The following is a 108924-nucleotide window of genomic DNA, read 5'->3' as shown; positions in this document are numbered from 1 at the left end:
ACCCTCCCCCCGGTGGGGGGAGGGAACATACAACGTGCGCGGCATCGATGGAGAGCCTCTCAGCATGAGCTACATCACGGGCGTCGGCCTTCTTCGTTACGGCAAGCATGAAGGCTCATCGACCATCGACCTGATGTCCCGCGCCGCCGAGCTCGCGCTCGCTGACGCGGGCCTCAAGCGCGCCGATATCGATGGCTTCCTGTGCGGCTATTCCACGACCATGCCGCATATCATGCTAGCCACCGTGTTCGCCGAACACTTTGGCATCACCCCGTCCTACGCCCATGCGATCCAGGTCGGAGGCGCCACCGGCATGGCGATGGCGATGCTCGCGCATCAGCTCGTGGAGGGCGGTGTCGCCAGGAATGTCCTCGTCGTCGGCGGTGAGAACCGGCTCACGGGTCAGAGTCGCGATGCCTCGATCCAGGCGCTGGCGCAGGTCGGCCATCCCACCTATGAAGTGCCGCTTGGGCCGACCATCCCGGCCTATTACGGCCTCGTCGCCAATCGCTACATGCACGAATATGGCGTGACGCAGGAAGACCTCGCCGAATTCGCGGTGTTGATGCGCAAGCATGCGCTGACCCATCCCGGCGCGCAGTTTCACGATCCCATCACGGTCGCCGATGTGATGGCGTCGAAGACCATCGCGACGCCGCTCAAGCTGCTCGATTGCTGTCCGGTGTCCGACGGCGGCGCGGCTTTCGTGGTCAGCTACGAGCCGACATCCGATCAAAAAATCCGCGTGCGCGGCGCCGCACAGGCGCATACGCATCAGCACATCACCGCTGCGCCTCCACTCTCCGGCCTCGGCGCCGAGCTCGCGATTGCACGCGCGAAGCAGGCAACCGGCATCGCCATCTCCGATGTCCGCTATGCGGCGGTCTATGACAGCTTCACCATCACGCTGGCGATGCTGCTGGAAGATCTCGGCCTTGCCGGCCGCGGCGAGGCTGCCGCAAAGGTCCGCGATGGCCATTTCGGCCAGCACGGCGCGATGCCGCTCAACACCCATGGCGGGTTGCTCTCCTACGGCCATTGCGGCGTCGGTGGTGCCATGGCGCATCTGGTCGAGACGCATCTGCAGATGACCGGCCGGGCCAAGAACCGTCAGGTCAAGGATGCTTCGGTCGCGCTGCTGCATGGCGATGGCGGCGTGTTGTCCTCGCATGTCTCGATGTTCCTGGAGCGCGTGTCATGAGCAGTCTCAAACCCGCTGCCGACTGGACCATGGGCACGGAAGACATCAGCTTCCAGTCCTGTCGCGCCTGCAATGCGATCCAGTATTTCCGCCGCAGTTTTTGCGCCGCCTGTGGTTCGACCGATCTCGATGATAACGTGTCGAGCGGCGAGGGCACCGTCTATGCGACGTCGCTAGTTCTCCGCGCGGGCACGCCGGAAGCGCGCGAGCATGTGCCGTACAATATCGTGCTGATCGACACCGCCGAGGGTTTTCGCATGATGGCCCACGGCGCCAATGATCTCGTTATCGGCGACAAGGTGAAGGCGCGGTATGCGCAATTCACCGGTCGCATCGTTCCGTTCTTCGAAAAGTCTTCGTAAGCCAAAAGCGCGGGGCCGTAGGATGGGTTGAGCGTAGCGAAAACCCATCATTCCGTCGATTGCCGCAAGCTCCGCCGATGGGTTATCGCTCCGGCGCTGCCGCGCCTTCGCTCAACCCATCCTACGGGCCTAACCTTGGCGATCGCGCGGCCCCGCCCAGTTGATGATGGTCGCAGCGAGTGCTTCGACCGCGGGCGGCGGGTGGTCCGGCGTGATCACTGCGAACTGAATATCGGGCAGTTTTGGCAAGCCGTCGCGCGACGACAGGATCGTCAAACCCGGAGGCATCAAGCGCACGGAATGCGGCAACAGGCCGATACCGGCACGTGCAGCCGCAGTCAGGCCGGACACATTGGCGCTGGTGAAGGCAATGCGCCACCGCCGTCCCGCCGCTTCGAGAGTCTCCAGCACGCCGACGCGCGTGATGCTTGGCGGTGGATAGAGGATTAGCGGCAGGGGAACGTCGGGATCGAGCCTGAATTCGGGATGTGCCATCCATTCGATCGGTTCTTTCCAGGCAATCCTGCCGCGACTGTCACCGGCACGCTGCTTCACCAGCGCCAGATCGAGGCGGCCCGCATCGAACGAGGTGCGCAGATCCTCGCTCAAGCCGGAATGCAGTTCGATATCGAGTTCGGGATGACGACGCGCGAAAGCGGCGAGCACGTTCGGCAGCGCCGACAACACAAAGTCTTCCGATGCGCCGAAGCGTAACCGGCCACGGAGTGGTGCCGCCGACAGATGCTGCTCAAGATGAGCGTAGCGCTCCAGAATGGAGCGGGCGTGATCGAGCAGAATGTCGCCATCCGGTGTCAGCGCGACCCTGTGGGTGCTGCGGTCGAACAGGCGACGGCCGGTCTGCTCTTCGAGACGGCGAATGTGCTGGCTGACGGTGGATTGCTGCAGGCCCAGCATGCGGGCCGCACCGGTGAAGCTGCCGGCATCGGTCACCGCCACGAAGGTCTGCAGGAGATCGACGGGTACGTAATCCATGATCATCACAATACATGATGACTGATATCGTTGTTATGGGGATTTTGTATCAAGGCGGATGATTTTAGATCTGGACCATCAAACGAAGGTCCATCGCCATGACTTCCTCTTCACTCCGCCATATCAAACTACCGATCGATGCATTTCTGGTGTGTTTGATGGCCACGGTTGCACTGGCTGCCGTTTTTCCTACGCGCGGGGAGGCCGCTGCCTATGTCGATCACGCCGTGACCGCGGCGGTGGCGCTCCTGTTCCTGCTTTATGGTGCACGCTTGTCGCCGACGGCGGTGAAGGAGGGGCTGCTGCACTGGCGGTTGCAGTCCATGGTGTTCTCCAGCACCTATCTGCTGTTTCCGCTGGTCGGCGTCGTCGCGAGTCTGGCGCTGCGTCCGTATCTGCCGGCCGATCTCGTGACCGGCATTCTCTTTATGTGCCTGTTGCCCTCAACCGTGCAGTCGTCGATTGCCTTCACCTCGATCGCGCGGGGCAATGTGCCGGCGGCGCTATGCAGTGCATCGGTGTCCAATCTGCTCGGCGTCGCGCTCACGCCGGTTCTGGTGTCGCTGCTGCTCTCATCGGCTGGCGGAGGTTTTTCGCTGGTCGCGTTCGAGGAGATCGCGGCGCAGATCGTGGCACCTTTTGTCGTCGGCCAGCTGATCCGGCCGTGGGTCGGTGCATGGTTGCTGCGCCATGCGCGTCTCACCTCAACTGTTGATCGCGGCTCGGTTCTGCTGATTGTATATGCCGCATTCAGCGCCGGCATGGTCGAGGGCATCTGGGGGCAGCTGTCTGTCGGCAGTCTTGCCGCAGTTCTTGCCACCGATCTGGCGGTGCTGGCACTGGTGATCGTCACCACGATGCTGGCCAGCCGCTGGATGGGTTTCTCGACCGAGGACGAGATTGCCATCGTTTTTTGCGGCTCGAAGAAGAGCATGGCGAGCGGCATTCCGATGGCTGCGATCCTGTTTCCCGGTCACGCGCTGGGCTTGATCGTGCTGCCGATCATGCTGTTTCATCAGGCGCAGCTGTTCGTCTGCGCGATCCTGGCGCGGCGCTATGCGAAGCGCCGGGATGAGGATGGCATCGCGGAAGAGGGCGCGATGCTATCGACGTGAGTGCTTTGTTTTAACCCTCCCTCAAGCCGCAAAGCGGCGCAGTGGGGAGGGTCGGCCGAAGGCCGGGGTGGAGGCCCCACGTGACGTAGAGCTTGTGGAGACGCCCCACCCGCCTCGAACGCTACGCGTTCGATCCACCCTCCCCACGGTGCGGCTGCGCCGCTTGCGGGAGGGACAAGCAAGCGATCAGAACGTCACAACGCCACGGATCGATTCACCCGACTTCATCAGATCAAATCCCTTATTGATATCGCTGAGCGGCATCACATGGGTGATCATCGGGTCGATCTGGATCTTGCCCTGCATGTACCAGTCGACGATCTTCGGCACATCGGTGCGGCCGCGCGCGCCGCCGAACGCCGTGCCCTTCCACACGCGGCCCGTCACCAGCTGGAACGGCCGCGTGGCGATCTCCGCACCCGACGGCGCCACGCCGATCACGATCGACTGGCCCCAGCCGCGATGGCAGGATTCGAGCGCCTGCCGCATCACGGTGACATTGCCCGTGCAGTCAAAGGTGTAATCGGCGCCGCCGATCTGGTCGGCACCCTGCTTGGTCATGTCGATGAGGTGAGGGACCAGGTCCTTACCGAGTTCCTTCGGATTGACGAAATGCGTCATGCCGAAGCGCTCGCCCCAGGCCTTGCGGTCATTGTTGATGTCGACGCCGATGATCATGTCGGCGCCGGCAAGGCGCAGGCCCTGCAGCACGTTGAGGCCGATGCCGCCGAGACCGAACACGATGGCCTTGGCGCCTTGCTCGACCTTCGCAGTGTTGAACACCGCGCCGACGCCGGTGGTGACGCCGCAGCCGATGTAACAGACCTTGTCGAACGGCGCGTCCTCACGGATTTTCGCCACCGCGATCTCCGGCAGCACCGTGTAATTGGCGAAGGTCGAGGTGCCCATATAGTGGTGCACCGGCTTGCCCTCGAGCGAGAAGCGCGAGGTGCCGTCGGGCATCATGCCCTGGCCCTGGGTCGAGCGGATCGCGGTGCAGAGATTGGTTTTGCGCGACAGGCACGACGGGCACTGGCGGCACTCCGGTGTGTAGAGCGGAATGACATGGTCGCCGGGCTTCACCGAGGTGACGCCGCGGCCGACCTCGCGCACGATGCCCGCGCCTTCATGGCCGAGGATGGCGGGGAAGAGACCTTCGGGATCGGCACCCGACAGCGTGAACTCGTCAGTGTGGCAGATGCCGGTGGCCTTGATCTCCACCAGCACCTCGCCATCGCGCGGGCCATCGAGCTGGACGGTGGTGATCTCAAGCGGCTTGCCGGCGGCAATGGCGACAGCGGCGCGAACATCCATGGCGAATTCCTTATGTGGTCAAACAAGTATCTGTCTTGTGATCGCAGCCGGGCTGGCCCGCGCAATCAGCCATTGCCGCTTAGCACATGATGGGGCACTGAGCAGCCCATGAATAAAGAGACAAATGCCCTCATGGCCGCGGCCACGCCCGTGCTGTTCGTGCTGCTCTGGAGCACCGGCTTCATCGGCACAAAATATGTCCTCAACGGCGCCGAGCCGCTGACCTATCTGACGGTGCGGATGATCGTGGCGGCATCGATCATGGGCGTCATCGTCCTGCTCACGCGGCCGGCCTGGCCGGATCGCGCCGGCATCGGCCACAATATCGTCGCCGGCCTTCTGGTGCAGGGGCTCTATCTTGCCGGCACGGTGCTGGCGATCGCGCATCAGGTGCCGGTCGGCCTGTCGGCGATCATCCCCGGCCTGCAGCCGATCCTCACCTCGATCCTGGCCAGCCGCTTTCTCGGCGAGCGCGTGACGCCGCTGCAATGGGGCGGGCTCGTGCTGGGTCTCGGCGGCGTGCTGCTGGTGCTGCATGGCCGTCCGATGTCGGGCAATGCCGGCTGGGGCTGGGCCGCATCGGGGCTCTCATTGGTCACCATCACCATCGGTACGCTCTATCAGAAGCGCTTCTGCGGCGGCACCGATTGGCGGGCCGGGAGCTTCATCCAGCAATCCGCTGCCATGGTGATGCTCGGCATCGGCGCGTTCCTGTTCGAGACGCGGGTGATCCACTGGACCACGGAATTCGTGCTGTCGGTGGCGTGGCTGGCGATCGTGCTGTCGATCGGCACCGTCGGATTGCTGTACTGGCTGCTGCGCCGTCAGGCCTCGAGCCAGGTGGCGAGCCTGTTCTCTCTGGTGCCGGCAGTGACCGCTCTGATGGCCTACGTGCTGTTCGGCGAGAAGCTGGATGCGGTGGCGATCGTGGGCATGGTGGCCTGTGGCGCAGCGGTGCTGCTGGTCAATCGCGCGAAGGCCTAGCTGTCGTCCCCGCGAAGGCGGGGACCCATACCCGCTGTCGATCTGATGGAAACGCGATCGCTACGACTATGTCATTGCGATTTCGCTGTCGGTGTCTATGGGTCCCCGCCTGCGCGGGGACGACCGCTGAGAGGTCGTCGCATCTCGTTCATCCCCAAGACATGAAAAAGCCTCCGGACTTGGACCCGGAGGCTTTCACATCTGCGAGGAAGAAGGATTACTTCTTCTTGGCAGCCTTCTTGGCCTTCTTGGCGACCTTCTTGACGGTCTTCTTGGCAGCCTTCTTCACGGTCTTCTTGGCGGCAGCCTTCTTCACGGTCTTCTTGGCGGCGGCCTTCTTGACGGTCTTCTTGGCGGCCTTCTTCACGGTCTTCTTAGCAGCTTTCTTAGCCATTGGTGGTCTCGCTTTCTTGGTTGCCTTCTTTGAAGAGGATTTCTTCGCAGAAGCTTTCTTGGTGGACTTCTTCTTGGCCGGAGTCGCTTTCTTCGCAACTTTCTTCGCGGCCTTGGTAACTGTTTCGACCACCGAGGTGGCCGCTTCTTTGGTCGCACCGGCGGCGCTGCTCAGCGCATCCGTCACTTGTTCGATGATCGGAGTGTCGTCAGTCATAGCATCCCCCAGCGGTTATCGACTTTGCCACGTTAGTCCGATTCGGCGGTGTGTTGAAGTGCATGCGATATGCCGTCAACTACTTCGTATCGTCTTATACGCTTTTAACGCACGATCGCGACCTTCCTTGTGGTCGATGATCGGCATCGGATAGTCGCTGCCGAGTTTGATACCTGCTTCCTTCAGCTCCATCGGTGTTGCCGTCCACGGTTGATGAACGAGTTTTGCTGACAAGTTATTAAGCTCTGGAACCCATTTGCGAACGTAGTCGCCGTCGGGATCGAACTTCTCGCCCTGCAGGATCGGATTGAAGACGCGGAAGTAGGGCGCAGCATCGGCGCCGGAGCCCGCGACCCACTGCCAGTTGGCAGGATTGCTGCCGCTGTCCGCGTCCACAAGCGTATCCCAGAACCACGCTTCGCCATGGCGCCAGTCGATCAAGAGATGCTTCACGAGGAAGGATGCGACCACCATCCGCACGCGATTGTGCATCACGCCGGTGTGCCAGAGCTCGCGCATGCCGGCATCGACGACGGGATAGCCGGTCAGGCCACGCTGCCACGCCTTCAATGCCTTGCGATCGGTCTTCCAGGGGAAGTCGTCGAAGGATTCCTGCAGATTGCGGGCAGCAAGATCGGGAATATCGAACAGCAGATGCCGGCAGAAGTCGCGCCAGCCAAGCTCGCTGAGGAATTTGCCGACGTCGCTCGCGAGCTTCGGATCTTCATCCGCGGTGAATTGCGCAGCGTGCCAGACTTGCCTGGGGCTGATCTCGCCGAAGCGCAGATGTGGAGAGAGGCGCGACGTCCCGTCGCGGTCAGGGCGATCGCGATCGCCTGCATAGCCCTGGATGTCCTTGAGGAAGCGCTTGAGATGTTTGTGCGCCGCAGCTTCACCAGGCGTCCAGCTTTCGCGCAGACCGCCGGCCCAGTCTGGTTTGCTCGGCTCGAGCTTCCAGTCATCGAGCTTGTCGCTCTTCACTTTTGGTGCGGCGATCAGCTTCTTCGGCGCAGGCACGGGCTTTGCCGGGCCACCCATCGCGAGGATGCGCTTGAAGAACGGCGTGAAGACCCGCAGTCCGCGACCTTCCTTCATGCGAATGGTGTTCGGATGCGCCAGCAGGTCGCCCGGAAAGCTCTCGGTGCCGATATCGAGATCGGCAAGCGCTTCTGTGACCTCATCGGCGATGGCGAGATGCGGCGCCTGTGCGATCTCGTTCCAGTAGACGTGGCTCGCATTGATCTCGCGCGCGATGGAAGGGATCACCTTCGCCGCGGCGCCCTGGCGCAGCACCAGCGTCCCGCCGATGGCTTCGATCCTGTCGGAGAGCGCACGCAGCGACTGCGCCAGCCACCAGCGCGTGGCGCCACCCATCGGCCGGGCCTGTGGTGCTTTGATCTGCCTACTCTGCTCGTCGAGCAAATAGAGACAGAGCACCGGCGCGCCAGACCTCGTTGCAGCATGGAGGGCCGGGTGATCCGAAAGGCGAAGGTCGTCGCGAAACCAGACGATGATGGGGGCTTGATCGGTCATGTCACCGATCTAACACGGATGTGGCGCGATCGATCCAGTCTCTGATACCGCGGCTTGCAACCTTGCGCGTGCTGATGCGTATTTCTTCGTAGTCATCATGCAACCGACCGGAGACCGACGTGAAGCGCAATGTGATTCTCTATCTGGCGACCTTCATCGTCATGCTGCCGCTCGATCTGCTCTTCCTCGGGCTCATCGCCAAAGGTTTCTTCCAGTCGCAGGTTGGCGACATGCTGGGCGACGTTCGCCTGGCGCCGGCCGTCCTGTTCTATTGTCTCTACATCGTCGGCATCCTGATCTTCGTCAGCGCATCGGCGGATGCGACGTGGCGCTCGACGCTGATCTATGGCGCGCTGTTCGGCTTCTTCTGCTACGCGACCTTCGAGCTGACCTCGCTGTCGCTGCTCAAGCACTGGACCTGGCCGGTGGTCGTCATCGATATCGCCTGGGGGACGTTCGTCACCGCAACGGCGGGGACGCTGGGGCTGATCATTACGAATTGGCTGGCGCCGCGAACGTAGGATGGGTTGAACGGCGGCGCGGAGCGCCGGAGTGATAACCCATCAGCGGAGGCTGCCGCATCGACGGAATGATGGGTTTTCGCTTCGCTCAACCCATCCGACGTCCATCGCAAAAAAAAGGCGCCGCGATCATCTCGCGGCGCCTTTTCGTTTCTGCAAGTCGTTCGCAGCGTTACTTCGGCTGCGGCACGATGCGGATGTAAGGCTTCGGTTCTTTCCAGCCGGCCGGATAGATCGTCTTCGCCTCGTCATTGGTGACGGAGCCGGCGATGATGACGTCCTGGCCCTGGCTCCAGTCCGCCGGCGTCGCCACGCGATGCTTGGCGGTGAGCTGCAGGCTGTCGATGACGCGCAGGATTTCCTGGAAGTTACGGCCGGTGGTCATGGGATAGACGAGGATCAGCTTGATCTTCTTGTCCGGCCCGATGACGAAGACGTTGCGTACGGTGGCGTTGTCATTGGCGGTGCGGCCATCGGCGCCGCCGGAGGCGTCGGCCGGCAGCATGTTGTAGAGCTTGGACACCTTCAGTTCGGTGTCGCCGATCATCGGGAATTTCGGCTCGGCGCCCTGGGTCTCGTTGATGTCGGCGGCCCACAGCGCATGCTTGTGCACGGGATCGACCGAGAGACCGATCAGCTTCACGTTCCGCTTGTCGAACTCGCCCTGCAGGCGGGCGAGGGCGCCGAGCTCGGTGGTGCAGACCGGGGTGAAATCCTTCGGATGCGAAAACAGCAGCGCCCAGCTGTCGCCGATCCAGTCATGGAATTTGATGGTGCCCTGGGTGGTTTCGGCTTCGAAGTCCGGAGCAACGGAATTGATCTGTAGAGCCATGGATCGACCTCATGTCCTGGGAAGGGATCGCGCGAATGCGTGCGTGGTCTGATTATAGGGAGATGGGGTCACGATTGGAACCGGTACGCAAAAAGGACAAGATCCTTCCTTCATCGGTGCGCCCAGGAGCATCGCCTTTCACGCAAGCCCTCTGCGACACAATGGCGTCGGCAATATCAAGTGATCAGATGCCGCGAAGTTGCCGCTCGCCGGGCGCAATGCCGCCGGAGGTGATCGCCACATCTGGTCGAACCAAGTGGCGCCCGACCGCGACTGAACTGCAACGGTTGGGGATAAGAAAAGTGCCTATCCCGTCTCTTAACCGCTCGTTAATTCGCTCGTGGGATTTCCTAGGTATCCCGAAAAGCACTGCAAATAGAAGAGTTTGAAATGTCCACCGCTGCCGTTGCCGAGGTATTCGGCGCCCTCGAAATGTCCATCGCCGACCGCCGCGCCGCGGCCCAGGCTCTCACCGTCGTCCGCGACGGTGTCATCACCGGCGAAGGCCCGACCGCCGGGGGACGCATTCATTTCTCCCGCGCGCTCGACGCGGATGACGCCGCCTGGTGCGCGCGCATTCTCGGTGCATCGGCGCTCACGAGCCAGCCGGTCAGCCGCGACGAAGCCGAGGCGCTGTTTGCGATCAACGAGGCCGCGCGCGAGCGCAGCGATGACGGTCGCTTCGACGATCTGTTCGCCAAGGCCGTGGTACATCACGCGGCGTCGGCGTCGGGCCTGCCGGTGCCGCCACGCGATGTTGCGCTGTCGCCCGACGTCTCCATCGACAGCTGGGCGCCAACCAAGGCGGTGGGTGTGAATGTCGAAGTGCTGGAATGGATCGCGTCGCAGATGCGCGCCAAGCGCGTCAGCAATGCCACTATCATGACGCTGCTCGCCGCCGTTGTTGGCGCTGCGACATTGCCGCTCGCGCAGCTGCCAGCCGTGTTCGACATCGGCATGTAAGCCGGATTGCAGTTTCGCATACGAAAACGGCGCGGCATTGCCCCGCCGTTTCTTGTTTGGTGCGTTACTTCTTCGCGTCCAGTCCGACCGTGCGGCCGGGGAACCCGGCGACGTCGAAATAGCGTTGCTCTCCGACCTTCTGCCACACGAGAACGGTACGCAGGCCCTGGTCGTCGGGCTTCGAACGCGTGGTCTCCGAGGTCACCTTCGGTGTCTTGCCGTTCGGCATCGCTTCGGTCATCACGCGGCCGATCAGCTTGCCCCTGGCTTCGCGCTTGAGGCCGAGCAGGTAAGCGGCGGTGATGCCTGTATCGGCATTGCTCACGGGAAGCGGATTGACGAAGCCGGCTTTGAAGTCCGGGCCGATCGCCGCCATGAAGTTGTGCGTGTCACCGCGCCCGAAACTGCCATGCATGCCCTGGCCCTGACGCAGCACGGTGTCCGCAATCTCGACCTGACAGGCCGCGGGTTGATCGCAGCCGGTGGAATAGGAGCGGAACGAGACGGCGATGGCCGGATGCGGCGTGACCGCCTTGCCGGACAGATTGATCGCTGACAGCGGCAACGTGCCGGGGGGCGAGCCCAGTTCATCGGAGACGAAGATGCCGCTGATATAATCCTGCTTCAGCAACGCTTTCACGGTCTTCGCAGCCAGTGCCTTGTCCTTGGTCGGCAGGTAGATCAGGTCGGAGCCGCCATTGGTGGCGACAATCAGATCCGGTTTGTCTTTATCCTTACCGATGTAAGCATTGCCGGCCTTCGGATAGGCGTTGTCGCCGACGGCCGCGAACTTGTCGTTCGGGTCGAACAGCGGCAGGTCGAGCGATTTGGCGAGATCGATGGCCAGGAAGCCGAGCGGCAAAAAGCCTTCCGGCGTGTCGGGATAGGTGCCCTTGATGGTCGCCGAGGTCTTGCTCTCCTTCGAGATCGTCGAGAAGCCGTGATCCGCCGAGATCATGATGTTGGTATTCGCCGCGAGGCCGAGATCGTCGAGCGCCTTGCGCAACTGCGCGAGATTATCGTCGGCATTCTTGATCGAGGCGAGCGAGGAGGGGCCGTTGATCCCTGGCGTCACCTTGTTGAGGCTGTCGCCCTGATTGTGCTGAGTGCCATCGGGATCGCGCGACCAGAACACCAGCACGAACGGCTTGTTGCGGGCCTTGAACATCGGCAGGACCACTTTGGTCGCGACATCGGCCATGTAAGCCTGCTGCTTGACGTTGGCTTCGGTGGTGCCAGGCGTTTTGGCATCGCCGGCCTTGCCATTGTCGCCGCGGCCGGGCGTTTCAAGCGCGAAGCCGGCTTTGCCGAGCGCGTCCTTCATCTCGTCCGAGAGCGGAATGCCGAGCAGCTTGCCGGCCTTGTCGACGCCGCCGGTCTGGTCGTCGATGGTGATCGTCTCCTTGCCGGTGCGTTCGGTGTGATCGAACATCAGGGTCGGGCCGACCTTGCCGATGGCGGCCGTCGAGAAGCCCGCCTTGCGCGCGGCCTTCAGCAGCGTTTCCTCGTTCAGATAGTCGCCGTTGAACTGTTCATCGAGATCGCCGAGCACCTGGTCGTGCTCGATGAAGGGGATGGTGCTGCCGTTCTGCACCGGGGTCGGATGCCCCGTATAGATCGAGTTGGAGAACACGCCGCTGTCGCCGAGATAGTGGCCGGAGGCCATGCCCGAGGCATTGGCCATGGTGAAGGTCGGAAACAGCGAATGCGAATTCCTGAAATTGACGCCCTTATCCCGCACCGCGGACATGGCAGGTGCCGTTTCTGGCGTCACCTTCAGCGCCCGGAGCCCATCAGGTACGAACAAAATGAGGTTGCGGGGCGGACTGTTTTGGGCGAACACCGTTGTCGCACAGATAAGAGAGACACTCAGGGAGAGGATGGTGGCAGCGCCGCGCATGAAACACCTCGCTTCAGGACATTTCGGTCGATCGCGACCGGGCCTCTTTTTTAGATTTCGTCCGCGACAGAATTGTTACGGATGCGGCGCCATGTCACATTGTACCGCCGGTTTCATCTTCCCGATCCCGCCTCAAGGTTGCAAGCAAGACAGCTCATGTTCAAAAAGATTCTGATCGCCAATCGCGGCGAGATCGCCTGCCGCGTCATCAAGACCGCCCGCAAGATGGGTATCAAGACGGTCGCCGTTTATTCCGAGGCGGATCGCGACGCGCTCCATGTCGAGATGGCCGATGAGGCCGTCTTCATCGGGCCGCCGGCCGCCGCCGAAAGCTATCTGCTGATCGAGAAGATCGTGGAGGCCTGCAAGGCGACCGGCGCGGAGGCCGTGCATCCCGGCTATGGCTTCCTGTCCGAGCGCGAGGCATTCCCGCGCGCGCTAGAAGCGGCTGGCATTGTTTTCATCGGTCCGAACCCCGGCGCCATCGCGGCCATGGGCGACAAGATCGAATCCAAGAAGGCGGCCGCAGCGGCCAAGGTCTCGACCGTCCCCGGCCATCTCGGTGTCATCGAGGATGACAAGCACGCCGTGAAGATCGCCGACGAGATCGGCTATCCCGTGATGATCAAGGCCTCGGCCGGCGGCGGCGGCAAGGGCATGCGCATTGCGCATTCGACCTCCGAAGTCGCCGAAGGTTTCAACCTCGCCAAGGCGGAAGCGAAAGCCTCGTTCGGCGACGACCGCGTCTTCATCGAGAAATTCATTGTCGATCCCCGCCACATCGAGATCCAGGTGCTCGGCGACAAGCATGGGAATGTGATCTATCTCGGCGAGCGCGAATGTTCGATCCAGCGCCGCAACCAGAAGGTCATCGAGGAAGCGCCGTCGCCGCTGCTGGACGAAGCCACGCGCCGCAAGATGGGCGAGCAGGCTGTGGCACTCGCCAAGGCCGTGAATTACGACTCGGCTGGCACCGTCGAATTCGTCGCCGGGCAGGACAAGAGCTTCTACTTCCTGGAAATGAACACCCGCCTGCAGGTCGAGCATCCGGTGACCGAACTCGTCACCGGCGTCGATCTCGTCGAGCAGATGATCCGCGTGGCGGCCGGCGAAAAGTTGGCGCTGGCGCAGAAGGACGTCACGCTTACCGGCTGGGCGGTGGAATCCCGTGTCTATGCGGAAGATCCGTTCCGTAACTTCCTGCCATCCATCGGGCGCCTGGTGAAGTATCGCCCGCCGGCCGAGAGCCATATGGAAGGCGGCGTCACCGTGCGTAACGACACCGGTGTGCAGGAGGGCGGCGAGATCTCGATCTATTACGATCCGATGATCGCCAAGCTCGTCACGCATGCACCATCGCGCGCGGCGGCGATCGATGCACAGGCCAATGCGCTCGATGCCTTCTATGTGGACGGCATCCGCCACAACATCCCGTTCCTGTCAGCGCTGATGGTCCATCCGCGCTGGCGCAGCGGCAATATCTCCACCGGCTTCATCGCCGAGGAATTCCCGAACGGCTTTGCCGCCAAGGCGCCGGAAGGCGATGTCGCCCGCCGCATCGCGGCGGTGGCTGCCGCCGTCGATGCTGTCTATGGCGAGCGCAAGCGTCAGATCTCCGGCCAGATGATCGGCCGCCCGGTGGTGCGCGCCGGTCGTCGTGCCGTCTGGCTCGAGCGCGAGGAAGTGCTGCTGGATGTCGCGCGCGACGGCGATGCGACGACGGTGGCCTTCATCAATGCCGATGGCAAAGCCGGCGCCGTGCATCACGTGGTGTCGTCGTGGAAGCCCGGCGTGCCGGTCTGGGATGGCAAGATCGATGGTCATCACGTCGCCATGCAGGTGCGCCCGCAGGCCTCGGGCATCCGCATCGCGCATCAGGGCTATGAGGTCGCGGTGAATGTCTACACCGAGGCCGAAGCCGCTGCCGCGCGCCTGATGCCGATCGGCGTCAAGGCGGATACCGGCAAGAAGCTGCTCTGTCCGATGCCGGGCCTCGTGGTTTCGATTGCGGTGACCGAAGGCCAGGAAGTCAAAGCCGGCGAGACCCTTGCCGTGGTGGAGGCGATGAAGATGCAGAACGTGCTGCGTGCCGAACGCGACGGCACCGTCAAGAAGATCCATGCCGCTGCTGGCGCAACGCTGGCGGTGGACGCGCTCATTCTTGAATTCGCGTGACCACGTTCCGGCAACGCCGTTACGGATTGCGGGCCATCCTGGCCGGCGATCGCTGCGTGCGGCCGGGATCGGTCTATGATGCGATCTCGGTGCGTATCGCTGAAGACCTCGGCTTCGAGGTCGGCATGTTCGGGGGATCGGCGGCGTCGCTCGCCATCCTCGGCGATCCCGACATTGCGCTGATCACGCTGTCCGAACTCACCGAGCAGATGCGGCGGATGTCACGCGCCGGCTCACTGCCGGTGCTGGTCGATGCCGATCACGGCTATGGCAATGCGCTCAATGTCCGCCGCTCGGTGGAGGAGCTGGAAGCCGCCGGCGCCGGTGGTCTCACCATCGAGGATACGCTGCTGCCCGCCGCCTACGGTGAGGCCAAGGCGCAGGTGATCTCGGCGGACGAGGGGCTCGGCAAGGTCAAGGCCGCGCTGGGCGCGCGTCAGGATCCGGCGCTGGTTATCGTCGGTCGCACCGGTGCCGCCTCGATCACGTCAGTCGATGATGCGATCGCGCGCGCAAAGTCCTATGAGGCTGCCGGCGTTGATGCGATCATGTTCACCGGCCTCAAGAACCGCGCTGAGCTGCAGGCCGCGAGTGTGGCGACGACATTGCCGATCGTGCTCGGCACGCCCAGCGACGACATGATCGATTGGGATTTCCTCAGCGCCCAGCGCGTCCGCGTCTGCATTCAGGGCCATGCACCGATCTCGGCTGCGATGGCCGCGGTGCATGCGACACTGAAGGCCGTGCGCGAGGGGGCAGGGCCGAAGGAGCTGAAGAATCTCGCTTCCGCTGAGCTGATGGAAAATGTCACCCGCGGTGCTGTCGTCAAGCAGCGCGGCGTTGATTATCTCGGGCTGAAGAAATAATGGCCATCGTCATCCGCCATGTGATCGTCACGGGGCGGGTGCAGGGCGTTGGCTACCGTGCCTGGACCGGCGATCAGGCCATCATGCTCGGCCTGCACGGTTGGGTGCGCAACCGCCGCGACGGCAGCGTCGAGGCGGTGTTCGCCGGGCCTGCCGAGCTTGTCGCGGAGCTGATCGAGGCCTGTCATCGCGGGCCGCCGCCGGCACGCGTGGACAATGTGGTGGCGAGTGATGCCACGGCCGACATGCTGGCGCTGCGCGATCCGCGAGAGACATTTTCGCAGCTGTCGACGATCTGATTACGAACCCAACATACTCCACCCTCATCCTAAGGAGCCGCGGAGCGGCGTCTCGAAGGATGGCCGCGAGCGCTGACGTACGCCATTCATGGCTCGAGACGGCGCTATCGCGCCCCCTCACCATGAGGGCGGAGTGGGCTGTCAGGCGATCGCTGCGGTGTCGATGTCGTGCATCTCGCCGAACACCTCGCCAAATGCGGTCTTCAGCGCGACGTCCACATCCGTCATCGTGACAGGCAGGCCGAGATCGACCAAGCTCGTCACACCGTAGCGCGGATCGACCACACCGCAGGGCACGATCGCATCGAAGTGGCCGAGGTCCGGTTCCACATTGATGGCGATGCCGTGGAACGAGACCCAGCGCTTCAATCGCACGCCGATCGCCGCGATCTTGTCTTCAAAACCCGCACCCTTGTCAGGCCGCGCAACCCATACGCCGACGCGATCCTCGCGCCGCTCGCCCTTTACGTTGAACGCGGCGAGGGTGCGGATGATCATGTCCTCCAGCGCTGCCACATAGGCGCGGACATCCGGCCGCCGCGCTTTCAAGTCGAGCATCACATAGGCCACGCGCTGGCCGGGCCCGTGATAGGTGATCTGGCCGCCGCGACCGGTCTCGAAAACCGGGAATCGGGCGTCGAGCAGGTCGTCGTCCTTGCCCGATGTTCCAGACGTATAAAGCGGCGGATGTTCCAGCAGCCAGACCAGCTCCGGCGCCTCGCCATTGGCGATGGCGGCCACCCGCGCTTCCATGGCGGCGACCGCCTCGGGATAGGGAATCGGGGCATCCTCGATCCGCCATTCCACGGGAGGGCCGGCGGCACCGCGGGAAAACGGTGTCAGATCGAGGGCTTGGCGGTCATTAACCATTGGCTAACCATAAGCGTGCTGTTCTCAGGCTCAGTCCTGACGCGCGGGCGCGCAGGGTCCTTTATCTGTGACTGTGGGGCCGACGTGCCAACCCTCGACAATATTTCCGTAGATATCATGGTGGTGCTCGGCACCACCACTATGCCTGTACATCAGGTGATGCGCCTCAGCCGCGGCGCCATCATCGAGCTCGACGCCACCGAGCAGGACGAGGTGAAGATTCTCGCCAATAACCTGCCAGTTGCCTCCGGTTCGGTCATGGTCGATCGCAACCGCATTGCTGTCGAGGTCAAGCAGATGCTGCCGCGCTCTCCGGAGCGCAGATAATTTTCCCCACAGGGCGATGGGGAACGCGGTTCAGGCCTTGTGCCCCCATCATAGGTTTGTTACATCGGCGCCGGTTGATCCGGCCGGGCGATTTGCCCGCCGGTCTTTTCCAGCGCTCGTGGCGGAATTGGTAGACGCGCTGCCTTGAGGTGGCAGTCCGTAACAGGGTGAAGGTTCGAGTCCTTTCGAGCGCACCAATTCAAAAAAACCCTGCAGCCGTAATGGTTTGCGGGGTTTTTTTATAGGTGGATGCAAGCTTTGCGCGCGAGGCGATTGACCGCTCTTGCCAGCGTTTCGGCCGCTCGCCTTGCGGCGCCCGTCCACAGTAAGAGGGCGGATCTGAATAAAGGTGTTAGATTCCAATGATGCACACGATGGAACAGCTGTGTTCCGGTGCTTTGTCCGGCATCAAGCGCCTCCGGTTGTCTTGCGGGCTGGAGACGTTTCCGGCGGAGATTTTTGATCTCGCCGATAGCCTCGAAATCCTCGATCTGTCTGGAAATGCCCTCTCGGCTTTGCCGAGCGATTTTGGCCGGCTGCGGAAGCTGCAGATCCTGTTCTGTTCCGACAATCGCTTTACCGAACTACCGGATGTTCTCGGCGACTGTCCTGAATTGAGCATGATCGGATTCAAGGCCAATCAGATCGTTGATGTATCTCCGCGCGCTCTGACGGCCAAGCTGCGCTGGCTCATCCTGACGAACAACAAGGTGAGATCGCTGCCGGCTGAGATTGGCGACTGCAGCCAGCTGCAGAAGCTGATGCTCGCTGGTAACCAACTTGCGAGCCTTCCAGAGACGTTGGCGAGGTGTCGTCGGCTTGAATTGATCCGCCTGTCTGCCAATCGGCTGCAGGCGTTTCCTGAATTCCTTCTGGCATTGCCGCGCCTGTCCTGGCTGGCTTATTCAGGCAATCCCTTCACTGCAGGCATTGAGGCAGCAGCTGTTGCCGGCTCCGTCGTGCGCGATATTCATTGGGCCGATCTGCACATCGATGATGTGTTGGGGCAGGGTGCCTCCGGTGTCATTCACCGGGCGCGTCTTCGCGATGCTGACAAGGTTGACCGGACTGTTGCCGTCAAGTTGTTCAAGGGAACGATGACGAGCGACGGCACGCCAGAGTCCGAACTCGCAGCGTCGATGGCTACGGGATTGCATCCAAATCTCATTGCGTTGAATGGACGCGTTGCGGGACATCCCGGCGGCACAAGCGGGCTTGTGATGGAGCTGATCGGGCCCGAATTCTGCAGTCTCGCGGGCCCGCCGAGTTTCGAAACCTGCACGCGCGATGTCTATCCCGCGGATACGCGTTTCAGTCTCCCGGCGGTATTGCGAATGGCATCAGGCGTCTCCTCGCTTGCACGCCATCTGCATGAGCAGGGCATCATGCATGGCGACCTGTACGCCCATAACACGCTTCATGACGGCTGCGGGCAGGTCTTGCTCGGCGATTTCGGCGCTGCGTCGTTTTACGAGCGCGGCGGAGCGCATGCGAAAGGCCTCGAACGAATTGAGGTCAGGGCCTTTGGCTGCCTGCTGGAAGAATTGATCGAGCGATTCGTCGATGTCGATGAGAACAGCCATCGGCTTGCGCTGCTGCGAGGTTTGCAGTCAGATTGCCTGTCCGACGCGCCCGCGCAACGCCCATCGTTCAGTGAGATCGATCGGCGATTGGCAGGCGCGAGCGCAAGCTAGCATCGACCGCGACTCCCAGAGGACCTTCGCAGCGGTTTCGAAGACTTAGCTGCGCGCCGCCAGCAGCAGCGCGCCCATCGCTGCCACCGCACCGATCAGAAATGCCGACCCGTAACCGAACAAGCCAGCCGCATAGCCGACCGCCGGCGCCGTCACGCCGATGGCCAGATCGAAGAACGCGATGAAATTCGCCACCGCCCGGCCGCGCTGTTCGATCGGGACGCGGCGGGTTGCCTCGACGCCCATGGCGGGGAAGATCAGCGAGAAACCGATGCCGGTGACGAGTGCGCCGGCCAGCGCCATCCATGAATCCTGCGCGAGCCAGATCATGACCTGACCGCTGGCCTCGATCACCAGCGACACGACAGCGACGCGCGTCCCGCCGAACCGGTCCGGCCAATGGCTGCCGATCAGCCGCACGGCGATATAGCCGGTGGAGAACAATGCCAGCGCGGTGCCGGCGCCGGACCAGCCGCGGGCCGCATAAGTGAGAGCGAGGAAGCTGGTGAGTCCCGCAAACGGGATCGTGGACAGAAACAGGATCGTGCCCGGACGCCAGATCAGGCCGATCACCTTGTAGAACGGCGTACGCTCGACGCTGCCGCTGACCGGCACATCGGGAATCGTGGCGGCAATGGCGAGTGCGATCAACGGTGATATCGCTGCGGTGATCGCCACGCCGGCAAAGCCGACGCTGCTGTAGATGGCGAGGCCCAGCGGGGCGCCGAAGCCGATGGCGGCATACATCGCGATGCCCTGCCATGACATCACAAGGCCGGTGCGGTGGGGGCCGAGCCGACCGATGCTCCAGCTCATGGCGCCGGTGATGAACAGGCTTTCGCCAAAACCGAGCGCGACGCGGCCGACCAGCAGCAAGGCGAGCTTGGCGATCGCAGGCACCGGCAGCAGCGCTGCGGTGAGGTAGAACAGGCCGGCGGCGACTCCGAGCGGAAGGCCGAAGCGGATCACCGAACGCGCGCCGCGATGATCGCACAACGTACCGGCCCGATGCCGCGTGAGCACGGTGACGACGGATTGCAGGCCGATGGCGAAGCCAATGACGCTTGCGCCGAAACCGAGCTGATCATGCAGATAGAGCGCAATCGGCGGCAGCGGCAGGCCGACCGAGAGGAAGCCGAAAAACACGATAGCAACATGCCGCAGCAGGCTGTTGCGGTCATGGGGCGCCAGCGGCGCAGGCTTGGCGCGGAGAGGGGCGTTCTGATTCATATCGACGTGCTTCTTTGCAGCGGCCGCGCAATGCGGACCGCATCCGAGCACGTTGATTGACGTTAACGCTTACGACAGGGGCGATCCCCTGTGAGGCCAGCACGTATGTCGGCAGCCGCCTGCGAGTCAAGCGGCGGGTTGTGTGCATTGCATGGAGCGAGATGCTGCACTGCATTTACCGCTGGCACCACCCGGTGCGCCCCGCGTTGCCGCGGACGGGGTTCCAAACCGGAATGCATATGGATCTGATCGACACATTCGAGCGTCTGTTCGGCTGGGTTCCCGCCTGGATGGCGGGGCTCGGGCTGATCATGCTGGCAATCGTCGTGGCGCTGGCGGTCCACAAGACGGCGATGCTGCTGGCGCGCCGAGCTGTGGGCCAACGCTCTTTCGGCGTGACGTTTCTCAACCGCACCACCGGGCCGGCGCGGCTCGCGCTCTGCCTGCTGGCCGTCGCGCTGGTGCTGCCGCTGGCGCCGTTTGATGAGGGGGCGCGGCAGCGGCTCGCGCAGTTCTTCGTGGTCGCGACCATTGCGCTGGTGGGATGGCTGTCGATGCGCGCCGTCGATCTCGCCGCCACCCGCTATCTCGAACGCCACGAGATCGATATCGACGAGAATTATCGTGCCCGCAAATACGTCACCCAGGTGCGCGTTTTCAAGCGGGTGCTGGATATCCTGATCACCATCATCGCGGTCTCGACCGCGCTGATGACGTTCGAATCCGTCCGCCAATATGGCGTCAGCCTGTTCGCCTCGGCCGGTGCCGCCGGCCTGATCGTTGGTCTTGCTGCGCGTCCATTGCTCAGCAATCTCATCGCCGGCGTCCAGATCGCGATCACCCAGCCGATCCGCATCGAGGATGCGGTCATCATCGAGAACGAGTGGGGCTGGATCGAGGACATCGCCTCGACCTATGTGGTCGTGCGGCTGTGGGATTGGCGGCGCCTGGTCGTGCCGCTGTCCTATTTCATCGAAAAGCCGTTCCAGAACTGGACCCGCGATGCGGCGTCGCTGATCGGCACCATCAAGCTGCATGTGGACTACGGCGCCGATGTGCCGCGCATCCGCAAGCATCTCGAACAGGCGGTCAAGGAAACCGAATTGTGGGATGGCGCGGTGGTCAATCTGCAGGTGGTCGATAGCCATCCGCAGACGATTGAATTGCGCGCGCTGGTGAGTGCCCGCAACGCGCCGCAGTCATGGGACCTGCGCTGCGAGATCCGCGAAAAACTGCTGGCGTTTCTGCAGGAGCAGATGCCCGAAGCCTTGCCGCATCAGCGCGCTTATCTCGAGACGCCTGACCATGATGCCGTGACGCTTGTGCCTGCGCAGGCCGGCAGGCGTGCGGAGGGATCGAGCAGGTCGTCGTTCGGACGGCCGGCCGTGCCGCGCTGAGGCCATCTCGAAACAACAGCGAAATCGCTTATTCCGTCGCAGTTGTCATTCTGGTTTAGTGCTCCCGTAACGATCTACCGTTAGCAGTGCCGCCGCGACCCCGGCACGCGATGATCGCGCGGCGCATCGGTCGTCCGGAGCCCCCCATGAAATATCTGAGCTATATCTATCGCGCCGCTGCCAATTTCGCGTTTCTGGCGCTGGTTTATTTCAGCCTGAATTTCATCGGGACCTATCAGCAGCGCGCCATCATTGCAGGCCTCGTGCTGGCCTATGCGGGCATGCGGGCGATTTCGGCCTTGCGGAGCTTCGTGTTCTTCAAGGCGATCCAGAAGCTCGAGCTGGAAACCCGGCGTCTCGGTGGGCTTGCCGGAGAAGGTCCGTCCGCCGTCGCCAATCGCAAGGCGACCGTCAGCGATGTGGTCAATCAGCGTCAGGCCGGCGAGATGAAGGCCTATATCGACCTGTTCTTCCTCGCCATCATTGCGGTGCTGTGCATCGCCAAGATCGTGACGGACTAAAGCGCGTAGCCCGGATGAAGCGAAGCGCAATCCGGGGACCGGCGTTTCCGTTACACGGCCGGTCCCGGCGTTACGCTGTGCTTCATGCAGGCGACGCGCTAGCGCGGCGCAGCCGCTGCCGTGGGCGACAGTCCCGGCGGGATCGCGCCTGGAATGGTCTGCTTGGCTGCGTTTGCATCGCGTGAGATCAGCCGCGCGATGTCGTCATTCTCGGCGTGATGCGGCAGCCGCACCAGCGCCTTGATGGGCTTGTTGCGCCGCTCGGCGATGTCGAACAGGGATTCTCCCGGTACCGGCAGTGCATCGATCGCCGTCATCGCCGGAATGCTCGCGACGCGTGGCCATGGTGCCTGTGCGGGCAGGGGTGTCGTGCCGCGTGGCCGGCGGATGTGCTCGAAATTCTCCGTAAGCGACAGCATCTGGTCGGAGGTTGTGATCTCCGGTGCCGGCAGCATGTCGAGATGTGCGAAGGCAAAGCGCGGAATCTTGTGCCAATGCCTGATGGCGACGGTCTCGGAGACCGGATGCAACTGCCAGTCCTGCGGCACCGTTGGCGTCTTCGGCTTGTCGGGCGTCGCCGCTTCCACATGCACGATGCGATAGCCGCCGGCCTTGAGGTCGCGGAGAATGCCGGGCAGGGCAGCCACGGTGCGCGGCTGGATGTCGTGCAGCAGCAGGATGCCTTTGCCCTTCGCCTTCAGGCGCGACAGTGCGAGATTATGCACCGTTTGCGATGAGACGTGGCGCCAGTCGTCGGCCGGGAAATCCGCGCTCCAGGTCTGGATGCCGCGTGAGGCTAAGTAGTCCTCGACCACGCTGGCACGCAGCAGGCCGGGAATGCGGAAGAATGGCGAGAGCTGTGTCTCGTCGCCGAGCGCCGCCTTGGTGTTGGCGATGCCTTCCTCGATCTCCTGCTGCGCCTGTTCGATCGGCATCCGGTTCATGCTGAGCGGATGATTTTCGCTATGGGTGCCGACGCTGTGGCCCTGCCGGATCAGCTTGCGCACGCCATCCGGAAACTCCTTCGCCATCCGGCCGACCACGAAGAAGGTGGCCTTCACGCATTCGGCTGCGAGGATGTCGAGGATCTGGTTCGAATATTTCGGGATCGGGCCGTCGTCGAAGGTCAGCACGACTTCCTTGTCGCGCAGCGGCAGGGTGTTGGCGTATTGCATCGTGCCGATACGCGGATATTCGCGGGGATCGACCACGATGGTGCGCGAGGTGCCGAGCGCATCAGGATTGTTGCAGGTATCGGCGAATGCGGGCGCGGCCGACAGCAGCGTCAGACCCGTGAGCATGCCGAGATACGGCACCTGTCGTGCCCTCTGTCCAGTCTTCGCTCGATCAATCACGCAATCAATCTTCCGGTCTGTTTCGTCCGGAAATTACCGGCGCGGCCGTAAAGGCATTGTTAACTATGAGCGGCTGCCGGCCGGATCGTTCGATCTGTGCCTATTGAGAGGCGGGGCGGGGGCCAGCGGTCGGCGGTACGATATGCACGACCTTGTAATTGTTGTCCCTGAGATAGCGCAGGAAATCGGGCAGCATCGCGGCGGTCTGGCCCTTGGTGTCATGGAACAGGATAATGCCCTTGCCGGCCGCCTTGACCCGGCTGGTGATCAGGTCGAGCTGCTGCTGCGGTGTCATCGGGTTCCAGTCGCTGGCCCAGAAATCGGCCCCGAACACCGCGATCCGGCGAGACTGCAGCATATCGAGCAGCGCTGGTGTCGATTCGAAATAGGGAAAGCGGAAGAATGGCGTCGTCGGCACCGTGGTCGCCTTGCCGTTGAGGGCCATTTCGTCCGCGGAGATGCCGCGGTCGATCTGCTCGACGGCCTTTTCATGGCTGACCTTTTTCAGGTCCGCATGCGCAAAAGTGTGATGCGCGATCGTATGCCCCTCGGCAGCCATCCGCTTCACCAGTTGCGGATGCGCGGCGGCACTCTGGCCGATCATGAAGAAGGTCGCGCGGACGCATTCCTTGGCGAGTGCCGCCAGGATTTTCGAGGTGGTCGGCGGGTTGGGTCCGTCGTCGAAGGTCAGCACGACCTCGCGGTCCTGCAGTGGCAGCGTTTCCGGGAAGCTCTGGGTGCCGACGCGCGGATAGGCTTTTGGATCGACTGCCAGCACACGCGCCGTCCCGAGGGCGTTTGGCGTGGGGCAGTTGTCGGCATGTGCCGCAATCGTCGAGGCAATCAGCGCAGCCAGGGCAAGCTTCAACACGATCAATTCACTTTCCTGCCGACGATTCCGTGGGCCCGATATTTCCGATTGCATCCAGCGCCCGGCACTGGCACTTGCCAGACAAGAACGCATGCTTTCGGTTGGAATAGCGCATTTCCGCCGAAACTGCGCCATTCGCATTCCACATGGGTCAGGCGAGGTCCGACATGACTGACGACGTCGAGCTCGCCATGACAGCCGTTTCGGACCCCTCGATCCTCGACCAAATGCCGATGCGCGATGGCGAGGGAAACATCCGTCCTGAATTCGTCGAGGCGATCTCGCGGGCGGTTCAGTCGGCGGACACGGTGTTCCTGTGCGAGATCGTCGGCGAACTGCATGAGGCCGATCTGGGTGACCTCATCGAGGCGCTGGAGCCCGACGAGCGCGTCCGGCTGATCGAGCTGACCAAGGCCGATTTCGACTTCTCCGCGCTGAACGAGGTGGATGACTCCGTTCGCGAGGAATTGCTCGAGGAACTGGAGCCGGAGACGGTCGCCGAGGGCGTCCGCGACCTCGATTCCGACGATGCGGTCGAGCTTCTCGAAGGCGTCGATGAGGACGTCCAGGACGAGATCCTCGAAAAGCTGCCGCTGTCCGAACGCGTCGCGATCGAGCGCAGCCTGACCTTTCCGGAGGACTCCGCCGGTCGGCGGATGCAGACCGATTTCATCGCCGTTCCGCCGGACTGGAATGTCGGCCAGGCCATCGACTATATGCGCGAGACACCGGACCTGCCGGAGCGTTTCTACGAAATCTATGCGGTGGACGCCGACCAGCGCTGGCAGGGCGCCGTGTCCCTCGACACGCTGCTGCGCGCCCGCCGTCCCGTGCCGCTGGCCGACCTGATCGACGAGGACCGCCGCAGGGTCTCGGTGCTCGATGACCAGAGTGATGTCGCGCACCTGTTTGGCAAATACAATCTGGTCTCGGTGCCGGTGGTCGATCCGGAAAACCGTCTCGTCGGCGTCATCACCATCGACGACGTGGTGGACGTGATCGAGGAGGAGGCCGACGAGGAGGTCAAGGCGCTGGGTGGCGTGACCTCCGACGAAGAACTGTCGGATAACTTCCTCACCATTGCCCGCGCCCGTTTCATGTGGCTGCTGATCAATCTGGCGACGGCCTTCCTGGCATCGTCGGTGCTCGGCCTGTTCGAGGGCCAGCTCGAGCAGATGGTGGCGCTCGCCGTACTGGCGCCGATCGTGGCGAGCCAGGGAGGCAATGCCGCGACCCAGACCATGACGGTGGCCGTCCGCGCGCTGGCGACGCGTCAGCTCAATCCCAATAATGCCGTCCGCATCATCACGCGTGAGGCGCTGGTCGGCCTGATGAATGGCATCGCCTTCGCGCTCATCACCGGCATTGCCGCCTATCTGTGGTTCAAGACGCCGGGTCTGGGCATCGTCATTGCGCTTGCGATGATCACCAATCTCGTCGCCGGCGCCCTTGGTGGCATCCTCATCCCGATGGCGCTGGACCGCGTAAAGGCCGACCCGGCGGTGGCCTCGGGCACCTTCGTGACGACAGTGACCGACGTGGTCGGCTTCTTCTCGTTTCTCGGTATCGCGACGCTGTGGTTCGGGCTGAAGTAGTCAGCCCTTCATTCCTCCTTAACGGTATTGCCCGACCATCGCCGCAGAGAGGTCGGACATGCGCTTGCGATTGAAGGCTGACGGACGGATCGTGGAATTGCGGGACGGGGACGAGGTGCCCCTGGCGCCGGCGATGCCTGCTGCCGCCGAGCCCGTCGAAACACGCGCCTGCGATCCGGAAGTGCGCGATCTGCGCCGCCGCGCCCAGCTCACCCAAATCGAATTTGCGGCGCGCCTCGGCGTACCGGTCGAGACCATTCGCAATTGGGAGCAGGGCAAGCGTAGCCCGCGTGGCCCGGCGCGTGCGCTGCTGGCTGTCATCGCCCACGCGCCTGATACTGTGTTTGCGGCACTTGCGCCGGCGGACGTCTGAACGCCTGATCCGGATGGGCGTTGGCCTGGACAGCGCCGGACAAGCCCGCGGCGCATAACGTAGCTCCTTCGAAAGGAGGACGACGTGCAGTTCGTGGAAGCAAATGGCGCCCGTATCCCGGCGATCGGGCTTGGCACCTGGGAATTACGCGGCCGCACCTGCGCGCGGGTGATCGAGCAGGCGATCAAGCTCGGCTATCGCCATATCGACACCGCACAGGTCTATGAGAACGAGCGCGATGTCGGCGACGGCATCCGCGCGTCGCATGTTGCCCGCAGCGAGATCTTCGTCACGACCAAGATCTGGACCACGCATTTCGCGCCCCATAATCTCGAGCGCTCGGTGAAGGAGAGCCTGACGCGGCTGCGGATGACCGAGGTCGATCTGCTGCTGCTGCACTGGCCGAGCGCGCATGTGCCTCTGGAGGAGACGCTCGGTGCGCTCGCCCACGCCAAGCGCATGGGATTGGCAAAGCACATCGGTGTCTCGAATTTTACGGTCGCTCTCATCGACCAGGCTGTTGCGGCCTGTCCGGAGCCGCTGGTGTGCGACCAGGTGGAGTATCATCCGTATCTCGATCAGGCGAAAGTGCGCGCAGCCTGCAGCGAAAACGGCCTCGCGCTGGTTGCCTATAGCCCAATCGCTAAAGGCCATGTCCGCGGCGATGAAACCCTCGCTGCCATCGGAAGAACGCATGGCAAGAGCGCTTCGCAGGTCTGCCTGCGCTGGCTGGTGCAGCAGGGCGTCGTTGCGATTCCGCGCACCTCGAAAGTCGAGCGCCTGTCGGAGAATATCGACATCTTCGACTTCATGCTGTCCGAGGACGAGATGGTGGCCATCTCCGCCCTGAGCCGATCCGATGGCCGCCTGACCGACTACGGTTTTGCACCGAAATGGGACTGACGGTGCGGTGGTGCCGATGAACGTGCATTTGCCTCATTGATCCCGCAGACCGGATCGGCCATTCCAGAGCTTCGCGCTCACCATCGGATTGATGATGTTCTTTTATGCCTCCAAGATTCTCGGCTTCTTCACGCAGCCGTCAAACATCATCGCCGTGCTGTGTGTGATCGGCCTTGCGCTGGTGATGCTGAACCGGCACCGGATGGGCACCTGGTTAGTCAGCTTCGGGGTCTTGCTCTATCTCGTGCTCGGCTACTCGCCGCTGAGCAATGTGCTGTTGCTGTCGCTCACGGAGCGCTTCCCGAAATGGCAGGACGACGGTCGTGCCCCGGATGGGATCATCGTGCTCGGCGGCACCATCGATTCCGATTCCACCGTGGCTCGCAAATCGCTGGAGCTCAATTCGGCGGGCGAGCGCGTCACGGCGATGCTGGAACTGGCGCGCCGTTATCCCCAGGCCAGGATCGTCTTCACCGGCGGCGCCAGCAGTCTGCTCGAACAGGGGCTCTCCGAGGCGCCAGCGGCTGGCGACGTGTTGCGGCGGTTTGGCGTCGCGCCGGAGCGGGTCGTGCTTGAAACCGACAGCCGCACCACCGAGGAGAACGCCGCCTTCACCAGGCGTCTCATCAATCCCAAGCCGGGCGAGCGCTGGCTGCTCGTCACCTCCGCCTGGCACATGCCACGCTCGATCGGCGTGTTTCGCAAGGCCGGATTCGATGTCGAGGCCTATCCGGTTGACTGGCGCACCCGCGGATGGATCGATGCCCTCGAGACCTTCGATGATGCCGCCGATGGCCTTTCTCGCGCTGATAATGCCATGCATGAATGGGTCGGATTGCTGAGCTACCGGCTCGCCGGCCGCACCAGCGAATTGCTGCCGGGGCCGAAAAAGTAACTATGCGGCCGGGATAAGGGTGATCCGTCCGGCTTCGCCGCGCCTGCGACGGGGGCGAATGGTGATCTCGATGTCCTGGTCAAACGCGGTCAGCATCCGCATGAGTTTTTCGACCGACGCCAGCTGAAGCTGGCCGCGCAGCAATTTCGATAGATCGGGCTGCGACATCGCGATCAGTTCGGCTGCGGCTGTCTGTGTCATCTCACGCTCCGCGATGAGACGCTTCAGCTCGAATACAAGCGCGGCCTTCAAATGAAGCTCTTCGGCATCGGGCAGGCCGAGATCGGCGAATACATTGCCGGAGCCTTTCGTAAAAGCGGGCGAAGTCTTTTTGTTAGTCATCCGCGATCCCTGATACCTTTTTGTGAATGTCTTCGGCGATACGCAGGCGTTGCTTGATCAGATCGATATGCCGTTGCGGTGTCGCAATTCCGCTGATCGACTTCTTTTGAAACGCATGAAGCACATACAGAATGCCTTCGAAGCGAACCGTGTAGACTGCGCGATATGTGTCGCCGTCATAGCTGTCACGAATTTCCAGAACGCCACTCATGCCTTTAAGTGGTTTGGCATTGTGAGGGTGAACGCCAAGCTGTGCGTCGAAAAGCGCCACACCGACATCTCTGCGGACAGCCGCGGGGAATGCTCGCAGATCCTTCTGGCTCGAGCCAACGAAGACCAGAGGCTTCATCCGACGTAGCAGATCGCTCACAGAATTATGGTAATATAACCATATTTCTGAGTCAATGAATCTGGCTTATGAGTCGGCTTCTTCCTGCGCGTCTTTCGGCAGCCCCAGTCGATACACGCCGCGGAAATCTTCGGGGTCTTCGACCGGCTTGCCCTTGCGATAGATCACCAGTCGGCCGTCCAGCATGAGCTTCACCGCCGCGCGGCGGATGGGGGTCAACTGGGAATGCCAGTCGCCTTCGGGCTCAATGAGATGAGCGATTTCCGGCCCACTCAGAGAGCGAGAGGGATCGCGGCCGAGGATAGCCAGGATGCGCTCGTCGAGTGGCTGAGGCTTGGGCTTCGCAGCCTTGGGCGGCGCAGCGGGAGATTTCTTCGGAGCTTTGGATTCGGATTTGGCCATGCCTTGGCATCGCCGATCCCGCATCTGCGCGCAAGCTGTGTCATCGGAGACATGGCGCCCGCAGGTGACCGGCGCTAATATCACACCTCTGGCGTACAGATTGTCTTCAAGTCCAAATCTTCAAGTTCATGGAACCTCGGCACCTCATTCGCGCAGCCATCGCCGCCTCGGTGCTCGGTCATCTGGCCCTGGCCGCGGGGGTGTATTTCGCTGACGCCAAGCCGATGGAGCCGCACGAGGACAATGTCAGCGTCGATCTGGTGACGCCGCAGGAACTTGCTGAGGCCGAGAAGAAGGCTGAGGAGGCGAAACCGGAGCCCGAACCGGAAAAAAAGCCCGAGCCCGCACAGCCCGAATTCCGCCTGCCTGACCTGACCACGCGGCCGACGCTGGAGGAGCAGAAAGAGGCGGCTGCTGCCACGGCCAAACTGCAATCGTCGCAGCAGAAATCCGAGCCGCAAAGCGCCCAGCGACAAAAGCCGGAAGCGCCGCCGCCGCCCCAGCAGCAACAGTCCCAGCAGGCGCCTCAATCCCCGCCGCCACAACAACAGGCCGAGCCGTCATCTTCAGCTGCACCGCCACCCGCGCATCAGCAGTCTGCTCAGCAGCAGCCGGCACGGCAGCAGCAGGCTGCCTTGCAGCCTCAGTCGGCTCCACAATCGCAGCCCCCTCCGGCCGCGCAGGCGCCGCCACAGCCCGATCCGGACATCACCGTCAAATACGGCGTCATGCTCGGATTGCCCGGTTTCGGCGGTGCTCCCGCGAGTGAGCAGGCGGATGTCGCCAAGACCGATATCGCGGCGTTTCACCGCCACCTCAAGACCTGCCTGAAGCTGCCCGCCAATGTGGCGCGCAACGACGACGCCATGGTGAAGCTGCGTGCGATGCTGACGCCGGATGGGCGCCTTGTGGCCGAGCCGACGGTGATCGAGGTGCGCCGGCCGGCCAAGGCGGCATTGCTGTTGCAAGCTGCCAAACAGGGGCTGGAAGCCTGCCAGCCTTATTCCATGCTGCCGGCGGACAAATACAACGAGTGGCGCGTGCTCGACCTGCCGTTCACGCCGCAGGATTTTGGGAGTTAGCTTTGCCGTCGGCGAGCGTCTTCTTCGTGGCCTGCAGACCTTCGCCCATGGCGAGCCAGGCACTCGACGCAAACTGACGTCGCCAGGTGACGATGACCACGGCGGCGGTGGAGACGATGAACACCCACGGGCTCACGAACCAGCCGAGATAACCGAGCGCGAAGAAAAACGCGCGCTGGCCGCGGTTGAAATGCCGCGCCGCCGCCCCGAACATTTTTGTCGTGCGCATCACATGCGCTTCGGCCTCCGGCGTGTGGCGATCCACCGCGAATGGCATCGCGCCGACCAGGATCGCCACATAGTTGAACAGCCGATAGGCCCAGGCGAATTTGAAGAACGCATAGACGAAGATCAGGATCAGCCCGAAACACTTGATCTCCCACAGACCGGGCGATGCGTTGAAGCCGATTGGCAGATTGGCCATGATCGGCATGACCTCGTTGGTTGCGCGCAGCAGCGCCAGCGCGCCGCCGATGGCGATCAGCGTGGTGGAGGCAAACCACGCGGTGCCGTTCTGCAGCGATGTCAGGATATGCGTATCGACGATCCGCGCCTCGCGCGCGAGCAGGCGGCGCATCCAGACCTCGCGATAGGCGTGCATGCGCGCCGACAGGCTGTCGCGGCCATATTTGCTGTGCTCGAGCGTGATCGCATAGGCCGCCCATTCCAGAATGAAGAAGCCCAGCGCGAAAGCGTCGATCCAGGTATAGTTCGGCATGCAGCACCCAATGTCTCAGGTGGCGGTTCTGCCACTTCGCTTCGCAGGCGGCAACGGTTGGTCTTGCCCAACTTGATTGCAGCGCAGCCGCCCACATGGCATTTTACCCGCCTTGCAGGGAGTAGGTGATGTCGCTGAAGCTGGTGGTCGGTAACAAGAACTATTCGTCGTGGTCGATGCGCCCGTGGGTTGCCCTGAAAGGCGTCGGCATCCCATTCGAGGAAGTTGTCATTCCGCTCTATACCGGGCCCGCCGACAAGCAACGCATTCTTGACGTGACGCCGTCTGGCAAGGTGCCGGCGCTGGTCGATGGCGACATCACCGTTTGGGATTCGCTTGCCATCATCGAATATGCCGCGGAGCGTTTTCCCGAGGCGAAGCTGTGGCCGCAGGATGTTGCGCAGCGCGCCCATGCGCGCTCGATCTCGGCCGAGATGCATTCCGGCTTCATGCCGCTGCGCAACGAATGCGGCATGAACCTGCATCGCCCGGTCAAGGCGAAGCCGTTGTCCGATGACGCCAAGGCCAATATCGCGCGCATCGACGAAATCTGGGTGTCGTGCCGTGCGCGCTATGGCGCGGCGGGGCCGTATCTGTTCGGCACCTTCAGCGGCGCTGACGCGATGTATGCACCGGTGGTGCATCGTTTCCGCAGCTACGCCATCGAGGTATCGCCCGCGGCACGCGCGTACATGGACACCATGCAGACCAACGCAGCGTTCCGGCAGTGGACGGAAGAGGGGCTCGCCGAAACCCTTCTGATCCCGCGCTTCGAGGAAGAGTGATCGCATACCCTGCGATCCGCTCTTGTTCCGGCCGATATCGTCGCCATAACAACAGCATATTGCGGGTGCATGGCAGCCGTATCTGCTTGACGATGCGATATTAGATTTTTGGGGACTTCTGAATGAATGCGGCCTGGGCGAGCTCGCTCGATCAACTCTGGCGTTCGGCCTCATTGCCCATGTGGCTCGCTCTCGGCGTCGCCGCGCTGTTCGGTCTGATCGTGCTTGTTGCGCTGTTGCGTGCGGAGAAGTCGGTTGCGAATGGCGCGCTGACCATGATCGCGCTGCTGGCAGTCGGCGTCGCTGCGACGGTTGTGTTGCGCGGGGCCGAGCCTGCCCAGAAAGCGGCTGCTCCGACGCCAGTGGCAGCACCGCAGCTCACCACGACGCTGCCCGTGCTGTCCTGTCTCGACGAACTCGCCGGCGAGATGGTGCTCGCGGCTTGCGAGAAATCGCTTTTCGCCTCGCCGGATACGGTTGCTGCTGCTGTCTCGGCGACCGCTGCTCTGGTAGACCGATTGACATCCTATGGCGATGTCGGAAACGCGAACAGACAGGCACCGCCGGATCTCGCCACACTGCGCAATGCGGTGGAGCGCGATCGCTACGGTTTTGTCGCTTATGTTCTGCAGTCGCGCGATCGTTGCAGGCCCGACGCGTGCTTCGCTTTTCCGTCCATTCCCGATTACAAGCAGGTCGCCTCCAATATGGGCGAGCGCTTCTATGAGGGATTGCTGACACGCTATGCGCCGGCATGGAACGTGCCGCCGGCAGCGGCCGCGGCATCAGCGGTTCCAGGCGTCGCATCGCTCTCTGGCCTCCCGCCGTCGTTGCCGACGGGCAAGCCGACCAATGCCGAATTCCCGTCGTCCTCGTCGATACCGCCGATCTCGATCATGACCGATACGCCGGTCAGGGCTCCCGCTGCGGATGCCAAGGCCGCGCCGCGACCGGCGCCAAAGAAGCAGGCCGCGCCGAAAGAGGCGGCTCCGGCAGCGCCCCGTCCACAGGCGGCTGCCCCGGCGGCGCCCGTTCAGCTTGCGCCCGGCGCACCGCAGGCGGATAACTGAGCGGTGGATAACAGCTTGTAAGACCGCGTTCCGGTTCCGATCTCACGCCTATGCCCTTGCACCTCGTCAAACTCGCCGTCGGCTGTGAATCCATCGCGGATTTCAAGAGCTATCTCGCTGAACGCATGCGCGCCGCCAAGGCGCGCGGCGAGAAGCAGCGGCATATCCATGTCACCCGCATGGTGCCGAAACGCGATGCCGAATTGCTCGACGGCGGCTCGCTCTATTGGGTGATCCGTGGCGAGATCGCGTTGCGCGAGAAAATTCTCGCCATCGAGCCGTTTCGTGACGGCGAGGGCATCAATCGCTGCCGGCTGATCATGGAGCCAAAGCCGGTCACGGTGGCACCGCGTCCGCTGCGCCCGTTTCAGGGCTGGCGCTATCTCACGGACAAGGACGCGCCACCTGATCTCGGCAAGGCCGCTGCCAGCATCGAGGCGATGCCCGAGCCGATGCGCCGCGAGCTGCGCGAATTGGGGCTGCTGTAGTCGCGATGCATGGCGGCCACGCCTCGCCATGACGGCGGCGTATTGCTAGAAGGGGCTCTCGACACCCGCTTGCGAAAGCCTGACATGCCGTCCTCGTCTCTCCGCCTTGGCGTCAATATCGATCACGTCGCAACCCTGCGCAACGCACGCGGCGGCAAGCACCCGGATCCCGTGCGTGCAGCCCTCGAAGCCATTGCCGCCGGTGCCGATGGCATCACCGCGCATCTGCGCGAGGACCGCCGCCACATTCGCGATGCCGATATGGAGCGGCTGAAGGCCGAGATCTCCAAGCCGTTGAATTTCGAGATGGCGGCGACGCCGGACATGGTGCGCATCGCGCTTGGCGTGCAGCCGCACGCCGTGTGTCTGGTGCCGGAGCGGCGCGAGGAGCTCACCACCGAAGGTGGCCTCGACGTGGTCGGCCAGCGCGACTCGCTGGAGCCGACCATCGCGCGCTTCAATGATGCCGGCGTCCGCGTCTCGCTGTTCATTGCTGCCGATCCGAAGCAGATCGAAATGGCCGCAAAGCTGAAAGCGCCAGTCATCGAACTCCACACCGGCGCCTGGTGCGATGCCATCACCGATGGCGAATTGATCAAGGCGGAGAACGAATGGCAGCGCATCTCGGCAGGCGCAAAGCTTGCGAAATCCGCTGGCCTCGAAGTTCATGCCGGCCACGGACTCGATTACGCCACCGCCGAAACCATCGCGGCTCTTCCCGAAATCATGGAGTTGAACATCGGCTACTACATGATCGGTGAGTCGCTGTTCGTCGGCCTGTCGGAAACCGTGAAACGGATGCGCGCGGCGATGGACAAGGGTGTCGCCAAGCGAGGTAGTGCATGATCATCGGCATCGGCTCGGACCTGATCGACATCACCCGCGTCGCCAAGGTGATCGAACGCCACGGCGACCGTTTTCTCGACCGTATCTTCACCGACGCAGAGCGCGCCCGCGCCGAACGCCGCGCCAAGAGCGAGAAGATGGTGGTGGCCACCTATGCCAAGCGCTTCGCCGCCAAGGAGGCGATGTCAAAGGCGCTGGGCACCGGCATCCGCCAGGGCGTCTGGTGGCGCGACATGGGCGTGATCAACCTGCCGGGCGGCAAGCCGTCGATGAAACTGACCGGCGGCGCATTGGCGCGGCTGGAGCAGCTCACCCCGGAGGGTTACGTCGCTCAAATCGACCTCTCCATCACCGACGACTGGCCTTTGGCGCAGGCCTTTGTGATCATTTCAGCGGTGGCGAAGGTCTAGTAACCGGTACCTACGTCCGCAATCTGGGCGTGCAATCATGGTTCCGGTGTGCCGGGGGAAGCCATGGCGAGTAAAGTCGTGCAAAACGAGCGGGCGAAATTGCTCGCGGGTCTTATGAACACGATTGCCGCCGCGTTTTTGTCCGCGGGCTGCATCGGTCCGGCTCTGGCGCTCTTCTACGGTTTGGCGCCGGTTGGGACCGGGATCAGCGCAATCGTAATCGGCGCTGGGATTTGCGTCGCCATGAGCGCAGGCATACATTGTATCGGGCAACTGGTACTCGGAGGGATCCGGGAATGACCGATTTCGAGATATTTGCCTTGGTTATGCCGGTCGTCGGCTTCGTTTTCCCTGGCGTGCTTTGCCTTTGTCTTGATGCGTATCGATCGGGCGACTGCAGAGCCCGAACAGGCCAAGACCCCATCGGCTGACCTCAATCGGGCCGCCGAATAGGCTCCAAGCCTTCACCGCGCCGTGACGGGGCAATTCATTGCACCTCTACTGACAACCGTTTAAACCTGCGGAGAGATCGATCCGCCGCGAATTCTTGCTCTCGCCCTCAAAAAGCCTTGGCAGGACTTTGTTGTAACCAATTGAAATTGATGCATTTTGCTGACCGGGCTGACGCTGCGGCGCGACATGCGAGGGCTAGCTGCGCACCTTGCGCGGGAATCGGGAAAGCGATGAGCGTGACTTCGGGGACCAAGACTGAAAGCGGCTTCGGCGAGACCGTCCGCGTCGTCATCAATGCGCTCCTCATCGCACTGGTGATCCGGACCTTCCTGTTCCAGCCGTTCAACATCCCCTCGGGCTCGATGAAGGCGACGCTGCTGGTTGGCGATTACCTGTTTGTGTCAAAATATTCCTATGGCTACAGCCACTACTCGATCCCGCTATCGCCCAATATCTTCTCCGGCCGCATCTTCGGCTCCGATCCCGCCCGTGGCGACGTGGTCGTGTTCCGCCTGCCGAAGGACGACACCACCGACTACATCAAGCGTGTGATCGGCATGCCCGGCGACACCGTGCAGATGAAGGAGGGGCTCCTCCACATCAATGGCAAGCCCGTGCAGCGCGAGCGCCTGAGCGATTTCGTCGGCGAGGATCCGTGCGGCTCCGATGCCACCGCGCGGGTAAAGCGCTGGAAGGAAACGCTGCCGAACAATGTCAGCTACGAGACGCTCGATTGCGTCGACAACGGCTTCTACGACAATACCATCGAATACAAGGTGCCGGCCGGCCACTTCTTCATGATGGGCGACAACCGTGACAATTCCACCGACAGTCGCGTGCAGTCGGCCGTCGGCTACGTGCCGTCCGAGAACTTGATCGGCCGCGCGCAGATGATCTTCTTCTCGATCGCCGAAGGCGAGCAGGCTTGGCAGATCTGGCGCTGGCCGACCGCCGTGCGCTGGAGCCGCATTTTCTCCATCGTGCGATGACGGACGATCACACCAAAAATATCGAGACGGCAGCGCCGGCACCCGACGATCACAGCCCGGCGCCCGAGGCGCCGAAGGAGACCGCCGCCCAGCGCAAGAAGCGCACGCGCGCCGAGGCCAAGGCTGCAGCCGCCGAGATCGAGACGCGGATCGGTCATGAATTCAAGGATGCGCAGCTCCTTGAGACAGCCTTCACGCATGTCTCGGCGCTGAAGTCGCAGCGCAGCCGCAGCGAGAGCTATCAGCGCTTGGAATTTCTCGGCGATCACGTGCTCGGCCTCGTGATCTCTGACATGCTGTATCGCGCCTTCCCGAATGGCGATGAAGGCGAACTGTCGAAGCGGCTGGCCGATCTCGTGCGCAAGGAAGCTTGCGCCGATGTTGCGCGGATTCTTGGCTTTCAGGACGGAATCAAGCTGGGCTCAGTCGGCGCCGGCGTCGGCCAGCGCTTGCGCAAGTCGGTGCTCGGGGACATCTGTGAAGCCGTGATCGGCGCGATCTTCCTTGATGGCGGTTATCCTGCCGCAGAAGCCTTCGTGCAGCGTAATTGGACGGAGCGCATGCGCAAGCCGGTGCGTCCACTGCGCGATCCGAAGACGGTGTTGCAGGAATGGGCGCAGGGGCGCGGCCTGCCGACGCCGGCCTATCGTGAGGTCAGCCGTTCCGGCCCGCATCACGATCCGCATTTCAGAATTGCGGTGGATGTCAGCGGGCTTGCATCCGCTGAAGGCGAGGGCGGTAGCAAGCGCGCCGCCGAGAAGGCGGCCGCAACGGCCATGTTAGAGCGCGAAGGCGTGAAATCTTGAAGGATGATGACTTGAACGACGACGTTGCCCACGAAACCGAAGGCGCCCCGCAGACCACACGCTGCGGTTTCGTTGCGTTGATCGGTGCGCCCAATGTCGGCAAGTCCACGCTCGTCAATGCGCTGGTCGGCTCCAAGGTCACCATCGTGTCGCGCAAAGTGCAGACCACGCGCGCGCTGATCCGCGGCATCGTCATCGAGGATCATTCGCAGATCATCCTGGTGGATACGCCGGGTATCTTCCTGCCCAAGCGCCGGCTTGATCGTGCGATGGTGAAGACCGCCTGGAGCGGCGCCCATGACGCCGATCTCGTCTGCGTGCTGCTCGATGCCAAGGCCGGTATCAATGAAGAAGCCGAGGCGATCTTTGAGCAGCTTGCCAAGGTCAACCATCCGAAGATCCTGGTGATCAACAAGGTCGATATCGTCGCCAAGGAACGGTTGCTGAAGCTTGCGACCGATGCCAATGCGCGCCTGAAATTCGACGAGACTTTCATGATCTCGGCGATGACCGGCGACGGCGTCGATGACTTGCGACGCCGGCTCGCGGCCGATGTGCCGGAAGGCCCGTATCACTACCCCGAAGACCAGATGTCGGATGCGCCGCTGCGGCACCTGGCGGCCGAGATCACCCGTGAAAAGATCTTCCGTCAGCTGCATCAGGAGCTGCCCTATCAGTCGACGGTCGAAACGGACAGCTGGCAGGAGCGCAAGGACAATTCCGTGCGCATCGAGCAGACGATTTTTGTCGAGCGCGAAAGCCAGCGCAAGATCGTGCTCGGCAAAGGCGGGGCGACGATCAAACAGATCGGCGCCGATGCGCGGCGTGAACTGACCGAGATTGTCGGGCACACCGTCCATCTGTTCCTGTTCGTGAAGGTGCGCGAGAATTGGGGCGATGATCCCAACCGCTACCGTGAAATGGGCCTCGAATTTCCGCAGGAATGATCGTGTGAGTGCAGCCGTGACCGTTCCCGCCGAACTGCCGAAGAACGTCTTCTATTTCGAAGTGCTGCTTTATGTGTCGCTGATCCTGGACTGCGTCTCGATCGCGTTTCAGGATCGCACGGCCGATGCCAACCTGTCTGACAGCACGATTGCCGCAGCAACGTTTGTCGCGGCGTGCATGCTGCTGTTTTTCGTCTATCTGGTCTGGCTCGCTGCCTATCGCCGCAAGAGCTGGCCGCGCTGGGTGCTGGTGGTGTCGCTGAGCTTTTCGGTGCTGTCGCTGCTTCAGGTGCTGGGCACCTACGGCCTGCAATTCGACAGCGCGATCGAGATCGTGTCGTGCATTCTGACGGCGATGGGGCTGTATTGCGCGTTCACCGGCGACGCGAAGAGCTGGTTCAACGCATAGGCCGTAGGGCGGATGAGCGAAGCGTCATCCGCCGGCCCAGTGCTGTAACAAAGAACGGCGGATTACGGCTTCGCCTCATCCGCCCTACAATCTATACTCTCTCCCATGGAATGGACCGACGAAGGCATCATCCTCGGCGTGCGGCGTCATGGCGAATCCAGCGCCATCGTCGAACTGATGACGCGCGGCCATGGCCGCCATCTCGGTCTCGTGCGCGGTGGCGCCGGGTCTCGGATGCGCCCCTTGCTGCAGCCCGGCAACAGCGTGCAGGCGATCTGGCGCGCGCGGCTCGACGAGCAGCTCGGCTATTACCTGATCGAGGGCACCAAGCTGCGCGCGGCGGCTCTGCTTGGCGCGTCGCATGCTGTTTATGGCATCACGCATATCGCCTCGGTGGCGCGGCTGCTGCCCGAGCGCGACCCGCATGAAGATATTTTTGCGATGCTCGAACACATCCTCGATGACTTCGATCATCCGATTGTCGCGGCCATCCACGCCATCCGCTTTGAACTCGCGATGCTTGCCGAGCTCGGCTTTGGCCTCGATCTCGAAAACTGCGCTGCCACTGGCGACACGACCGACCTGATCTATGTCTCGCCGAAATCCGGCAATGCCGTCTCGCGCATGGCCGGCGAGCCGTGGCGCGACAAGCTGATGCCACTGCCACCATTCATGCGGGGGACCTATGCCGCGGACCATGGCTTGTCTGACCGCGACCTGCGGGATGGCTTCGACATCACCGGCCGTTTTCTGTTGCGCAATGTGCTGGAGCCCCGCGGGCAGCGGCATTCCGATGCCCGCGATGGCTTCGTCAATGCCGTGATCCGGCGGATGACGCAGGAGGGCGCTTAGGACCGGCCTCGCTGTGGCGATGACCGGCCCTCGCAAAGCATCAGGCGGCTGCTCGCTCGGCGATAGGACGACGGCGCAGGCTCGCCTGCATCACCGCAGGCGGATTGTAGTTGGCTTCGAGCGCGCCGATATCGGTGCCGGGCGGCACGATCTGATCGATTTGATCCAGCACCTTGTCGTCGAGCGCGATCTCGACACCAGCAAGGATGTCGTCGAGCTGCTGCATCGTTCGCGGTCCGAGAATGGCGGATGTCACCGCGGGATGCGCGATGGTGAAAGCCATCGCCATATGCGTCAGCGACAACTGCGCTTGTTCGGCGATGCGGACCAACTGTTCGACGGCGTCGAGGCGCCGCTCGTCCGCCATCTGTTTCGGGAAGTAGTTCACGCGCGCGCTTTCCGGCAGTTGCTGGCCGCGGCGATAGCGGCCGGTCAGCGCACCCATGGCCAGCGGGCTCCACACCAGTGCGCCCATGCCGTAGCGCGCACAGGCCGGCAGCACTTCGCGTTCGATACTGCGGTTGAGGATCGAGTAGGGCGGCTGTTCGCTGCGGAAGCGAGCCAGCGAACGGCGTTCCGCGATCCAGTGCGCCTCCACGATATCGGATGCCGGGAATGTCGATGATCCGATCGCGCGGATCTTGCCGTCACGCATCAGGTCCGTGAGCGTCGATAGTGTCTCTTCGATATCCGTGTCCGGTGACGGACGGTGGATCTGGTAGAGGTCGATATAGTCGGTCTGCAGGCGGCGCAGGGAATCCTCGACGGCGCGGGTCAGCCAGCGCCGTGAGCCGCCTTGCTGGTTCGGATCACTGCCCATCGCGCCCCAGCCCTTGGTGGCGAGCACGACGCTGTCACGCCGTCCCTTCAGTGCCGCGCCGACGATCTCTTCGGATTCGCCGTGGCTGTACATGTCGGCGGTGTCGATGAAGTTGATCCCCGCATCCAGCGCTCTGTGAATGATGCGGATGGAATCGTCGCGGGCCGGGTTGCCCATTGCCCCGAACATCATGGCGCCAAGACAATAGGGGGTAACCTTGAGGCCGGTTCGGCCGAGGGTGCGGTATTGCATGATTGGTCTCCTTGAGACGGTCGGAGGTTGTCAGTACCGCCCGGCTGCATTATCTGGATAAAGCGGAACGGCATTCCGTATTAATACGGAACATCGTTCCGTTTTATCAAATAACAGAATCGTGAGCGACAGGTTGACCAAGCGGGAGCAGAAAGCAGAGGGGGATGATCCTCCGAAGGGCGGCGAGCGGCGTGTCCGCGTCGATGTTCAGCGCAACCTGGATGCGCTGCTGCAGGCCGCCAAGGCGGTGTTCGCCGACGCCGGGGTCGATGCGCCGGTGCGCGACATCGCGGAGAAGGCCGGCGTCGGGGTCGGCACCCTCTATCGCCACTTTCCCCAGCGCGCCGATCTCATCGCAGCGGTTTGTCGGCGCGAGATCGATGCCTGCGCAGATGCCGCGCCGGTTCTGGCCGCCGAATATGCGCCATTCGACGCATTGGCGGAGTGGATGCAGCGCTATGCAGCGTTTATCGCAACCAAACGCGGACTGGCCGCGGCCCTGCATTCTGGTGATCCCGCCTTCGATTCCCTGCCGGCCTATTTCGACAAGCGGCTATATCCGGCTGTGACATCGCTGTTCGAAGCTGCGGCAAAGGCGAGCGCCGTCCGGACCGACGTCGATCCGAAGGATCTGCTGGGGGCCGTCGCCAGCCTGTGCATGAGCGCCCATGACCAGGGGCCTGATCATGCCCAGCGGATGGTCGGGCTCCTTATCGATGGGCTGCGCCACGCTGTGTCCCCTGCAAGAAGCCAAGTCTGACGCCGAATAGGTGGGCGACCGCCGGTTGTTTCTTGATTCATTTCTTGCCCGATTCGTCATGGCGCGCTAACTCCCCGCCATGGGAAAAAGACTGATTCCGCCGGAGCCGGCTGAAATTCACGAAGTGCAGCTTCGCGAGGCGCTCGAGGAGCGCTATCTCGCTTATGCGCTCTCCACGATCATGCATCGCGCGCTGCCCGATGCGCGGGACGGCCTGAAGCCGGTTCACCGCCGCATCCTCTATGGCATGCGCCTGCTCCGGCTCGATCCGGGCACGCCGTTCAAGAAATCGGCAAAGATCGTCGGCGACGTGATGGGCTCGTTCCATCCCCATGGCGACCAGGCGATCTATGACGCCATGGTGCGCCTCGCGCAGGATTTCTCCTCGCGCTACCCGCTGGTCGATGGCCAGGGCAACTTTGGCAATATCGACGGCGATAGCGCGGCTGCCTATCGTTACACCGAAGCCCGCATGACCGATGTCGCGCGGCTGCTGCTCGAAGGCATCGACGAGGACGCTGTCGAGTTTCGTCCGAATTATGACGGCCAGTCCAAAGAGCCGTCCGTCATGCCCGGCGGCTTCCCGAACCTGCTCGCCAACGGCGCGCAGGGTATCGCGGTCGGCATGGCGACATCGATTCCGCCGCATAACGCTGCCGAGCTTTGCGACGCTGCGCTGCATTTGATCGAGAAGCCCGATGCCAAGTCGAAGGCGCTGCTGCGCTTCGTCAAGGGGCCGGATTTTCCGACCGGCGGCATCATCATCGACAGCAAGGAATCGATCGCCGAGGCCTATACGACCGGCCGCGGCTCGTTCCGCACCCGCGCAAAGTGGAGCGTGGAAGAGGGCGCGCGTGGCGCCTGGAATATCGTGGTCACGGAAATCCCGTGGCTGGTGCAGAAGTCGCGCCTGATCGAGAAGATCGCCGAACTGCTCAACGACAAGAAGCTGCCGCTGGTCGGCGATATCCGCGACGAATCCGCCGAGGACGTTCGCGTCGTCATCGAGCCGAAGACGCGCAATGTCGACGCCGGCCTGGTCATGGAGTCGCTGTTCAAGCTCACCGAGCTCGAGAGCAAGATCCCGCTGAATCTCAACGTGCTCGTGAAGGGCCGCATTCCAAAAGTGCTGGGCCTGGCCAAGTGCCTGCGCGAATGGCTCGACCATCTGCGCGAAGTGCTGCTGCGCCGTTCGCAGCACCGCAAGGGCCAGATCGAGCATCGGCTCGAAGTGCTCGGCGGTTACCTGATCGCCTATCTGAACATCGATGAGGTCATTCGCATCATCCGCACCGAGGATGAGCCGAAACCGGTCTTGATGAAGGCCTTCAGCCTCACCGAGCTGCAGGCGGAGTCGATCCTGAACATGCGCCTGCGCTCGTTGCGCAAGCTCGAAGAGTTCGAGATCAAGAAGGAAGACAAGGCGCTGCGCGCCGAACTGAAGGGGATCAACGAGATCCTCGGCTCGGAAGCGGTGCAGTGGACCAAGGTCGGCGAGCAGGTGCGCAAGGTGCGCGAGATGTTCGGCCCGAAGACGCCGCTCGGCAAGCGCCGCACGGTGTTCGCCGATGCACCGGAGCATGATCTCGCGGCGCTCGAGGAGTCGCTGGTCGAGCGCGAGCCGGTCACGGTCGTGATCTCCGACAAGGGCTGGGTGCGCACGCTGAAGGGCCAGGTCGCGGATCTCTCCAACCTGACCTTCAAGCAGGACGACAAGCTCGGCCAGGCGTTCTTCGCCGAGACCACGTCGAAGCTGATGCTGCTCGCCACCAATGGCCGCTTCTACACACTCGACGTCGCGAAGCTGCCGGGTGGCCGTGGTCATGGCGAACCGATCCGTCTCTTCATCGACATGGAGGGCGATGCTGCCATCGTCTCGGTGTTCGTGCACAAGGGCGGCCGCAAGTTCCTGATCGCCAGCCATGACGGCCAGGGCTTTGTGGTGGGCGAGGACGATTGCGTCAGCGCGACCCGCAAGGGCAAGCAGATCATCAATGTCGAGATGCCCAATGAAGCGCGCGTGTTGACGGTGGTGGAAGAGGGCGCCGATCAGGTCGCCGTCATCGGCACCAACCACAAGATGGTGATCTTCCCGCTTGCCGACGTGCCGGAAATGGCGCGCGGCCGCGGCGTGCGCCTGCAGAAATACACCAGCGCGGGCCTGTCCGACGTGGCGGTGTTCAACGCCAAGGCGGGCCTCACCTGGCGCGACTCTGCGGACCGCGAACGCTCGATGACCTGGAAAGAACTGGCCGAATGGCGCGGCAACCGCGCCGATGCCGGCCGTCAGGCGACGGGCCTGCCGACATCGAACAAGTTCAACAAGCCGATCGAGTAGCGATCGGCTTGCGCCGCGACTTCGCCCCCTCATCCTGAGGAGCCGCGCTCTTGCGCGGCGTCTCGAAGGATGGCCGCACACTCCGAGCCCGGCCATCTCATGGTTCGAGACGCGCGCAAGAGCGCGCTCCTCACCATGAGGGGACGGTATTACCCCGTCTCTTCCTCGACCATCCGTGTCGCCAGCACCTTGTCGATGCGGCGGCCGTCGAGATCCATGATCTCGAATGTCCAGCCATGCGAGATGATGGCGTCGCCCACATCCGGGATGCGGCCGAACTCGTAGAGCAGGAAGCCGGCAAAGGTCTGATACGGCCGCGAGCCTTGCGGCGGCTCGATCGACAGCAGCGACATGAATTCCAGCGCCGGCATCCAGCCCGAGATCAGGTAGGAGCCGTCGTCGCGTTTGTGGAAGGCGAGCTCGGCCGGGCCTTCCTCGGTGTGGAACGCGCCGACAATGGCTTCGAGAATATCCGCCGATGTGACGACGCCCTGGAAGGTGCCGTATTCGTCATGGACAAGGCCCATATGCACGGCGGACTCGCGCAGGATCCGTACCACGTCGCGGGCATCCAGCGTGTCGGGGATGACAGGTGCCTCACGCACCAATGCCCGGATATCCGGCGAGCCGCCTGCGAGAAACGCGCCGAGCAGATCCTTCGCCTGCACGATCCCGATGGCGGAATCCATGTTGCCGTCGAACACGGCGAAGCGCGAATGCGACGAGCCGCTGATCTCTGCGTGAATGGTCTCGATGGGGTCGGCGAGATCGATCATCGCCACTTCATGACGCGGTGTCATCACGGCGCCCACAGGGAGATCGCCAAGCCGCATCACGCCAGCGATCATTTCCTTCTCGCCGGGCTCAAGCACGCCTGCGGTTTCCGCTTCCGTCACTAGCGTATGGATCTCGGCTTCACTGACCTTGTCTTCAGACCCGCCGCGCTGGCCGAGCAGAAACAATATCGCCTTGCCCGAGCGATCGAGCAGCCACACCAGCGGCAGCGAAATCTTCGCGAGCAGCACCATGGCCGGCGCCACGCGCACGGCGACCGCCTCGGGATCGCGCAAGGCGATCTGCTTCGGCACGAGTTCGCCGATGATCAACGATGCGTAAGTGATGATGGAGACGACGATGCCGACGCCGAGTGTATCGGCAAGGCCTTTCGATACGCCGAGTTCGAGCAGCTCCGCAGTCAAACGCTGACCCAGCGTCGCGCCTGAGAACGCGCCCGACAGCACGCCGATCAGCGTGATGCCAATCTGCACGGTGGAGAGAAACTTGCCGGGATCGGAGGCCAGCGCCAATGCGCGGCGCGCACCTGTGACGCCTTTTTCGACGAGGCCGGCCAGACGGGCGGGGCGGGAGGACACGATCGCGAGTTCAGACATCGCGAGCAGGCCGTTGAGGACGATCAGGACCGCAACGATCCCGAGTTCGAGCGATAACACAATGGTTCCTTCTGGTGGTGAAGCTGCAATTGTAGTCGATCGCGCGCCAAGTCGCCATGGCATGCACGCAAAACGCGACACAACGGCTCATCCCCTTGAAAAGGTGCGGACAAGCTCCGTCTGGTATCGGCACCCGCAGGATCGCTTGCTGCCTCATCCAGAGGTGGTAAGGTGGCATGGTGCCGCTGAGGACATTGCGAGGTCCAGATGACGAAGACGCCAATGTCCGTTGTTCCGCCTCGCCAATTCGAACCAGGCTGGCTGCGATTATCCGCACTAAGACAGGTCGGCGCAGCGTTGGTCCTCGCTGTCACCGGATCGACAGCGATCCTGGCCGCTGACAAGCCTCCACTCAGTGCGGATCAGGCCACACCGGCCGTTGTCACTTCAAAAATTTCCGCGATCATCGAATTCGGCATCCCTGCGATCAATGATGCGCTCGCGCGCCGCGTGCCAAAAGTGCTGGCGTCGTTCGACGATCGCACCACGAGCTGCTGGCATCGCCAGGTGATGGGCCGCATGGTGAATGTGGATTGCACCTATTCCGGTGAGATCGAGCGCAACGGGCCCGTCTCCATGCGCGCCGAGAATGGACGTCTCGTTGCCTCGACGCCCTTGTTTGGCAGTGTGGAAGCGCAAGGCACCAAAGGCTTTGCGCGGCTGCTGAAAGGCGAGGCCGAGGGCGCGATGACCGTCTATGTCAGCGCGCGTCCGCAATTGCGCAAGGACTGGTCGGTGACCCTCGACATGAGCGAAGGCTTTCGCTGGCAGGAGCCGCCGGAGCTGCAGATCCTCGGCTTCCGCATCAACATGTCGAAATATGTGGAGCCGAAGATCAGGGCGCAACTCTCGAAGGTCCAGAGCGATGTCACCGCCAATGTCCGCGCGCTGAACATCAAGGCGAAGGCGGCGCAGGCCTGGCAGAAGGCGTTTGCCAATGTGCAGATCGTCGAGACGCCGGCGATCTGGGTGCAGACCACGCCGCAGGGCATCGCGTTTTCAGGCGTACGCGCTGAAGGTAATGTGCTCGAAGGCTCCGCCGAACTGACGACGGTGGCGCAGACATTCCTCGGCACGCAGCCGCCGGCACCCGCGCCGACGCCATTGCCGGCGCTCGGCGACGATGTCAGTGATCCCGGTCGTTTCGAAGTTCTGGTGCCGGTGAGCATCGCTTATGCTGTCATCAAGCAGCAGGTGCAGACGGCGATCGCGGCACTGGCCGCGCAGGGCGGTCCGAGCTTCAGCGATTTCGATATCTATCCCTCGAACGGCAAACTGGTGATCGGCGTGCAGCGGTCCTCGCCATCAGGGCCAGGGGCTTGGATCTATCTGACGGCGACGCCGCAGGCGGCGGACGACGGCTCCATTCAGTTTCCCGATCTAGCGCTGCAGGCCGATGCCGCGACCATCGCAGCGTCCGATGTCGCGACACTGCTGAGCAACAGTGATTTTCTGACGCAGCTGAAGCAGAAGATCGCGCTCGACTACAAGGCAGAGCGCGATCGTTTGATATCATCAGCCAATGCAAAATTGAGCCGGCCGTTGAGTGATGGCTTCCGCAGCGAGGTCCAGCTTGCCTCCGTCGGCGTGTCGAAGATCGCGCTGCTGCCCGACACCCTGCAAATCCAGTTGCGCGCAGCGGGACGTCTGAAGCTGCTTTATGGGATGTGAGCGATGATCTCGTCTGTCGTCCCCGCGAAGGCGGGGATCCATAAACACCGTCAATCTTTGTTTGAGCTGCGGCTACGGCTGGTGAGCTTCATAAAGCTCGGAGGCTATGGGTCCTCGCTTTCGCGGGGACGACATGTGAGGGAAAGCGTTTTGGCTGCAATCATGGTGTTGGCAGCATCTTCTGCTTTCGCCCAAACACCATTCTACCAAGCCACTCCGCAAGAAATCGCCGGTCCGCCCGGCACGCTGATCCGCTCCGAGCCGATGCAATTCGCGCCGGCGGGCGCGCAGGCCTGGCGCATTCTCTATCGGTCCAAGGGGCTGAATGACGAGCCCATCGCCGTCTCCGGCGTCGCCATCATTCCGCCGGGGGAGGCACCGCCAAACGGCCGCCCCATCGTCGCGTGGGCGCATCCAACGACGGGTGTGGTGCCACATTGCGCGCCGTCGCTGGCACTGTTCGTGTTTCAGCAGATGATGGGGCTGCGCCCGCTCATCGAGCGCGGCGTGGTGGTCGTGGCGACCGACTATCCCGGTCTCGGCACGCCCGGTCCGCATCCCTATCTCGTCGGCCCCAGCGAAGCACGGGCCGTGCTCGACTCCGTTCGTGTCGTGCGCAGCATGCCCAATGCGGGCGGCGGCAAAAGTTTTGCAGTGTGGGGCCATTCGCAGGGCGGCCATGCCGCGCTCTATACCGGGCTGCTCGCCAAGTCCTATGCGACTGAGCTTAATCTCGTCGGCGTCGCTGCGGCGGCGCCGGCGACAGACCTCGTCACGCTGATGGGCGACGACTTCAAGACCTCCGGCGGCAAGAACCTGACGGCGATGACGCTGTGGTCATGGGCCCGCATCTTCAAGGCGCCGCTCGACAAGGTGGTGGTGCCCGCCGCGATGCCGACGGTCGATCGTCTGGCGAACGAATGCATCGAGAACATTTTTGACATCATCGAGCGGCAGAGCCAGGAAAAGGTCCTTGAGCAGACCTTCCTGTCGGTGCCGAATATCGCCACCGTCGAACCCTACAAATCGCTGGCGGCGCGCAATTCGCCGGGCGCCTTGCCGAACGGCATACCGCTCTTCCTCGCTCAGGGGACGACGGACACTCTGGTACAGCCTGCGGTCACGCAGGGCTATTTCCAGCGCCAGTGCAAGGCTGGCAGCCGCGTCACCATGCATCTGATGCCGAATGTCGGCCACGGATTTGCCGCGCGCGATGCCGCCAATGACGCTGTCATCTGGATGGGCGAGCGTTTCGCCGGCAATCCGGCGCCGAGCGACTGCTGAGGCGGGCAGGCGCCGGTCGCATCAAACTTTTGTGCAACGACGATGCCTTGCAGGCGAGCGTGGCGCCGCCCATCTGCGGTCTCCATGCGAGATTGCGCCGGTCGGTTGTAAAAACTTCGACGCGTCGCAATTTTCATGTACGATTGACCTCGGTCAGTCGGCTTGTTGGGGGCATTTGTCTTGAATTGCGTCAGATCGATCTTTCCCGCTGCGTCCGTCATCCTTGCTGTATTCCTTGCCGGTTGCGGCAAGAAGGACGAGGCCGCGGCACCCCCGCCGCCGCCCGTGACGGTTGCCAATCCGCTCAAGAAGCAGACCACGGACTGGGATGAATTCACGGGCCGTTTCGATGCTGTGGATCAGGTCCAGATCCGCGCCCGCGTCACAGGCTTTGTCACCAAGGTGAGTTTTGTGGATGGCGCCGTGGTGAAGGCCGGTGACGTCCTCTACGAGATCGATCCGCGCCAGTACGAGGCTACGGCCGAGCAGGCGCAGGGCCAGCTCGACGACGCCAAGGCCAAGGTGGATCTCGCGCAGCGCGAACTCGACCGCGCTACCACGCTGATCAAGACCCAGGCGATCGCCGAAAACATCGTCGATCAGCGCACGCAGGCGCTCGCGGCAGCCCAGGCGTCGGTACTGGTTGCTGAAGGCGCGCTCAAGCTGGCAAAACTCAATCTCGAATATACCAAGGTCGTCGCGCCCATTGACGGCCGCGTCAGCCGGCACCTGATCAGCGTCGGCAATCTCGTCAATGGCAGCGACAGCGGCGCGACGCTGCTGACATCGATCGTGTCGATGACGCCGATCTATCTCTATTTCGACATGGATGAATCCATCTATCAGCGCAACAGCCGCCTGTGGTTCGAGGGCCGGCGGCCAAGCTCGCGCGATACGCCCAATCCCGTGCAGATCACGCTGACCGGTTATGATAAGCCGACCAAGGAGGGGAAGATGGACTTCCTCGACAACCGGCTTGATATCGGCACCGGCACGCTGCGCGGCCGCGCCATCGTCGATAATCACGATCTGTCGATCCTGCCCGGCCAGTTCGCGCGTTTGCGTGTCATCGCCAGCGGTGCATATGAAGCGTTGCTGATCCCCGATACCGCCGTCGCCACCGATCAATCGCGAAAAATCGTGATGGTGGTGAAACCCGACGACACGGTCGAGGCAAGGCCGGTGACGCTCGGTCCGCTCGATGACGGCCTGCGGGTGATCCGCGAGGGCCTCAAGCAGGATGACCGCATCATCATCGACGGCCTGCAGCGCGCGCGTGTCGGCGCCAAGGTCGCGCCCAAAATGGGCGAGGTGAAGCCCATCGCTCCCGCCGGTGGCGCCAAGCCATGAATCTCGGCAGCCTCTCCATCAATCGTCCGATCCTCGCGATGGTGATGTCCATCGTGCTGATCATCGTCGGCGCGCTCGCTTACACGACGCTGCCGGTCTCCGAATATCCGGAAGTGGCGCCGCCCACGGTGGTGATCACCACGCAATATCCCGGCGCATCCGCGCAGACGGTGTCGGAAACGGTCGCAACGCCGATCGAGCAGGAGATCAACGGCGTCGAGGACATGCTGTATCTCTACAGCCAGGCGACCTCGAACGGCCAGCTCAACATCACCGTCACCTTCAAGCTCGGCACCGACCTCGACAAGGCGCAGGTGCTGGTGCAGAACCGCGTCGCCATCGCGCAGCCGCGGCTGCCCGAGGAGGTGCAGCGCAACGGCGTCGTCACCCGCAAGAACTCCCCCGACCTGATGATGGTCGTGTTCATGCTGTCGCCCGACGACACTTACGACCAGCTCTATATTTCCAACTACGCGCTGCGCAACGTCCGCGACCAGTTGCTGCGCCTTGACGGTGTCGGCGACATCCAGATTTTCGGCGCCCGCGATTATTCGATGCGGCTGTGGCTTGATCCCGACAAGATCGCCAATCTCGGCATGACCGCGGGCGATGTCATCACCGCCATCCGCGCGCAAAACATCCAGATCGCGGGTGGCCAGATCGCCGAGCCGCCGATCTCCGACCGTGCCTTCTCGCCGAACCTGACATTCACGGGGCGTCTGAAGGATCAGTCCGAATTCGGCAATATCGTCATCAAGGCCGGCAGCGACGGCCGCACCGTGCGGCTGCGCGATGTGGCGCGGATCGAACTCGGCGCGCTGTCCTACACGACCAACAGTTTTCTTTTGAAGAAGCCGGCGGTCGCGCTCGCGGTGTCGCAGCGGCCGGGATCGAATGCGCTGGCCACGGCAGATGCGATCGCCAAGACCATGGCGAAGCTCAAGACCGAATTCCCGAAAGGGCTCGAATACAATATCGGCTACAACCCGACCGAATTCATCGCGCAGTCCGTCAGCGAGCTGATCAAGACCATCTATGAAGCCATGGTGCTGGTCGTGATCGTCGTGCTCGTCTTCCTGCAGGGCTGGCGGCCGGCGATCATTCCCATCATCGCCATTCCGGTATCGCTGGTCGGCACCTTCGCCGTCATGGCCGCGCTCGGCTTCTCCATCAACAATCTCACGCTGTTCGGTCTCGTGCTGGCGGTCGGCATCGTGGTCGATGATGCCATTGTCGTGGTAGAGAATGTCGAGCGGCATCTCGCCGAAGGCAAGAGCCGGCGCGAGGCGGCGCTTCTGACCATGACCGAGGTCGGCGGCGCACTGATCTCCATCGCGCTGGTGCTGTGCGCCGTGTTCGTGCCGACAGCGTTTATCGGCGGCATTTCCGGACAGTTCTTCCAGCAATTCGCCGTCACGATTGCGGTGGCCACGGCGATCTCCTGTTTCTGTTCGCTCACGCTGTCGCCGGCGCTGGCCTCGATGATCCTCGTCCAGCATCACGAGAAGAAGCCGCCACCGAACTGGAACGTGGTCGCGCGCGGCTGGAGTGCTTTCACCGGCGTGTTCAATCGCGGCTTCGACAAGCTCTCGCATGCTTATGGCACGGCCGCCGGTTTCGTCATTCATCATCTGGCGCTGATGCTGGTCGTCTATGCCGCACTGATCGGCACCGCCGGCTGGCTGCTTTATGCGACGCCCCAGGGCTTCATCCCGGCGCAGGATCGCGGCTATGTCATTGTCGTCGTGCAATTGCCCGGTGCGGCATCGCTGAGCCGCACGACGGAGATCGTGCGCGAGATCGAGCGCATCGCGCTGGAAGTCCCGGGCGTCGTCCGCGTGCCGTCTTTCGCCGGTTTCAATGGCGCGACGCGCACGCAGGCCTCGAATGCGGCGGCGCTGTTCCCCGTCTTCGCCGATGCCGAGGAGCGCGCCAAGGAGGGCCATACCGCCACGCAGATCACCGCCGAATTGCGCAAGCGGCTTGCGGCGATCCAGGGCGCACTGGTGATCGTGGTGCCGCCGCCGGCGGTGTCCGGCATCGGCACCGGCGGCGGCTTTGCCATGCGAATTCTCGACAATCAGGGCAGGGGTCCCGATCTGCTCGAGAAGGCGACGGATGAACTCGTCAATGCCGCGCGCCGGGCGCCCGGCCTCACATCGGTGTTCTCGCCCTTCACGGCGAACACCCCGCAGGTCTTCGTCGACATCGATCGGCAGAAGGCGCAGATGCTCAATGTGCCGATCTCCAACGTCAATGACGCGATCCAGACCTATTTCGGTTCGGCCTATGTCAACGACTTCAACATTCTCGGCCGCACCTATCACGTCACCGCGCAAGCCGATCTGCCATTCCGCAAGGAACGCTCGGATCTCGCCCGGCTGCAAACCCGCAATGCCGATGGCAATATGGTGCTGCTGGGCAGTGTCGTGAATTTCGAGGATCGCGCCGGGCCGGATCGCGTGCCGCGGTACAATCTCTATCCGGCGTCGGAGCTGCAAGGCGACACGCTGCCTGGTGTCAGCTCGGCGACGGCCTTGAACACGATGAAGAAGCTTGCCGACGAGACGCTGCCGAGCGGCTTTTCGTTCGAATGGACGGACCTGTCCTATCAGCAGGTCACTGCGGGCAATTCCGGGCTCTATGTGTTCCCGATCTGCGTGCTGTTCGTCTATCTCGTGCTGGCCGCGCAATATGGCAGCTGGTCGCTGCCTTTCGCGGTCATTTTGATCGTCCCTATGTGCCTGTTCGCGGCCACCATCGGCGTGCGCATCATGGGGCAGGACATCAACATCCTGACCCAGATCGGCTTCGTTGTGCTGGTCGGTCTGGCGGCGAAAAACGCCATCCTGATCGTCGAATTCGCGCGCGATATCGAGCAGGAGGGGCGTGATCAGCTGGACGCCATCGTCGAGGCGTGCCGGTTGCGCATCCGTCCCATCCTGATGACGTCCTTCGCCTTCATCCTCGGCGTGCTGCCGCTGGTGATCTCGTCGGGCTCGGGCTCGGAGATGCGTCAGGCCGTTGGTGTCGCCGTGTTCTTCGGCATGATCGGTGTCACGATTTTCGGCCTGATTTTCACGCCGATCTTCTACATCCTGATCCGGCGCCTGTTCCCGGGGTCGGTGGTCGTGGAACCGAAAGAACGGGGCGCGCATTCCTGATTGCGTCATTCTCCAGCCTCATCCTGAGGAGCGCGCCCTTGCGCGCGTCTCGAAGGATGGATTTAAGGTACTGCCTGCCATCTCATGGTTCGAGACGGCGCAAGTGCGCCTCCTCACCATGAGGTGTAGCGTTTTGGGAATCGTTGATGGACACTGCCCCCCGTATCGAACTGATGAACTGGCTCACCGGCCAGGGCCTCACCGGTTCACCTGAAAGCGATCTGATCCGCGGGTTCTGCGAGCGCTGCCTCGCCATGGGCATTGAGCTCTCGCGCGGACAGGTCTTCCTCGACACCTTGCATCCTCTCTTCGAAGGGCGCGGCTTTCGCTGGAGCGACAGGCCGACCAATGAGAGCGAGATGTTCGAATATGGCTCGACGGCGACCGGCGACGCCGCGGAAAGCTGGCGTCGTTCGGTGTTCTTCCACATGCTGGAAGAGGGGCACAGCGAGATGCGCCTCGACCTGTTCGATCCGGCCGTCAGCGAACGGTTCAACATGATCGACAGCCTGCGCGACAAGGGACACCGCCATGGCGCCGTCTTCGTGCACAGGTTTGGCGAGCAGGGCTCCATGGGCAATATGGACTGCGTCTATTCGCACTGGACGACCCGCCGCGACGCCGGCTTCGACGAAGGCCAGATGACGGCGCTCCGCGAGCTCGTGCCTTTACTCGGCCTTGCGCTGAAATCGGCCGCGCAGATGGAAATCGCGCGCACCCTCGGCCGTGTCTATCTCGGCCGTGACGCTGCCGAACAGGTGTTGCGCGGCCGGATCACGCGCGGCGTCACCGAACGGATCAAGGCGGTGCTGTGGTTCTCCGACCTGCGCAATTCCACGGGGATCAGCGAAGCCATTGGCCCCGATGAGATCATTCCGTTTCTGAACGACTATGCCGAGGCATCCATCAACGCCATCCACGAATCCGGCGGCGATGTGCTGAAGCTGATCGGCGACGGTGTGCTGGCCATGTTTGCAGGTGATGACATCGCCCAGGCCAAGCGCAATGCATTGCGCGCCGAGCACTACTTCCGCAAAAACATCGTGGCCTTGAATGCCAAGCGCAGTGCTGCCGGCCAGCCGGTGACGACGGCCTATGTCGGCCTGCATATCGGCCAGGTCTTCTACGGCAATATCGGCAGCGACGACCGGCTGGATTTCACCGTGGTGGGGCCGGCGGTGAATGAAGTCAGCCGCATCGCTTCGATGTGCAGTTCGGTCGATCGCCCGCTGTTGACCTCGTCGGAATTCCAGTCACGGCTCGACAGCGACGGCCGGAAATATCTCGTCTCGACCGGCCGCTTCGCGCTCCGCGGCATCGGCCATGCTCAGGATCTCTATACCCTCGATCCGCAGATCGGCACGGATGAAGTGATGCGCGGCACCTATGAGCGGTATCTCGCGCGGTAAGCTCCGTTCGTAGGATGGGTTGAGCGCAGCGATACCCATCACCACATGCGTCCGGCGGTGATGGGTATCGCTGCGCTCAACCCATCCTACACGACGCCTGCCTTGGCACGCATCGCATAAAGAAGCATCGCCAGCAGGCACCCGCCGCTCAGAACGATGCCGAGTGCCAGCAACGCATCAGGCACGATCGTGGCGACCAGAAACACGCCAATCGCCGCGCCTGTCATCTGCCAGAATCCGAGCAAGGCTGACGCCGCACCCGCATGGGTGCCGAACGGCGACAGCGTCTGCGCCGTGCCGAGCGGATTGACCACCCCCATGCCGAGCAGGAACACGCAGGTGGCGGCGATGAATGTCGCGACATTGGCATGCACATAGGCCGTCACGAGAATGGCGAGCCCGCCAATGAAGGCGATCAGCAGTCCGTAACGGATCGCGCGCTCCAGCCCGAAGCGCGGCGCCAGGCGCGCAGCCAGCATGCCCGATCCGAACACGACCATCACCGTGCCGGCGAAGAACAGGCCGAGGGCGATGGGCGTGAAACCATAACCCTCGATCAGGATGCGCGGCGCGGCGGAGAACATCGAGAACAGGCCGCCCATGATCAGGCTGACCGTTGCCGCAGGGATCAGGAAATGCCGGTTGGTGGAGAGCTTGCCATAGGTGGTGCCGATGGCGATGGGATCGAGCGGAATGCGCGTCGCATTGTGGGTCTCGCCGAGCGTGGCAGCAAAGGCGATGGCGGATACCAGTGCGAAGGCGCCAACAAAGACGAATTCCGAGCGCCAGCCAAAGAAATGATCCAGCGCGCCGCCAAGCAGCGGCGAGAAGCCGGGCGCCGCCGCCTGGGCGATCATCACCATCGTGAGCACGCGGGCAAGGGCTGCGCCGCTGAACAGGTCGCGCGCGATGGCGCGCGACAGGACCGATGTCGAACAGGCACCCGCTGCCTGGATGGCGCGGCCGACCAGCAGCGAGGGCAGGTCAGTGGCGAGGCCACACCAGATGCTTCCGGCGATGAAGACGGCGAAGCCAGCCAGCACCGGGAGGCGACGACCATAGCGATCGGAGATGGGGCCGACCACGAGCTGGCCCAGCGCGAATACAACGAGGAAGACCGTGATCGATGCGGTGACGGCCGGCGTCGTTACCTGCAGCGCGACCGCCATCTGCGGCAGCGACGGCAGCAAAATATTGGTCGCCAGCGTGCCGACCGAAGCCAGCGCTGCCAGCACGGCGATCTGCCCGGCGGTGGAGGCGGTTTCCTGCGCCGGGTTATTGGCCACGTTCTCAGCGGTGCGGTCGGTCATATGATGAACCTCATTTAAAGAATGATGTACATCATATAACGCGGCCTGCAAAGGGGATGTCGGTCCGGGCGGATTGGTGCTGGTCAAATGGAGAGCGCAGGTGCTTAGGATGGGTAGAGCGAAGCGAAACCCATCGGCGGAGCTTGCCGCATCGACGGAATGATGGGTTTCGCTCCGGCGCTATCGCGCCCGCGCTCTACCCATCCTACGGCCGCGTCAGTCCTCAGTTCCCGTACAGGTAATTCGGCAGCCAGAGCGTCAGGCCGGGCCAGATATACATCAGCATCATGCAGATGATGACGATCACCATATAGGGCATCATGCCGGCAAAAATCTGATTCAGCGTGACATGCTTTGGCGCGACGCCCTTGAGATAGAAGGCCGACATCGCCACCGGCGGCGACAGGAACGCCGCCTGCAGGTTCACGAACACCAGAACGCCCCACAGGATCGGGTCGATGCCGAAATGTTTCAGCATCGGCAGGAAGATCGGCACGAAGATCACGATGATCTCGGTCCATTCCAGCGGCCAGCCGAGAATGAAGATGATCGCCTGCGACAGGATCATGAACTGCAGCGGCGTGAGGTTCAGCGACAGCACCCAGCTTTCCAGAAGCGCCTGGCCGCCGAGAATGGCGAACACTGCGGAGAACAGCGCCGAGCCCACGAACAGCCAGCACACCATGCTCGTGGTCTTCGCCGTGAGGAAAACGGCTTCCTTGGTGCGTTTCCAGTCCAGCGTCCGCGCCTGAAACGCGAGCAGGAACGCACCAGCGGCCCCGACCGCAGCAGACTCCGTCGCCGTGGTGATGCCGAGCAATATCACGGCCAGCACGACGGCAGTGAGGAGACCGAGCGGCATCACCGAAGACGTCAGCAGCCGCAGCACCTCGAACTGTTCGGCGCCCATGGTCCAGTAGTAGTAGAACAACAGCAGCAGGATGATGGCCGCGGTGAAGGCGAAGTAGGTGTAGAACTCCGGCGATGGCCCCGTATAGGCAGGCGCGTTGCTGGTCTGCAGCTCGGCATTGCCCATCTGCTGTAGCGTTTCCGGCTCGCTCTCCTGCGATGAGCCGGATTGCGACGAGCCGAGCTCTTCGAGCTTTTCTTCGGCGGGCTCAGACTTGCTTGCATCGCCCGACTGTACGCGCTCGGTGATGGCGGCAGGCGCGGGCGTATCGGGCTGCGGATGGATGACCACATACCACCACGACGCCCATAGTGTGGACAAAGCGAGGATCAGCGGCACCAGCGCGAAGCCGAGATTCTTCAGGATGGTGCCATAGCTGATCCGTGCGCCATCCATGGTCAGCGCCATAGCGCGCGAGGGGGCTACGGCGGCCGTCAGCAGAGCCGGCAGCATCCTGTGCGAATAGGCCTGCTGCAGGTCGGCGATCCATGGCCGCACCGGCACACGCGTTTCGCTCTCCGGCAGCTTTGGCGCGATCTTCGGGTTCAGCAGCGCCCAGCCGATGATGTAGACGAGATAGAGGAACGCCAGGAAGAATCCCGGAAACATCGCGGCGGCGTAGAGCTTCACCACCGATTGCCCGGCCACCGCCGCATAGACGATGATCATCACCGAGGGCGGGATCAGGATGCCCAGCGTGCCGCCGGCGGTGATGACGCCGGAGGCGAGCTTGACGTCGTAGCCTGCCTTCAGCATCGGATTGAAGGCGATGACGCCCATCAGCACCACGACGGCGCCGACGAGGCCCGAGGCGATGCCCCAGAATGTGCAGACGATCAGCGTCGCCACGGCGAGCGAGGCCGGCACGCGGCGGAAGGCGAGCTGGATCGAATAGAACATCTTGTCGACCAGCGCGCCGCGCTCCATCACATAGCCCATCAGCACGAAGAGCGGGATGGAGATCAGGACGTCATTGGTCATGGCGCCATAGGTGCGCTGGACCATCAGGTCGAAGATATGGTTGTCGGCCCAGGCTTCCCCGGCGCGGTAATAGGCGAAGAAGCCGAAGAACATGCCGAGGCCCATCAGCGTGAAGGCCGTGGGAAAGCCGAGCATGATCACGACGACGATGAGGCCGAGCATCAGCAGGCCGAGGGCGGGATCGCTCATTTCGGCGTCTCCCCACCCATGCCGCGCTGGCGCGCGCTTTCCTCGATATCCTGCGCATGCGCGATCGCATTGCGGCGGGTCTCTTCATCGACATGTTCGGAGAGCGCGAGCTGTTCCTCCACCACGTCGATCTCCGAGACGTCCTTGAGCCGGCTCGGCCATGCCCCGGTCTTGAGGCAGATCGCGGCACGCGCGATTTCGGCAATGCCCTGCAACAGCAGCAGCGCGCCGGCCAACGGGATCATCGCCTTGAAGTGATAGACCGGCGGGCCGTCCGCGGTGACATTGGAATGCTCGCGGATGCGCCAGCTGTCGCCGGCATAGTCCCAGCCGGCATAGACCAAGGCCGCGATGCCCGGCAGGAAGAATACGATATAGAGCACGAGATCGAGCGACGCCTGCGTCCGCGGCTTCATGGACGAATACAGGAAATCACCGCGCACATGTCCGTTCTGCGCCAGCGTGTAGGCGCCGCACAGCATGAACAGCGTGCCATAGAGCATGTTGGAGGCGTCAAAAATCCAGGCGGTCGGCATGTTCAGCAGATAGCGCTTGAACACTTCGGCGCAGACGAGGCCCATCAATCCCAGAATGAGCCAGGCCGCAGCCTTGCCGGCGAATGTGCTGATGCCATCGATGGAGTGCAGGAAACGCTCGGCGGTCATTGCATGGAAGCCAGTTTACGAGAACATGGGCATGTGAAGGGCGGCGAGTTCAGGCAACAGCAAAGCATCATCCGGGAGGATGGTCCCGGATGATGCGGGGCACGTGCGGCGTCAGCCGTCAGGTCTTCTTCTTCGCGTTCGGTCCGAAGTAGTGGTTATAGGCCATGCGGCGATTGACCACCGTGTCCTGCTCCCACTGGGTGGCGCGCTTGGCGAAGGCCATCTGCGACTCCACGATCTCCTTGAACAGCGGGTTCTCCGTCGACTTCTTGGCGACCACCTCGTCATAGACATCGAGCTGCTTCTGCAACACGGAGTCCGGTGTCTTGTAGAACTTCACCTTGTCCTTGGCCTGCAGGTCCGCATAGTCCTGCGAATAGCGGTCGATGGCCTTCCACGACATCTCCTGGCCGGCCGCTTCCGCAGCCCCCGCGATGATGGCGCGCAGCTTCTCGGGCAGGGCGTCGTATTTGGTCTTGTTGAACAGGATCTCGAACTGTTCGGCATTCTGGTGATAGCTCTGCAGCATGCAGATCTTCGAGACGTCGGCGAAACCGAGAATGCGGTCCGACGAGGCATTGTTGAATTCGGCAGCGTCGAGCAGGCCGCGATCCATCGCCGAGACGATTTCGCCGCCGGGCAGCGCATTCACGGCGGCGCCGAGGCCGGTGAACACGTCGATGGAAATGCCGACGGTGCGGAATTTCACGCCCTTGAGATCATCGGCCTTCTGCACCGGTTTCTTGAACCAGCCGAGCGGCTGGGTCGGCATCGGGCCATAGGGCAGTGATACGACATTGGCATTGATGGACGCATAGAGTTTTGCCAGCAGCTCCTTGCCGCCGCCGAACTTGTGCCAGGCCAGCAGCATGTTCGCGTCCATGGCATAGGCCGGGCCGGAGCCCCACAGCGCCAGCGCGGTCTGCTTGCCATAGTGATAGACCATCACGCCATGCCCGCCATCGAGCGTGCCCTTCGACACCGCGTCGAGCAGGCCGAAGGCCGGCACCACGGCGCCCGCCGGCAGCACCTCGATCTTGAGGTCGCCGCCGGTCATGTCATTGACCTTCTTGGCGTAGTCCTGCGCGTATTCGTGGAAGATGTCCTTGGCCGGCCATGTGCTCTGCCAGCGCATATTGATCGGCCCGGTGCTTTGCGCGAGAGCCGGTGCCGCAACAGTTGCGGCAGCGCCGGCCGTGGCGACCTTCAGAAAGCGGCGCCTGGACGGAGTCCTGTCCTTGGTATCGGTCATTGTGTTCTCCCCGAGTGGTCGTCCTTTGCGGACTGACCTTGTTGATTGAGGGCAAGACAACGGCTTGCCCGGTACTTTGGCAAGAACCATCGCTTCGCTGCGACGCTAGGACGCGGACGAACTACACTAACCAAACGTGCTGCAATGCGGAGAGTGCATCAGCGAAGGCGGGTGAACTACACAAAAGTGGTCAAGCTTGTGTCGATGCACATCCGTCCACATCGCCGACCATGTCCGGCTGCCGCGTAAGTGCCACGGCCGGCGAGTTCAGGATCACCAGCGCCTGCCAGGCAAAGCCCGCGACGGCGAGATAGAGGCAGGCCTCCGCATGATACAGGCCGCCGATGACGGCGGCGATGCCGGTGCCGATCGGGCGCGCGCCATAGCTCAGGATGTTGATGGCCGAAACACGCCCGAGCAGGCTCGGCGGTGTTACCGATTGCCGGAGTGTCGCCGTGGAGATGACCCACAGGATCGGGCCGACGCCGAGCAGGAAGAAGCTCAGTCCGGCCAGTACCGGATAGGGCCACCAGATCGTGAGCGCCATCACGAGGGATGCGACGAAGCCGGTGACGGGGCCAAGCGCGATCACCGTGCCGAATGGCAGCCGCTGCATCACCCGCGTCGCCGCCAGCGCGCCGACCACCATGCCGGCGCCATACATGGCCAGCGTGATGCCGATGCCGGCGGCGCTGAGGCCGAGATGGCGCACGGCATAGGGCACGAAGATCGCGAGGATCATGAAGGCCGCCGCGCCGAAGATGAACTGGGTGACAAAGACCGGCCGCAGATAGGGATGCCGTGCGACGAAGGACAGGCCTTCCGCGATATCCTGCATCGGCTTGCGCCGCTGCACGCTGACACGTGCGGGCTCGGAGAGACCGGCGAGGCAGATGACCGCAACGATGGATAGCGCGGCAGCCGCGCCAAAGGCCGGTGCTGCGCCGACCATTCCCACCAGCGCACCGCCGATGGCCGGACCGCCCGCAAAGGCCACCGTGCGCGCCAGTTCGATCCGCGCATTGGCGGCGCCCAGTTGGTTCGACGCGACCAGCGAAGGCACCAGTGACGGCGCCGCAACGCTGTAGGCCACCGTGCCGCATACCGCGACAAAACCGAGCAGGGCGAGCAGGGGCAGGGTCAGCATGCCCCACCAGATCAGCGCGAGGGTCAGCAGCAACGACAGGGCACGCAGCGCTTCGGCGCCTGCCATCAATGCCCGCCGCGACATCCGGTCGGCCAGCAGCCCGGCCGGGATGGCGAACAAAACAAAGGGCAACGTCAGCGCGGTCTGCAGCAATCCGGTCTGGCCTTCGCCGACACCAAGCAGCAGCACCGCCACGATGGGCGCCGCGGCGAGCGCGATCTGCTCGGCCGATTGCGCAGCCAGGTTGGACCAGGCGAGACGGTTGAAGGTGGCGGGCAGGCGGTCGGCAGGCGAGGCGGTCATGGCGTATCCTGGGTTGCGGGACGACCATTGGCCGGCTGTGTGGCTGGAACCACCCGTTTACCGGCAACCTGCCGTGAAACGCAGGCGAATTCGCCCGCTGCCCCGACGACTCCTGCGTGCAGATTGTGATAAAGCTCATCCAGCGGCGCCTCTGGTGGAGACGTCGGAGCTAGTCTACGAGCAGGACATGGATCGGACCGACAAACTTTACGGCCTTTGGCGCGAGCAGGGCGGCGCCTGCTTCTATTGCGACGGCCCCACTTTCGTTCCCGATCGCGAAACCAAGGATGCCGCGCGCCGTCGTCTGCGCATCGAAACGGGCGTCGCAGGCGCCGGCAAGCACCTCAACCAGCATGTCGCCACCATCGACAGCGCAGCCAAGGCGATGGCCTGCAAATTCTGCAATTGCAGCCGGGAGGGCAAAAGCCCCGGAGCCCATCGCAACACGATCCAGGCGATCGTCGCCACCGACCGTCATCCGGTCAATCGCCTGGTCGAGACCTATGACGACGGCCGCCTGTCTTGGGCGCCGATCGCGCTCAGGCCCTCCGGGACGACCCCCGCCTGACTCTCGAGCATTGATCGCGCAGCGTCTCATCGAGGCGCTTGACGCGCGCGCGGTCCGAACCGGACGCCAGCGCCGGCCCGCCGGGCCCAAGGCCGCATCGGCCCATCCCGTCTCGTTGAATCCTGGTGCGGCAGGGCGGTGGGCGATGCGCTTCACGGGGCCGCGGCCAGGTAGACCTCTCCCAGCAGCGACGAATTCGACCACGGCACCTGCTTGCCTCTGGTCGAGGCGACGACTTCGGATCGCACCCGTGTCAGCATCTGCTGCAGTTCCAGACCGGGCGTCACGATGTGGCGTGCCAGCGCGGTCGTGAAGGGGCTGCTGGCGCCGTCGCCGTCGAAAGCGACCTGTCCCGGTGCCGTTGCAAATGCGATCAGCGTTCCGGCCCCCAGGGTTCCGCCGCTGCTCAGCCCGGCTTGCGGTGCGAGCCCGGAGCGGATCGCGATCGATCGGCTGGCAACGGAGTCGCCGGGTGTCCTGGACGCGAATGGATTGTCGCGGCAGGCGTCGAGCACGATCACATTGGTCCGCAGCTTGTCGTCCAGGCCAGCCATGATGAAATCGAGATCAATCATTTCGTCGGAGAGTGTCTTGTCACTGGTCAGCTGCGCGTCGATCGGCACGAGATAATTCCTGCCGTCGATCTGCATGCCGTGCCCGGCAAAGAAGATCAACGTGACCTTCGCGCGGGGGGCCTTCGCCAGAAACTCCTTCACCGTGCGGCGCATCGCGTCGCTGGTCATGTCGATTCCTTCGGTCGTATCGAAGCCGATGCTGCGCAGTTCGTGCGCGATCAGCTTTGCATCCCTTGGCGGATTAGGCAGCTTGCTGGCGGTGCCATAGGCGCCGTTGCCGATCACCAATGCGATCTTTTGCATTGGCACCGGAGAAGCGGCGGACGACGCGATGTCTTGCGGCTCGCTGTTCAATACCGCAAGACGGGCAGCCGCGATTTTCTGCTGCCTTGCTGCATCGATGATGGGGCTCCCGGTCTTGTTGGTGAAGCGGATTGTCTTCGGCTGTTCGAGCGCACGCGCATAGGCCTCGCGGGCCTTGGCAAGGTCATGGTTGCTTTCGGCGAGCTGGCCTTGCGCGACGTATATTTCAGCGACGCGGTTGTCGAGCGCGAGCGCACGCATCAACTCGGCCTGGGCTTCCTTCGCGCGTCCCAGAATGCGGTACGTGATCGCGCGGCCCGTGAATGCGCTCAGTTCGGTTGGATCGAGTTTCAACGCAGTGTCGTATTCCTTCAACGCGCCTTCGGTGTCTCCCTTGTCGCGCAGGATATCGCCGCGCAGGGTCCGGGCTGGTGCGAAACGTGGTGCAAGCCTGATACAGGCATCGGCGTCCCTGATCGCAAGGTCGAGGGCGCCGAGAACCCGATGCACGCCCGCACGCGATCCGTGCGAGCCGAACTGGCGATCGTCCAGCGCAATCGACAAATCTAGATCGGCCAAGGCTGCTTGATAATCTTGTTTCTGCGTGTGAGCCCAGCCGCGATAAGCGAGATATTTGGCTTTGTCAGGCGCCGAAAGTCGCCGGCCACTCTGCAGGAGGTCCGTGCATGCTTTCATTTTGGCGTCGGCGTCGTTACTCTGCGTGCAGGCGGCATCGGCGCTGATGGCAAATGTGGGCGATGGACAGGCGATCGCGAGCAGGCTCATAAGGAGCGGCAGCATGTGCCGGAAACGATGCATGCGTATCCTCGCAGTATCCCAAGTGGAGAAATTCACGCGTTGACGCGATGTCACGCTGATCATCCCGCAGACTCAAAGCACAGATCATCCATTGTTTCCATGAAGTGGATTGATACGAGATATGTCGCAGCCACCGATCATCTGCAGATGGCGCAAAGATGAACCCCGAACCTTGGACAGCGTTCTTACTTCATGACCAGCAAACTCCCCGTGCCGCCGTTCCTCAGCCATGACGCGACGATCGGGCGACTGGATTGGCCCGGCGCAGTGAACGCGTTGCGTGAAGGCCATCACTTGCCCGTGGCGGAGATCAAGGACGTCTTTCTCGGCCCGCCCACCGGCACGATGATGAGCCGCTCGGCTTACATCGAAGGGCTGGGATATGGCGCCAAGACTTTTACGGTGCTTGATGCCAATGCGGCGCGCGGCATCCCCACCGTGCAGGGCGCCATGCTGGTCTTCGACAAGGACACCGGCAGCGTCCAGGCCGTCGTTGACAGCGCCTTGGTCACGGAATTCAAGACCGCTGCGGATTCGGTGCTGGGTGCCAGCCTTCTGGCGCGTCCCGACAGCAGGCATCTGTTGATCGTCGGCGCGGGGACGGTGGCGACCAGTCTCGTCAAAGCCTATGCGGCTGCACTGCCGGGGATTGAGCGCATCTCGGTGTGGTCGCGCAGGCCGGAACAGGCACAGCAATTGGTCGCGCGGTTCAGTGATCGCGGCATCGATGTCGCGGCGGTCCCCGATCTGCAGGCTGCGCTCGGGGAGGCGGATATCGTCAGCTCCGCCACGATGGCACGACAGCCGGTGATCCCGGGCGCGTGGGTTCGGCCTGGCACCCATGTCGATCTCATCGGCGCTTTCAAAGCCGACATGCGCGAGGCCGATGATGCGCTGATGAGCAAGGCGGCCGTGTTCGTGGACAGCCGCGTGACCGCGCTCCACATCGGGGAACTGATCGCGCCGATCGCCTCGGGCGCCATCACGGCCAACAGCGTGTTGGGCGATCTCTACGATCTCGTGCGTCCCGACGCGCGCAGGCGCCGGTCGGACGATGACATCACGCTGTTCAAGAACGGCGGCGGCGCGCATCTGGATTTGATGATCGCGTCCTGGATCGCGCAGGTAATGGCGGGCTGAGGGACCGATCTTCGAGCCTCGGAATCGAAATCCGATGTTCGAACAGTTTTTCCAGATGCACTTGCAAGTGAGTTGCAATAAGCGGCGTTTTCGGCCATCCTGCTGAAATGGATGCCAAATCGCCTGCCGTCGCTGCTGAACCATTGAACCCCGCCACCTCCGCGCCGGCCGTCGATCTGCCGGGCTGGCGGACGAGCGGGGGCGATCCGTCGCTGGCGGGCATGTTCGGCTCGGTGCGGATCGTGAAAAACGGCTCGTTCTGGCGCAAGCTGGTGGCGTTTCTCGGCCCCGGCTATCTCGTCGCCGTCGGCTATATGGACCCCGGCAACTGGGCCACCTCGCTCGCCGGCGGCTCCAAGTTCGGTTACGCGCTGCTCACCGTGGCGCTGGTCTCCAACCTGATGGCGATCGTGCTGCAGTCGCTGTGTTCGCGGCTTGGTGTCGGCGCGGGCAGGGATCTCGCCCAGGCCTGCCGCGACGCCTATCCGAAGCCTGTGGCCTGGCTGCTGTGGATCTCGGCGGAGATCGCGATCACTGCCACCGATCTTGCCGAAGTCATCGGCACCGCCATCGGCCTCAATCTCCTGTTCGGCATTCCGCTCGAGATCGGCGTTATCATCACCGCGGCCGATGTGTTTCTCATCCTCGCGCTGCAGGCCTATGGCTTTCGCTGGATCGAGGCCTTTGTCGTCACGCTGCTCGGCGTCATCGCCGCCTGTTTCGCCATCCAGATCGCCATGGCCGATCCCGATTGGGGGCAGGTGATCCGCGGCTTCGCGCCGACCACCGAGATCGTCGCCAACAAGGAGATGCTGTTCCTCGCCCTCGGCATTCTGGGCGCGACGGTGATGCCGCATAATCTCTATCTGCATTCCGGTCTCGTACAGACGCGCGGCTATGGCGCAAGCGTCGCGGAGCGCAAGGAAGCGATCAAGCTTTCGACCTGGGATTCGACCATCGCGCTGTGTCTCGCCTTGACCATCAATGCCTCGATCCTGATCCTCGCTGCTGCGACCTTCCACAAATCCGGCAAGACCGATGTGGCCGAACTCGATCAGGCGCACGCCTTCCTGGCGCCGCTGCTCGGCTCGAGCCTCGCGCCGACTTTGTTCGCGATCGCGCTGCTCTGCTGCGGCCTGAACTCGACCATCACGGCGACGCTGTCCGGCCAGATCGTGATGGAAGGCTTTTTGCGGCTGAAGATGCCGCCCTGGCTGCGCCGCATGATCACCCGCATGATCGCCATCGTGCCGGCGGTGGTGGTGACGATCTGGTATGGCGAGAAGGGCACGGGCCAGTTGCTCATTCTCAGCCAGGTGGTGCTGAGCTTGCAGCTGCCATTCGCCGTGGTGCCGCTGGTGTTGTTCACCGCGAGCAAGCGCAAGATGGGCCCGTTCATCGCGCCACGCTGGGTCACGGCGCTGGCGGCGATCACGGCCGTTGTGATCATCGCGCTGAATGTAAAGCTGGTGGTGGATTTCTTCTTTGCGTAACTCCGCCCCTCATGGTGAGGAGCGGCTGTAAGCCGCGTCTCGAACCATGAGATTGCTCGGCTCCGAGCTCGTGGCCATCCTTCGAGACGCCGCTGCGCGGCTCCTCAGGATGAGGGACGGAGAAGCGAGCTGGGATTACTGTCCCGAGCAAGTCCAGCCAAAAATACCCCATCGCTTTATGAGACAGACTTTCAGGATGAGGGCGGAGGACTACTCCTGCGGCTCGCCCACCATCTCGCCATTCTCATCCACGCGGAGCCAGCCTGACGGCGCCAGCCGCTGTTGCGGCAGATAGCGGCCCTTGTAGTCCATCTTCTTGGATCCCTCGATCCAGTAGCCGAGATAGACGTAAGGCAGGCCCATCTTCTTCGCGCGTCCGATGTGATCGAGGATCATGAAGGTGCCGAGCGAGCGGGCTTCCTCGCCGGGCTCGAAGAACGAATAGACCATCGACAGCCCGTCGCTGAGCACATCGGTGAGCGCCACCGCCAGCAGGTCTTCGCCACGACCGGTGATGCCGCTGTCGGGACCGCGGCGGCGATATTCGATGATGCGGGTTTCCACATGGGAGTCCTCCACCATCATTGCGTAGTCCAGCACCGTCATGTCGGCCATGCCGCCCATGCGGTGGCGCTGGTCGAGATAGGCGCGGAAGACGGAATACTGTTCGGAGGTCGGCACCGCGTTGCGCTGCTCGCCGATCACATCGGCATTGCGCGCCTGCACCTTGCGGAAGTTTCGCGACGGCTTGAATTCATCGGCAATCACCCGCACCGAGACGCAGGCGCGGCACTGGTCGCAGGCCGGTCGGTACGCGATCGACTGGCTGCGGCGGAAGCCGCCATGGGTCAGGAGGTCATTGAGATCGCCGGCCTTCTCGCCCACCAGATGCGTAAAGACCTTGCGCTCCTGTCGGCCGGCCAGATACGGGCAGGGCGACGGCGCCGTCAGGTAGAATTGCGGGGTGTCGCGGGAGTGCTGGGTCACGGGTCGTGTTTCGGCTCCGAAGCAGTTCGACATAACATTGCGCCGACCGGGCTAACGGTCAATGAATTTGCCGAGTCTTTAAAAAATCCCGCCGGCGGATTGATCGATGTCAAATTCAGCCGGCGTAGCCAACCTGCGCCCGCGCCACGGAGGCATTCACCACCACGGTTCCAAGCACCAGGTCATGCAGCAACTGCCGGCGGCCATTGAGCAGGGCCACGATCAGCACCAGCGGCGTCAGCAGCGACACCGAGGCCCAGAACAGGACCGCATGCGCGCAGCCCAGCACGAAATAGCCGGGCGTGCCGGAGAAGGTGCGCATCTGCAGGTCCATCATCCGCATGCCCCAGGTGGCGGAATGCGGTCCGCCCAGCGACATGCCGTAATACACGATGAGCCAGATCACCGTGGCCGGCGAGATCAGCCAAAACAGGCCCCAGCCGAGGCCGAAGGTCACGAGCCCGAACACCGAGATGAAGATCACAGCAAGAATGATCGGGATCGAGATCACCACCACGTCGATCAGGAACGCCACGACGCGCCGCGCCAGCACGCCGCGGAACAGGTCGGGCTGCGCATAGGGATCGAACGCATGCGTGCGCGGCGGCGCACCATTGCTGCGCCAGGTGTCACCCTGCTGGCTGCCGTAGCGCGGACCGGTGTCGGACATGGATGGCTCCTCCCTCATCACAACTGATCACGTGGTGATGATCGGGAGAGGGTGCAAGAGTGCGAGCCCCCGCCAGTCATTCCGGGGCGCGTCGAAGACGCGAACCCGGAATGACTGGTCAGGCTTGCTTCGCCAGTGCGTCAAACAGCGCCAAATTCAGCCGCTTGAGATCGTTGTTCACCGGCTCCGGCTGCGACGAGAATTTGGCGACGGTCAGTTCCGCAACCGGGTCCACATAGAGCATCTGCCCATGGATGCCGAGCGTGAAGAAGGCGCTATTGGCATTGCCGGTCTGGTACCATTTGTTGCTGTAGCGGCCCTCGGGCAGCCATTCCACGCCCGGACCCGCGCGCCAGGCTTCGGGTGAACCATGCGCGATCGTATCCTCCACCCAGTTGTCGGAGAGAATGCGGCGTCCATCCAGCGTGCCGCCCAGCCGCATCAATTCGCCGATCCGGGCGAAGTCGCGCGGCGCCATGCAGAAGCCGCCGCCGGTGCGGGCGAGGCCGGTGGCATCCACCGTGATATAGGCATCCTGCCGCGCGCCGATCGGTTGCCACAGGCGCTCGGAGACAAAATCGTTGAAGCGCTGGCCGGTGGCGCGTTCGATCACGAGGCCCAGCACATCCGAATTGGGCGAGCAGTAGTGAAACGGCCCGCCGTGATCGCCGGGTCCCTTCTGCAGCGAGGCCAGGAAGGGGATGAGCGAATCCGGCGTGTCGCCGGGCACCGCCGGCTCCAGCAGGCCGGCGCGGCGATAGCGCGCAAAATCGCCGCGGGGGTCCTGATAGGTTTCCGAGAAATCGAGACTCACGCGCATGTCGAGGACATCGCGGATGCGGGCATCCGCATAGGCGGATGAGCCGAGTTCGGGAACGTATGTCGGCACGGGCGCATCGAGGTCGATCAGGCCGTCGTTATGCACGATGCCGGCGACGACAGCGGTGACCGATTTGCTGGACGAAAACAGGATATGCCGCGACTGCAGGGTGAAATTCGGTGCGTGATAATCGGCAATCACGCGGCCGGATTTCATCACGACGAGCGCATCAGTAAACGTGCTGCGCAAGCCATCCGCGATCGTCATGTTGTCGCCGCCGACCGGGAGCGGCAGGCGAAGGAGATCGCGGGGATCGACGACGGCATCCTCCGTCAGTCCCGGCGTGGCTGCGATCCGCGCGGTCGGGATGAGTTCGGAGACATGGCGGAACGCCCAAACATTCCACGGCGCCTGTCGCCAGTTGGAGAGGCGGACATCGCTGCGCGCAAATCCATAGGCGGCTTCGAAGGCGGATGATGATGCATTGCCTGACATGATGGCGTCTCGTCTGTTTGGCCTGAGCGGTTAGTGCTGCTTGGGGTCTGCCAGTTGCGTCGTCCCGCCGACGAGGCAACCCACGGGCGCTTCGTCGGCAAAGCCGAGACGCACACCGATTTCGGACAGGGCGCCGAGGGGACGTCCCTGCAGAATGGTGATGCGCGTGCTGTCGGGCGTGACGAGCCCGTTCTTCAGCAGCCCGAAGGCAAGCGCAGCCGCTGCGATGCCTGTTGCGGCATCTTCGGGATAGCCCGACGATTTCGGAAACTGCCGCGCCTCGAACCGGCGCTCGCTCTCGCTGTCGACGGCGTAGGGATAGAGGCCGGTGGAGCCGATGCTCTCGCAACACGCTTCGGTGGTCGGCATGATCGTCTGCAGATCGTTCAGCCGCGCCACGCTCTTCATCGGGATCAGCGTCTTGACGCGCGACGTCACGGCATTCTGCATCGGCAGGTCGAGCAGATCGCTGCGGGTGATCCGCAAGGCCGACAGCACGGCATCTTCCTGCGCCTGTGTGAGATCGACGACCTTTCCGACCGGCTGGGTGATCTCGACATAGGGATCCGCAGCATTTGCCATATCGACGAACCCGGTGACCGGCCCACTGCGGGTCTCGATACGGACCTGATGCGATCGCAACTGCCCCAGCGTCGCCATGGTCCATAGCGCACCGATGGTGGCGTGGCCGCACATTTCCATCTCATGGCGTGGCACCCAGAAACGGAACGTATAATCCGCATCGCCGCCCGTGGCCGGCAGCACGAAGCCGGACTCATGGCCGTAGTCAGCCGCGATGCGCTGCATGTCTGACGGGGCGAGGGCGGAGGCATCGACCACGATGGGGCACGGATTGCCGCCCGCGCCCTGATGCGTGAACACGTTGACGAGCTTGACGTCGGTCATAAAAAATATCCTGCTTACTTCATCGACGGCGCGACGGTATCGACGACGGCATTGGTATAGGAGTCTGCGATGGGAACGGTCACGGGTTTCTGCTCCGCCTCGGCGAGGAAGGCATAGTTCTTCTTCATGCCGGCTTCCTCGATCCGCGGATTATCACGGAATGAGGGCAGCGTCAGTTTCCAGGCGAGATCGAATTCGGCCTGCGGTACCTGGGCAAAGAACGGCCGCACCGCCTCGCGCGCCTCGTCCGGATTGGACTTCATGTAGCGAAGGCCCTTCCACAATCCGCGCACGACCTTCTGCGCGAGCTCCGGCTTGCCGGTGATCCAGTCATTGCGGGCGATCAGCGTGTAGAACAGGATGTCGGCAAAGGGCGGATATTCGCCGCGCGCGAAATCGTACAGCATGGCGCCGCCGAAGCGCTCGATGCCCGTCGTCGATGTCGGCGCCGAGAGCGCGTAGCCGTCGATGCGCTTCTGGCCGAATGCCGCCAGCATGCTGCTGCCGCCGCCGATCGGCGTGATCGTCATGTCGCGGTCGGGATTGAGGCCGCCATAGACGGCGATGTGGCGAACCATCAGATCGGTGAGGCTGCCGGGACCTGCCACCGCAATCGTCAGGCCCTTTAGTGCAGCAGCCTTGGCCTTCGGGTCTTTCAGGTTCGCGAGATCGATCTTCTTGGCAGCATCCGCCGACAGCACCAGGTCCGATCCGAACTGCGTCTGCACTGCCGCAAAGGTCTGCACGGGCTGCTTCTTCTCCTGCGCGCGGAGCTGGACGCCGGGGCTGCCGACATAGATCTGCGACTGTCCGCCCAGCACGGCCGCGAGCGCTTCCGCGCCGCCCTTGGAGAAGGTGATGACCTCGGCATCGAGGCCTTCCTGTTCGAAGAAGCCCTTGGTGCGCGCCACATAGATCGGCAGATAGATGAAGCCTTCGCTGGGTTGGCCGAGGATGACCTTCTGCCGGGACTGCGCGATGGCCGGCGAGGCGAGGAAGCCGGTGGCGCCGAGGCCTGCGAGCGCGATCGCCTGTCGTCGTGAAAACTGCATGCGTGTCTCCCGATGCGTGAAGTGGACGTTGCTGGATGGACGATGGATCAGACGGTGACTTCGCGATGCTCCTCGGCCGCTTTCCACGGCATCAGCACGCGTTCGAGAATCTTCACCGCAAGATTCAGCAGCATCGTCAGCACGACGATAGCGATCAGCGCAGCGAAGACACCGGGCGTATCGAATTTGGAGGCGGCGTTGGAGATGAGGTAACCGAGGCCACGGTTCGAGGCGATGATCTCGCCGACGATGGCGCCGATCAGCGCATAGGGCACCGACAGCCGCAGCCCGGCAAACACCCAGGTGATGGCGGAGGGCAGCACCAGTTTGGTCATCAACTGATGTTCGGAGGCGCCCATCAGGCGGATGACGGTGAGCTGCTCGCGGCTGACACTGCGCACGCCCGTATAGGTGTTGAGGAACACCAGGAAGAATACGGTAACCGCGGCCAGCACGATCTTCATCTCGATGCCGATGCCGAGCCACAACACGAACAGCGGCGCCAGCGCCACTTTCGGCAGGCTGTAGATGGCGGTGAGAAACGGATCGAGGATATCGGCGAGGATGCGGGATCGCCCGAGCACGAGACCGACCAGCACGCCGGCACTGCCGCCGATCAGGAAACCGCTCAACGCCTCGATGGTGGTGATCGAGGCGTGGAACAGCAGTTCGCCGCTGCGCAGGACCTGCCAGAAACTCTGCGCGATTTCGGATGGCGTCGAGACATAGAACTCGCTGCCGGACCACACTGATCCGAATTGCCAGATCAGCAGCAGGGCCACCAGCAGCGCGATCCGCGCGAGCATGATCGATCGAAAAGACAGTTGCGTTTCCATCGTCGTGCTCCTTACGCCGATGCCTGAAGCTCGGCCGGCGCGGCCGACAGATCAGGCGTGAGCATCGCCCACAGCTCGTTGGTGAAGGCGTGATGGCGCGGATCGAAGCGCAGGCGCGCGAGATCGCGGTCCTTCGGCAGCGGATTGTCGAACACTTTTGCGATCGTGCCCGGGCGCCCCTGGAACACCGCGCATCGGTCGCCGAGGGCTGCGGCTTCCTCGATGTCGTGGGTCACGAACATCACCGTCAGATTGAGCTTGCGGCAGATGCGCAGCAGCTCTGCCTGCAGAGTCAGCCGTAATTGCGCATCGAGTGCGCCGAACGGCTCGTCGAGCAGCAGCGTCTCGCGTTCGGCCGCGAGCAGCCGCGCCAGCGCGCAGCGCTTGCGCATGCCGCCCGAGATCTGGTTCGGATAGGATGTGGCAAAATCCTTCAGGCCGACAAGCGCGAGCAATTCTGCGACACGCGCTTCGCACTGGCGTTTCGGAAGCCCGGCGACTTCGAGTGGGACGGACACGTTGCCGGCAACGGTGCGCCACGGCAGCAGGTGATCCTGCTGCGTCATATAGGCGACCTTGCCATTCAAGCCGCTGACCTCAGTTCCGCCATAGCTCACGCGGCCCTTGCTGGCGCTGATGAGCCCCGCGGTCATGTTCAGCAGCGTGGACTTGCCGCATCCCGACGGCCCGAGCAGCATCGTGATATCGCCACGCTTCATCGACAGCGTAACGTCGCGGATCGCCGTATAGCTCTGCGTGCCGGTCTGGAACGTCTTGGTGACGTCCGAAAACACGATGAAATCGTCGGGCCGAACATCCGCCATCCCGCTCATCCTCTCCTGTCCATCGCTGGAGAGTAGGGGAACGGCCGGTCTGTCTGCGCGACCCGGCGGGCCTTAATGCGTGTCGGATCGGGCCATCTTGCGGGCGTCGGTCGGCGAGACGCCGGCGACGCGCCGCATCAGCCGGGCGAGGGCCGAGCCGGAGTCGAGGCCGACCCGCCAGGCGACTTCGCCGACCGGCAGATCGGTGGTGCGAAGCAGGTCGCGCGCGCGGTCGAGGCGTTCGTGATCGTGAAACTCGCCGATGGTCATGCCGGTCTTGTCGCGAAACAAACGGGTGACATGGCGGCGCGACAAGCCGAAAGCGTCGGCGATCAGGTCGAGCGACAGGTCGCCGGCCAGATTGTTCGCGATGTAGGACTTCACCTCGGAGACCAGCGCATCGCCATGGGTGGCCGGAGTCGAGGCCGAAAGCTGTTCGCCGCGTTCGATCTGGCTGAGGCAGTGGATCAGCAGCGCGGCCACCATATGGGCGCGGACAGATTGCGCGGCGACATCCGCGGGCGTGCAGGCCTGGCACAGGCCGAGCAGGGTGCGCATCTCCGGCGATGTCGCAAAGAAGGTGGGCGTGCCGAGCCGGGCCCGGATGCGGCTCAGGGAGCCCAACCGCGCTTCGATGCCGGTCAGCTGATCGTCGGTGGCATAGATGGCCAGATGATCATGGCCGGTCCGCCGTGCAGCGGTCTGGTGCGACAGCGTCTGCGGCACCACGACGAAGCGGTCTTCGCTGAGCCAGGTGCCGGCCGATCGGGTCTCGTCGCGGAAATCGACGGCGCCGACCCGCGGCAGCAGGATCATCAGGCAGTCATGCCAGTGCCACGGCATGTAATAGTCGTCGCCGCCGCCGACCAAAGCGAGCTGGTCGCCGTCCGCCGCAAGAATGCGGGCGTCGGTGGACGTATCGCGAAGTGTCTGGATGGACCGGAGCATCAGTCAGCGTAGCAACTGACGCCCGTTTGGCAAGCAAGCGTATGCGGCAGCCTGTTGCTTATGCATCGGGCAGATACCGGCACTTACCGCCCCGCGCGGATCCGCTCCGCCGCTTCCGGCGCGAAATATGTCAGCACGCCATCGGCGCCGGCGCGCTTGAAGGCCACCAGGCTCTCCATGATCACGCGATCGCGGTCGAGCCAGCCATTGTTGATGGCGCCCATGATCATCGCGTATTCGCCCGACACCTGATAGGCGAAGGTCGGCACCGCAAACGTGTCCTTCACCCGGCGGATGATGTCGAGATAGGGCATGCCCGGCTTCACCATCACCATGTCGGCGCCTTCAGCCAGATCGAGCTCAACCTCGCGGATCGCCTCGTCGGAATTGGCCGAGTCCATCTGATAGGTGCGCTTGTCGCCATTCAGCGTCTTGGCCGAGCCGATGGCGTCGCGGAACGGGCCATAGAAGGCCGACGCGTATTTCGCGGCATAGGCCATGATCTGCACATCGCCGAAACCGGCGTCGTCCAGCGCCTCGCGGATGGCGCCGACGCGGCCGTCCATCATGTCCGACGGCGCGATGACATCGCAGCCGGCTTCCGCCTGCACCAGCGCCTGACGCACCAGCACGGCCACGGTCTCGTCATTGAGGATGCGGCCGTTCTGCAGCAGGCCGTCATGGCCATGGCTCGTATACGGATCGAGCGCGACATCGCAGAGCACGCCGAGATCCGGGAATTCCTTCTTGATGGCGCGCACCGACTGGCAGACCAGATTGTTGCCGTTCCAGGCCTCGGAGCCGGTTTCGTCGCGCAGCGTCGGATCGGTGTAGGGGAACAGCGCGATGCAGGGGATATCAAGTTTTACGGCGCGCTCGGCGTCGCGGACCACCTGATCCACGGTGAGGCGCTCGACGCCGGGCATCGATGCGATCGGCGTGCGCGCATTGTCGCCCTCGACCACGAACAGCGGCCAGATCAGGTCGTCGGTGGTGACGGTGTTTTCGCGCACCAGCCGGCGCGCCCATTCGCTCTTGCGGTTGCGGCGCAGGCGGGTGGAGAGACCGAGCGAGGGGGCGTCATAGACGGACGAGCGGGGCGCAGCGTCGCGCAATTCGATGGGCCGCCCGAACTTGATCGCCATGATACCGTCTCCTGAACCACCGCTTGATCTGCGGCTCTGCAACCTGGACTTGTTCCAACTCTAGCATTTTCGCATCGCCGCGTCACTGCAGGCCTGTGCATGGGCGGGGCGCCCACGCATTGCTTTCGCCGGCCGGGCAGGCCACAAAAAGCCCCATGAATCGGCCAAACACCTTGTTCCATCTCAACGGCCGGGCCTTGTCGCCCGAGGCAACGCATGTCTGACCCGACACCCCGCGACGCCTCGCGCGATCACGCCATTTCCGTGGCCGCGATCTCGTCCGAGCGCATCGAGAGCGATGAAAACGTCTGGACCCGCCGCCTGGTGCTGTTCCTGCGGGTCATGGCGGTCGTCTCCATGCTGACGGGCCTCTATCACTGGGCGCAGGTCACCGGCTTCATCGGCACCGAGGACGAGGCCTTTGAAGCCCAGTCCATGGCCTGGCAGTCGGCCACCGTCTATTTCGCCGTCATCGAGCTGGTCAGTGCCGTCGGCCTCTGGCTGGCGACGCCCTGGGGCGCCGTGGTCTGGCTCACCACCGTGGTCTCCATGGCGGTGATCGAGCTGATGTTCCCCACCATCTATGGCGGCAATCTCATTGTGGTCGGCGTCCAGGCTGCGTTTCTGGCCGCCTATCTTGCGCTGGCATGGATGGCTGCGCGGGAGCGGCCGCCATAGGATATCGTCATTCCGGGGCGCGCGTCGTCGCGCGAACCCGGAATGACAGCCAAGACGAAGCGAAGACCGCAAAGACGGTCTCGCATCAAAGGGAGAAACCAGTGAGCCATCTTCGTTCCGGCGGCACCGTCGGCAGCCTTCTCGTCAGCGCCATCGCCCGCTATGCCGACCAGCCCGCCATTGCGGACGGCACCTCGCGCTGGACCTATCGCGACTATGGCGATGTGGTCGCGCGCTTCATCGGCCTGTTCCGCAACCTCGGCCTGACCAAGACCAGCGGCCTGTCGGTGCTCTCCGGCAACCGCGCCGAGACCTGGGCCGCCATCTCCGCCGCCGCCATCATGGGCATCCGCTACACCCCGCTGCATCCCATGGCCGCCGAGGACGATCAGGCCTTCATCGTCGAAGACGCCGAGATCGATGTGCTGATCGTGGAGGGCGGCAAATTCGCCGAGCGCGGCAAGGCGCTGAAGGCGCGCGTGAGCGGCCTCAAGCATCTCTATTCGTTCGGCGCCGTGGAGGGCGTGCGGGATCTCCTCAAAGAGCTGCCCGCCATCAAACCCGAGCCGCTGGTCGACGAGAGCCATGTGGATGACATCTGCTGGCTCTCTTATACCGGCGGCACCACCGGCCGTTCCAAGGGCGTGATGAACCCGCATCGCGTGGTCGTCGCCATGTGCCTGGCGATCATCGCCGACTGGGACTGGCCGCGCGACATCCGCTATCTCGCCGCGACGCCGATCAGCCATGCGGCGGGCATCACCATCTTCCCGGTGATGCTGCGCGGCGGCTTTACGCGCCTCGTGCAGGGCTTTGATGCCGAGACCTATCTGCGGGTGGTGCATGAGGAAAAGATCACCGCCACCTTCCTGGTGCCGACGCTGATCTATGCGCTGATCGATGCCGAGGACATCCGCAGGAAATACGACACGTCATCGCTCGACATGATCGTCTATGGCGCAGCACCGATGTCGCCGGATCGCCTGCGCGAGGGCGTGCGCATCTTCGGCAATGTGTTCGTGCAGCTCTACGGCCAGACCGAAGCGCCGCAGATCATCACCACCATGCGCAAGATCGATCACGACGATTCCAAGCCTGGCCGTCTCGGCTCCTGCGGCCGAGCCAACCCGATGGTGGAAGTGAAACTGCTCGACGCCGATCTCAACGAGGTCGCGACAGGGCAGCCCGGCGAGATCTGCGTGCGCGGTTCGCTGGTGATGGATGGCTACTGGAAGCGGCCGGATGCCACTGAAGAAGTTTTCCGTGGTGGCTGGCTGCACACCGGCGATGTCGCTGTGAAAGACGCCGACGGCTTCTTCTATATCGTCGATCGCACCAAGGACATGATCATCTCCGGCGGTTTCAACATCTATCCCCGCGAAGTCGAAGACGCCTTGATGGCGCATCATGCGGTGGCGTCCGCTGCGGTGATCGGCATTCCCGATGCGAAGTGGGGCGAGGCGGTGAAGGCCTTTGTCGTGCTGAAGAACGGCGCGAACAATTCGGTGGAAGAATTGCAGACGCATGTGAAAGACAAGCGCGGCGCGCCGTGGTCGCCGAAGAGCATCGACTTCGTGGCAGAGATTCCGGTGACCGGCCTCGGCAAGATCGATCGCAAGGCGCTGCGTGCGCCCTATTGGGGCGGGCAGGCGAGGGGCGTGGCGTAAGTCATCGCGAGGATCGTGCTGGGCCTGCATGGTTCGAGACGCGCGCTTTGCGCGCTCCTCACCCAGCCTGAACGCAATTGCGTTCAGGCGAGAGGGTCTTCTGCTGAGCCCGCCCAAAACTCTCCCCTCATCCTGAGGAGCGGCCTTCTCAGGCCGCGTCTCGAAGGATGGCCGCAGGCTATGCCCGGCGTTCCCGATCGCTAAAAATCGAAGAAATTTATTCCCATTAACCCCGGTAACCTCTGAGTCACCCTAACGGCCCGGTGAGGAATCTTACCCCAATCTTTCGCATTTGAACGATCCTGTCCCGCATCCGGACACACGCGCGAACATGATGGCAACATCGCCCCTTCATCGTGAATCAAAAACTGCAAAAAGCCCTGTTTTTGTAGACTTAATCGACGATTTACCCTCGCAAATTCATGTTCTCTTTATCGTCTTTTTTAGGCGCTTCTTCAAAGCCGCCGCTTAAGTTGGGCCTATCAGACGAGACACAAGTTTCGTCGAATAAGTCGATAAAAACGACAGCAGGGGTAGTGTCATGATCAAGTCCGTTGCGACGGTGGAAAGCGTCGATCTCGTTCCCGGCCAGGCGCCGGTTCAGCCGCTCTATCTGGAAGCGCTCACGCTGGTCGAGCGTCTGCATCGCCGCCTGCTCGACGTCATCAAGGACGAATTCGATCGTCGCGGTCGTGCCGACATCAATTCGGTGCAGGCACTGCTGCTATACAATATCGGCGACAAGGAATTGACCGCCGGCGAGCTGCGCACCCGCGGCTACTATCTCGGCTCCAACGTCTCCTACAATCTGAAGAAGCTTGTCGAGCTCGGCTTCCTCGATCACCAGCGTTCGCGCGTCGATCGTCGCTCGGTCCGCATCCGCCTGACCTCGCAGGGCCAGGAAATCCGCCACATCGTCGAGGCGCTCTACGCCAAGCATGTGAAGACGGTGGAGCAGGTCGGCGGCATCTCGAACGAGGAATTTGCGACCCTCAATAAGTCGCTGCACCGCCTCGAGCGCTTCTGGACCGACCAGATCCTGTATCGCCTGTGATCTTGTAGGATGGGTTAAGCGTTGGCCGCAGGCCGGCGCGACAACCCATCGGCGGAGCTTGCCGCAATCGACAGACAGCATGGGTTGTCGCTTCGCTCAACCCATCCTACGCCTCTGAGTTTACTTCGACCCTCCAAGTCGACACTGCCGCTAACGGAATTTTGCCCTCCGAAAGCAACGCCGAAATGCACGCAAGATGCAGACGGCACTGACAACGACAAAGGCGCCCAGAAACGGGCGCCTTTTTTCTTTTGGGAGAAACGCAGATGCAGGATGGGTCGAGCGCGGATAGGTCGATGCCGAGCCGCCTCCGCTCCGTTTGCGCATGCCGTGTTCTCCGCGTGATCAGGCACCGATGCCCCAGGCCCGCCACGTGGCAAGTCTCGCGTCAACACGGTGGCAAGACGATTGCCGGAGGTGCAGTCTGATCATGTTCAGCATTCCGGCGTCACGCGATGTCAGCGCCCGTCACTTCACTTTCAACTCCGCCGACACGCGCTTCAGCGCGCTCTGGCCACTCGGATCGGACGGCGCAAGTTGCGCGTGGATCCGGAAGTCGGCCAGGGCCGCTTGCAGGCGATGTTTCATCTCCAGCGCCATGCCGCGATTGTAATAGGCCAGTGCAAGTTTCGGATCGAGGCGGATGGCCTGACCGAAGTCTGCGATGGCGCGGTCGAGATCGCCTTTTTCGCCCCAGGCGGTGCCGCGGTTCACATAAGTGCGCGCGGATTTCGGATCGAGCTGCAGCGATTGAGTGTAGTCCGCGATCGCGCGGTCGTTGTCGTCCTTCTTATTCCAGGCGAGGCCGCGGCCATACCAGGCATCGGCATCTTTCGGATCGATCTGGATCGCGGTGTCGAAATCCGCGATGGCGCGGTCGAAGTCGCCTTTGCCAGCCCAGGCGGCGGCGCGGTTGGCGTAAGCGAGGGCATATTTCGCATTGCGCTGGATCGCCTCGTTATAATCCGCGATGGCCCGGTCATGATCGCCCTTGTGATACCAGGCATTGCCGCGATTGTTGTAGGCCGACGAATAGGTGGGGTCGATCCGCATCGCGTCGTTGAATTCCACCATCGCGCGGTCGAAATCGCCTTGCGCCCGATAGGCGTCGCCGCGGCGCGTATGCATCCGCGCGAGGCTGCGCCCCGTATATTGTTGTGACTCGATGGCGCGCGTGCAGCCAGCGATAGCGAGGCTATCCGATAGTTTGACGCAGGAGGTCCATTCGTCGGCGGCAGCTGTATGCGGCAAGCCGGCGAACAGAACGACGGCCATGCCTGCGAGCAGCCGGGATGTGGACAAGCGCATGTGAGTATGTCTCCGCATGTTGATGCGAGCAGCAGGGGATGGCCGGTCGCCATGCGAGCGCTCATGTGTCCTTGGTCTGGGCGCAGATCAAATGGTTCATCAGCAGCGAGGGGAGGCGCTCATGGCGCTGCATCTGAGTGCAGAAGTTGAAGACGATAGCGCATGATTTGAACGTCACGCGACGTATCGCGACAAACGCGGCAGCAGATCGCCGAGACGCCGACATGACTCGCAACCGCATATTCTTTCTGGTCGGGCCAATTCTCAGCTGGCTCTATTGCATCGCCTGCCTCACCATCGTGAACCGTCCGGCACCCGTGTTCGAGGACGATCGCTATTGGCCGGCCTCTTTCATGGTTTGCTTCGTCTTCGCGCTGTTGCCGCTCTGGGCCACGGCGGCCATCGATCGCCGACTGTCGCATCGGCGCTGGCGCGCGCTCGTCTGTTTCCTGGCGGGCTTTGCCATGGCCGCCGGGCTGCTGTTGCTCCTCACCATCGAGAGCGGCGGGCCGGAGCTGATGCAGCGCTATGCCGAGGTGTGGTGGTATGTCGGGCCGGTATGGGGACTGCCCGCGGCCATCTGTTCGTGGCTGGTCGGGTCTGCGCCGCACGGCGGCGACGCCGGGCGCATTGAACCCGGCCATGCCGGGCGCGACTAATCGCTTTACCCAAAGGGTCTTGCCATGAAGATGATTGCACTCGGCGCCGTGGTGGCGATGATTTTGCTGGATCTGCTCGGCACCAGATCGAGCGTCGGTGGCCCGATGGGCATGCTGATGATCTCGTTCGTCATCATCCTCGCTGTCGGCATTTACGAGGCGTGGGCGAACCAGCGCGGCCCGCTCGGATGGATCGTCAATCTCGTCACGGCCCTCCTTGGCGGACTTGTCGCGATCATCATCGAGGGCATGCTGATGGGAGCGGCCTTGCCACTCCTTCGCCTCGACGGCTCGCTCGCCTCATCGACCAATCCGGCAAAATATCTGCTCTATGCCGCGATGGCGCTTCTCACGGTGCTCGGACCATGGGCGGCATTGCAGATCATCAATCGCTTTCGGCAGGGGCCGACGCATCGCGCCGCGGAAGGCTAGTCAGCGCTCCGGCAGTGCCAGCGGAACTACGCTTTCACCGCCGCGTTCACTCGTGCAAAGGGTGATCGCGTTGAAATTCGACGGCGAAGACGAAAGCAGGGAAAACGAGTTGCTTGCAGCAATCGTCGCCGTGCTGTGCGCGGGCGCGCTGACCTTTGTGATCTGGGCGATCTTCGGCCAGGGATGATTGCATCAGCAAGAAAAGGCCGCACACGTGGTGCGGCCTTCTCTCGTCGTTACTTGTTCATGCCGCCTTTGGTCATCTGGCCGTCGCCATTCTTGTTGGCGCCGCCCATGTTCTTGCTGTTCGACATGCCGCTGGTGCCCATATTGTCCTTGCTCATGGTGCCCTTGTTCTGGTTGGCGGGCGCCATGCCTGCACCGGGCGTCTTGGTCTGGTCTGCGGACTCGCCGGTCATCGCAGCACCACCTTTACCCTGGCTGGACTGTGCGGCTGCGAAAGTGGACGACAGCATGAGGGCGCAGGCTGCGCCGATCAGAAGCTTCTTCATCGGTTATCTCCATCGGTTGCGGATCGCTGCGACAATCCCGCATTGATGGCGACGTTCCTGAACTTAACCAGTCTGCAGCAATTATCTTTTGCAAAGACGCCGCGACGCAAAACGAATTCCTTCGTCGCGCGCGCAGAGCAGCAAGGTGATCGGGTGCCGATGTGTGGCGCGACATTCTCAGATGGATCGGCCCGAAGCCACCCGGACGCGCGGAAGAGGGGGATGGCATGGTGCTCGGCATCATCGCGCTGCTCCTCGTCACCGTGAGCCTTCCTTACCTGCTGGGCATTCTGTTCGGAGGCTGATGGCGGTCCATATGCCGTTTTCGTCCGATATTTGCGTCTACGGCGCGCGATTCCGATTTTCTTGGCCAAAAGCGAACGCAATTGGTAAAATTTTAAGGGCTTTTGGGCAGGTTCCTCAAAATGGAACCGGCGGTTCCGGTTTCATTTTCAGCACCTGGGAGAGCACTTTGTTGGTTTCATTTGGACGTTTTCTGAAGGACGAACGTGGCGCCACCGCCATCGAATACGGTCTGATCGCCGCCGGCATCGCACTTGCGATCATTGCCGCCGTGAATGGTCTCGGCAGCACGCTCAACACCAAGTTCACGACGCTCAACACGTCGCTGAAGTAAGATCTGCCCGTGGCTGGGGATGCGAAGGCTCTGCCATATGGAGCCGTCGCGTGGGTCAATTTTTTGGAGTAGCCATGAGGCTGCACTGAACATGAAAGGCGCCTTCTCAGGGCGCCTTTTTGTTTTTGGAGATGCGTGAACTGTAGGATGGGTAGAGCGCAGGCGCGCAGCGCCGAAGCGAAACCCATCGGCGGAGTTTGCCGCATAACAATGCAAGCATGTTTTGATCTACGGCACTGAAATAACGCGAGTTCACTACGTTGAGGCAGCGATCGGAATGCCGATGAACCAGCGTGGATATCTATTGGCAGCGTTTTTCTGTCTCGGCCCCTGGCTTCTCATTGGGCTGTTTCTTTGGGAGTCAAGAAGCCCCCTCACCATTGACGTTGTGACTGTCGTCGCAGTCTGGTTCGGACTTCCAGGGCTTGCACTTGCTGCGCTGTTTCTATGGTTGGCTAAGTCAGATTGAGAAATCTTGATAAGAAAGCTCGCGGCGCCTCATTGCTCACCTCGCAATGACTCCCTCCCGCCCCATTTCCGAAATAGATTCCCCGTCATGGAACCAAGTTCCACCAGTCAACTTATCTCCACATCATCGGAGATCGAGCCATGCTGGTCGAACGCGGTCTGAAAGTGATGAATGTCGAGGCCGTGGGCGATGCCTATGCGATCGCGGCCAATTTCCTGCGGCGCTCCGGCGCCATCCCGGACACGTATGTCACCAATGACCGGCTGCTCGAAATCATCGTGCAGGCGTTTCATCGCGGCGAGGGCAACAAGCTCCGCCTTGCCAATCGGGCGATAGCCCAATTCCAGGCCGCGCCGCACTAGGCGCGTCCGATGTCTAGCGAAACCAAGTCTGACTAAAACCATGTCTAAGGGGAAAGACGACATGCAAATTGCCATCGACCGTATCATGCAGACCTACAATCTAATGGCCAATCGCGCTGAAGCCGCGAGCGAAGACGCGCGCGTCAAGGTCACTGAATATGTGCAGTCGCTGTTCGATGGCGGCGAGACCGACATGCAGCGTCTCACGGTCTGCGGCCTGACCTATCTGCGCGAGCGCGACGGCAGCAATGATCCGGTCAAGGCGGGCTATACCGGCCTGTAAGCGTTGCGTTGAGTTTTGAAAGCCGGCCGTGCGGACGAACCGCCGGCCGGCTTTTTTGCGAGGAGCCGTAGGGCGGATAAGGCGTAGCCGTCATCCGCCGTTCTTCCTCACATCAGCTCGGCCGGCGGATCACACTCCGCTGATCCGCCCTAGAGTTGCGAATGCGTGTTCTTTCTTTGTTCTTGACAAAATTCCCATCCTCACCATTATCCCGTTTGTCTTGTTCACGAGGGGCGCTCTCATGAGGCGTCTTTGAGTGGGACAAGATGCGGCGCCTGCGGGCAGGGGAGGACGTACCTCCTGCACTCGGGTGGTCGGGGGTCACCGTCCGGGCCCACTACGGGGCCCTGCCGCTAACGCGGCTGGACGTGGTGCGGGCGAAGGCGGAGAAATCCGTCGGATGGCTTCCTTATGGGAAGTGCCCAGTACCCGGAAGAACGGTCCTTCGACCAGCAAGACGTCGCGGTGGCGCGCCGTAAGGCGTTGCGCGGCTCGGGCTTGCTGGCGATCCAGCTTGCACGGGCAGCGTCAAGTCCACTCAAACGCGCCTTGCGGCGTGCCACCTCCCCTCATGTTTCGGGGGGAGAACGGCTCACACCTCGGACGCGCAAGCGCCGCGAGATTGCGAGAGCGTGGCTGTTTGACAGGTTGATCCGGAAGTAGCGCGCAGGAGCGTATGGTTTCCCTCCCTCAAGCCGCGGAGCGGCGCAGCGGGGAGGGTGGCGCGTAGCGCCGGGTGGGGTCTATCCCCACGACGAACCGAGCGTGGGGATAGACCCCACCCGTCTTGATGCTCGCTGAACGCTCGCATCGATCCACCCTCCCCAGTCGCTGCGCTCTGGGGAGGGAAAAGAAAGCGCCTTACGCCACCTCGGCTGTCTTTCCATCCTGGATCGCACGCCAGATGCGTTCCGATGTCAGCGGCATGTCGAGATGCGTCACGCCATACGCACTCAACGCATCGACCACCGCGTTGACGACGGTCGCGAGACTTCCGGCGCATCCGGCTTCGCCACAGCCCTTGGTGCCGAGCGGATTGGTCTTGGCGGGCGACGGATGATCGCCGATGGCCATCAGCGGAATGTCGCCGGCGCGTGGCAGCGCATAGTCCATGAAGGAGCCGGTGATCGGCTGGCCCGAACTGTCGTAGCTGACCTTCTCCATCAGCGCCTGGCCGATGCCCTGCGCGACGCCGCCATGCAATTGGCCGGCAACGATCATCGGGTTGACGATGGTGCCGAAATCATTCACCGCGCTGTAGCGCACGATGGTCAGCACGCCGGTGTCCGGATCGATCTCCACTTCCGCCACATGGCAGCCATTGGGGAAGGTCGATGGCGGGCCCTCGCTGGCGTGATCCACATCGAGCGTCTCCGGGGCGCCTTCGGGCAGCTTGCCGTCGCGCATCCGCTGCGCCAGCTCCATGATGTCGATGGAGCGATCGGTGCCGGCAATGGTGAAGCGGCCATCCTCGAATTCCATATCGGCCTCGGACGCTTCCATCAGATGTGCGGCAGCAACCTTGCCCTTGGCGATGACGAGATCCGACGCCTCGACGATCGCCTGGCCCGATGCGGTGATCGAACGCGAGCCGCCGGTGCCATTGCCCGTGCGCACGAGATCGCTGTCATTCTGCTGCAGCCGGATCGCATCGAAGGGCACGCCGAGCCGCTCCGACAGCACCTGCGCAAACGGCGTCGCATGGCCCTGGCCGTAATCCAGTGTGCCCGTGGTGATGGTCACGGTGCCGTCCGGGTCGAACGTGACCTTGCCGAGTTCGGGCGAGGGCGGTGCGGTGACTTCGAGATAGGAGCCGACGGCGATGCCGCGCAGCTTGCCTTGCTTCTTCGCCTCGCGCTTGCGTTTGGCAAAGCCGGCATGATCGGAAATCGCCAGCGCCTTGTCGAACACGCCCTGGAAATCGCCGCTGTCATAGGTGACGCCCGACGCCGCCGCAAAAGGCAGTTGCGATGGCTTGATGAAATTGCGCTTGCGCAGCGTGAGCCGGTCGATGCCCATCTCGTCCGCCGCGCGGTCGATCAGGCGCTCCATGAAATAGTTCGCTTCGGGCCGTCCGGCGCCGCGATAGGCGCCCATCAGGGTCGTGTTGGTGACCACGCATTTGATGTCGACCCCGACCAGGGGCGTGCGATAGACGCTCGGCAGGTTCTTGCCGACATTGATCGATAGCGGCAATGGCGACACGCCGGTGATATAGGCGCCGAGATTGCCGTAGCCGGACAGGCGTGCGGCGAGAAACTTGCCGTCCTTGTCGAGTGCCAGCTCCGCATGAATCTGTTGCGCGCGGCCCTGGCTGTCGGAGAGGAAACTGGATGAGCGTTCATCCAGCCATTTCACCGGCTTGCCCAGCGCCTTTGCCGCATGCAGCAGGCAGATATATTCGGGGTAGCTCACATTCTTCATGCCGAAGGAGCCGCCGACATTGCCGGTGAGGATGCGCATCTTCTCGGCGGGCACATTCATGTGGCGCGCCAGCGTGGCGCGATTGCCGGCGACGCCCTGGGTCGGCACCTGCAGGATGTAGCGCTCGGTCTCCCTGTCGAACGATGCCAGCGCACAGCGTGGCTCCATCGAGACGACGGCCACGCGGGTGTTCTCGATGTCGAGTTTCGTCACATGCGCAGCCGAGGCGAAGGCCGCATCGATCGCGTCGGTGTCGCCATAGTGATAATCGAGCGCGACATTGTTCGGGATGTGCTCATAGAGCTGCGGTGCGCCCGGCTTGGTCGCGTCCTCGGCAGAGGTCACGGCGGGCAGTGGCTCGATGTCGAGCTCGACGGCTTCGCCGGCATCGCGCGCCTGCGCGAGTGTCTCCGCGACGACGAAGGCGATGGGATCGCCGACATAGCGGACGCGATCGGTCATCAGCGCCTGGCGATTGGTCTGCAGCAGCGGCGAGCCATCGCGGCTTTTCATCGGGAGGCCGACGGTGAAGGGCTTGTAGTCGGCCGCAGCAATATCGGCGCCGGTCCAGATGCCGCGCACGCCGGGCATCGCCTTGGCGGCCTCGGTGTCGATCTTGCGGATCACGCCATGGGCATGCGGGCTGCGGACCACCCAGGCATAGAGCTGGCCAGGCAAATGAAGATCGTCGGTATAGCGGCCCTGGCCGCGCACCAGCGTGTCGTCCTCCTTGCGCCGGACGGGCTGACCGACCCCGTATTTCTGCATGGCGATGGAATTGTCGCGGGAGCCGGTAAAATCCTGCATGGGGACGTCCATTTGACTGTCGATACGGCGCCGGACTTGCGGTCCTGGCGATCACCTCAGATAGGACGCCCGCGCGGCGGTCACAACGTCCGATTGGGCATGGCGCGGGTGCGAAGGTTGCGCCAATCCCGTGCCCTGCTAAAGTTTCCGTGAGAATGGTTTCCATGCCGGCCACAAGCCGCGGAAAGACCGATTGAATGGATGACACCACGCGGCTCCGCCCCTCGCTGGAGCCGAATGACGTGCCGGGAACGGAGCAGGGGGCCGTGGTGGCTGCGCGCGCGAGCGATGCAGTCAATCCGGCCGTCTATGCCGCGCTCGATCTCGGCACCAACAATTGCCGTCTGCTGATCGCCGCCCCCACCGGCGACAGCTTTCGCGTGATCGATTCGTTTTCGCGGATCATCCGCCTCGGCGAGGGCGTCTCGACATCGGGTGTCATCTCCGATGCCGCGATCAATCGCGCTGTTGCCGCGCTGTCGATTTGCCGCGACAAGATCCGCGCCCGCAACGCGACGCGGCTGCGTCTGATCGCAACGGAAGCGTGTCGCGCCGCGTCGAATTCCGATGAATTCCTCAGCCGCGTGGCCGAGGCGACAGGGATTACGCTGGAGATCATCGACCGCGAAACCGAAGCCGGTCTCGCCGTGATCGGCTGCTCGCCGCTGATCGATCCGAAAGGCCGCGGCGCGATCCTGTTCGATATCGGCGGCGGCTCGTCCGAACTGGTGCGGATCGAGCGCGATGCCGCCGATCCCAATGGCCGGCCGCTGATCAAGGCATGGATGTCGATCCCGCTCGGCGTGGTCACGCTGGCTGAAAAATTCGGCGGCAAGAATGTCACCCGCGAGTCCTACGATCTCATGATCGCCGAGGTCGCCCAGCACGTCGCGCCCTTCGCGGCCGAGCACGGCGTCGATCTCGACGGCATGCATCTGCTCGGCACCTCTGGCACGGTGACGACTTTGGCCGGCATCCATCAGGGCCTGCTGCGCTACGACCGTCGCCGCATCGACGGCATCTGGCTCGACAATGCCGAACTCGATGCGACCATCGTGAAGCTGATGGGCCTGAGCTACGCCGAACGAGCGGCCAACCAGTGCATCGGCCCCGATCGCGCCGATCTGGTCCTGTGCGGCTGCGCCATCCTCGATGCCATCCGCGCCGTGTTCCCGTTGCCGCGCCTCCGCGTCGCCGATCGCGGGTTGCGCGAGGGGATGCTGGTGGAAATGATGCGCGAGGACGGCGTCATCAAGGCATCGTAACGCAGTTCGGCTTTTGCGACGGGCCGTGCTAAGAGGGCCGCCAAACCCGAAAGCAAGCAATTACCGATGGCAAAAGACAGTACCGGCCGCATGCGCGTCCAGGTCAAGAGCGCCGGCAGGATGAAACTGTCGTCGAAGCTCTGGCTGGAGCGGCAGCTCAATGACCCCTATGTGCAGCAGGCCAAGAAAGACGGCCTGCGCTCGCGGGCGGCCTACAAGATCATCGAAATGGACGACAAGCACCGCTTCCTGAAGCCGGGCATCTCCGTGGTCGATCTCGGCGCTGCCCCGGGCGGCTGGAGCCAGATCGCCGCCCGCCGGGTCGGCTCGGCCGAAGGCCGCGGACAGGTGATCGCCATCGATCTTCTGGAAATGCCCGAGATCGTCGGTGTCACCTTCGCACAAATGGATTTTCTCGATGCCGACGCGCCGGCGAAGCTGAAAGAGATGATGGGCGGTCTCGCCGATGTGGTGATGTCCGATATGGCGGCCAACACGACCGGTCATCGCAAGACCGACCAGCTCCGCATCGTCGGCCTCGTCGAGGACGCCGCAGCGTTCGCGTGCGATGTGCTGAAGCCGGGCGGTACCTTCGTCGCAAAAGTGTTCCAGAGCGGCGCCGATGCGACGCTCATGACACAGCTCAAGCGCGACTTTGCGTCGGTGAAGCACGTGAAGCCGGCCTCGAGCCGAAAGGATTCGTCGGAGCGCTATGTGCTCGCGATGGGCTTTCGCGGCACGCCGGGTGGCGCTGACGAGGCTGAGGACTAACCCAGCCGCTGATCCCGCGTATCTTCCGTCGTCTCGCTCGCAGCTTTCGCAGCGGCGTGCTCCGCGCCTTTCTTCTCGCCTTTGCGGCTGGCGATCTCGACGGCCTTGCGGCCGGAGATTTCAGCGCCCGCATCGGCGGGCATCTGCCAGAAGAACCAGGCTGAGGTCGCGGAGATCAGCGACACGACGAGAAATGCCGGAGCGAAGTCGCCGGCCGACAACTCTGTCATTCCCCGCCAGACCATGGTGCTTTCCACGCTGAACGCGCCGATGGCGACGCCGGCGGAGATCGATAATTGCTGCGCCACTGCTGTGAGGGTGGTCGCGCGGCTGAGTTGCGCGGGCTCGACCTCGGCAAAGGCGACGGTGTTGATGGCGGTGAACTCGAGCGAGCGGAAGAAGCCGCCGACGAGCAGGATCAGAAGGATCAGCGTCAGCGGCGTCGAGATCGTGAACAGTGCGCAGACCGCGAGGAAAACCGAGCTGACAATCGCGTTGACGGTCATCACATTGCGGAAGCCGAACGCGCGGATGATGCGGGTTGCCAGCGTCTTCATGCCCATGGCGCCGACGGCTGAACCGAAGGTGACCATGCCGGACTGGAATGGCGACAGGCCGAAACCGATCTGCATCATCAGCGGCAGCAGGAACGGCAATGCACCGATGCCAAGCCGGAACAGGAAGCCGCCGATAATCGCCGCGCGCAGCGTCGCATAGCGCATCAGCGAGAAATCCAGCACCGGCGATGATGTTCGCCTGGCATGGATGAGATAGAGCGTCATCGAGACCGTGCCGATGACCAGCAGCGCGGTGATGACTTCCCATGGCAGCAGATTGAGGCCCGCGACCGAGAGACCGAAGGCGATGCCGGCGAGGCCGACGCCGGCCAGCACGAGGCCGAGCAGGTCGAAGCGTTCGGGATTGTCCGATTTGATCGGATCGATATAGCGCTGCGCCAGATAGATGCCGAGAAAGCCGATCGGGATATTGATCAGGAAGATCCAGTGCCACGATGCATAGGTGGTGATGAAGCCACCGAGCGGCGGCCCGATCACCGGACCGATCAGCGCCGGCACGGACATCCAGGCCATCGCATTGACGAGCCCGGCCTTGTCGATGGAGCGCACCAGGACGAGCCGTCCCACCGGCGTCATCATGGCGCCGCCGAGCCCCTGGATGATGCGCGCGATGACGAAATGCGTGACGCTCTGCGACAGGGCGCAGCCGATCGAGCCGATCATGAACACGCCAATGGCAACCGAGAACACGGTGCGGGCGCCAAAACGGTCGGCGGTCCAGCCGGAGGCGGGAATGAAGACGGCAAGCGAGAGCAGGTAGGACGTAATCGCCAGCTTCAGCGTCAGCGGGCTGGTGCCGATATCAGCGGCGATGGCCGGCAGCGAGGTCGCGATCACCGTGGAGTCCATGTTCTCCATGAACAGGGCGGCGGCGACGATCAGCGGGATCAGGCGTTCCTTGGACATCATGCGGTAGCGGTATCCCGGACAGACAGTGCGGATTCCTGTCGATTCTTCTTGAGCTTTGTCAGCGCGCTTTAACACCATGTCCGGGAGCGGGCCATCTGGGCCGCTAACATCACCTCTAAATCTTGCGTGACAATGCATATCGCATAATGCGAATATGCGCCTGGCCTGAGGGATCGCATTCTGCGAATAAATCTGGGTGGTGGCGTTGGCGAAGCAAATCGCCTTCACGTCGGCAGCATCGCGGCAGTGGCGCAAGCTGCCGAAGCCGGCGCGCGCACAGATAGACACCCGGCTGCAGTTATGGGCTGCAACAGGAGCCGGCGACATAAAAGCCCTGAAGGGCGTTCCCGGTATGCGGCTTCGCGTTGGCGATTGGCGTGTGCTGTTTACGATGATCGACGACACGGTGCTGATCCATGCGGTCGGGCATCGTCGCGATATTTACGGGTGACGAGAGATGGCGAAAGCAAATTCCACGCGCAAGATTGCCGTTCAATTCCTGCGAACGCCGGATGGCGCCGATCTCGCGGTGCTGCCGAGGGCGGACTATGAGCGGCTGGTCGCTCAGGCGGAAGACGCGCAGGAGGATGCAGCCGCTAGCCGGCTGATACGCCAATCTCAACGTGCCCTGAAAGAGGGCCGGGACATTGTCTTGCCCAAGAAGGTCGCAGATCGGCTCGCGGATGGCGATAATCCCGTGCGCGTCATTCGGGAGTGGCGCGAGCAGTTGCAAAGCCAGCTGGCGGTCGCAGTCGGGATCAGCCCGAATTACCTCTCCGAGATCGAAAACGGGCGGCGCAAGGGGCCGGCGGAGCTGCAGAAGAAACTGGCCAAGGCTCTCGGGGTACCGCTCGACCTGCTGATCGAGTGACATGTAAAATCCCTGTGCATGGCTGCCAAACACTTTGATTCCGCAGGGCAGCATGCTATCGACCACCGCCAATCCTATGTTGAGGGTCACGAGTCGGCGACGGTGATGCACCGCCGCCGATTTGGTGCATCCTCAGTCCCACGCGCGGCACCGGCCGCTGAACGGAGTTGGCCATGGCAGTCGTCACCAAAATTCGCGAAGCTTTCACCTTCGATGACGTGCTGCTGAAGCCGGGCCTGTCGGACATCCTGCCGTCGGATGCCGATATCCGCTCGCGCGCCACCCGTGTCATTCCGCTGAACATCCCGATCATCGCCTCGGCCATGGATACCGTCACCGAAGCCAATATGGCGATCGCCATGGCGCAGGCCGGCGGCCTCGGCGTCATCCATCGCAATTTCGATCCTGAAGGGCAGGCCGCGCAGGTCCGCCAGGTGAAGAAGTATGAGAGCGGCATGGTGGTGAATCCGCTCACCATCGGCCCCGATGCGAAGCTGTCCGAAGCCCTCGCGCTGATGAACGAGCACGGTTTCTCGGGCATTCCGGTGGTCACCGGTGCCAGCCCGAACGTGCCCGGCAAGCTGGTCGGCATTCTCACCAATCGCGACGTCCGCTTCGCCACCAATCCGGACCAGAAGATCTCCGAGCTGATGACCCACGAGAATCTCGTGACGGTGCGTCAGGGCGTCAGCCAGGACGAAGCCAAGCGCATGCTGCACAAGCATCGCATCGAGAAGCTCCTCGTGGTCGATGACCAGTATCGCTGCGTCGGTCTGATCACCGTGAAGGACATGGACAAGGCCGTCGCGCATCCGCTGGCCAGCAAGGACGCGCAGGGCCGCCTGCGCGTGGCAGCCGCAACCACCGTCGGTGACGGCGGCTATGAGCGCACCGAGCGCCTGATCGATGCCGGCGTGGATATCGTCGTGGTCGATACAGCCCATGGCCATTCCACCCGCGTGCTCGAAGCGGTCAACCGTATCAAGCGCATCTCCAATGCCGTGCAGGTCATCGCCGGCAATGTCGCCACCACGGAAGCGACCCAGGCGCTGATCGATGCCGGTGCGGACGCCGTGAAGGTCGGCATCGGCCCGGGCTCGATCTGCACCACGCGCATCGTGGCCGGCGTCGGCGTGCCGCAGCTCACCGCCATCATGGATGCGGTGGAAGCGGCCAAGAAGGCCGACATTCCGGTGATCGCCGATGGCGGCATCAAGTTCTCCGGCGATCTCGCCAAGGCGCTCGCCGCTGGTGCCGATATCGCCATGGTCGGCTCGTTGCTGGCGGGCACCGACGAAACCCCAGGCGAAGTGTTTTTGTGGCAGGGCCGCTCCTACAAGGCCTATCGCGGCATGGGCTCGGTGGGCGCCATGGCGCGCGGCTCGGCCGATCGCTATTTCCAGCAGGACATCAAGGACACCCTGAAGCTGGTGCCGGAAGGCATCGAGGGGCAGGTGGCCTATAAGGGGCCGGTTGGCAATGTGGTCCACCAGCTGGCCGGCGGTCTCCGCGCCGCCATGGGCTATGTCGGCGCCAAGAACCTGGCCGAATTCTCCGAAAAGGCCGAATTCGTTCGCATCACCAGCGCCGGCCTGCGTGAAAGCCACGTCCATGACGTGACGATCACCCGCGAAAGCCCGAATTACCCCGGCGGCCGCTGATCGCGGGATGCGTAGGGCGGATGAGCCGAAGGCGTCATCCGCCGGCCGATCTTTGGACGCAGATCGGCGGATGACGCTTCGCTCATCCGGCCCACGGAACAAACTAGGCATTCCTGCCTAAATTGGGCCTTACCGATGGTCCAAAACGCACGCGTATTCGCCTCAAACGCGTGCGGGTTCCCGCTTGCGCGTAAAGAGACCTGTTCCGGTACTGCCTGACGCGGTACCGCTCGCCCGCATATTCGCCAAGCACATTGGAGACTTTCATGGCCATCGAATGGACCGAAGAGCGCGTCGCCGCGCTGGAGACCCCGCAGATCAAGAATCTGCGCGAAAACGCCCTGAAGCGCGATGTCGCCGCTCTGGCCGAAATCTGCACGGCCGAACTCGCCAAGCGCAATGCCGACAAGCCACGCCGCATCGGCCAGCCGCGCTCCGAAGCAAAACAGTTCGAACACGACATGGCCGACCAGATCGCGGCCGTCGGCAAGACGCTGGCCGAGAAATACGACCTGTCGGAAGCCACCGCCAAGGCGAAGTCCGAAGGCGTCAAGGGCTTCAAGGCCCACAAGCTGCTGGACTCGAAGGGCTCGGCCAAACTCGGCGGCATGCAGCGCGATGGCTCGGTGGCCGTTGACCGCTACATCTCCTATCGCCGCGGCAAGGACATCGTCACGCTCAGCGTGTTCCTGCTCAAGGACCAGCCGCTCGAATCCCACGAGTTTCAGGTCATCGCACCGCTCGCGATGCTCGACGGCGGCAAGCCGGTGGCGGAAATCCGCCCGACCGCGACCCCGGCGCAGAAGCAGTCCGCCGACGGCGGTCTCGCCTTCAAGGATCTCGACAGCGCGGCTGCGGCATTTGATGCGGTGCTCGCAAAGATCGCAGCCTGATAGTATCGGGTTTACGAATTGAACGCGGCGCGCGATCATCGCGTGCCGCGTTTTTGCGTCAGCCTCTCATCACAACAAGAAACAGCAGGAGACATCCATGTCCGCATCGGCCAAACGCGTCGTTCTCGCATCGCGCCCCCATGGCGAACCCGGCCCGTCGAATTTCCGCCTCGAGGATTTTGCCGTGCCAAAGCCCGGCGAGGGCGAGGTGCTGCTGCGCACGATCTGGCTGTCGCTCGACCCCTATATGCGCGGCCGCATGAATGACGGCCCGTCTTACGCTGCTCCCGTGCCGGTGGATGGCGTGATGGAAGGCGGCACGGTTTGTGAGGTCGTTGCCTCGAACAATCCTGGCTTTGCGGCCGGCGATATCGTGCTGTCGCATTCGGGCTGGCAGACGCATGCGATCTCCGACGGCAAGGGCCTGCGCAAGATCGACCCGGCCATTGCACCGATCTCCACGGCAGTCGGCATTCTCGGCATGCCCGGCATGACGGCCTATACGGGGCTGCTGGCGATCGGCAATCCGCAGCCGGGCGAGACGGTGGTGGTCGCTGCAGCATCGGGCGCGGTGGGCTCGGCGGTTGGACAGATCGCGAAGATCAAAGGCGCCAAGGCCATCGGCATTGCCGGCGGCGCGGACAAGTGCCGCTATGTCGTTGAAGAACTCGGCTTCGATGCCTGCATCGATCACCGTGATCCCAATTTTGCGGCGAAGCTGAAGGAAGCCTGCCCGAACGGCATCGATGTGTATTTCGAGAATGTCGGCGGCGAGGTGTTCGAGGCGGTGTTTCCGCTGCTCAACTTCTTCGCGCGCATCCCGGTCTGCGGCCTGATCGCGCAATATAACGATACGGAGTCGAGCGCGCCGAAATGGGCCGGCGCGATGATGCGCAATGTGCTCACCAAGCGCCTCAACTTCCGCGGCTTCATCGTCCGCGATTTCGCGTCGATGCATGGCGATTTCCTGCGCGACATGGCACAGTGGATCGCCGAGGGCAAAGTGAAGTATCGCGAATATGTCACCGAAGGCCTGGACAGCGCGCCGACGGCGTTCATGGGCCTGCTAAAGGGCCAGAATTTTGGCAAGCAGCTGGTGCGCGTGGGGCCGGACAAGGCGTAATCCGTCATCCCCGCGAAAGCGGGGACCCATATACGCTGTCGGCATAATTGAAATGTAGCCGGTGTGGCTCGGCCTGTGCCGCCGCCACTTACTCGGAGGTTATGGGTCCCCGCTTTCGCGGGGACGACAGGCGGATGGAACCCAGGCCCATGCTCGCGGGTTCCAGTTCCCGGAAGCCGGCGTATCGCTGGCGGGCTCAAGGGAATTCCAATGTCTGTCCAAATGGTTCTGCTGCCGGTTTTCGTGCTTGTCGCGATCACGCTCGGCATGTTCTTCGTCACCGGCCTGCGCAGCGGTGGCGTCGGGCGCAATGACGCCCGTGAGTTGCCGAATACCGCGCCGCAGCTCGATCTGCTGTTCTATTCCCTGATTGCCCTCGGCCTGCCGCTGCGGAAGATCGATCTGGCGCTGGTCTGCCTGTCCTGGGTGTTCGTGGTGGCCCGTTTCGTGGGGGCTGGTTTCTTCGCCGCCAACAGGGGATCGCAGGCCTGGATCGCCAGCGCGCTTGTATTGCTGGCCATGTGGTTCTACTTCGCCCTGCGGATGCTGCTCCTGCTGTGAGGCCTCGGGGCGGCGCCGATTCTCCGGACTTGAAAGTTTGCCATGACGCCCGCCGCCCGCCTGACTGCTGCCATCGAGGTCATCGACGCCATCGATACCCAGCGGATTCCCGCCGCCAAGGCGCTGAAGGAGTGGGGCACCGCGCATCGTTTCGCGGGCTCCGGCGATCGCGCCGGCATCGCCGGCCTGGTCTGGGACGTGCTGCGCCGGCGCGCCTCGAGCGCGTGGGTGATGGAGGATGATAGCTCGCGTGCGCGCGTGCTCGGCATGCTCAAGCTCGAACGCGGCATGGATGCCGAGGCGATCGCCGTCCTATGCGACGGCAGCCGTTTTGCGCCGGAGCCGCTCAGCGATGCCGAGCGCAAGGCGCTGGAGACGCGGACGGCCGAAGGCGCGCCCGCTCACATCGCTGGCGATTATCCGGAATGGCTCGACAGCCAGCTTGCCGATGTGTTCGGCGATGAGCGCGTGGCCGAAGCCGTCGCGATGGCCAGCCGCGCACCGCTCGACCTGCGCGTCAACACGCTGAAGAGCAATCGCGAGAAGGCGCTCGCTTCCTTGAAGCATCTCGGTGCCACCGCGACGCCGTGGTCGCTGCTCGGCCTGCGCATCGCGCTGGGCGCCGATGCGCGCAATCCGGGCATCAATGCCGAAGAAGATTTCATCAAGGGCGGCATCGAGGTGCAGGACGAGGGCTCGCAACTCGCGGCGCTGTTCTCCGGCGCCAAGCCCGGCGAGCAGGTCATCGATCTCTGTGCCGGCGCCGGTGGCAAGACCTTGGCGCTCGGCGCGATGATGCAGGGCAAGGGCCGCCTCATTGCCACCGATGCCGACAAGCGCCAGCTGGCGCCCATCCATGAGCGGCTGTCCCGCGCGGGCATCCACAATGCCGATATCCGCACGCCGAAGGGCGACGAGGATCCGCTCGCCGACATCCGCGCCTCCGCCGATCTCGTGCTGATCGATGCGCCATGCACGGGCACTGGCACCTGGCGCCGCAATCCCGACGCCAAATGGCGCATGCGGCCGGGTGCACTCGAAGTTCGCATCAAGGACCAGCGGGAGGTGCTCGACCGCGCGGTGCAGTTCGTGAAGCCGGGCGGACGGATCGCTTATGTCACTTGTTCAGTGCTGCCGCAGGAAAACCGCGAGCAGGTGAAGGCTTTTCTCGCGCGGCAGTCCGGCTTTGCGGTGGTGCCACCGGAGCAGGTGATCTCGTCACTGTGGGAGCGCGCGGATGATTTTGCGGCCGCGGTCTATCAGTCGCCCGAAGGCCTGCTGATGACGCCGCGGAAGACGGGGACGGACGGATTTTTCGTGTCGGTGCTGAAGCGCTCTGCGTAATTTGTAGGACGGGTTGAGCTTAGGTGCGCAGCGCCTGAGCGATACCCATCACCGCATGCTCCGGTGCTTGGGGTGATGGGTATCGCTGCGCTCAACCCATCCTACGCGACTGCATTGCGCCGCATCACCGTCTCCGTTACTCTCCACCCAATCCACCGGACCCGGTGCAAATCCGGGTGGCTCTTCCGGCCGCCGACCCGCCGGACAACGCAAAATCCTGGCTGCCATATACGGACCGCATCGCGGCCGTTCGCCCTTTTGCGCGCCTCATACGCTCTCGCGTGTGAGACAAGAAAGTTCAAACATCACCATGGATATGGTTCATTTGCGGAGCGAATGGGCTCCGAATGTCACCCGTGAATTGCTCGCGGGCACCGTCGTGGCCCTCGCACTTATTCCCGAAGCCATCGCGTTCTCGATCATCGCCGGCGTCGATCCCAGGCTCGGCCTCTATGCCTCGTTCTGTATCGCCGTCGTGTCCGCCTTTGCCGGCGGCCGGCCGGCGATGATCTCGGCGGCGACCGGCGCCACGGCGCTGCTGATGGTCGGTCTCGTCAAGGAGCACGGCATCAACTACCTGTTTGCCGCGACCATCCTGACCGGCGTGATCCAGATCATCGCCAGCCTGATGCGGCTCGGCACCCTGATGCGGTTCGTGTCGCGCTCGGTGGTGACCGGCTTCGTCAATGCGCTGGCGATCCTGATCTTCATGGCGCAGATGCCCGAGCTTCTTGGCCGCGGCACCACGGTCTACGCAATGACCGCCATCGGCCTCGTGATCATCTATGGTCTGCCTTATATCACCAAAGCCGTGCCATCGCCGCTGGTCACCATCGTGCTGCTCACCGCGGCGTCCATGTATTTCGGCTTCGGCATCCGCACCGTCGGCGACATGGGCGCGCTGCCGAGCGAGCTGCCGTTCTTCGCGCTGCCGCAGGTGCCGTTCACGTGGGAGACACTGCGCATCATCTTCCCGACCTCCTTCGCCATCGCCATGGTCGGCCTGCTGGAAAGCCTGATGACCGCGGCCATCATCGACGAGATGACCGACACGACATCCAACAAGAACCGCGAATGCGCCGGGCAGGGCGCGGCCAATATCGCTTCGGGCTTCTTCGGCGGCATGGCTGGCTGCGCGATGATCGGCCAGTCGGTGATCAATGTCTCCTCCGGCGGGCGCGGACGGCTTTCGACATTCTGGGCCGGGGCCTTCCTGCTGTTCCTGATCGTCGTGCTCGGGCCCTATGTGGCGCAGATCCCGATGGCGGCGCTGGTCGCTGTCATGATCATGGTGTCGATCAACACGTTCCAGTGGAAGTCGGTCCGCACGCTGCTGACCCATCCGAAATCATCCAGCGTGGTCATGCTGGGGACTGTCGTGGTCGTGGTGGCCACCCATGATCTCGCCAAGGGCGTGCTGTTTGGCGTGATCCTCAGTGGGCTGTTCTTTGCGCACAAGGTGACAAAGCTGTTCGGCGTCTCGTCCGGTCGCGCGGAGGAGACGGCGGTTCGGACCTATACCGTCACCGGCCAGATCTTCTTTGCCACATCCGAGGCCTTCCACACCGCCTTCGATTTCCGCGAGGAGGACCTCAAGGGCGTGGTGATCGACCTGTCGGCGGCGCATTTCTGGGACCTCACCAGCGTCAATGCGCTGGACCGGGTGGTCCTCAAGTTCCGCCACCACGGTATCCCGGTCGAGCTCATCGGCATGAACGAGGCGACCCGCACCCTGGTGGACAGACTGGGTACGCATGACAAAGCAGGCGCCGCTTTGGGCGCGGCCAGGCACTAGGCTGTATTCTTCTCCCTCTCCCGCTTGCGGGGGAGGGCCGGGGTGGGGGCAGCCCCAAGCTCCGGAGCCTGCGGAGGCACCCCCACCCTAACCCTCCCCCGCAAGAGCGGGAGAGGGAACTGCTGCCTGTGCGATGCGGCACGCAACCCTTGCGAACGCGCCTCTCGTCGCGTAATTCCTCGCTATGACAGCCCCCAGCACATCCGCCCTTCCGTCCTCGGCCCACTCCGCCCATGTGGGTGCCGAGCATGACAAGATTCTGATCGTCGATTTCGGCTCCCAGGTGACGCAGCTGATCGCGCGCCGGGTGCGCGAGGACGGCGTTTATTCCGAGATCGTCCCGTTCAACAAGGCGGAAGCCGCCTTTGCCGAGATGAAGCCGAAAGCCGTGATCCTGTCCGGTGGCCCGGCCTCGGTGCTCGACAAGGATGCACCCTCGGTGCCGCTGTCGATCCTCACCGCCGGCGTGCCGGTGCTCGGCATCTGCTATGGCGAGCAGACCATGGCACAGCAGCTCGGCGGCACCGTCGAGGGCGGCCATCACCGCGAATTCGGCCGCGCCACCATCGAGATCACCGACGACTGCCCGCTGTTCGAAGGCGTGTGGGAGAAGGGCGGCAAATACGACGTCTGGATGAGCCATGGCGACCGCGTCACCAAACTGCCGGACGGTTTTCGCGGCGTGGCCAAGGCGCCGGGCTCGCCGATCTCGGTGATCGCCGACGACGTCCGCAAATTCTATGCGATGCAATTCCATCCGGAAGTCGCGCATACGCCGGACGGCGCAAAGATCATCCGCAATTTCGTGCGAAAAGTTGCCGGGTTCACCGGCGACTGGACCATGCGCGCCTTCCGCGAGGAAGCGGTCGAGAAGATCCGCGCCCAGGTCGGCAAGGGCAAAGTGATCTGCGGCCTCTCCGGCGGCGTGGATAGCGCAGTCGCTGCCGTGCTGATCCATGAAGCGATCGGCGATCAGCTCACTTGCGTGTTCGTCGATCACGGCATGCTGCGCAAGGACGAGGGCAAGACCGTCGTCGATCTGTTCCGCGGCCACTACAATATCCCGCTGGTCCATGTGGATGCGTCAAAACAGTTTCTCGGCGAACTCGAAGGCGTCACCGATCCCGAAGTGAAGCGCAAGACCATCGGCCGTCTGTTCATCGACGTGTTCGATGCCGAGGCCAAGAAGATCGGCGGCGCCGATTTCCTGGCACAAGGCACGCTGTATCCCGACGTGATCGAGAGCGTCTCCTTCACCGGCGGCCCGTCGGTGACCATCAAGTCGCATCACAATGTTGGCGGTCTTCCCGCGCGCATGAACATGAAGCTGGTCGAGCCGCTGCGCGAACTGTTCAAGGACGAAGTGCGCGATCTCGGCCGCGAACTCGGTCTGCCCGATATTTTTGTCGGCCGCCACCCGTTCCCGGGCCCCGGCCTCGCCATCCGCTGCCCCGGCGAGATCACCCTTGAGAAGCTCGACATCCTGCGCGAGGCCGACGCCGTCTATATCGACCAGATCCGCAAGGCTGGTTTGTACGACACCATCTGGCAGGCCTTCGCCGTGCTGCTCCCGGTGAAGACCGTCGGCGTGATGGGCGACGGCCGCACCTATGAATACGTCGTCGGCCTGCGTGCGGTGACGTCAACGGACGGCATGACCGCGGACTTCTATGCGTTCGACATGAAGTTCCTGGGCGAGACGGCGACACGCATCATCAACGAGGTGAAGGGCGTGAACCGCGTGGTGTACGACATCACCTCGAAGCCGCCGGGGACGATCGAGTGGGAGTGATTTGATGTGTGTGAAGCGGGGCGTCAACGCTCCGTCTTCCACGGATCGATGACCCTCAGCCCAGCCGCATTGAACGCACTAGGATCACGCGTGGCGACGGCAAAGCCGTGCGACGCAGCGATCGATGCGATATAGCCATCGGGTGTCGGAAAACCTTTGCCGACCGCGCGAGCTTTGACAGTGAGCTCGGCGTAGTGTCGTGCGGCTGCGGTGTCGAATGGCAGAATGCGATTTTCGAACAGCTTGATGATTCCATCCAGAATGGCCGTCAGTTCGTTCTTTCGCTTGCCATTGGGAAGGACGCCAATTCCGAACATCAATTCGGCGGCGGTGATGCTCGACAGAAAAAACGTTTCAGCTATCTGTTCATCAAGCCACGCCCGCACGGTCTTGTCGGGTGATAGCTTCATCACCTCGGACACGACGTTCGTGTCGAGAAGGATCACTCGAAGCTCATCGGTTTGGCTGGCGTTCGGTCGCGGGTCCGACTGAGCGCTTCGGCTTCCGCGTCGGTCAGTCCCTGACGACGGCTGATGTCCGCAATTGCGCTGCCAAGCCGGAGGCGTTCATCCGGACGGACCACAGTCTCAAGGATGTGGCGAATTTCGGCCTCTGTGCTGCGGCCATGCTGCTCGGCCCGCGCTTTCAGCGCGCGGTGCGTGGCGTCGGACAGGTTCCTGATCGTGACGGCCGGCATGATGAGCCTCCATTGCGAGTGATATCACAATAGCCAGATTGCTATCATTTTTCAACGCCAGCAACCCGTCGGGGGCGATCGAGTGTGGGTGGGATTAGCGAAAGGTGGGAAGCCTTGTCGTCACGTGATTAACTGTGTCGGCACACCCAGCACCGGTCCGGCCGCAGCTAATCGCTGATCCAGCGTCTGCACCTTGGCGCCATGCTCCGCGGCGACTGCAAGATGCAGCGCATCGCCCGCGCGAAGCCCCAGTGTGTGTTGATCAACAAACCGTGCTGCCGTCCGGAAGTGTGAGCCCGTCACGGGTAACACCGTCAAACTATCAACCACGAGCCTGTTGAACATCGCCAGTGCCGCCGCACGTTGCTCCGGATTGATCTGCGAGCTGCGCAGCTTCAAGGCAAAAGCCGAAGACATCTCGGTGATGGTCCAGTCGCTGATCAGAAGCTGCGCGGGGTCCTGTTCGGCAAGCCAGTGCTGGACGCGTGAGGTCATGGCTTCGTTGGAAAGCGCCGCGACGACGAGCGACGTGTCCAGATAGAGCATCAGAAACGGTCGCCATCGCGCATCGATCGCACCAGATCAGCGGCTGTCTGTGTCTGCGGCGGCATGTTGGCTGTCACGGACTGGAGCAGGGCCATATCGATGGCCTTGCGTGGTGTTGCCACGGTCGTGAGCCGGGCGACCGGCTTTCCACGGCGGGTGATCTCGATGGAATCGCCGGCCTCGACCCGATCGACAAGCTCGCTCAGGTGGGCTTTTGCATCTGCCAGATTGACCGGATTCATACGACGCTCCTGACCATCTAGGTGGTCATGTAGCACAAAGCGTTAAATAATTCCAGCGGGAGCCGGAGAGGTTGTCGGCAGCAACGTGTGCCGCCGATCAACCTCCGATTCCGGGCGCCGCATAACTCGGTTGTGCCGCTCGCCATCCGCCCCCTGCGACACCATCGTCCACACCGTTGAAACCTGATTTTAAAGGACTATTTTTACCGCAATGCAGTATCTTGTCAGTCAGCCCTGATTGACGTACTCGAAGCCGAATTCGCCTTTAGACCGGTTTTAACAAGAACGGCAGGTGGCGCTGCGTTTCCAGCGTCAACCGCCTCATGACGTTGGGATGACGATGAGCCTGTATTCAGATTACCTCGCCGAGATCGAAAGCCGGAAAGCTCAGAACCTCGCTCCCAAGCCGATCGACGATGGCGCGCTCACCAGCGAGATCATCGCCCTCATCAAGGACTCAGGCAGCGAATTCCGCGCCGGCGCCCTGAAATTCTTCATCTACAACACCCTGCCGGGCACCACGAGCGCCGCAGGCGCCAAGGCTGCCTTCCTCAAGCAGATCATTCTCGGCGAGGCGATCGTCCCCGAGATCACCCCGACCTTCGCGCTGGAATTGCTGTCGCACATGAAGGGCGGACCCTCGATCGGCGTGCTGCTCGATGTGACGCTCGGCAAGGACGCCGCGCTGGCCAAGCAGGCGGGTGAAGTCCTGAAGACCCAGGTCTTCCTGTACGACGCCGACATGTTCCGCCTGCGCGACGCCTACAAGGCCGGCAATGCCGTCGCCAAGGATGTGCTGGAAAGCTACGCCAAGGCCGAGTTCTTCACCAAGCTTCCGGATGTCGAAGACGAGATCAAGGTCGTCACCTATATCGCCGCCGAAGGCGATATCTCGACCGACCTCTTGTCGCCCGGCAACCAGGCGCATTCGCGTTCGGATCGTGAGCTGCACGGCCAGTGCATGATCACGCCGGAAGCGCAGCAGGAGATCGTCGCGCTGCAGAAAGCGCATCCGGACAAGCGCGTGATGATGATTGCCGAGAAGGGCACCATGGGCGTCGGCTCGTCGCGCATGTCCGGCGTCAACAACGTGGCGCTGTGGACCGGCAAGCAGGCCAGCCCCTATGTGCCTTTCGTGAACTTCGCCCCGGTCGTCGCCGGCACCAACGGCATCTCGCCGATCTTCGCGACCACCGTGGACGTCACCGGCGGCATCGGCGTCAACCTGAAGAACTGGGTCAAGAAGCTCGGTGAGGACGGCAAGCCCGTGCTCAACAACGAGGGCAACCCGATCCTCGAGCAGAAATATTCGGTCGAGACCGGCACCGTGCTGAAGCTCGACGCCAAGGCCAAGAAGCTGCGCGACGAGACCGGCAAGGAGCTGGTGGACGTGGCCGCTGCCTTCACGCCGCAGAAGATGGAGTTCATGAAGGCGGGCTCGTCCTACGCCATCGTGTTCGGCAAGAAGCTGCAGACCTTTGCCGCCGAAACGCTCGGCGTCGAAGCCACCCCGGTGTTCGCGCCGAACAAGGAAATCACTGTCGAGGGCCAGGGCCTGACCGCGGTGGAGAAGATCTTCAACCGCAATGCTGTCGGCGTCACGCCGGGCAAGGTGCTGCATGCCGGCTCCGACGTGCGCGTGAAGGTGAACATCGTCGGCTCGCAGGACACCACCGGCCTGATGACCGCGCAGGAACTGGAAGCGATGGCGGCCACCGTCATCTCGCCGCTCGTGGACGGCGCCTATCAGTCGGGCTGTCACACCGCCTCGGTGTGGGACAAGAAGGCCCAGGTGAACATCCCGAAGCTCATGGGCTTCATGAACAATTTCGGCGTCATCACCGCGCGCGACCCGAAGGGCGTCTATCATGCGATGACGGACGTCATCCACAAGGTGCTGAACGACATCACCGTGGATGACTGGGCGATCATCATCGGCGGCGACAGCCACACCCGCATGTCGAAGGGCGTCGCCTTCGGTGCCGATAGCGGCACCGTGGCGCTCGCGCTGGCGACGGGCGAAGCCACCATGCCGATCCCGCAATCCGTCAAGGTCACCTTCAAGGGCGCGATGAAGCCCTATATGGACTTCCGCGACGTCGTGCATGCGACCCAGGCGCAGATGCTGCAGCAGTGCGGCGACAACGTCTTCCAGGGCCGCATCATCGAAGTCCATATCGGCACGCTGCTGGCCGACCAGGCCTTCACCTTCACCGACTGGACGGCCGAGATGAAGGCCAAGGCGTCGATCTGCATCTCGCAGGACGCGACGCTGATCGAGTCGCTGGAGATCGCCAAGTCGCGCATCCAGATCATGATCGACAAAGGCATGGAGAATGCCGCGGGCACGCTGAAGGGCCTGATCGCCAAGGCCGATGCGCGCATCGCCGAAATCCGCTCGGGCGAAAAGCCCGCGCTGACGCCGGATGCGAATGCGAAGTATTTCGCCGAAGTCGTCGTCGATCTCGACATCATCGACGAGCCGATGATCGCCGATCCCGACGTCAACAATGCCGACGTGTCGCGTCGCTATACGCACGACACGATCCGCCCGATCTCCTATTACGGCGGCACCAAGAAGGTCGATCTCGGCTTCGTCGGCTCGTGCATGGTGCACAAGGGCGACATGAAGATCGTCGCCCAGATGCTGAAGAATATCGAGAAGACCGAAGGCAAGGTGGCGTTCAACGCGCCGCTGGTCGTGGCGGCGCCCACCTACAACATCATCGACGAGCTGAAGGCCGAAGGTGACTGGGAAATCCTGCAGAAGTATTCGGGCTTCGAATTCGACGACGTGAAGCCGAAGACGGCGAACCGTACGTCCTACGAGAACATCCTGTATCTCGAGCGTCCCGGCTGCAACCTGTGCATGGGCAACCAGGAAAAGGCCGAGAAGGGCGACACCGTCCTCGCCACCTCGACCCGCCTGTTCCAGGGCCGCGTGGTGGAAGACACCGCCGAGAAGAAGGGCGAGTCGCTGCTCGCCTCGACCCCGGTCGTGGTGCTGGCCGCCATCCTCGGCCGCACGCCCAGCGCGGAAGAATACAAGGCTGCGGTGGAAGGCATCGACCTCACCAAGTTCGCACCGCCGAAGTCCGGTGCGATGGGGGCGTCGGTTCACTACTGAGGGCGATCTGAAGAGTTGGTAAAGAAACGGCGCGGCAGGTAAGTACCTGCCGCGCCGTTCTCGTTTTGAGGTGCCCCAAAGAAAGGGATCAATGCGTGTTGCCGATTTCGGTTGGCATCCTTCTATCCCGAAGTAGCTGCGATGGCGACGAGGTAGACAGCTAAATTTCGAGATGTCCCTGCTCTTTCATCGATTTTCGGGCGCATCTTAGTTGCAGTTAGTCAGACTTTGGCACTCGATTAAACTCCGCTTCGAGCCGTAAAGTCCGCCTCGCAAAACCACTCCGCCTCGGCCAGAGCGGCGTACATTGTTCTGCTCCAGCCGTTCAAGTCAAACCCATCACAGTTCGCGTTATCGATGAGATAGTCCTTGAACATCTGCGAGGAAAGTTTCCGCAAGCTGTTCCTACGTAAGTCAATGAGTCTCCCCAATTCGGCGCCGGCTTGGACACCAAATCGCGAGGCAATATCGTAGCTCTTAAAATGCCGCTTTGCACGGAGTTTTTCTAAGTTTGACCAATGAGCGGGCGGCAAGCACACAAATGCTGCGCCGATCGGCGTGGTCTCCGAGATTTCAGCAAATACCCATCGCGCAGCAAAGTATTTATCGTCGTCAAGATACGGATGTAGTGTCTGCTCGTTTAGCTGAGATCCAAAAGTATTGCCTTTGCCGGTGTTGCAATCGCGGCAACAGGGGATGAGATTTGTAGGCAGCACGGAATAAATTGGGAAGTTTGACTTGGGCAGGTAATGGTCAAGAGTGTGCACTTGGCCCAGACCGCCACAGAATGGGCATAGCCCTCCCGAGGAAACTAGGATGTCATCATATATCTTCCTCGAAGAGCCCGTGCTGCCAACCATGTAGCTAGAGTAAAGGTCAGTAAGGTGCTTCTTTGTTAGGTTGCCGGCAATGACTCGTCCATCGTTTCCGCGCGGCACTCGTGGGAGATTTGACCAAGCCACCGCTGCTGTAGCGTCATTGAACGCAGTGACTGCTCTGAATATATGAGGCTGATTAGAATCGTAGAGGTGTTGGAGTTGTGGGTCGCTGACGGCCGCAACGCAAGCGTTGTAGACGTCCATCGGGTCGTCGCCGGGAATGTCGAGTTTTCTCACGCTTGATCGAGCCTCGCGTCACGCTCGACAATCATTGCGCGCAGTATCCCGCGAGCCTCGAGCCCAAGCTGTCCGGCATACTCTGCTACGATTTCATCGTACGATTTTCCATCATTAACTGAAGTGGCCAGCAAGGAGTGGAAGCCAGATTTTGTAACCTCAAGGCCAAAGACTTCGCGAGTAAGCATCCCTACATTCTCACCGAATGTCTCTACTCGTGGAGGCTCCGCGTGCATCGAAAGCCTTGATCTGGTAATGACCCAAGCGCACGATCGTGGCACTTCTTGCAGGACAACTGGGGAGTGCGTGGCGATAATCGCCACGCCATTTCTGTTGCTTAACAGTTCGCTTAATGCTCGTGTGAATGCCGACAATAGCGGTGGGTGAAGATGACTCTCTGGTTCATCAATCAAAATCAGAGTCTTTTCTTCAACTTTTGCTACTAAGCGGGAAACTGTCAGAAGGACGACAGCATGGCCGGAGCTCATGCGCTCAACTAGGCTCTCTGCTGTCGACTTCATGGCTGTGCCAGAAAGGGAAGCCAGAGACCGAAGGTCCATACGAGCGAAGTTCTCGTCGGATTCTAGGGTCGCGATGGCGTTGCTCCAGCGCTCGCGTCTACCCTTGTCCGAGAAACACTCGGCGAGGCTGGCGATGCAATCACGGCGCAACGCGGATAGCGACTTTAATAACGTTCCTGAATCGTCCGCGATGTCTTTCAATCCGATGTAGTAATAACGTGTTCCGTGCTCTGGGTCTGGCTGCTCTTCTGGAGGATTGAATGGATCGAATGCGCTAAAAGAGACTGAAATCAAGCTGCTGAAGTAGTTTTGATCGATCTCAACACTTTGAAAAATGTTGTTTGCGCGAAATCTCGCGTCAGTCTTATCTCGCTGAATGATCGCAGCTATCATCTCGTTGAGTAGTGATGTTTTTCCAACGCCATTGCGGCCGATGATAGCATGAATATTAGTGCTCGGTTTGGATGAGGCTTTGACAACAAAGCTTAACTCGATCCCGGCGATCTTGTCAGATTGAGGGCGTGCGAAGCCAAAGTTAAAGTCGCTTAAGGGGGCTCCGCCTTCTAGCACTCGGCGGAATTGACCATCTATCATCGAGTGGCTTACCGAGCGCAGGAGCGATACGCTGAAGACACGCTGGCCGGAAGCTTTCTCTAAACTTTCCGGGTTGGCCACAATATCTCTAAGTCCGCGTAGAATCGCATCTTTGAAGGTTGTTGAAGCGTCTTCGCTTAATGCACGATAATAGCTTACATCTTGCCCCAGTGAAAAATGCTTATCTGAGAGAGATTCGAAGTTGTCGCCGAGCGTGGAATAGGTTGCTGTTTCGATCGTTTGTTCAACGAAGCCGATCTTCACGCTGCCAAGCTCGAAACGATTTCCATTTTCGTCAAATGCGGTGACGTCAAACATCGTCACGAAAGAATAGTCGTTCCAATGGTCTATTCGCAGATAGACCTCGCTTTGTCCCGTTTGAGGGAAACTCTGCGACCTCTGAATAACTACGAATCTCAACGAGCAGCACTCCAATGTTTGTTAGCTACTACTTGATCTGTAGTAACAAAATCAACTATAGATAGATTGTAAGTCTTGGCAAAATCCGCGGTCGTCGCTGTGTCCGCGTCTATTCGCCACGACATCAATTCCGGAACGTCGTTCTGCCGGCCGCATTCACTCAGCATTCCGCCGAATGAAATGAAGGGCCTCTGATGACCGATCGTCGAACTTTCCTCACTGCCGCAACCGGTGCCGCCATTCTCGCTGCGAGCGCCCGTGGTGCTATGGCTGCGCCGACGACGCCGGCAGCGCCGTTGCCGGTCAATGAGAAAGCCGCGCGCTATCGCCCGGCCGGCCGCTTCGGCATCGGCGGCACGCAGGTCGGCAGCAATCATGTGGCGACGCCGGCGGATCAGGCGGCGGCGATCATGCAGGCGGCCTGGGACGAGGGCGTGCGCTATTTCGACACGTCGCCCTGGTATGGCCTCGGCCTGTCCGAACGCCGCTTCGGCACATTCTTCGACGGCAAGACGCGCGACGACTACATCATCTCCACCAAGATCGGCCGCGTGCTGGTGCCCGATGCCAAGGTGGCTGGCAGCAAGGTCGGCAACTGGGCGGTGACGCCGCCGATGCGGCATGAATATGACTACAGTGCCGATGGCGTGAAGCGCTCGGTGGAGCAGAGCCTGCAGCGCATGGGGATGGACCGGCTCGACATCGTCTTCGTGCATGACCTGTCGCCGGACAACAAGGACATGGGCGAGACGTGGACCGAGCACTTTGAGAAGGCCAGGACCGGCGCCTTTGTCGAGCTGACAAAGATGCGTGATGCCGGTGTGATCAAGGCTTGGGGGCTCGGCGTCAACACGTTGCCGCCGGCACTGAAGGCCTTTGAAGTTGCCGATCCCGATATAATCCTGTCGGCCACGCAATATTCGCTCGTCAAACATGCGGATGCGCTCAACCAGTTGATCCCGGTGGTGGCGAAGCACAACGCGTCGATCGTGGTGGGCGCGCCGCTCAATGACGGCTTCCTCGCCGGTGGCGAGCGCTTCAACTACGCCGCCATCCCGGCGGAGATGCGCGCCAAGCGCGCGCGTATCGCCGCACTCGCGCAGGAGCACGGCACCAATCTGCGCACCGCCGCGCTGCATTTCGCCATCGCCAATCCGACCGTGTCGGCGATCATCCCCGGCGCCCGCTCGGCCACGCAGGTGGCGCAGAACGCAGCCTCGATCCGCGCCAAGGTGCCGGCAGAATTCTGGGCCGCGTTGAAGCGCGAGAAACTGATCGAGGATAAGGCGCCGGTGCCGGCGTGATCAGATAGCGGGACATCGCTATTGCCTTGCGGGATCGATGGCCGGGACAACGTCCCGGCCGTCACGCAACTGCGTGACATGATTTTCCGCATGGCATGCGGCAGATGAATGCCGCCCGGCTCAAACGCAGGATGTGTGCCGGCGTTTAGGGTGTTACGACAGACGCTCCAGTCCTCCGGAGCCTTCCCCATGTCCGACGCCCCCGCACAGTCTGTCCCTACCGCCGCCGAGACCGATCCGAACACGCTCGGCTGGATGAAGGGCTTTCCGCCGGCGCCGGACAAGACCATCAAGTTTCACGACGACTCGTTCCGTGATTTCCCGCAGCTGCGCTGGGCCTGGAGCAATGTGCGCTCGCTGGTGCCGACGGTGGCCGTCTGGCGCGGGGCGGGCGGCCCATCGGCGCTGCCGCGCGAAGAGCGCGATATCGGCGGCTCGCAATCGACGACCATGGATGGCCGTCCGATGACCTTCGCAAAAATGTTCGACGAGACCTATGCCGATGGCATGGTCGTGCTGCACAAGGGCAAGCTGATCCATGAGCGCTATGCCGGCGCGCTGAAGCCGCACAAGCCGCATATCGCGATGTCCGTCACCAAGTCGTTCACCGGCACGCTGGCCGGCATCCTGATCGCCGAAGGCAAGATCGATCCGCAGGCGCCGGTGACGGACTATGTGCCGGAGCTGAAGGCCAGTGCGTTCGGCGATGCCCGCGTGCATGAGGTCATGGATATGACCACGGGGCTGAAATACACCGAAGTCTATGCCGACCGGAATTCCGATGTCTGGAGCCTGCGCCGCGCCAATGGCATGGCGCCGATCCCGCCGGACTATCAGGGCGCGACCGACATCTTCGCTCTGCTGTGTCAGCAGGAAAAGCAGGGCGAGCATGGCAAGGCCTTTGCGTACAAGACCGTCAATACCGATGTGCTGGCCTTCATCGTTCGTCGCGCGAGCGGTGCGACGCTGAGCGATCTCTTGTCCGAGCGCATCTGGGCGCCGATGGGCGCGGAAGAAGACGCGCATTATCATGTCGATCGCATCGGCACCGAGAGCGGCGGCGGCGGGCTTTCCACCACGGTGCGCGATCTCGCGCGCTTCGGCGAGACCATGCGCAATCACGGCCGCTTCAACGGTCGCCAGATCGTGCCTTCGTCGGTGGTGGAAGACATCGAGCGCGGCGCCGATCCGGAAAAGTTCAAGCCCGCTGGCTATGTCACGCTGCCCGGCGGCTCCTATCGCAATCAATGGTGGGTCACGCATAACGCGCACGGCGCCTATATGGCGCGTGGCGTCTACGGGCAGGGCATCTATATCGATCCCAAGGCCGAGATGGTGATCGCCCGCTATGCCTCGCATCCGGTCGCCGGCAATGCCGCCAATGATGTGGTGACGCTGCCAGCCTATATGGCGCTGGCGAAGGATCTGATCGCGGGCCGCTGAGGCCGCGGTCGGGAACCCGAAAGGGAACAAAACGGCGCGTTGCGCGTAGTTTTGGCGGCCGATATGTCCGTCGGCCGTTACCCGGATCGCGCAACGATGACCAGGCCCTCGCAATTCGCTTTGTGGCTCCGATATGCCTGCGCCGCGCTGCTGCTGGCGTCAGCCTGCGGTGTCGCGGCTGTGCCCGGCCATGCGCAGGACGTGGTGCGCGAGGCACCGGCCGTGGTGCGCGAGGCACCGGCCGTGGTGCGCGAGGCGCCGGCTGCAGAGCCCGTTGTCATTGCCCCGCCTGCACGAGTCCAGATCCCGACGCCGCGTGATCCGAAGAACATGGATCCCACCACCAACGGCCTGACCTTGATCCACGGCAATTATTGCGGTGTCGGTCAGCGTCCGGGCGGTCCGATCGATGCACTCGACGTCGCCTGCATGCATCACGATGCCTGCACGCCGACGGGGCGTTTGCCGACCTGCGAATGCAATGCGCGCCTGCGTGATGAAGCTGCGGCGGTGGCCCGCGATCCGCGACAGCCGGTGGAGCTTCAAAGCATGGCATCGATGGTCGCGGCTGCTGCG

General features: G+C 62.8%; 103 protein-coding genes, 1 tRNA gene and 1 other annotated feature. Of the genes, 63 read left to right on the top strand and 41 right to left on the bottom strand.

What is annotated here, in order from left to right:
* The first annotated feature begins 64 nt into the window (after nt 1–64).
* Together ACIQ2A_RS02555 and ACIQ2A_RS02550 are read left to right on the top strand one after the other, a co-directional pair.
* Entirely contained in the window at nt 65–1201 is a 1137-nt protein-coding gene (locus tag ACIQ2A_RS02555) for a thiolase family protein (RefSeq protein ID WP_398475408.1), read from the top strand.
* The gene (locus ACIQ2A_RS02550; protein WP_398475406.1) at nt 1198–1563 is read left to right on the top strand and encodes a Zn-ribbon domain-containing OB-fold protein; all 366 of its coding nucleotides are present in this window, start codon (nt 1198–1200) and stop codon (nt 1561–1563) included. The genes ACIQ2A_RS02555 and ACIQ2A_RS02550 overlap by 4 nt, the downstream gene beginning before the upstream one ends.
* Before the next feature lie 129 nt (nt 1564–1692).
* Here ACIQ2A_RS02550 and ACIQ2A_RS02545 read toward each other — a convergent pair whose 3' ends face one another.
* Nucleotides 1693–2556 (bottom strand): LysR family transcriptional regulator, encoded by an 864-nt coding sequence (locus ACIQ2A_RS02545; protein WP_398475404.1) that lies wholly within the window; start codon nt 2554–2556, stop codon nt 1693–1695.
* Between the two features lie 98 nt (nt 2557–2654).
* Here ACIQ2A_RS02545 and ACIQ2A_RS02540 point away from each other — a divergent pair, with 98 nt between their 5' ends.
* Entirely contained in the window at nt 2655–3671 is a 1017-nt protein-coding gene (locus ACIQ2A_RS02540; protein ID WP_398475402.1) for a bile acid:sodium symporter family protein, read from the top strand.
* 186 nt (nt 3672–3857) lie between these two features.
* On the opposite strand, the gene ACIQ2A_RS02535 is transcribed toward ACIQ2A_RS02540, so the two are convergent.
* Entirely contained in the window at nt 3858–4985 is a 1128-nt protein-coding gene (locus ACIQ2A_RS02535; protein ID WP_398475400.1) for an S-(hydroxymethyl)glutathione dehydrogenase/class III alcohol dehydrogenase, read from the bottom strand.
* 108 nt (nt 4986–5093) lie between these two features.
* Here ACIQ2A_RS02535 and ACIQ2A_RS02530 point away from each other — a divergent pair, with 108 nt between their 5' ends.
* On the top strand, nt 5094–5969 hold the full coding sequence (locus ACIQ2A_RS02530; protein ID WP_398475398.1) for a DMT family transporter: 876 nt from the start codon (nt 5094–5096) through the stop codon (nt 5967–5969).
* Between the two features lie 217 nt (nt 5970–6186).
* On the opposite strand, the gene ACIQ2A_RS02525 is transcribed toward ACIQ2A_RS02530, so the two are convergent.
* Both ACIQ2A_RS02525 and ACIQ2A_RS02520 read right to left on the bottom strand, forming a co-directional pair.
* Nucleotides 6187–6579: a hypothetical protein gene (locus ACIQ2A_RS02525; protein ID WP_398470780.1), complete on the bottom strand. Its 393-nt coding sequence runs from the start codon at nt 6577–6579 to the stop codon at nt 6187–6189.
* A 75-nt stretch (nt 6580–6654) separates the two neighbouring features.
* The gene (locus ACIQ2A_RS02520) at nt 6655–8112 is read right to left on the bottom strand and encodes a cryptochrome/photolyase family protein (RefSeq protein WP_398475395.1); all 1458 of its coding nucleotides are present in this window, start codon (nt 8110–8112) and stop codon (nt 6655–6657) included.
* A 119-nt stretch (nt 8113–8231) separates the two neighbouring features.
* Between ACIQ2A_RS02520 and ACIQ2A_RS02515 the strand changes: the two genes are divergently transcribed.
* Nucleotides 8232–8633: a DUF2177 family protein gene (locus ACIQ2A_RS02515; protein ID WP_398475393.1), complete on the top strand. Its 402-nt coding sequence runs from the start codon at nt 8232–8234 to the stop codon at nt 8631–8633.
* Between the two features lie 172 nt (nt 8634–8805).
* Here ACIQ2A_RS02515 and ACIQ2A_RS02510 read toward each other — a convergent pair whose 3' ends face one another.
* Nucleotides 8806–9465, bottom strand: coding sequence for a peroxiredoxin (locus ACIQ2A_RS02510; RefSeq protein WP_398475391.1), 660 nt, complete (start codon nt 9463–9465; stop codon nt 8806–8808).
* A 390-nt stretch (nt 9466–9855) separates the two neighbouring features.
* On the opposite strand from ACIQ2A_RS02510, the gene ACIQ2A_RS02505 reads away from it, so the two are divergent.
* Entirely contained in the window at nt 9856–10428 is a 573-nt protein-coding gene (locus tag ACIQ2A_RS02505) for a hypothetical protein (protein ID WP_398475389.1), read from the top strand.
* A gap of 64 nt (nt 10429–10492) precedes the next feature.
* Here the strand turns inward: ACIQ2A_RS02505 and ACIQ2A_RS02500 are convergent, their stop codons facing one another.
* A complete protein-coding gene (locus tag ACIQ2A_RS02500) occupies nt 10493–12328 on the bottom strand; it encodes an alkaline phosphatase family protein (protein ID WP_398475387.1) in 1836 nt (611 codons plus the stop codon).
* Between the two features lie 156 nt (nt 12329–12484).
* On the opposite strand from ACIQ2A_RS02500, the gene ACIQ2A_RS02495 reads away from it, so the two are divergent.
* From ACIQ2A_RS02495 to ACIQ2A_RS02485, 3 genes are read left to right on the top strand one after another with little or no spacing between them, the layout of a single operon-like run.
* Complete coding sequence (locus ACIQ2A_RS02495) at nt 12485–14503, top strand: acetyl-CoA carboxylase biotin carboxylase subunit (protein WP_398475385.1); 2019 nt, start codon at nt 12485–12487, stop codon at nt 14501–14503.
* Nucleotides 14500–15369, top strand: a complete 870-nt coding sequence (locus tag ACIQ2A_RS02490; RefSeq protein ID WP_398475383.1) for an oxaloacetate decarboxylase — start codon at nt 14500–14502, stop codon at nt 15367–15369. Before ACIQ2A_RS02495 ends, ACIQ2A_RS02490 begins: the two co-directional genes overlap by 4 nt.
* Nucleotides 15369–15668 (top strand): acylphosphatase, encoded by a 300-nt coding sequence (locus ACIQ2A_RS02485; RefSeq protein WP_398475381.1) that lies wholly within the window; start codon nt 15369–15371, stop codon nt 15666–15668. The genes ACIQ2A_RS02490 and ACIQ2A_RS02485 overlap by 1 nt, the downstream gene beginning before the upstream one ends.
* Nucleotides 15669–15809: 141 nt before the next feature.
* Here ACIQ2A_RS02485 and lipB read toward each other — a convergent pair whose 3' ends face one another.
* Complete coding sequence (gene lipB / locus ACIQ2A_RS02480) at nt 15810–16538, bottom strand: lipoyl(octanoyl) transferase LipB (protein ID WP_398475379.1); 729 nt, start codon at nt 16536–16538, stop codon at nt 15810–15812.
* A gap of 84 nt (nt 16539–16622) precedes the next feature.
* On the opposite strand from lipB, the gene ACIQ2A_RS02475 reads away from it, so the two are divergent.
* The 3 genes from ACIQ2A_RS02475 (at nt 16623) to ACIQ2A_RS02465 (ending at nt 18559) form a co-directional block, all read left to right on the top strand.
* Nucleotides 16623–16865 (top strand): FliM/FliN family flagellar motor switch protein, encoded by a 243-nt coding sequence (locus ACIQ2A_RS02475; RefSeq protein ID WP_233025783.1) that lies wholly within the window; start codon nt 16623–16625, stop codon nt 16863–16865.
* A gap of 112 nt (nt 16866–16977) precedes the next feature.
* A tRNA-Leu gene (locus ACIQ2A_RS02470) sits at nt 16978–17062 on the top strand.
* Between the two features lie 165 nt (nt 17063–17227).
* Nucleotides 17228–18559 (top strand): leucine-rich repeat-containing protein kinase family protein, encoded by a 1332-nt coding sequence (locus ACIQ2A_RS02465; protein WP_398475376.1) that lies wholly within the window; start codon nt 17228–17230, stop codon nt 18557–18559.
* Nucleotides 18560–18604: 45 nt separating this feature from the next.
* On the opposite strand, the gene ACIQ2A_RS02460 is transcribed toward ACIQ2A_RS02465, so the two are convergent.
* Entirely contained in the window at nt 18605–19789 is a 1185-nt protein-coding gene (locus tag ACIQ2A_RS02460) for an MFS transporter (protein ID WP_398475374.1), read from the bottom strand.
* Between the two features lie 239 nt (nt 19790–20028).
* On the opposite strand from ACIQ2A_RS02460, the gene ACIQ2A_RS02455 reads away from it, so the two are divergent.
* Nucleotides 20029–21186: a mechanosensitive ion channel family protein gene (locus tag ACIQ2A_RS02455; RefSeq protein WP_398475372.1), complete on the top strand. Its 1158-nt coding sequence runs from the start codon at nt 20029–20031 to the stop codon at nt 21184–21186.
* 146 nt (nt 21187–21332) lie between these two features.
* Complete coding sequence (locus tag ACIQ2A_RS02450) at nt 21333–21707, top strand: hypothetical protein (RefSeq protein WP_398475370.1); 375 nt, start codon at nt 21333–21335, stop codon at nt 21705–21707.
* A gap of 98 nt (nt 21708–21805) precedes the next feature.
* Here ACIQ2A_RS02450 and ACIQ2A_RS02445 read toward each other — a convergent pair whose 3' ends face one another.
* Together ACIQ2A_RS02445 and ACIQ2A_RS02440 are read right to left on the bottom strand one after the other, a co-directional pair.
* Nucleotides 21806–23008 carry a polysaccharide deacetylase family protein gene (locus ACIQ2A_RS02445; protein ID WP_398475417.1) on the bottom strand — a complete coding sequence of 401 codons (1203 nt, stop codon included), beginning with the start codon at nt 23006–23008 and terminating at the stop codon, nt 21806–21808.
* Between the two features lie 154 nt (nt 23009–23162).
* On the bottom strand, nt 23163–23939 hold the full coding sequence (locus tag ACIQ2A_RS02440; protein ID WP_398475368.1) for a polysaccharide deacetylase family protein: 777 nt from the start codon (nt 23937–23939) through the stop codon (nt 23163–23165).
* 185 nt (nt 23940–24124) lie between these two features.
* Here ACIQ2A_RS02440 and mgtE point away from each other — a divergent pair, with 185 nt between their 5' ends.
* The 4 genes from mgtE (at nt 24125) to ACIQ2A_RS02420 (ending at nt 27699) form a co-directional block, all read left to right on the top strand.
* The gene (mgtE, locus tag ACIQ2A_RS02435; RefSeq protein ID WP_398475415.1) at nt 24125–25528 is read left to right on the top strand and encodes a magnesium transporter; all 1404 of its coding nucleotides are present in this window, start codon (nt 24125–24127) and stop codon (nt 25526–25528) included.
* A 58-nt stretch (nt 25529–25586) separates the two neighbouring features.
* Nucleotides 25587–25901, top strand: a complete 315-nt coding sequence (locus tag ACIQ2A_RS02430; protein ID WP_398475366.1) for a helix-turn-helix domain-containing protein — start codon at nt 25587–25589, stop codon at nt 25899–25901.
* Between the two features lie 84 nt (nt 25902–25985).
* Nucleotides 25986–26804 carry an aldo/keto reductase gene (locus ACIQ2A_RS02425; RefSeq protein WP_398475364.1) on the top strand — a complete coding sequence of 273 codons (819 nt, stop codon included), beginning with the start codon at nt 25986–25988 and terminating at the stop codon, nt 26802–26804.
* Between the two features lie 94 nt (nt 26805–26898).
* Nucleotides 26899–27699: a YdcF family protein gene (locus tag ACIQ2A_RS02420; RefSeq protein ID WP_398475362.1), complete on the top strand. Its 801-nt coding sequence runs from the start codon at nt 26899–26901 to the stop codon at nt 27697–27699.
* Here the strand turns inward: ACIQ2A_RS02420 and ACIQ2A_RS02415 are convergent, their stop codons facing one another.
* Genes ACIQ2A_RS02415 through ACIQ2A_RS02405 form a run of 3 tightly spaced genes read right to left on the bottom strand, consistent with a single transcriptional unit; the run spans nt 27700 to nt 28792 of the window.
* Nucleotides 27700–28041 (bottom strand): helix-turn-helix domain-containing protein, encoded by a 342-nt coding sequence (locus ACIQ2A_RS02415; protein ID WP_398475360.1) that lies wholly within the window; start codon nt 28039–28041, stop codon nt 27700–27702.
* Entirely contained in the window at nt 28034–28411 is a 378-nt protein-coding gene (locus tag ACIQ2A_RS02410; protein ID WP_398475358.1) for a type II toxin-antitoxin system RelE/ParE family toxin, read from the bottom strand. The genes ACIQ2A_RS02415 and ACIQ2A_RS02410 overlap by 8 nt, the downstream gene beginning before the upstream one ends.
* 45 nt (nt 28412–28456) lie before the next feature.
* Complete coding sequence (locus tag ACIQ2A_RS02405; RefSeq protein ID WP_398475356.1) at nt 28457–28792, bottom strand: DUF3253 domain-containing protein; 336 nt, start codon at nt 28790–28792, stop codon at nt 28457–28459.
* Nucleotides 28793–28920: 128 nt separating this feature from the next.
* Between ACIQ2A_RS02405 and ACIQ2A_RS02400 the strand changes: the two genes are divergently transcribed.
* Nucleotides 28921–29874, top strand: a complete 954-nt coding sequence (locus ACIQ2A_RS02400) for a hypothetical protein (RefSeq protein ID WP_398475354.1) — start codon at nt 28921–28923, stop codon at nt 29872–29874.
* On the opposite strand, the gene ACIQ2A_RS02395 is transcribed toward ACIQ2A_RS02400, so the two are convergent.
* Entirely contained in the window at nt 29849–30592 is a 744-nt protein-coding gene (locus tag ACIQ2A_RS02395; protein ID WP_398475352.1) for a DUF599 domain-containing protein, read from the bottom strand. The two genes, ACIQ2A_RS02400 and ACIQ2A_RS02395, sit on opposite strands and share 26 nt — an antisense overlap.
* 128 nt (nt 30593–30720) lie before the next feature.
* Between ACIQ2A_RS02395 and ACIQ2A_RS02390 the strand changes: the two genes are divergently transcribed.
* The 10 genes from ACIQ2A_RS02390 to recO all read left to right on the top strand — a co-directional run bounded on the left by ACIQ2A_RS02390 (nt 30721) and on the right by recO (nt 38647).
* Nucleotides 30721–31377, top strand: a complete 657-nt coding sequence (locus ACIQ2A_RS02390; RefSeq protein ID WP_398475350.1) for a glutathione S-transferase family protein — start codon at nt 30721–30723, stop codon at nt 31375–31377.
* A 122-nt stretch (nt 31378–31499) separates the two neighbouring features.
* Nucleotides 31500–32447 (top strand): hypothetical protein, encoded by a 948-nt coding sequence (locus ACIQ2A_RS02385; RefSeq protein ID WP_398475348.1) that lies wholly within the window; start codon nt 31500–31502, stop codon nt 32445–32447.
* A gap of 50 nt (nt 32448–32497) precedes the next feature.
* Nucleotides 32498–32935, top strand: coding sequence for a DUF1489 family protein (locus ACIQ2A_RS02380; RefSeq protein WP_398475346.1), 438 nt, complete (start codon nt 32498–32500; stop codon nt 32933–32935).
* Nucleotides 32936–33019: 84 nt separating this feature from the next.
* A complete protein-coding gene (locus ACIQ2A_RS02375; protein ID WP_398475344.1) occupies nt 33020–33781 on the top strand; it encodes a pyridoxine 5'-phosphate synthase in 762 nt (253 codons plus the stop codon).
* Complete coding sequence (gene acpS / locus ACIQ2A_RS02370; protein WP_398475341.1) at nt 33778–34191, top strand: holo-ACP synthase; 414 nt, start codon at nt 33778–33780, stop codon at nt 34189–34191. The genes ACIQ2A_RS02375 and acpS overlap by 4 nt, the downstream gene beginning before the upstream one ends.
* Nucleotides 34192–34874: 683 nt before the next feature.
* Nucleotides 34875–35633: a signal peptidase I gene (gene lepB, locus ACIQ2A_RS02365; RefSeq protein WP_398475339.1), complete on the top strand. Its 759-nt coding sequence runs from the start codon at nt 34875–34877 to the stop codon at nt 35631–35633.
* Complete coding sequence (gene rnc, locus ACIQ2A_RS02360; protein WP_398475412.1) at nt 35630–36439, top strand: ribonuclease III; 810 nt, start codon at nt 35630–35632, stop codon at nt 36437–36439. Before lepB ends, rnc begins: the two co-directional genes overlap by 4 nt.
* An 11-nt stretch (nt 36440–36450) precedes the next feature.
* Nucleotides 36451–37386: a GTPase Era gene (gene era, locus ACIQ2A_RS02355; RefSeq protein WP_398475337.1), complete on the top strand. Its 936-nt coding sequence runs from the start codon at nt 36451–36453 to the stop codon at nt 37384–37386.
* 4 nt (nt 37387–37390) lie between these two features.
* Nucleotides 37391–37795: a hypothetical protein gene (locus ACIQ2A_RS02350; protein ID WP_398475335.1), complete on the top strand. Its 405-nt coding sequence runs from the start codon at nt 37391–37393 to the stop codon at nt 37793–37795.
* Nucleotides 37796–37900: 105 nt separating this feature from the next.
* Nucleotides 37901–38647 carry a DNA repair protein RecO gene (gene recO, locus ACIQ2A_RS02345; RefSeq protein WP_398475333.1) on the top strand — a complete coding sequence of 249 codons (747 nt, stop codon included), beginning with the start codon at nt 37901–37903 and terminating at the stop codon, nt 38645–38647.
* A gap of 40 nt (nt 38648–38687) precedes the next feature.
* On the opposite strand, the gene ACIQ2A_RS02340 is transcribed toward recO, so the two are convergent.
* Entirely contained in the window at nt 38688–39719 is a 1032-nt protein-coding gene (locus ACIQ2A_RS02340) for an aldo/keto reductase (protein ID WP_398475331.1), read from the bottom strand.
* A gap of 133 nt (nt 39720–39852) precedes the next feature.
* Between ACIQ2A_RS02340 and ACIQ2A_RS02335 the strand changes: the two genes are divergently transcribed.
* Both ACIQ2A_RS02335 and parC read left to right on the top strand, forming a co-directional pair.
* A complete protein-coding gene (locus tag ACIQ2A_RS02335) occupies nt 39853–40479 on the top strand; it encodes a TetR/AcrR family transcriptional regulator (protein ID WP_398475329.1) in 627 nt (208 codons plus the stop codon).
* Nucleotides 40480–40558: 79 nt separating this feature from the next.
* Nucleotides 40559–42817: a DNA topoisomerase IV subunit A gene (parC, locus tag ACIQ2A_RS02330; protein WP_398475327.1), complete on the top strand. Its 2259-nt coding sequence runs from the start codon at nt 40559–40561 to the stop codon at nt 42815–42817.
* Between the two features lie 149 nt (nt 42818–42966).
* On the opposite strand, the gene ACIQ2A_RS02325 is transcribed toward parC, so the two are convergent.
* Nucleotides 42967–44268, bottom strand: coding sequence for a hemolysin family protein (locus tag ACIQ2A_RS02325; protein ID WP_398475325.1), 1302 nt, complete (start codon nt 44266–44268; stop codon nt 42967–42969).
* 297 nt (nt 44269–44565) lie between these two features.
* Between ACIQ2A_RS02325 and ACIQ2A_RS02320 the strand changes: the two genes are divergently transcribed.
* From ACIQ2A_RS02320 to ACIQ2A_RS02300, 5 genes are all read left to right on the top strand, one after another.
* Nucleotides 44566–45939, top strand: coding sequence for a DUF4403 family protein (locus ACIQ2A_RS02320; protein WP_398475323.1), 1374 nt, complete (start codon nt 44566–44568; stop codon nt 45937–45939).
* Nucleotides 45940–46089: 150 nt separating this feature from the next.
* Entirely contained in the window at nt 46090–47223 is a 1134-nt protein-coding gene (locus ACIQ2A_RS02315) for an alpha/beta fold hydrolase (protein WP_398475321.1), read from the top strand.
* Between the two features lie 180 nt (nt 47224–47403).
* Nucleotides 47404–48573 carry an efflux RND transporter periplasmic adaptor subunit gene (locus ACIQ2A_RS02310; protein WP_398475319.1) on the top strand — a complete coding sequence of 390 codons (1170 nt, stop codon included), beginning with the start codon at nt 47404–47406 and terminating at the stop codon, nt 48571–48573.
* Nucleotides 48570–51737 carry an efflux RND transporter permease subunit gene (locus tag ACIQ2A_RS02305; protein ID WP_398475317.1) on the top strand — a complete coding sequence of 1056 codons (3168 nt, stop codon included), beginning with the start codon at nt 48570–48572 and terminating at the stop codon, nt 51735–51737. Before ACIQ2A_RS02310 ends, ACIQ2A_RS02305 begins: the two co-directional genes overlap by 4 nt.
* Before the next feature lie 146 nt (nt 51738–51883).
* Complete coding sequence (locus ACIQ2A_RS02300; protein ID WP_398475315.1) at nt 51884–53146, top strand: adenylate/guanylate cyclase domain-containing protein; 1263 nt, start codon at nt 51884–51886, stop codon at nt 53144–53146.
* Between the two features lie 86 nt (nt 53147–53232).
* Here ACIQ2A_RS02300 and ACIQ2A_RS02295 read toward each other — a convergent pair whose 3' ends face one another.
* The 5 genes from ACIQ2A_RS02295 to ACIQ2A_RS02275 form a co-directional block, all read right to left on the bottom strand.
* Nucleotides 53233–54456, bottom strand: coding sequence for a multidrug effflux MFS transporter (locus tag ACIQ2A_RS02295; RefSeq protein ID WP_398475313.1), 1224 nt, complete (start codon nt 54454–54456; stop codon nt 53233–53235).
* Between the two features lie 223 nt (nt 54457–54679).
* Nucleotides 54680–56536: a TRAP transporter large permease subunit gene (locus ACIQ2A_RS02290; RefSeq protein ID WP_398475311.1), complete on the bottom strand. Its 1857-nt coding sequence runs from the start codon at nt 56534–56536 to the stop codon at nt 54680–54682.
* Nucleotides 56533–57201, bottom strand: a complete 669-nt coding sequence (locus ACIQ2A_RS02285; protein WP_398475309.1) for a TRAP transporter small permease subunit — start codon at nt 57199–57201, stop codon at nt 56533–56535. Before ACIQ2A_RS02285 ends, ACIQ2A_RS02290 begins: the two co-directional genes overlap by 4 nt.
* Nucleotides 57202–57319: 118 nt before the next feature.
* Nucleotides 57320–58453: a TRAP transporter substrate-binding protein gene (locus ACIQ2A_RS02280; protein ID WP_398475307.1), complete on the bottom strand. Its 1134-nt coding sequence runs from the start codon at nt 58451–58453 to the stop codon at nt 57320–57322.
* Nucleotides 58454–58643: 190 nt separating this feature from the next.
* Complete coding sequence (locus tag ACIQ2A_RS02275) at nt 58644–59903, bottom strand: MFS transporter (RefSeq protein WP_398475305.1); 1260 nt, start codon at nt 59901–59903, stop codon at nt 58644–58646.
* Between the two features lie 187 nt (nt 59904–60090).
* On the opposite strand from ACIQ2A_RS02275, the gene ACIQ2A_RS02270 reads away from it, so the two are divergent.
* Nucleotides 60091–60471, top strand: coding sequence for a hypothetical protein (locus ACIQ2A_RS02270; RefSeq protein ID WP_398475303.1), 381 nt, complete (start codon nt 60091–60093; stop codon nt 60469–60471).
* A 152-nt stretch (nt 60472–60623) separates the two neighbouring features.
* On the opposite strand, the gene ACIQ2A_RS02265 is transcribed toward ACIQ2A_RS02270, so the two are convergent.
* Complete coding sequence (locus ACIQ2A_RS02265) at nt 60624–62231, bottom strand: caspase family protein (RefSeq protein ID WP_398475301.1); 1608 nt, start codon at nt 62229–62231, stop codon at nt 60624–60626.
* A 129-nt stretch (nt 62232–62360) separates the two neighbouring features.
* On the opposite strand from ACIQ2A_RS02265, the gene ACIQ2A_RS02260 reads away from it, so the two are divergent.
* Nucleotides 62361–63308: an ornithine cyclodeaminase family protein gene (locus ACIQ2A_RS02260; protein ID WP_398475299.1), complete on the top strand. Its 948-nt coding sequence runs from the start codon at nt 62361–62363 to the stop codon at nt 63306–63308.
* A 107-nt stretch (nt 63309–63415) separates the two neighbouring features.
* The gene (locus ACIQ2A_RS02255) at nt 63416–64801 is read left to right on the top strand and encodes an Nramp family divalent metal transporter (protein ID WP_398475297.1); all 1386 of its coding nucleotides are present in this window, start codon (nt 63416–63418) and stop codon (nt 64799–64801) included.
* Nucleotides 64802–65011: 210 nt separating this feature from the next.
* On the opposite strand, the gene ACIQ2A_RS02250 is transcribed toward ACIQ2A_RS02255, so the two are convergent.
* The 9 genes from ACIQ2A_RS02250 to hemB form a co-directional block, all read right to left on the bottom strand.
* On the bottom strand, nt 65012–65788 hold the full coding sequence (locus tag ACIQ2A_RS02250) for an arginyltransferase (RefSeq protein ID WP_398475295.1): 777 nt from the start codon (nt 65786–65788) through the stop codon (nt 65012–65014).
* A gap of 115 nt (nt 65789–65903) precedes the next feature.
* Nucleotides 65904–66458 (bottom strand): RDD family protein, encoded by a 555-nt coding sequence (locus tag ACIQ2A_RS02245; protein WP_398475293.1) that lies wholly within the window; start codon nt 66456–66458, stop codon nt 65904–65906.
* A 118-nt stretch (nt 66459–66576) separates the two neighbouring features.
* A complete protein-coding gene (locus ACIQ2A_RS02240; RefSeq protein WP_398475291.1) occupies nt 66577–67773 on the bottom strand; it encodes a serine hydrolase domain-containing protein in 1197 nt (398 codons plus the stop codon).
* Nucleotides 67774–67803: 30 nt separating this feature from the next.
* Entirely contained in the window at nt 67804–68679 is an 876-nt protein-coding gene (locus tag ACIQ2A_RS02235) for a PhzF family phenazine biosynthesis protein (protein ID WP_398475289.1), read from the bottom strand.
* A 14-nt stretch (nt 68680–68693) separates the two neighbouring features.
* The gene (locus tag ACIQ2A_RS02230) at nt 68694–69731 is read right to left on the bottom strand and encodes an ABC transporter substrate-binding protein (protein WP_398475287.1); all 1038 of its coding nucleotides are present in this window, start codon (nt 69729–69731) and stop codon (nt 68694–68696) included.
* A 47-nt stretch (nt 69732–69778) separates the two neighbouring features.
* Nucleotides 69779–70567, bottom strand: coding sequence for an ABC transporter permease (locus ACIQ2A_RS02225; RefSeq protein WP_398475285.1), 789 nt, complete (start codon nt 70565–70567; stop codon nt 69779–69781).
* A gap of 11 nt (nt 70568–70578) precedes the next feature.
* Complete coding sequence (locus tag ACIQ2A_RS02220) at nt 70579–71391, bottom strand: ABC transporter ATP-binding protein (protein WP_398475283.1); 813 nt, start codon at nt 71389–71391, stop codon at nt 70579–70581.
* Between the two features lie 72 nt (nt 71392–71463).
* Nucleotides 71464–72339, bottom strand: a complete 876-nt coding sequence (locus ACIQ2A_RS02215; RefSeq protein ID WP_398475281.1) for a helix-turn-helix domain-containing protein — start codon at nt 72337–72339, stop codon at nt 71464–71466.
* Between the two features lie 83 nt (nt 72340–72422).
* Nucleotides 72423–73484, bottom strand: coding sequence for a porphobilinogen synthase (gene hemB / locus ACIQ2A_RS02210; RefSeq protein ID WP_398475279.1), 1062 nt, complete (start codon nt 73482–73484; stop codon nt 72423–72425).
* Nucleotides 73485–73700: 216 nt separating this feature from the next.
* On the opposite strand from hemB, the gene ACIQ2A_RS02205 reads away from it, so the two are divergent.
* From ACIQ2A_RS02205 to ldtR, 3 genes are all read left to right on the top strand, one after another.
* Entirely contained in the window at nt 73701–74162 is a 462-nt protein-coding gene (locus tag ACIQ2A_RS02205; RefSeq protein ID WP_398475277.1) for a DUF6163 family protein, read from the top strand.
* A gap of 101 nt (nt 74163–74263) precedes the next feature.
* The gene (locus ACIQ2A_RS02200; protein WP_398475275.1) at nt 74264–75829 is read left to right on the top strand and encodes an AMP-binding protein; all 1566 of its coding nucleotides are present in this window, start codon (nt 74264–74266) and stop codon (nt 75827–75829) included.
* A 541-nt stretch (nt 75830–76370) separates the two neighbouring features.
* A complete protein-coding gene (gene ldtR / locus ACIQ2A_RS02195; RefSeq protein ID WP_398475272.1) occupies nt 76371–76883 on the top strand; it encodes a transcriptional regulator LdtR in 513 nt (170 codons plus the stop codon).
* A 468-nt stretch (nt 76884–77351) separates the two neighbouring features.
* Here the strand turns inward: ldtR and ACIQ2A_RS02190 are convergent, their stop codons facing one another.
* Nucleotides 77352–78191, bottom strand: coding sequence for a tetratricopeptide repeat protein (locus tag ACIQ2A_RS02190; RefSeq protein ID WP_398475270.1), 840 nt, complete (start codon nt 78189–78191; stop codon nt 77352–77354).
* A 224-nt stretch (nt 78192–78415) separates the two neighbouring features.
* Between ACIQ2A_RS02190 and ACIQ2A_RS02185 the strand changes: the two genes are divergently transcribed.
* Together ACIQ2A_RS02185 and ACIQ2A_RS02180 are read left to right on the top strand one after the other, a co-directional pair.
* A complete protein-coding gene (locus ACIQ2A_RS02185) occupies nt 78416–78850 on the top strand; it encodes a hypothetical protein (RefSeq protein WP_398475268.1) in 435 nt (144 codons plus the stop codon).
* 24 nt (nt 78851–78874) lie between these two features.
* Nucleotides 78875–79282: a hypothetical protein gene (locus ACIQ2A_RS02180; RefSeq protein WP_398475266.1), complete on the top strand. Its 408-nt coding sequence runs from the start codon at nt 78875–78877 to the stop codon at nt 79280–79282.
* 236 nt (nt 79283–79518) lie between these two features.
* Here ACIQ2A_RS02180 and ACIQ2A_RS02175 read toward each other — a convergent pair whose 3' ends face one another.
* Nucleotides 79519–79794 (bottom strand): hypothetical protein, encoded by a 276-nt coding sequence (locus ACIQ2A_RS02175; RefSeq protein WP_398475264.1) that lies wholly within the window; start codon nt 79792–79794, stop codon nt 79519–79521.
* 161 nt (nt 79795–79955) lie between these two features.
* On the opposite strand from ACIQ2A_RS02175, the gene ACIQ2A_RS02170 reads away from it, so the two are divergent.
* The 4 genes from ACIQ2A_RS02170 to ACIQ2A_RS02155 all read left to right on the top strand — a co-directional run bounded on the left by ACIQ2A_RS02170 (nt 79956) and on the right by ACIQ2A_RS02155 (nt 81545).
* Nucleotides 79956–80099, top strand: a complete 144-nt coding sequence (locus ACIQ2A_RS02170) for a hypothetical protein (protein ID WP_398475262.1) — start codon at nt 79956–79958, stop codon at nt 80097–80099.
* 167 nt (nt 80100–80266) lie between these two features.
* Nucleotides 80267–80431 (top strand): Flp family type IVb pilin, encoded by a 165-nt coding sequence (locus tag ACIQ2A_RS02165; protein WP_398475260.1) that lies wholly within the window; start codon nt 80267–80269, stop codon nt 80429–80431.
* A 609-nt stretch (nt 80432–81040) separates the two neighbouring features.
* Complete coding sequence (locus tag ACIQ2A_RS02160) at nt 81041–81262, top strand: hypothetical protein (RefSeq protein ID WP_398475258.1); 222 nt, start codon at nt 81041–81043, stop codon at nt 81260–81262.
* A 61-nt stretch (nt 81263–81323) separates the two neighbouring features.
* Nucleotides 81324–81545, top strand: a complete 222-nt coding sequence (locus ACIQ2A_RS02155; protein ID WP_398475256.1) for a hypothetical protein — start codon at nt 81324–81326, stop codon at nt 81543–81545.
* A gap of 861 nt (nt 81546–82406) precedes the next feature.
* Here the strand turns inward: ACIQ2A_RS02155 and ACIQ2A_RS02150 are convergent.
* Nucleotides 82407–84776, bottom strand: a complete 2370-nt coding sequence (locus ACIQ2A_RS02150) for a xanthine dehydrogenase family protein molybdopterin-binding subunit (protein ID WP_398475253.1) — start codon at nt 84774–84776, stop codon at nt 82407–82409.
* A 197-nt stretch (nt 84777–84973) separates the two neighbouring features.
* On the opposite strand from ACIQ2A_RS02150, the gene ACIQ2A_RS02145 reads away from it, so the two are divergent.
* Together ACIQ2A_RS02145 and ACIQ2A_RS02140 are read left to right on the top strand one after the other, a co-directional pair.
* Nucleotides 84974–86041: a Ppx/GppA phosphatase family protein gene (locus ACIQ2A_RS02145; RefSeq protein WP_398475251.1), complete on the top strand. Its 1068-nt coding sequence runs from the start codon at nt 84974–84976 to the stop codon at nt 86039–86041.
* 66 nt (nt 86042–86107) lie between these two features.
* On the top strand, nt 86108–86812 hold the full coding sequence (locus ACIQ2A_RS02140) for an RlmE family RNA methyltransferase (RefSeq protein WP_398475249.1): 705 nt from the start codon (nt 86108–86110) through the stop codon (nt 86810–86812).
* Here the strand turns inward: ACIQ2A_RS02140 and ACIQ2A_RS02135 are convergent.
* Nucleotides 86809–88299: a DHA2 family efflux MFS transporter permease subunit gene (locus ACIQ2A_RS02135; RefSeq protein ID WP_398475247.1), complete on the bottom strand. Its 1491-nt coding sequence runs from the start codon at nt 88297–88299 to the stop codon at nt 86809–86811. The two genes, ACIQ2A_RS02140 and ACIQ2A_RS02135, sit on opposite strands and share 4 nt — an antisense overlap.
* Before the next feature lie 205 nt (nt 88300–88504).
* Between ACIQ2A_RS02135 and ACIQ2A_RS02130 the strand changes: the two genes are divergently transcribed.
* From ACIQ2A_RS02130 to guaA, 9 genes are all read left to right on the top strand, one after another.
* A complete protein-coding gene (locus ACIQ2A_RS02130) occupies nt 88505–88750 on the top strand; it encodes a type II toxin-antitoxin system RelE/ParE family toxin (protein WP_398475245.1) in 246 nt (81 codons plus the stop codon).
* A gap of 6 nt (nt 88751–88756) precedes the next feature.
* Complete coding sequence (locus ACIQ2A_RS02125) at nt 88757–89170, top strand: helix-turn-helix domain-containing protein (RefSeq protein ID WP_398475243.1); 414 nt, start codon at nt 88757–88759, stop codon at nt 89168–89170.
* Between the two features lie 173 nt (nt 89171–89343).
* Nucleotides 89344–90831 carry an IMP dehydrogenase gene (gene guaB, locus ACIQ2A_RS02120; protein ID WP_398475241.1) on the top strand — a complete coding sequence of 496 codons (1488 nt, stop codon included), beginning with the start codon at nt 89344–89346 and terminating at the stop codon, nt 90829–90831.
* Nucleotides 90832–91097: 266 nt separating this feature from the next.
* The gene (locus ACIQ2A_RS02115) at nt 91098–91724 is read left to right on the top strand and encodes a hypothetical protein (RefSeq protein WP_398475239.1); all 627 of its coding nucleotides are present in this window, start codon (nt 91098–91100) and stop codon (nt 91722–91724) included.
* 97 nt (nt 91725–91821) lie between these two features.
* A complete protein-coding gene (locus ACIQ2A_RS02110; protein ID WP_398475237.1) occupies nt 91822–92847 on the top strand; it encodes an NADP-dependent oxidoreductase in 1026 nt (341 codons plus the stop codon).
* A 210-nt stretch (nt 92848–93057) separates the two neighbouring features.
* On the top strand, nt 93058–93408 hold the full coding sequence (locus ACIQ2A_RS02105; protein ID WP_398475235.1) for a hypothetical protein: 351 nt from the start codon (nt 93058–93060) through the stop codon (nt 93406–93408).
* Nucleotides 93409–93450: 42 nt separating this feature from the next.
* Nucleotides 93451–94752 carry an RsmB/NOP family class I SAM-dependent RNA methyltransferase gene (locus ACIQ2A_RS02100; RefSeq protein WP_398475233.1) on the top strand — a complete coding sequence of 434 codons (1302 nt, stop codon included), beginning with the start codon at nt 93451–93453 and terminating at the stop codon, nt 94750–94752.
* Between the two features lie 154 nt (nt 94753–94906).
* Nucleotides 94907–94962 (top strand) — a sequence feature (sul1 is cis-regulatory element that is thought to sense ions involved in sulfur or methionine metabolism; They are found in Alphaproteobacteria).
* 100 nt (nt 94963–95062) lie between these two features.
* Nucleotides 95063–96547 (top strand): SulP family inorganic anion transporter, encoded by a 1485-nt coding sequence (locus ACIQ2A_RS02095; protein ID WP_398475231.1) that lies wholly within the window; start codon nt 95063–95065, stop codon nt 96545–96547.
* Nucleotides 96548–96731: 184 nt separating this feature from the next.
* A complete protein-coding gene (gene guaA / locus ACIQ2A_RS02090) occupies nt 96732–98339 on the top strand; it encodes a glutamine-hydrolyzing GMP synthase (RefSeq protein ID WP_398475229.1) in 1608 nt (535 codons plus the stop codon).
* A 23-nt stretch (nt 98340–98362) separates the two neighbouring features.
* Here guaA and ACIQ2A_RS02085 read toward each other — a convergent pair whose 3' ends face one another.
* From ACIQ2A_RS02085 to ACIQ2A_RS02070, 4 genes are all read right to left on the bottom strand, one after another.
* Nucleotides 98363–98785, bottom strand: coding sequence for a type II toxin-antitoxin system VapC family toxin (locus tag ACIQ2A_RS02085; RefSeq protein ID WP_398475227.1), 423 nt, complete (start codon nt 98783–98785; stop codon nt 98363–98365).
* Nucleotides 98782–99036: a FitA-like ribbon-helix-helix domain-containing protein gene (locus tag ACIQ2A_RS02080; protein ID WP_398475225.1), complete on the bottom strand. Its 255-nt coding sequence runs from the start codon at nt 99034–99036 to the stop codon at nt 98782–98784. The genes ACIQ2A_RS02085 and ACIQ2A_RS02080 overlap by 4 nt, the downstream gene beginning before the upstream one ends.
* A 120-nt stretch (nt 99037–99156) precedes the next feature.
* Nucleotides 99157–99582, bottom strand: coding sequence for a type II toxin-antitoxin system VapC family toxin (locus ACIQ2A_RS02075; RefSeq protein WP_398475223.1), 426 nt, complete (start codon nt 99580–99582; stop codon nt 99157–99159).
* A complete protein-coding gene (locus ACIQ2A_RS02070; RefSeq protein WP_398475221.1) occupies nt 99582–99824 on the bottom strand; it encodes a type II toxin-antitoxin system Phd/YefM family antitoxin in 243 nt (80 codons plus the stop codon). Before ACIQ2A_RS02070 ends, ACIQ2A_RS02075 begins: the two co-directional genes overlap by 1 nt.
* 340 nt (nt 99825–100164) lie before the next feature.
* On the opposite strand from ACIQ2A_RS02070, the gene ACIQ2A_RS02065 reads away from it, so the two are divergent.
* Nucleotides 100165–102951: a bifunctional aconitate hydratase 2/2-methylisocitrate dehydratase gene (locus ACIQ2A_RS02065; RefSeq protein WP_398475219.1), complete on the top strand. Its 2787-nt coding sequence runs from the start codon at nt 100165–100167 to the stop codon at nt 102949–102951.
* Between the two features lie 239 nt (nt 102952–103190).
* On the opposite strand, the gene ACIQ2A_RS02060 is transcribed toward ACIQ2A_RS02065, so the two are convergent.
* Nucleotides 103191–104066 carry an HNH endonuclease gene (locus tag ACIQ2A_RS02060; protein WP_398475217.1) on the bottom strand — a complete coding sequence of 292 codons (876 nt, stop codon included), beginning with the start codon at nt 104064–104066 and terminating at the stop codon, nt 103191–103193.
* The gene (locus tag ACIQ2A_RS02055; protein ID WP_398475410.1) at nt 104063–105499 is read right to left on the bottom strand and encodes an AAA family ATPase; all 1437 of its coding nucleotides are present in this window, start codon (nt 105497–105499) and stop codon (nt 104063–104065) included. The genes ACIQ2A_RS02060 and ACIQ2A_RS02055 overlap by 4 nt, the downstream gene beginning before the upstream one ends.
* A 296-nt stretch (nt 105500–105795) precedes the next feature.
* Here ACIQ2A_RS02055 and ACIQ2A_RS02050 point away from each other — a divergent pair, with 296 nt between their 5' ends.
* The 3 genes from ACIQ2A_RS02050 to ACIQ2A_RS02040 form a co-directional block, all read left to right on the top strand.
* Entirely contained in the window at nt 105796–106905 is a 1110-nt protein-coding gene (locus ACIQ2A_RS02050; protein WP_398475215.1) for an aldo/keto reductase, read from the top strand.
* A gap of 189 nt (nt 106906–107094) precedes the next feature.
* Nucleotides 107095–108348 carry a serine hydrolase domain-containing protein gene (locus ACIQ2A_RS02045; protein WP_398475213.1) on the top strand — a complete coding sequence of 418 codons (1254 nt, stop codon included), beginning with the start codon at nt 107095–107097 and terminating at the stop codon, nt 108346–108348.
* A 96-nt stretch (nt 108349–108444) separates the two neighbouring features.
* A partial coding sequence (locus ACIQ2A_RS02040; RefSeq protein WP_398475211.1) for a hypothetical protein occupies nt 108445–108924 on the top strand: 480 nt, incomplete at its 3' end.

This window comes from Tardiphaga sp. (assembly GCF_044336785.1).
Taxonomy (GTDB): domain Bacteria; phylum Pseudomonadota; class Alphaproteobacteria; order Rhizobiales; family Xanthobacteraceae; genus Tardiphaga.
Note: the sequence above shows the minus strand (reverse complement) of the source record. Positions and strands in the feature narration are given on the sequence as shown.

What these genes read in the sequence shown, in the direction of transcription:
- ACIQ2A_RS02555 (WP_398475408.1), top strand. Translation starts at nt 65, where the DNA reads ATGAGCTACATCACGGGCGTCGGCCTTCTTCGTTACGGCAAGCATGAA.
- ACIQ2A_RS02550 (WP_398475406.1), top strand. Translation starts at nt 1,198, where the DNA reads ATGAGCAGTCTCAAACCCGCTGCCGACTGGACCATGGGCACGGAAGAC.
- ACIQ2A_RS02545 (WP_398475404.1), bottom strand. Translation starts at nt 2,556, where the DNA reads ATGGATTACGTACCCGTCGATCTCCTGCAGACCTTCGTGGCGGTGACC.
- ACIQ2A_RS02540 (WP_398475402.1), top strand. Translation starts at nt 2,655, where the DNA reads ATGACTTCCTCTTCACTCCGCCATATCAAACTACCGATCGATGCATTT.
- ACIQ2A_RS02535 (WP_398475400.1), bottom strand. Translation starts at nt 4,985, where the DNA reads ATGGATGTTCGCGCCGCTGTCGCCATTGCCGCCGGCAAGCCGCTTGAG.
- ACIQ2A_RS02530 (WP_398475398.1), top strand. Translation starts at nt 5,094, where the DNA reads ATGAATAAAGAGACAAATGCCCTCATGGCCGCGGCCACGCCCGTGCTG.
- ACIQ2A_RS02525 (WP_398470780.1), bottom strand. Translation starts at nt 6,579, where the DNA reads ATGACTGACGACACTCCGATCATCGAACAAGTGACGGATGCGCTGAGC.
- ACIQ2A_RS02520 (WP_398475395.1), bottom strand. Translation starts at nt 8,112, where the DNA reads ATGACCGATCAAGCCCCCATCATCGTCTGGTTTCGCGACGACCTTCGC.
- ACIQ2A_RS02510 (WP_398475391.1), bottom strand. Translation starts at nt 9,465, where the DNA reads ATGGCTCTACAGATCAATTCCGTTGCTCCGGACTTCGAAGCCGAAACC.
- ACIQ2A_RS02505 (WP_398475389.1), top strand. Translation starts at nt 9,856, where the DNA reads ATGTCCACCGCTGCCGTTGCCGAGGTATTCGGCGCCCTCGAAATGTCC.
- ACIQ2A_RS02500 (WP_398475387.1), bottom strand. Translation starts at nt 12,328, where the DNA reads ATGCGCGGCGCTGCCACCATCCTCTCCCTGAGTGTCTCTCTTATCTGT.
- ACIQ2A_RS02495 (WP_398475385.1), top strand. Translation starts at nt 12,485, where the DNA reads ATGTTCAAAAAGATTCTGATCGCCAATCGCGGCGAGATCGCCTGCCGC.
- ACIQ2A_RS02485 (WP_398475381.1), top strand. Translation starts at nt 15,369, where the DNA reads ATGGCCATCGTCATCCGCCATGTGATCGTCACGGGGCGGGTGCAGGGC.
- lipB (WP_398475379.1), bottom strand. Translation starts at nt 16,538, where the DNA reads ATGGTTAATGACCGCCAAGCCCTCGATCTGACACCGTTTTCCCGCGGT.
- ACIQ2A_RS02465 (WP_398475376.1), top strand. Translation starts at nt 17,228, where the DNA reads ATGATGCACACGATGGAACAGCTGTGTTCCGGTGCTTTGTCCGGCATC.
- ACIQ2A_RS02460 (WP_398475374.1), bottom strand. Translation starts at nt 19,789, where the DNA reads ATGAATCAGAACGCCCCTCTCCGCGCCAAGCCTGCGCCGCTGGCGCCC.
- ACIQ2A_RS02455 (WP_398475372.1), top strand. Translation starts at nt 20,029, where the DNA reads ATGGATCTGATCGACACATTCGAGCGTCTGTTCGGCTGGGTTCCCGCC.
- ACIQ2A_RS02450 (WP_398475370.1), top strand. Translation starts at nt 21,333, where the DNA reads ATGAAATATCTGAGCTATATCTATCGCGCCGCTGCCAATTTCGCGTTT.
- ACIQ2A_RS02445 (WP_398475417.1), bottom strand. Translation starts at nt 23,008, where the DNA reads ATGCTCACGGGTCTGACGCTGCTGTCGGCCGCGCCCGCATTCGCCGAT.
- mgtE (WP_398475415.1), top strand. Translation starts at nt 24,125, where the DNA reads ATGACAGCCGTTTCGGACCCCTCGATCCTCGACCAAATGCCGATGCGC.
- ACIQ2A_RS02430 (WP_398475366.1), top strand. Translation starts at nt 25,587, where the DNA reads ATGCGCTTGCGATTGAAGGCTGACGGACGGATCGTGGAATTGCGGGAC.
- ACIQ2A_RS02420 (WP_398475362.1), top strand. Translation starts at nt 26,899, where the DNA reads ATGTTCTTTTATGCCTCCAAGATTCTCGGCTTCTTCACGCAGCCGTCA.
- ACIQ2A_RS02415 (WP_398475360.1), bottom strand. Translation starts at nt 28,041, where the DNA reads ATGACTAACAAAAAGACTTCGCCCGCTTTTACGAAAGGCTCCGGCAAT.
- ACIQ2A_RS02405 (WP_398475356.1), bottom strand. Translation starts at nt 28,792, where the DNA reads ATGGCCAAATCCGAATCCAAAGCTCCGAAGAAATCTCCCGCTGCGCCG.
- ACIQ2A_RS02400 (WP_398475354.1), top strand. Translation starts at nt 28,921, where the DNA reads ATGGAACCTCGGCACCTCATTCGCGCAGCCATCGCCGCCTCGGTGCTC.
- ACIQ2A_RS02395 (WP_398475352.1), bottom strand. Translation starts at nt 30,592, where the DNA reads ATGCCGAACTATACCTGGATCGACGCTTTCGCGCTGGGCTTCTTCATT.
- ACIQ2A_RS02390 (WP_398475350.1), top strand. Translation starts at nt 30,721, where the DNA reads ATGTCGCTGAAGCTGGTGGTCGGTAACAAGAACTATTCGTCGTGGTCG.
- ACIQ2A_RS02385 (WP_398475348.1), top strand. Translation starts at nt 31,500, where the DNA reads ATGAATGCGGCCTGGGCGAGCTCGCTCGATCAACTCTGGCGTTCGGCC.
- ACIQ2A_RS02380 (WP_398475346.1), top strand. Translation starts at nt 32,498, where the DNA reads ATGCCCTTGCACCTCGTCAAACTCGCCGTCGGCTGTGAATCCATCGCG.
- ACIQ2A_RS02375 (WP_398475344.1), top strand. Translation starts at nt 33,020, where the DNA reads ATGCCGTCCTCGTCTCTCCGCCTTGGCGTCAATATCGATCACGTCGCA.
- acpS (WP_398475341.1), top strand. Translation starts at nt 33,778, where the DNA reads ATGATCATCGGCATCGGCTCGGACCTGATCGACATCACCCGCGTCGCC.
- lepB (WP_398475339.1), top strand. Translation starts at nt 34,875, where the DNA reads ATGAGCGTGACTTCGGGGACCAAGACTGAAAGCGGCTTCGGCGAGACC.
- rnc (WP_398475412.1), top strand. Translation starts at nt 35,630, where the DNA reads ATGACGGACGATCACACCAAAAATATCGAGACGGCAGCGCCGGCACCC.
- recO (WP_398475333.1), top strand. Translation starts at nt 37,901, where the DNA reads ATGGAATGGACCGACGAAGGCATCATCCTCGGCGTGCGGCGTCATGGC.
- ACIQ2A_RS02340 (WP_398475331.1), bottom strand. Translation starts at nt 39,719, where the DNA reads ATGCAATACCGCACCCTCGGCCGAACCGGCCTCAAGGTTACCCCCTAT.
- parC (WP_398475327.1), top strand. Translation starts at nt 40,559, where the DNA reads ATGGGAAAAAGACTGATTCCGCCGGAGCCGGCTGAAATTCACGAAGTG.
- ACIQ2A_RS02305 (WP_398475317.1), top strand. Translation starts at nt 48,570, where the DNA reads ATGAATCTCGGCAGCCTCTCCATCAATCGTCCGATCCTCGCGATGGTG.
- ACIQ2A_RS02300 (WP_398475315.1), top strand. Translation starts at nt 51,884, where the DNA reads ATGGACACTGCCCCCCGTATCGAACTGATGAACTGGCTCACCGGCCAG.
- ACIQ2A_RS02295 (WP_398475313.1), bottom strand. Translation starts at nt 54,456, where the DNA reads ATGACCGACCGCACCGCTGAGAACGTGGCCAATAACCCGGCGCAGGAA.
- ACIQ2A_RS02290 (WP_398475311.1), bottom strand. Translation starts at nt 56,536, where the DNA reads ATGAGCGATCCCGCCCTCGGCCTGCTGATGCTCGGCCTCATCGTCGTC.
- ACIQ2A_RS02285 (WP_398475309.1), bottom strand. Translation starts at nt 57,201, where the DNA reads ATGACCGCCGAGCGTTTCCTGCACTCCATCGATGGCATCAGCACATTC.
- ACIQ2A_RS02280 (WP_398475307.1), bottom strand. Translation starts at nt 58,453, where the DNA reads ATGACCGATACCAAGGACAGGACTCCGTCCAGGCGCCGCTTTCTGAAG.
- ACIQ2A_RS02275 (WP_398475305.1), bottom strand. Translation starts at nt 59,903, where the DNA reads ATGACCGCCTCGCCTGCCGACCGCCTGCCCGCCACCTTCAACCGTCTC.
- ACIQ2A_RS02270 (WP_398475303.1), top strand. Translation starts at nt 60,091, where the DNA reads ATGGATCGGACCGACAAACTTTACGGCCTTTGGCGCGAGCAGGGCGGC.
- ACIQ2A_RS02265 (WP_398475301.1), bottom strand. Translation starts at nt 62,231, where the DNA reads ATGATCAGCGTGACATCGCGTCAACGCGTGAATTTCTCCACTTGGGAT.
- ACIQ2A_RS02260 (WP_398475299.1), top strand. Translation starts at nt 62,361, where the DNA reads ATGACCAGCAAACTCCCCGTGCCGCCGTTCCTCAGCCATGACGCGACG.
- ACIQ2A_RS02255 (WP_398475297.1), top strand. Translation starts at nt 63,416, where the DNA reads ATGGATGCCAAATCGCCTGCCGTCGCTGCTGAACCATTGAACCCCGCC.
- ACIQ2A_RS02245 (WP_398475293.1), bottom strand. Translation starts at nt 66,458, where the DNA reads ATGTCCGACACCGGTCCGCGCTACGGCAGCCAGCAGGGTGACACCTGG.
- ACIQ2A_RS02240 (WP_398475291.1), bottom strand. Translation starts at nt 67,773, where the DNA reads ATGTCAGGCAATGCATCATCATCCGCCTTCGAAGCCGCCTATGGATTT.
- ACIQ2A_RS02235 (WP_398475289.1), bottom strand. Translation starts at nt 68,679, where the DNA reads ATGACCGACGTCAAGCTCGTCAACGTGTTCACGCATCAGGGCGCGGGC.
- ACIQ2A_RS02230 (WP_398475287.1), bottom strand. Translation starts at nt 69,731, where the DNA reads ATGCAGTTTTCACGACGACAGGCGATCGCGCTCGCAGGCCTCGGCGCC.
- ACIQ2A_RS02225 (WP_398475285.1), bottom strand. Translation starts at nt 70,567, where the DNA reads ATGGAAACGCAACTGTCTTTTCGATCGATCATGCTCGCGCGGATCGCG.
- ACIQ2A_RS02220 (WP_398475283.1), bottom strand. Translation starts at nt 71,391, where the DNA reads ATGGCGGATGTTCGGCCCGACGATTTCATCGTGTTTTCGGACGTCACC.
- ACIQ2A_RS02215 (WP_398475281.1), bottom strand. Translation starts at nt 72,339, where the DNA reads ATGCTCCGGTCCATCCAGACACTTCGCGATACGTCCACCGACGCCCGC.
- hemB (WP_398475279.1), bottom strand. Translation starts at nt 73,484, where the DNA reads ATGGCGATCAAGTTCGGGCGGCCCATCGAATTGCGCGACGCTGCGCCC.
- ACIQ2A_RS02205 (WP_398475277.1), top strand. Translation starts at nt 73,701, where the DNA reads ATGTCTGACCCGACACCCCGCGACGCCTCGCGCGATCACGCCATTTCC.
- ldtR (WP_398475272.1), top strand. Translation starts at nt 76,371, where the DNA reads ATGATCAAGTCCGTTGCGACGGTGGAAAGCGTCGATCTCGTTCCCGGC.
- ACIQ2A_RS02190 (WP_398475270.1), bottom strand. Translation starts at nt 78,191, where the DNA reads ATGCGCTTGTCCACATCCCGGCTGCTCGCAGGCATGGCCGTCGTTCTG.
- ACIQ2A_RS02185 (WP_398475268.1), top strand. Translation starts at nt 78,416, where the DNA reads ATGACTCGCAACCGCATATTCTTTCTGGTCGGGCCAATTCTCAGCTGG.
- ACIQ2A_RS02180 (WP_398475266.1), top strand. Translation starts at nt 78,875, where the DNA reads ATGAAGATGATTGCACTCGGCGCCGTGGTGGCGATGATTTTGCTGGAT.
- ACIQ2A_RS02175 (WP_398475264.1), bottom strand. Translation starts at nt 79,794, where the DNA reads ATGAAGAAGCTTCTGATCGGCGCAGCCTGCGCCCTCATGCTGTCGTCC.
- ACIQ2A_RS02160 (WP_398475258.1), top strand. Translation starts at nt 81,041, where the DNA reads ATGCTGGTCGAACGCGGTCTGAAAGTGATGAATGTCGAGGCCGTGGGC.
- ACIQ2A_RS02155 (WP_398475256.1), top strand. Translation starts at nt 81,324, where the DNA reads ATGCAAATTGCCATCGACCGTATCATGCAGACCTACAATCTAATGGCC.
- ACIQ2A_RS02150 (WP_398475253.1), bottom strand. Translation starts at nt 84,776, where the DNA reads ATGCAGGATTTTACCGGCTCCCGCGACAATTCCATCGCCATGCAGAAA.
- ACIQ2A_RS02145 (WP_398475251.1), top strand. Translation starts at nt 84,974, where the DNA reads ATGGATGACACCACGCGGCTCCGCCCCTCGCTGGAGCCGAATGACGTG.
- ACIQ2A_RS02140 (WP_398475249.1), top strand. Translation starts at nt 86,108, where the DNA reads ATGGCAAAAGACAGTACCGGCCGCATGCGCGTCCAGGTCAAGAGCGCC.
- ACIQ2A_RS02135 (WP_398475247.1), bottom strand. Translation starts at nt 88,299, where the DNA reads ATGATGTCCAAGGAACGCCTGATCCCGCTGATCGTCGCCGCCGCCCTG.
- ACIQ2A_RS02125 (WP_398475243.1), top strand. Translation starts at nt 88,757, where the DNA reads ATGGCGAAAGCAAATTCCACGCGCAAGATTGCCGTTCAATTCCTGCGA.
- guaB (WP_398475241.1), top strand. Translation starts at nt 89,344, where the DNA reads ATGGCAGTCGTCACCAAAATTCGCGAAGCTTTCACCTTCGATGACGTG.
- ACIQ2A_RS02115 (WP_398475239.1), top strand. Translation starts at nt 91,098, where the DNA reads ATGGCCATCGAATGGACCGAAGAGCGCGTCGCCGCGCTGGAGACCCCG.
- ACIQ2A_RS02110 (WP_398475237.1), top strand. Translation starts at nt 91,822, where the DNA reads ATGTCCGCATCGGCCAAACGCGTCGTTCTCGCATCGCGCCCCCATGGC.
- ACIQ2A_RS02105 (WP_398475235.1), top strand. Translation starts at nt 93,058, where the DNA reads ATGTCTGTCCAAATGGTTCTGCTGCCGGTTTTCGTGCTTGTCGCGATC.
- ACIQ2A_RS02100 (WP_398475233.1), top strand. Translation starts at nt 93,451, where the DNA reads ATGACGCCCGCCGCCCGCCTGACTGCTGCCATCGAGGTCATCGACGCC.
- ACIQ2A_RS02095 (WP_398475231.1), top strand. Translation starts at nt 95,063, where the DNA reads ATGGATATGGTTCATTTGCGGAGCGAATGGGCTCCGAATGTCACCCGT.
- guaA (WP_398475229.1), top strand. Translation starts at nt 96,732, where the DNA reads ATGACAGCCCCCAGCACATCCGCCCTTCCGTCCTCGGCCCACTCCGCC.
- ACIQ2A_RS02080 (WP_398475225.1), bottom strand. Translation starts at nt 99,036, where the DNA reads ATGCCGGCCGTCACGATCAGGAACCTGTCCGACGCCACGCACCGCGCG.
- ACIQ2A_RS02075 (WP_398475223.1), bottom strand. Translation starts at nt 99,582, where the DNA reads ATGCTCTATCTGGACACGTCGCTCGTCGTCGCGGCGCTTTCCAACGAA.
- ACIQ2A_RS02070 (WP_398475221.1), bottom strand. Translation starts at nt 99,824, where the DNA reads ATGAATCCGGTCAATCTGGCAGATGCAAAAGCCCACCTGAGCGAGCTT.
- ACIQ2A_RS02065 (WP_398475219.1), top strand. Translation starts at nt 100,165, where the DNA reads ATGAGCCTGTATTCAGATTACCTCGCCGAGATCGAAAGCCGGAAAGCT.
- ACIQ2A_RS02055 (WP_398475410.1), bottom strand. Translation starts at nt 105,499, where the DNA reads ATGTTTGACGTCACCGCATTTGACGAAAATGGAAATCGTTTCGAGCTT.
- ACIQ2A_RS02050 (WP_398475215.1), top strand. Translation starts at nt 105,796, where the DNA reads ATGACCGATCGTCGAACTTTCCTCACTGCCGCAACCGGTGCCGCCATT.
- ACIQ2A_RS02045 (WP_398475213.1), top strand. Translation starts at nt 107,095, where the DNA reads ATGTCCGACGCCCCCGCACAGTCTGTCCCTACCGCCGCCGAGACCGAT.